This window comes from Rhodococcoides kroppenstedtii (genome assembly GCF_900111805.1).
Classification (GTDB): domain Bacteria; phylum Actinomycetota; class Actinomycetes; order Mycobacteriales; family Mycobacteriaceae; genus Rhodococcoides; species Rhodococcoides kroppenstedtii.
This window is the reverse complement of sequence record NZ_FOJN01000010.1, coordinates 1-113,607: the sequence shown is the minus strand read 5'-3', so window position 1 is coordinate 113,607 and position 113,607 is coordinate 1. Positions and strand designations below refer to the sequence as shown.

The window sequence follows — 113,607 nt, the reverse complement described above, 5'->3', positions numbered from 1 at the left end:
ATGCATCCGCGTCGTCGTACGAACACTGCGCGACGGCACTCTCCGGGATCGCCGGTGCCCGACCCACGTCACGAACCAGCAATCTAATCGCCATTCCAGAGTCCGCGAGGAGTGCCGCTACTGCACCCCCGACCGCACCGGTGGAACCCGTGACAGCAATGGTCGGCGTCATGAGCCGAGCGTACGGCGGCCGACACGACGAAGGTGAGTGCCCGTGAGGCTAGGGAACGGCGTCTTCGAGGCGGCCGGCCATCGTCCGCATCGCGTCGACCAACTCGGGGGGTTCGACGTCGGACAACGCAGCGTCGAAACGCAGCAGTGACGCCGCTACCCCGGCCCAGGACCACGCGCCGATCCGCACGCGGCAGCGGTCGTCGTCCAGGCTCTCGACGGTGCCGTCACCGGCGAACGGCGCGACGGCCGACGCGGGCAAGACGACCGTCGCCTCTCCGGTACACGCCCACTCCCCGGATGCGGTCCCGCGGAAGTGGCGACGGACGAATTCCGCCGCGGACCCACCGGGGATCTCCCGCGCCGTGAACGTCACGCCGGTACGCATCTTCGGTCTCATGCGATCGACGCGGAACAGACGCCAGTCGTCCCGGTCGAGATCGAAACCGACCACGTACCACCTCGACCCGGCCCCGACGACGCCGTGCGGTTCCACCCGGCGCGGAAGACCCACCGGCAAGTTCTGTTCGTCAACAACGTAATCGAAGCGCACCACTTCCCGCGCCCGCGTCGCCTCGCCCATCGAGCGAAGGATTTCCGCATCGACGGGGTCGACCGTTGTCGACATCGAGGCGAATTCGACGGCGTCGACGCGGCGTCGTACTCGATCGGGCATGATCCGTCGCACCGTGGCCAGGGCGCGCTCCGCCGCGTCACCGACGTCGACACCCATCGCTGGGACCATCTGCAGCGCGACCGTCAACGCGATCACCTGGTCGTCGTCGAGCAACAAGGGCGGTACCGCGTCACCGGCGTCGAGTCGGTATCCACCCTCGGAACCCCGCACCGCGGACACCGAGTACCCGAGCTCGCGGAGCCGGTCGACATCGCGCCGGATGGTGCGCGGGGTGACGCCGAGGCGGTCGGCCAGCACGGTCCCCGACCACTCCCGACGCAGCTGCAGGAGCGAGAGCAAGGCGAGCATCCGCGACGACGGTTCCGACATGCGTCCCACTATCGCGCACCACTAGGACAGGATCTGACCTATATCACTGAGAACGTGGTCTGCAGCGGCCACCGAGGCCGAAACCTCGACAGCAAGGACTCACCGTGACCATCGTCAGCGCACTGCACGTCAACCTCCGCGGCAACGCCCGCGAGGCGCTCGAGTTCTACCAGTCGGTGTTCGGCGGCGAGCTGACGGCCTTTCCGTACGGCGACACCCCGTCGGGCCAGGGGCCCGATCAGGCCGATCAGGTGGCGTGGGGCGAGGTGAGCACGCCCGACGGGTTCCGCATCATGGCGTACGACATCCAGGACTCGCTCGAGTACCACCCCGGCGAGAACGCGTTCTACAGCGCGCTGCGCAGTCCCGACTCCGACGTCATCACCGCGGCCTTCACCGGATTGTCCGACGGGGCAACGGTCTTGGTGCCGCTGGGCCCGGTCGGCTTCTCGCCGCTGTACGGGAAGCTGATCGACAAGTTCGGCGTCGTGTGGATTCTGGACGTCATCCCGCAGTGGTGACCCCGGTGCACCCGGCTTCGACCGATCAGTCGTCGACCTCCACGCCGTACCGGACGGCCAACGCGCCCAAGCCGTCGTCGTAACCCTGTCCGATCGCACGGAGGCGCCAACCGGTCCCCCGGCGGTACACCTCCGTAAGCAGCAGGGTCCGCTCCGTGGTCGCCGCATCGAGAACGGCTGTGGCAATCGATCTTTCGGGACCCGCGACCGACAGGGACACCGCACCGACGTCGCCGAACGTGTTCTCGCCGTCAACCGCGGCGGCGACCACGATGCGCTCGATGTCGTCGGGCACCAGCGCGAGGTCGAGACGCACACCCTGCTCGCGATCGCCGTCGACCGTCAGAGCGACGGCACCGTCGGACGTTGCGGGGGCGTTGTAGAACACGAAATCCTCGTCCTCGGACACCACTTCGTCTCGGGTGAGCAGGAACGCCACCACGTCGACCGGCAGCGTCGGGCCCGACGCGTTCCACGAGGCGTCGATGGTGAACGCGGTGCTCGACGCCTCGAGGTCGATGACGGCCCCGCGTGAAAGCTGTGGCGCATAAGTCGTCTCGGCCTCGCGCGGGGTCAGCGGTGCCGCGGCGGGGACGTCCAGGTTCAGGGCGCGATCGACGTCGTCGGCAGCGAGAACCGTCAGACCCCGCTCGACGACGCGTGGCATTCTCGGATCCCCGTCACCGCCGTCGAGGATCAACACCGCCGAGACGCTCGCGTGGAGGTTGACGGCAGGACGCGCGCCGAGTTGCACGAGACGCGAACGCATCACAACGGCCTCACCGTGCGTTCCGCCCATCACCAGGACGCGGCGGTTAGCCCACGGACCGACGATAGGTGTCGGCTTCGGTGCGACGACGACCGCCGGTGTCCGCTCCGCCTTCGGCGTGCCGGGCCGAATTGTGCGGACGAGATCGAGGATTCGCTGTTCGGAGACCACCTGGAGTCCGTGTTCACGGGCTCGACGCACCTTGACGCTGTCCGACGACGGATCCGAACAGACCACGACACTGGTGTAGCGACTGACCGAGTTCATCACGTCGAGGCCGGCGGCGGTGAGTTGTTCGGCGAGTCGGAGACGCGGAACACGGGTGTCGCCACTGATGACCACGCGCATGCCCTGCACCAGGCCGACCGTCGGGTCCAACGGACCGGGATTCCGCCACGGGCATGGAGTTCGCGGGATGGAGTCGGGGTAGACCGATATGCGTTCGGTGCAGGCGACCACGGGTAACGGTAGATCGAGCGAGCGCGCCAATCGCGCACTGTGCGTAAAGATCTGGGCAAGTACGCGTGCGTCGTCGTACGCGTCGTGGGCCCGAGACTGCCGAATCTTCCACCTCCGCGCCAGCGTGGACAGCGTGTGATTCTCGAGATCGGGCTGCAACCGACGGGACAGAGCGAGGGTGCACAACCGGTGTTCCGTCGGCATCGTCACCTTGGCACGGAGGTGTTCACGGTGGAGGAACCCGTGATCGAAACTGGCGTTGTGCGCCACCATGGTGCGGCCGGCGAGCAGGGTCATCAGGTGCGGCGCCACCTCGTCGAAACGCGGCGCTCCACGCAGACGCTCCCTCGTCAGACCGTGGATGTGAACAGGACCGGGATCGCACCCCGGGTCGATCAGGGTGGACAGTTCCTGGCCCACCCTGCCGTCGTCGTCCAACGTGATCGCCGCGACGCTGAGGACGCGGTCCCGGTGCGCCTTCAGGCCGGACGTCTCGACGTCGACCACCACCCAACGATCGGGGCTGGCCGCCGGCGTTCTGAACATCACGCGACCACTCTCGCACGGAAACGGACCGAACCTTCGGGTTCGGCTGAACCTACGTCAGTGGAACTGCTCGCTGGAACAGCGCAGTCAAGTCACGCGCGATCTCGGCCGCGCTGTGGACCGCTCAGCACTTCGCGTGTCGGAGATCGGGCCGAGGCGTCAATCCTTGACCAACCCGCCGTCGACGACGAGGTTCTGACCGGTCACCGCCCGCGCCCACGGTGAGGCGAAGAACAGGACGGCGTCGGCGAACTCGGCCGGCGTCGTCACCCGGCGCAGCGGGGTGCTCTCGCCTATCATGTCGAACACGGCAGAGGGGGTGGCGGCGCTGGCGTCCGTCGTTCGGAGAAGGCCGCCGGACACCATGTTCACGGTGATCCCGTCGGGACCGAGATCGGCGGAGAGCGTGCGCGTGAGTGCCAACAGGGCCGCCTTCGCAGCCGTGTAATCGTGGTATGGGACGACGGGGTTCTGCACGAGATTCGTTCCGATGGTGACGATTCGGCCGAATCCGGCCTCTCTCATACCTGCCAGCACGGCCTTGGTCGTGTTGAGCGCGCCGGCGACCGAACCCCTGAACTGCTGGTCGAACGCGTCCCACTCGATGGTCTCCACCGAGGCGCGGGCATCGCCGTCGAACACGAAGTCGACGAGAGCGTTGTTGACGACGGTCGTGACCGGCGAGTCGAAGTGCTCCCGTGCCGCCTCGACCATGTCGACGACGTCGTTGTCGACGGTGACGTCAGCCCGCGCGGCGAACGTCCGGTCAGCCCCGAATTCGCTGACCAACGCCCGTGCCGACTCCGCGCTGCGACGGTAGTTCACGACCACGCGGGCACCCTCGGCAATGAACGCCCGACTGATCGACGCACCCAGGCCGCGAGCGCCACCGGTCACGAGCACCACCTGATCAGCGATCGCTGTCGCCATCTCGACATCCCTCCGCCGGCATGACCCGGTCAGGTTCGACGGGTGTGTTCTCAGCCGGCCGCCCGGCACCCCGTGTCGAGTTCCATGCAACCACGACGGGGGCGCGGGAGAGAGCCGCGGGCCTTGCTCAGGGTTGTCGGAGACTTGTCCCCGTCGGCGTATCGCGAGCCGTCCGGCGGCAGCATCGCGACGGTGATGGACGGATGGGCGGGGCGGATCGAGGGCGCCGTCACTCGCTGGTGACGCTCGGGGTCGCCAGCCCCCGGACGACGTCGTCGAGCCTGTCGGCGACGACGTCCGGGCGCGCGAACGCCGGCGTCAGCACGCCCTCCTCGCGGGAACACCACCCGGTGCGCAGACCAACTCGACTGGCGCCGTGCAGGTCCCACCCGTGCACGGCGATCATGGCCATCGACGATGCGGGCACCCCGGCCCGCTCGACGGCCAGGCGGTAGGGCGCGGGCGACGGCTTCCAAGCGCGGACGTCGTCGATCGACAGGATCTGCTCCACCCGGTCGCGGATCCCCGCCCGGTCGAGAAAGCCCTCGGTCGACGACGCCGCACCGTTGGACAGCGCGAACACCCGCGCCCCGCTTTTCAGTGCGGCGTCGACGGCAGGCACGGCGTCGGGGTGGGGTCGAGTCTCGGAGAAGCCGCCCAGGATCCATTCGACATCGTCGTCGGACAGCGCCCCGCGGGTATGGCTGCGCAGCGCGGACGCCGCGACGTCCGGGAACGGGCGGTAGTCCCCCGCCAACGTGAGAGCCATGGCGTCGCGAAGCATGTGGCGGAACCACGGGTCGAGCGAGCCGGCGGGGAGTCCGCGGGCCTGCATGCGGTTCTCCACGGGCTGCAGATCTGCGAGGGTTCCGACCACGTCGAAGACGAAGACCTTGGGTGCGGCTGGGGTGGTCATACTCGCGGCTACCCGACTGCGAGCTGTTGGAAAAGCGACGGCACGCTGGCACCCGCTCGAACAGATGCCGACGCCGTTCTTGCTCATGTGATGATGCGTCCGTGGCCGAGATCAAGACCCAGCCGACCGATGCCAGTGTTGCCGACTTCCTTGCTGCGGCGACCCCTGCTCGCCGACGGGTGGACGGCCTGCGGCTGGCCGACCTGTTCCGCGAGGTGACCGGCACCGACCCGGTCATGTGGGGACCGTCGATGGTCGGGTACGGCAGCTACCGATATGCCTCACCGGCCAACCCGCGGACGCGTGGCATCTGGCCGCGGGTTGCGTTCTCGCCACGAAAGGCGCAGCTTTCGCTCTACGGGCTGAAGGACCTTCCCGACGGGGCTGCTCTACTCCCGTCGCTGGGTACGTACACCGAAGGAGCGGGCTGCGTGTACGTCAAGTCGCTCGACCGGATCGACCTCGACGTGTTGCGGCAGCTCGTCGTGATCGCGTGGGCACGCCCGGACGATTACTGAACTCGCGATACCCGAGCCTGCGACTCCATGCTTGCGTCAGCAAGCTTAAGCCTTGAATGACAGAGATCGACGCCGTACATTCCTTCCAACGCTTCCGAACGCAAGCACAGGGGGACCCATGGCGACACCCCGCCGATCGCGACGCCCGGACAACCCACCGCTCGCGCGCTCGTTCGTAGCCCGACGTCTCCAGCTCGGGTTGACTCAATCTGAGCTCGCCCTGCTGGCGGGGGTCGGCCGGTCGACCGTTCAGGCCGTGGAGGGTGGCAAGGACTCCGCCCAGATCGACGGCGTCCAAGCCATTGCCGACGCGTTGGGGTGCGACCTGGTCCTCATGACGCGCGCCGGCACTGTCGTCGACGGCCGGAACCCATGACCGCGCAGGTCGACCTCCGGCACGTTGCCAGCGCCGACGTCTACAAAGGTGGCGTTCTTGCCGGCACCTTGGCCCGATCGGGTGACGACGTCGTGTTCTCGTACGACGACGCCTACCGAGACGACCCGAACACGGACGCCGTCGCATGGACCATCCCGAAAACGATCACCCAGCTGAGTGCGGGTGCAGGCAGTGTGCCCCCGTTCTTCGCCGGCCTTCTCCCCGAGGGGATTCGCCTGTCCGGCATCGTCGCCGGAATGAAAACGTCCGAGGACGATCACCTCACCATCCTCCTCGCGGTCGGTTCCGACACCGTCGGCGACGTTCGGGTCGTACCGCAATCGACCGGTCTGACCACGCGGAGCGGCACCATCGACCCCAATGACCGTGTCCCCGACCTTCGCGCCCTCTTCGACAGATTGTCCGGGCCCGAGTCCGTCACCGTCGATCGAGCAAGCCTGCCGGGGGTGCAGGGCAAAGTGTCGGCTCAGATGCACACGTCCCCCGTGTCGACCACACGCGGTGCAGCGATCCTGAAACTCGCTCCTACCAACAGATTTCCGCGTTTGGTGGAGAACGAACACTTCTTCATGACGGTCGCCGAGACGTGCGGGTTGACCGTTCCGCGGACACAGATGATCACCGACGACCGCGGAGTCACCGGACTGCTCGTCCAGCGATTCGACCGGGACGGAGATTCCGCGCTGGCGCAGGAAGACGCATGCCAGATCAACGCCCTGTATCCCTCGGCGAAGTATCGAATGAAGAGCGAGACGGTGTTCGACTCGTTGTCGTCCGTCGTCGAGCGCGGCGGCGGTTCCGCTCGCGCGGCCACGCTCGACTTACTGAGGCTGACCGTCTACTCGTACGCCATCGGAAACGGTGATCTGCACGGAAAGAACTACTCCGTTCGCCGACACCCTCGCGGGCACTGGGAAGTCACTCCTGCCTACGACCTGCTGTGCACGCAGCCTTACATGGGGTGGGACGACCCGATGGCTCTCACTTTCTACGGGCGCAACAACCGTTGGAATCGCCGGCACGTCCTGGACGGTGCGGCCCGGCACCTCATCCCGACCAAAGCAGCAGGGAGAGTTCTCGACGACGTCGTACACGGGGTCCGTGCCGCTGTGGACGGCCTCCGCGCGATCGGCTTCGACGACAAGACAGCAGCACGGATGGCCCGTGTCATACGTCAGCGGTGCGACGACCTGAGTTCCTGACCGGACATCGCGGGCAAGGCACGATCAGGTCACTACCTAGGGGCCTTTCAGCAGCGTCGCGACCGCCGCACAGAGGTGACGAACCTCGACGACGGTCGGCGACAGTTCGAAGGCGTGGTGATGGCACACGCTGCTGAGTCGGTTCCAGGCCAGAGCGGCCGCGTCGGCACGATCCTGCGAGTCGAGAGCGCGCAGAATGACGAGCTTCGACCGCATCGTCGCGTCGGGAACCGCGACGCCCAGTTCCGCGCACCGGGTGGACACCAGTTCCTCCAACGCCTGGCGCGCCAACACCGCCGCCAGACGGGCGGAGTGCGGCGTCGCGACACCGCTGCTGTCGAGAAGTCGCTCGGCGTGGGCGAGCGACAGGGCCGGCTGGGTGGTCACGGGTTCAGGATTCCCTTGACCATGCTGCGCAGGTCCTTGACCGCCATGTCATCCACGACGACGTCGGTGCCGTGTGTTCCGGCGTTCGCGATGCGCAACGTGGGGTGACGCTCCGTTCGCCACGACAACCATCCACTGAGGTCACGTTCGGCGTCCCCGTGTGCGGCCAGGGCGAGACGCTTCCGGGTCGAACCGGCCTCGCTCCACCGCTTCTCGGTCTCCACGCGGCCCGCGCCGGTCCTGTACTGCTCCGCGTAGAACACTTGTTGCGCAGCCGATTCCAAAGCCAACCGGAAGAGCCCGGGACAGGCACGACGCTTGACGACGTCCGGCACGTTCTCGTCTCGAACCAGAGCGAACACGTCGTCGACGTAGCGCGTCGCGGGGTTCGACGCTTCGCTCACCGTCACCGCCGAACCCGTAGCTCTGGTCACTTCGATCAGGCGGGCGTCGACGGCGAGTTGCCGAATCGCCGTCGCCAACCGGTCGTCGTGCGAGAAGACCACGACCTGCCTCGTCGCGGCGAGCCTCGACAGCACCCGGACGAACCCGTCGACCTTCGCCGGGTCCATGGCCTGAATGGGGTCGTCGAGCACGATGAAGCGAAATGGACTGGTGGGCGTGGTCGCCCGCGGGATGAAGAGCGCGAGCGCGAGAGCATGCAGTTCACCCTGACTCATCACGGCCAACGCTTCGGACGGTGCGCCGTCGACCGATCCCGTGAGCACCGCTTTTCGACGGGTGTTGTTGCCCTGCAGACTGATCGACCCGATGTCGACGTTGCTCTCCTGGCGCAGCTCCGACCAGATCTCGCGCGCCTGTGCGGCGATGGGTTCGAGGCGACGATTGCGCAAATCGGCGGCGTGGGAGGTGATCCACTTCTTTGCGGCGTCGAGGTTGTCCACGTCAGCGTCTCGCGTCCGAGCGTCGGCTTCGAGCGTGACCCACGCCCCGATACGACCGGCGACTGGGGCCCACCGGTCCTCGCGTGCCGTCAGAACCGCGGTGGCGGCGGCGCGCACGGCGTGCCCCGCCTCCACGACAGCCGGCACGGTCGACCTGAGGTGATTCGGAAGTTCTGCGGCGTCCGTCGGCACGGCGCGCGCTGCACCGACCGCGGCGCGGTAGGCGCTCACCACGACCGGGTCGAGGCCGTCGTCGTCCACGACGTCGACGAGCTGGTCTATCAGAGCGCGAGCCGACCGACGGGCGTCGTCAAGGTCTCGTCGACAACGTTGATAGTCGGCCATGGCCTCGTTCTCGTCGGCCAACGCGGTCCGCGTGCGCGTTGCCCAGGCCGCGTCGAGTTCCCCGACACCACAGACCGGGCAGGGCCCGTCGCCGGATTCGTCGTGCAGCGCAAGCGCGGCCTCGACGACGTCGTGGCGCCGTGCGACGGCGGCAGACAAGTCGTCAGCGCCATCGACGGCGGCAGTGACGGCCGCCTGCAGCATCGTCGCGACCGACTCCGCTCGCGCCGGCTCGGGGACGGACAGCTCCGCCATCGCCCGAAGACCCGAAAGCGATTGTGCCCCGGCGTTGTCGGTACCGCTGGCCAGGGCGAGCAGCGCGTCGAGGTCCGGGGCTCGCTTCTTGAGCAGGGTGGCCGCCGACCGGGCGCGATCGTCGTCGATGTCCGCGACCAGTGCTCTGAGTTCACGCAAGCCGGCGGACGCCTCGGACCGTGGCACCTTCGCCGCCTTGAGTGCTGCGGCGAGGCGCTTCTCGGCGTCCGTTATCTCCTCGAGGCCGAGGAGGGTGGCCAGCGCGTCGTACAACGCGGAGGGACTGTCCTCGACCAGTCCCCCGATCTCGTCGTAGGACAGGATGGGCCGGTGCAGTTCGACTGCGGCGTTCCACCCGAGGTCGTCGGTGCCACTGCGGCGCTTGCCTTTTCCCTGCTGTGTCCAGGTGACCGAATCGGTGAGCTGCGCGTCGTCGGCCCAGTCCACCCCGACGACGGTGGGCTCGGCCCCCTCGACGGTGAGACCGACCCGAACCTCGCACGGGGTCGCCTGATGCAGATTGCGCCAGGAATCCCGCCAGAGCTTGGCCTTGTTCTCCCAGCGGTAGCTCTTCCCCGTGACGGCGTACTCGAGTGCCTCGGCGAAGCTGGACTTACCGGAGCCGTTGCGCCCGCTGACGACCGTGATTCCCGGTGCCGGATGCAGGTTCAAGACGGCTTTCGGCCCGATCCCGCGAAAACCCGCGACGCTGATCGAGGTCAGGAAGGCCCCCACCGGCTCCGCTGCCTCGACGTCCGACGGTGTTCTCGGTTGCGGTATGGACGTCCCGTCGAGGAGCCCGGCCAGGGCGTCGTCGCCCTCCAGTGCCGCCATCACCAGATACTTGGCGGCATCCGCCAGATCGGTGTCGGCGTCGATGGCCTCGAGCACATCGTCCGTCAACGGCCTGTCCACTACGGGTTCGGTCACCGACACTCCTTCAGACTCGGTTGGTGCTCGGAACCACCGTGGCACAGGGGTACGACGTGCATCGGCAAACCCGGGCTCCCGTTGTCAGTCCCAGAGGACGGATGCAGGCCGGACTACTGATCTTGTTTCCATCGCGCCATCTCCTCGGCATCCGTGCGCATGGATTCACGTGCTGCGGCGAGGTCGGCCGCACGAGATTCGTCGACCGCCTGTGCGTCGAACTCGCTCCTGTGGGATTCCCCGTGTCGCGCAATCCATCGGAGAGCTTCGAGATCGCGCTGAATGTGGGCAACCCCGTCGAAGTATGCCCTGAACGCACTCACTCGGCTGATCAATGCCCGCATCCGATCAGCCAGGGCCTCGGATCGCGCCACATAGAGTTCCTGAACGCGCGCGTTGTCGGCCAGGTTCGCGCCCGGCCTGTCGCCGAGTTCGTCGATTGCCCGCTGAAGCTGTCCGGCGCTCAGACCGACGGAGCGCACCTCATGCGCCAAGTCGAGTGGAACGACACGATGAGATGTTTCGCTCGCAGACCAGACATCGAACGAATCGAGAAGCGACGCCAGGACCACAACCGCGTGAAGTGCGAACCCGCATTCGCTGCGGCGCAGCTGTTCGAGTTCCGCGATGTCACCCGCTGTCACCCGCGGCTGACGGGCGAGATACCGACGAAGGCCGTGCATCCCGCCCCTCGGACGCGTCTTGGGGTGCGAACCGCTCCACCCCACGAGGGCGTCGTGCACGAACCGGGAGGACCGATGCGAATTGTCGTCGACCCACGCGGGGCGAGGCAGTCCCGACACCACAGCATCGAGTGCCCGCCGATTGTCGGTGCGCCGGTCGAATGGGTTCCACACTCTTCGGATCGTCCTTTACCTCTGGCTCGTGTTCACATGCTCATGAAGCCTGAGCGGGGAACACCACCACGGAGCCGTCGCGCTCCTGAACCATGTCGATCGAGACGTCGGCGAGCTCACCTCCGGGGTCGACACCAGATCCGATCGCTCTGATCCGGTACGACGCCTCCAGCAATTTGTCGACCTCGCTCGCGCGAAACACGATGTCGCGTACACCGTGCGATCGGTCGAGTCGGACCTCGGACAGTTCGCCCAGGAATTCACTGATACCTGTCTCCAGCTTCATCACCCTGGCTTGGTCCGCCCGCAACGCTTGGGTGAAGTTCTGGAACACGTTCCCCTCGTTCAGCTCAGCGTGCTCCACCGCCTGGAGGACGATGACCCGCTTCTTCAGAGCAATGGCCAACGCCGCGATTTCGAGGTGGGTTCGGAACTCCCCCCCCCTCCTCGTCGATGCCCTTGAACGTCTCCCTCAGCGCGGACAACTCCACTCGGGTACCACCGATCTGACCCAATTTCGAACGCCAGCTCGTCAGCCGAGCCTCCGCCTTCGACATTGCCGTACTGATCGCGTGGGCCGCCGAATCGAGCCCGAGCGATGCCCCGACCCGCCCACGGTCGAGAAGAATCGACGTCGCCTTCTCGATTGCGTCGACGCAACCGTTCAACGCATCCCGCTCACCGGCCAGGGCGTCGTCGTGCAGTTTGTCGAGCAAACGGGCCATGTTGTCCAGTGCGTCCGTTCGCTTCTTCTCCGCATGCATGGTGAGTCCAGCCGCGACAGCGGCCAGTACCAACGGGGCGGCCACCGTCATTGCTCCGGCAGCGCCGGCAGCAGCACCGGCTTTCGCGACTGTTCCACCCGTCACGGGAACGAACGCCGCCTGCCCGACAATGCCCGCCTTCCCGATCAACGGTGACCGGATGCCGGCGCTCACGGATTTGGCGATCATGGGTTTGACCAGTCCACTTCCGAATTGGCCGGCCACCTTCGCCGGCACCACCATTCGGTACAGGGTCTCGCTGTCGACCTCGGCCGTGACCTTCGGAGTGTTCTTGACCAGCATTGCCAGCTGCGAGGCAAGCGGGCTTGCCTTGTCCAACCGAATTCCGGCCCGGCGGTCGAGATCACGGGGAACGTCGTGGGCCTCGAGCGTGACCACAGGGGTGTCGGCCATCGTCGCCAGCACCGTACGCAATTCCGCAAGCCGCTCAGCCGTGAGGCTGTCCTTGTCGGCCAACACCGGGTCGGCCTCGGGCTCCGTTGACAGAGCCCACACCGGTACCACTACTTCGCCTGTTGCCATGATCCATTCCTCCCCTGAATGGCCGTCAGGCTAACCGAAGCGTCCGACACACCGTCTCCCGACTGCGGCCAACGGACCCCCCAACGCGTCGTTGGCGACCGAATCGGCCGCCGACACACGCGACCCGCGACGTTCGCGCCCGCTGCCCCTACCTCCTCGCCGGCGCCGTCACCCCACGCTGGTCGAGAATCGGCCGCACCCCCTCCGCGAAGTGGTACGCCTCCTCGAGGTGGGGATAACCGGACAGGATGAACTCGTCGAACCCGGCGTCGTGGTACTCGCCGACGAGGTTCGCGACCTCCTCGTGCGAGCCCACCAGCGCGGTCCCCGCCCCGCCGCGAATGAGGCCGACCCCCGCCCACAGGTTCGGGTAGATCTCGAGCGAGTCCTTGCTGCCGCCGTGCAGGGCGGCCATGCGACGTTGCCCCTCGGACTGCGACGCCGTGTGCAGCTGGTGAGCCTTGTCGACGGCGTCGTCGGGCAGCTCGTCGAGCAGACGCTGCGCGACGGCCCACGCCTCCTCCGACGTGTCACGGCTGATGGTGTGCAACCGGATGCCGTAGGTCAGCTTCCGGCCTTCCGCGTCGGCGAGGGCACGCACCCGCTCGATCTTCGCCTTCGCGGCGGCGGGCGGCTCGCCCCACGTCAGGTAGGTCTGCACCCGCTTGGCGGCGACGGCCAGGGCGGGGTCCGACGACCCACCGAACCAGAACTCCGGCAACGGATCCGGCGCCTCCGACACCCGCGCGTCCTCGACGCGGTAGAACTCGCCGTCGTGGTCGACGGAGTCCTCCGTCCAGATGCGGCGCACGAGGTCGAGGTATTCGTCGGTGCGCGCGTAGCGACGGTCGTGATCCACCCAGTCACCGAACCGCCGCTGCTCGGCATCGTCACCGCCGGTCACCACGTTGAACAGCACCCGCCCCTCCGAAAAGCGTTGCAGCGTGGCAGCTTGCTGCGCAGCGAGCGTCGGTGGGGTCAAGCCGGGACGGAACGCGACGAGGAACTTCAGCCGCCGCGTCGCCTGCAGAAGCGCCGCCGTCGTAAGCCACGCGTCCTCGCACCAGGTGCCCGTCGGTGTCAGCACCCCCTCGTAGTCGAGGCGGTCAGCGGCCTGCGCCACCTCGGTGAGGTAGCGGAGCGACGGCCGTCGGAACCCGGCCGGCTCGACGCGATGCGACGACGCGTGCGACGCCCCCACGATCGAGCGGCCGTCACCGGCGGTGGGAAGGAACCAGAAGATGCGTGCGGTCACGAGTGAGAACTCCTGCGATCAGTTAGAGGTGGTCGCCTGAGCGACCGCGTCGTTGTAGCGGGTGTCGACGAAGTCCGCGAACCGGTTGCCACCCGGGATGGCGCCACCGTCGACGAAGGCGTCGTACAAGGTCTGCTCGGACTCGACGACGCTGTCGTCCAGTGCGATGGCAGGACGCTGGCTGCGGCCCTGCGCCAGTTCGCCGGCCTTCGGGTCGATGCCGACGGCCGCGGAGTAGGCCGCAGCCCACTCGGCCGGGTTGGCGTCGGCCCACGCCGATGCCTTGGCGAGGCGAACGACGAAGTCCTGCAACGCCGTATTGGTCGCGGCGTCGTCCAGCGCCTGCTGGGAGGCGATGCCGAAGCCGTAGCCGTTGGCGACGCCCTCGGCGGTGGTCAGAGTCTTGGATCCGTTCTGCACCTGCGCGATCGCGGTGTAGGGGTCCCAGATGGCCCATGCGTCGACGTCCCCGGACGAGAACGCCGTCGATGCGTCGGCCGGCTGCAGGAAGACTAGCTGCACGTCGTCGAGAGTCAGGCCGGCCTTCTGCAGCTGCAGCAGGACGTGGCCGTGGGCCGACGAGCCCTTGCCGACGGCGATCTTCTTTCCCTTCAGATCCGCGAAGGTCGTCGCGGTCGAGGTGGGCGGGACCAGGATCTGATCGCCGCTCGCGTCGTTGGTGTACGCCGAGACGATCTTGATGCGAGCGTTCGCCGCCACGCCGAAGACCGGCGGCGTGTTGCCCGTGACGGCGAAGTCGATCTGCCCGGCGGTGGCCGCCTCCACCTGCGGCGGGCCGGACGTGAAGGTGGAGAACGCCACGGCGTACGGCGTCCCCTCCAGCTCACCGGATGCACGCAGCAGCGCCTCGGTGCCGCCCTTCTGATCGCCGACATCGAGTGTGACGGTCGAGAGTTGGTCGTTCGAGACCAGGGCGGGCGCGTCCGACGACGCGGTGGCGCTTTCCCGCGACACGCACCCGGCGAGACCGGCCACGCTCAGGGCCAGAACGGCGACGGCAGCGACTGTCCGCGTGGAACGCGCACGGAGGGACGACGACATGGAGAGGGCTACTTTCGGAATCGGTGAACAGGAACGATCAGTGCACGCCGAGCGCGCCGAGGAGGCGGCTGCGGATGCGGGAGAACTCGGCGGTCCCGCGGTCGCGGGGACGATCGAGCGAGACGGGGACGGAGTCGATGACAGCACCGTCCTCGAGGACGAGTACACGGTCGGCGAGCGCGACGGCTTCGTCGACGTCGTGCGTCACCAACAGGATGCCGAAGCGGTGTCGGGACCACAGGTCGAGCAGCAGGGACTGCATCGACAGCCGCGTCAGCGCGTCGAGCGCGCCGAACGGCTCGTCGAGCAGCAGCAGTTCGGGCTCGCCGACGAGGGCGCGGGCCAACGCGGCGCGCTGCGCCTGCCCACCGGAGAGGGTGAGCGGCCAAGCGTTCAGCTTGTCGCCCAGGCCCACCTCGGCGAGCGTGGCGTCGGCGGCAGTCAGGGCCGGCTCCCCGGTCACCCCGGCCGTGTTCAGCCCGTAGGAGACGTTCTGGCGCAGGCTCTTCCACGGGAACAGGCGTGGTTCCTGGAAGGCGACGGCGGGGTGGCCGGCGACGTCGCGTCGTCCGGTGTGGTCGGTGGAGAGTCCGGCGAGCACCCGCAGGATCGTCGACTTGCCGGAGCCCGACCGGCCGACCAGCGCGACGATCTCGCCGCGGCCGACCTCGAGGTCCACCAAGCGCAACACGTGAGAGTCGCCGTACCACTTGTCGATTCCGGACAGCGTCGCTACGGACGTGGTGGTCGTCATGCTCATGCCTCCGACCGGTAGCGCAGCGAGCGCTTCTCGAGAATGCGGACGATGCCGTCCGTCGCGATGCCCATCAGCGCGTAGACCACGAGACCGAAGATGATGACGTCGATACGCAGGAAGTCACGGGCGTTGTTGATGATGTACCCGAGCCCGGACTCGGCGTTGATCTGCTCGGCGACGATCAGCGAGAGCCACGCAATCGCGAGGGACTGACGCAGGCCGACCAGCAGCTGCGGGGCGATGCTCGGCGCGATGATGACGGTGAACCGCTGCCACCACGAGAAGCCCAGCACCACAGCGGTGTCGAGGAACTTGCGGTCGATCTGCCGAATGGCCGAGAACGTGTTGAGGTACAGCGGGAACGCCACGCCGAGGGCGACGAGCAGGATCTTGGGCGTCTCGCCGATGCCGAACCACAGGATGAACAGCGGGATGAGCCCGAGGTGGGGCAGCGCGCGCAGCATCTGCAGCGGCGGGTCGACGGTGGCCTCGGCGAACCGGGAGAGCCCGACGATCGTGCCGAGCAGGACACCAATGACACCACCCAGCAGAAGTCCCTGCACTACACGGGTTCCCGAGACGGCCAGTGCGTGGGCCAGCTCGCCGCTGGTCGTCAGCTGCCATCCGGCGTCGAGAATCAGCGACGGGGCCGGCAGCACCCGCTCGGACAGCACACCCGCGGCGCTCGCCACCTGCCAGAGCAGCAGGATCGCCACCGGCGACAGCGCACGCAGCACGGTCCACCGGCGGCGCTGCCACCAGGACGGCGCGCGGGTGGGTTCCGACGCCGCGGTCCCGCGCACGGTTCCGGTGGGAACCGCGTAGGACGTGACAACCATGGGGCGTGCCTTCCGATCGACCGAACACCGACCCGACGACGATCGGCGCAATCGGGAGGAAACGCCACAGTTGAAATCGCGGTGAATCGATCTCGCTCTAACTGCGCAGGCGCACACAATTCACACGAATCGGCGGTATGCCGTCGATTCGGGCGACCTGTGTGCAGCCAGGCAGGTCGGGAGGCCGCGGCCTCAGCGCATCGCCCGCCCGGCGGACCCCAGCATCTGCGTCGCCTCCACCACCCGCGCGGCCATGGCGTGCTCGGCGGGCTTGCCCCAGGAGCGGGGATCGTAGGCCTTCTTGTTGCCGTAGGCGCCGTCGACCTTGAGCACCTGGTCGTACTTGCTCAGCATGTGGCCGGCGATGGACCGCGTGAACGCGTACTGGGTGTCGGTGTCGATGTTCATCTTCACGACGCCGGCCCGCACGGCCGCCGCGATGTCCTCCGCGGAAGACCCCGACCCGCCGTGGAACACCAGGTCGAACGGCTTGTCCCGGCCGGTCTCGCCGCCGACGACGGTCTGAATCTCGTCGAGCAGCTCGGGTCGCAGGTGCACCGACTCCGGGTTGTAGACCCCGTGCACGTTGCCGAACGTCAGCGCGGTCAGGTATCTCCCCCGCTCTCCCACTCCCAGTGCGGCGACGGTGGCGCGGGCGTCGTCGACGGTGGAGTACAGCTTCTCGTCGATCTCGTGGCTCACCCCGTCCTCCTCGCCACCGATGACACCGACCTCGATCTCGAGCAGCGTGTTCGCCTCGACCGAACGGTCCAGCAGTTCCCGTGCGACGGAGAGGTTCTCGTCGAGCGGCACGGCGGACCCGTCCCACATATGCGACTGGTACAGCGGGTCGAGACCGCGGCTTCGTCGCTCGACGGAGTCAGCGAGGAGCGGGCGCACCCAGTCGTCGAGGTTATCGGCCGGGCAGTGGTCGGTGTGCAGTGCCACCGTCACCGGATAGTGCGCCGCCACCTCGTGGGCGTAGAGTGCCAACGCCTTCGACCCGGCGAACCGGTTCTGCACGCGGTTGCCCGACAGGTAGAGCGCCGTCCCCACCGACACCTGGATGATGCCGTCGCTCTCCGCGTCGGCGAAGCCCTGGAGCGCAGCGTTCAGTGTCTGCGAGCTGGTGACGTTGATGGACGGGTACGCGAACCCGTCCTCCTTGGCCCGGTCGAGCATGGCGACGTACTGGTCCGGAGTCGCGATCGGCATGGGAATCCTGTTCTGGTCGAGAGTGGTTCAGCACCCGCAGGAATTGCGGTGATGAAAGCTGGTGGGCACCTGCACACGGCGCGCCGGCCCGTCGTACCCATCGATCCGTTCGAGCAGCATGTCCACGGCGGCACGGCCCATGGTGCCGACGTCCTGCCCCGCGGCGGTGAGGCGCGGCTCGAACAGGTCCGACCATTCGAAGTCGTCGTAACTCACCAGCGCGACGTCGGACGGGATATCAAGACCCAGTGCCCGAGCGGCTTTCACGGTGCCGATGGTCATGGAATTGTTGAGGCTGACGATGGCGGTGGGCCGATCGGAAGCGGACAACACCTCGCGCACAGCATGTTCTGCGTCGTCGACACGGGAATGGCCGTCGAGCACGTAGCGGGGATCGATCGCGACTCCACGGTCGGCCATCGCGCGGAAGAACCCGTCGATCCGCTCGGTGGACGACGTGATGCCGACCAGACCGCGCACCACCGCGATACGGCGGTGGCCGAGATCGAGCAGGTGCTCGGTCAGCCGCGCGGCCGACTCGACGTTCTCCGGAGCGACCTGGTCGCAGGGGATCTCGACGCCACGGTCGATGAGGACGAACGGCGTTCCGTTGGCCTGGATCGTCGGGATGGTCTTCCGTTCCGCGTCCGCCGACGGCGCGACGATGATGCCGTCGACCTGTCGGTCGAGCAACGAATCGACGACGCGTCGTTCCGCCGCCGGATCGTCGTGCGAATCCCCGAGGAACATCACCAGACCGGCGGCCGAGAGACGCTCCTCGATGGCGTGCACCAGGCTGCCGAAATACGGGTTGGTGAGCGCGGAGATCGACAGGCCGATGGTGTGCGTGCGCCCCGCCGCCAGCGACCGCGCGACGACGTTGCGACGGTAGCCCGTCTCGGCGATGGCGGACTCGACGCGTTCGCGCGTGGTCGCGTTGACCTTGCGAGTCTCGTTGAGCACGTGCGACACCGTGGACACCGATACCCCGGCGAGGCGCGCGACATCGCCCATGGTGGCCATGTCAGGCCACCCAAAGCGACGTCGACGACACGACCGTCATCGCAATCGCAGAACGCGATCGGCGTGCACCGCGGTGGAGGTGATGAGTTCGGCGTTGCGTTCGTCGGACCCCAGCGTCCAGAACGACGCTTCCTGTGGCGTCTTGCCGTAGGACAGATGGCGACGGAGAAGGCGCTCGTGCCGAATGTCGGTGTCCGGGGCCAGGAACCAGACCTCGTCGACGTGACGACGGGCGCGCGGCCAGGCGTCGACGTCGAGCAGGAGGTAGTTGCCCTCGGTGACCACCAGGGGCACATCGCCACGCACGGGCACGGCCGAGCCGATGGACTCCTCGAGGTCCCGGTCGAAGCGCGGCGCGTAGACCAGCGGTGCGTCCGTCGGCTGCGCGCGGAGGGTCTCGATCAGTCGGGCGTACCCGTCGTCGTCGAACGTGTCGTGGGCGCCCTTGCGGTCCCGACGACCCAGGTCGATCAGCACCTCGTTGGCGAGATGAAAGCCGTCCATGGGGACGAGGACCGCGAGGTCGGACCCGAGGGCCGCGACAAGCTCCGCCGCCACCGTCGACTTGCCCGCACCGGGAGCACCCGTCAGGCCGAGGATGCGCCGCTGACCCGGCACCGCCAGCGCACTCGCCCACGCGACGAGCTCGTCGAACGAGGCGTCCTGCACGTCCTGGCCGCTCATGACGGTCACCGCTTTCGAAAGTCGAGGGAGGGAACGTGTTCGATCCAGGACCGCGGTCCCACCACCGAGCACCGTAGAGCAGCCACGCGCGCCGAGCGCGCGAGACGGTCGGTGAGGTTGCTCTCACCGTCCGTCGAGAACCAGGCGTACGCGCCGTGGAAGACGTCGCCCGCACCGAGCGTGTCGACGGCCGTGACAGCGGGCACGTCGACGGAGCCCGATTCCATGCCCACGCGCCACCGGATGGGGTCGCCGCCGTGAGTGGTGACGACCGTCGGGACGCCGTCGTCGATCAGCGACGACGCGGTCGTTTCGGCGTCGTCCGAACCGGGGGTACGAAAGTCGGCCGAGCACACCATGTCCGACGCCCACGGGACGAGATCGGCCATGACCGGCTTCCACCGGCCGGCGTCGACGACGACCCTTCTGCCCGTCCGCGACGCCGACTCGGCTGCGGCACGAGCGATGCGGGGGTGATGGCCGTCGACGAGGACGACGTCGGCACCGCCGAGGACGTCGTCGAGATCGGGCGGTGGCGTGGCCTCGGACGCCACCGCGTCGAGCGAGACGACGGATCGATCGCCCGTCGTCTCCACCACCGACACCGCCGAGACGGGCACGGGTCGCACCGTGCCCGCCGCGGCGTCGTGCACCTCCACACCGTGGCGCGCCAGGTCGGCCCGCACCAGGTCGGCGACCGGCTCGTCACCGAGCGCCGTGACGAGAACGGCCTGTCCGCCCAACGCGGCGAACGTGACCGCCGCATTGGCGGCCGGTCCACCGGCCGCGACGAACTGCGCGCTCGACGTGATCTTCTGGTTCACCGCGGGCGGAGCCGCGATGCGGTGGATCACGTCGAGCGTCGCGAGTCCGACGAAGACGCCGCGGGGAGGTGTCACTACAGACCAGCGCGTTCCGAGTCGGTGGGTTCGGTGGCGCCGGTCATGAGCGCCACCACCTCGGACATGCTGCGCTGCTTCGGATCCACCACACCGGCGCGCTTGCCGAGGCGGTGGATGTGGATGCGATCGGCCACCTCGAACACGTGCGGCATGTCGTGGCTGATGAGCACCACGGGGATGCCGCGATCACGGATCGACCGGATCAGGTCGATGACCATCCCCGACTCCCGCACACCGAGGGCCGCCGTCGGCTCGTCCATGATGATGACGCCGCGACCGAACGCCGCCGCACGCGCCACTGCCACACCCTGACGCTGGCCACCCGAGAGGGTCTCCACCGCTTGGTTCACCGACTTGATGCCAATCTTCAGATCGGCGAGGTGCTGCGACGCCTCCTGCCGCATCCGCGGCATGTCGAGACGACGGAACACACTGCCCATCACACCCTTTCGCTTGATCTCGCGTCCGAGGTACAGGTTGGACGCGATGTCGAGCGCCGGGATGACGGCGAGGTCCTGGTACACGGTTTCGATACCGGCGGCCCGCGCGTCACGAGTGTTCTTGAAGGACTGCACCGTCCCGTTCATGAGGATCTCGCCCGAGTCCGGGATCACCGCACCCGCGAGAGCCTTGATGAGACTGGACTTTCCGGCGCCGTTGTCGCCGATGACGGCCAGGACCTCGCCGGCACGGAGCTCGAAGTCCGCACCGTTGATGGCCGTGACGTTGCCGTACCGCTTGACCAGTCCGCGCGCTTCGAGCACGGGGACGCCCGTGGCTGCACTCCCGGACGTACCGCCGGGATTCTCCACCGTCGTCACTGAGACCTCCTGCGGGCGAACTGATCCACGGCCACCGCAACGATGACGAGGATGCCGGTGGCGATGTTCTGGTAGAGGCTGTCGACGCCGGCCTGGGTGAGACCGTTGCGCAGCACGCCGACGATCAGGGTGCCGACCAGCGTGCCGATGACGCCGCCGCGACCACCGAAGAGGCTGGTCCCACCGATGACCACCGCGGTGATCGTCTCGAGGTTGGCGTTCTGGTACGCGTTCGGATCGGCATTCGGGATGCGGCCCAACGCGGCCCACGCGGCGATGGCCGCGATGACCCCGGTGACGATGTAGACGGAGAACAGCACGCGCCCCGACTTGATACCGGAGAGGTTGGACGCCTGCGGATTACCGCCCACCGCGTAGATGTGCTTGCCCCACGACGTCTGGGACAGCGCGTACCACATCACCAGGTAGACCAGCAGCATCGCGACCACGCCGTACGTCGTCGAGAAGGAGCCGATCTTGAACGAGGTGCCGAGGAACGTCAGCGGGCCCTGCTCCACCCGGTAGGTCTCCGACCCCGCGAGCAGGCGGGTCGCCGCCTGGATCGCGGTGAAGGTGCCGAGGGTGACGATGAACGGGGGTAGCCGGAGCACCGTCACCAGACCGCCGTTGATCGCCCCGAACGCGAGGCACACCAGCAGGGTCGACCCGAGCGCGACCATCGGGCCGTTGGCGCCCGCGGTCTGCGCCATCACGATGGTGCCGAACACGGCGACCGCACCGATGGAGAGGTCGATGCCGGACGTCAGGATGATGAGAGTCTGTCCGACAGCGAGGATTCCGACGACGACCGACTGCTGCAGGATCAGCGAGACGTTCTGCGGGTTGAGGAACGAGTCCGAGATCGCGCTGAAGACGATGACGGCGAGAACCAGGGCCACCATGGGGCCGAGGAGCGGTTCACGGAGGATGTTGCCCACCGTGAACCGGCTCGACACCGGGGGCTTCTCCGTCGCCGGGGCGACGGCGGTGTTGCTGCTGGTCATGGGACGACTCAGCCCCAGCAGTTCTCGGCGCCCCAGGTGGTGTCCTGGGACTCGAGGCCGGCGACGGGCTTGTCGGTGATGAGGACCGAGCCGGTGTCGTTGAAACCGCTCGGCTTGGTGCCGTCCTGCGCGAACTTCACGACGGCCTGCACGCCCTGCTCGGCCATCTTGGCCGGGAACTGCATGACGGTGGCGCCGATCTTGCCGGCCTTGACGTCGGCGACGCCGGTGCAGCTGCCGTCGATGGAGCCGATGGTGACCTGGTCGGCCTTCCCGGCGGCCTGAATGGCCTGGTAGGCACCGGCCGCGGCGGGCTCGTTGATCGTGTAGAGCGCGTTGGTCTGCGGTGCGCGCTGAATGAGGTTCTCCATGGCGGTCTGCGCCTTGGTCTGATCACCGTTGGTGTTCTCCTGGCCGACGATCTGCGGCGCACCCTCGGCGAGGCCCATGCCCTCGAGGAAGCCCTCGTGGCGGAAGGAGTCCACGGTGCCGCCGGCGGTGCCGTCGAGCATGACCAGCTGCGGAGCGGTGCTGCCCAGGGCCGCCTTGACCCACTGACCCTGGCTGACGCCGGCCGCGCGGTTGTCGGTGGCGAACGTGGCGTCGACCGCGTCCTCGGGGTCGGTCGCGGTGTCGAGCGCGATGACGACGACACCGGCATCGCGGGCGTTCTGGATGGCGTCGAGCACGCCGGTGGACGAGTTCGGCGTGATGAGAATGCCCTTCACACCCTGGCCGACCATGTTCTCGATCGCGGAAACCTGGCCCTCGTTGTCGCCGTCGAACGCGCCGGCGAGGGCGATGAGCTCGGCGCCGTCCTTGTCGGCCTGCGCCTGGGCGGCCTCGCGCAGCTTCACGAAGTACGGGTTGGAATCGGTTTTGGTGATCAGACCGACCTTGACGCTGTCCGAGTCGGAGCTGCTGCAGGCCGTGAGGCCGAGCGCCAACGAACCGGCCATGAGAACCGCGCCGACGGTGAGCGTGGTCCTGCTGCGAGTTTCGAACATGTGGACTCCCTTGTCCGACGGGCGCGACGCCGACCGCATCGCGTGACCGGGGGAGCGTAAGACGGGCGCAAGCGTTTGCGTAAGCGTTTGCGCGAAGTTGTCCGATTCGAGTTTCCGTGGGCGTGGCGGCCTGGTTGCGCACAGGACACGTCGATGGGTGGGTTCCCGGCGGTTCGGGCGAGTTGTGTGCGGTGAGGCATGGGGTGGTGGGCCCCACGCCCCCGCCGGGATCCGGTGCAGCAGGCGGTGCTGTACGCCGTCTACTGCACCGGATTCACCGGCCGCTCACTCGAGGCCAGTTCCGTCAGACGCTCCTCGCCCAGCGGGGTGAGGTCCGCGCGCATGACCTCGGTGGTCATGAGGTGCTCCCAGCTCGGCGCGGACGCGTATCCGTGTTTACCGTTGTGGCCGTACCGGATCCGCTCCATGGCCACACCCGGGGGCACGTCCCACACCTCTCGTCCCACGTCGTTCCACGCCAGCTGACCCAGGGTGATGAGTCCCCTCCGGAGCAGGGTCTCGATCACACGGGCGGTGTCCTCCGGGGACACCGGCTCGGGGGTCAGGGAGGAGACGATGGTGTGGAACCCCCAGAAGGACATCCAGTCGTCCTCCATGTCGGCGAGCAGCTCGGTCTCGAGTTCCACGTTCATCGTGCGGTCGCCACTCGGATCATACGGCCGCCGTCACCGGGCGCGATGTCGATGACGGGCCCGCCGCGCTTGCTGGCGGTCCGAAGCTGGATGGTGGTGCCGTCGGGAAGCACGTTCCGCTCCTGGATGTGCGGCTCCACGTACTCGCTGCGATCGCTGGTCGTGCCGTCGGACATCGGCGTTTCCTCCTCGTGCGGTGGTGCGGTTGCTCGGGGATTGGACGCGGGCGCGGGTCGGATCGGTTCCACGACTCCACGGGGTGGTGCTGCGTGGCTGCACACACGACGACGGAACTGGTGGGATCCCGTCGATCCGGGCGAGTTGTGTGCGGTGAGGCATGGAGGTGGGCCGCCTCGCTGCCCCGCCCTCATGAGGACTCCACAAGGTGATGCTGCGTGGCCGCACACAGGACGACGGAACGGGCGGGATCCCGCCGATCCGGCCGACCTGTGTGCGGTGAGGCATGGGGTGCGGCGGTAGCCGTCCCCCTCGCGGGGTACACCGAGCGATGAGCGAGGAAGCGCGCCGCAACGACGGCGACAACGACGGACCCGTCGAGGAAGAATTGGAGTCGAGCTTCGACGCCGTCGTGACCGAGGGGGCAGAGCGCCTGCACCGCACCGTGCGGGCGGTAATAGTGACCGGCCTGTTCGGTGGCCTCGAAGTGGCCCTGGGCGTGATGGCCTATCTCGCCGTCCTGGACGAGACGGGGAGTCACCTGCTCGCCGGACTGGCGTTCGGCATCGGACTCGTCGCGATCTACCTCGCGCACAGCGAGCTGTTCACCGAGGACTTCCTCATGCCGGTCGCCGCCGTGGTCTCCCGCGACGGCACGCCCGCCCAACTCGCCAAGCTGTGGATCGGCACACTGCTGGCCAACCTCGTCGGCGGCTGGGGCGTCATGTGGCTTGTCGCGCAGGCGTTTCCGCAGTGGCAGACCGTCCTGTCCGAGTCCGCGCACCACTTCGTCGACGCGCCGCTGAACACGCAGTCGATCTGCCTGGCGATCCTCGGCGGCAGCACCATGACGCTGCTGACCAGGATGCAACAGGGAACCTCGTCGGACGTCGCCCGCATCATCGCGGCCATGGCTGCCGGATTCCTGCTCGCCGGGCTGCAGCTGTTCCACTCGATCCTGGACTCGCTGCTGATCTTCGGCGCCATCCATGCCGGTGCGGAGGTCGACTACGTGCAGTGGATCGAGTGGTTCGGGTACACGGTCGGCTTCAACATCGTCGGTGGCGTGATGCTGGTGACCGTTCTCCGCCTCGTGCGCACGAAGGAACTGGTGAAGGAGGAGCGGCACTCGTGAGCCGAGCTGCGCTCGTCGTGCGCCTTTTGCACATCCAGGGATGTGCAAAAGGCGCACGGCGCGAGAGCGATCAGGCCACGGGCACCCGCACGTCCGGCGCACCGAGCCGCGCGGCGTCCGCGGTCTCGTCGTCCGGCTGCATCTGCGATTCCCGTTCTGCCGCAACGCGCTTGCGGTAATGCTCGATCTCGTCGGCCACGTGCTGCTCGTCCCAGCCGAGGATGGGGGCGACCAGCGCGGCGACCTCGGACGCCGCGGCCTCACCACGATCGTCGAGCTCGATGGACACGCGAATACGACGGGTGAGGATGTCGTCGAGATGCTGCGCGCCCTCGTGGCTGGCGGCGTAGACCGCCTCGGCCTTGAGGTACGCCGGCGCCGTCTCCAGGGGCTGCCCGAGCTCGGGCCGCTCGTCGATCAACGCCAGCACCTCGTGGACCAGGGATCCGTAGCGCCCGAGCAGGTGCTCCATCCGCCCCACCCGCATCCCGGCGCGCTGCGCGGCGAGCTCGCGGGAGTTCCACAGGCCGTAGTACCCCTCCGCACCGAGCAGCGGGATCTTCTCGGTGACGCACTCGGGAACCCGGCGCTCGAGACCGTGCACAGCGGAATCCACGGCGTCCTTGGCCATCACGCGGTAGGTGGTGTACTTGCCGCCCGCGATGACCGTGAGGCCGCGGACCGGGCTGGAAACCGCGTGCTCGCGCGAGAGGGTGCTGGTGGAATCCGACTCGCCGTAGAGCAACGGGCGCAGTCCGGCGTAGACGCCGACGACGTCCTCGTGGTCCAGCGGATCCTGCAGGAGCCGGTTGACCTCGGTGAGGATGTAGTCGATGTCGCTCTTGCTCGCCGCGGGATGCGCGAGATCGAGCTTCCAGTCGGTGTCGGTGGTGCCGATGATCCAGTGGCTCCCCCACGGAATCACGAACAGCAGCGACTTCGACGTCCGGGTGATGATGCCCGCCGCCGCGTTGATCCGGTTGCGCGGCACGACCAGGTGGACACCCTTGGAGGCGCGCACCTGGAATTGCCCACGGCCACCGAGCATCTCCTGGATCTCGTCGGTCCACACCCCGGCCGCGTTGATGACATGCTTGGCCGCGATCTCGAACGACTCCCCCGTCTCGAGGTCCGTCGCGACGACGCCGATCACCCGGTCACCGTCGCGCAGGAATCCGGTGACGCGAGTGCTGTTGACGCACAACGCCCCGTACGCCGCGGCGGTTCGCGCGATCATCATGGTGTGCCGGGCGTCGTCGACCTGGCCCTCGTAGAACTTGATGGCGCCGCGAAGCGCAGAGCGCTTCCCGGAGGGGAAGGCCTCGAGCGTCTTCTTCTTGCCCAGGTGGCGATGGTGCGACGGCACGCCGCGACCGGCCCCCATGACGTCGTACACCCCTATGCCGAGCCCCGCGTACGGCCGGTCGATCAGCTTGAGCAGCGGGTAGAGGAACGGCACCGGGCGCGCGAGGTGCGGACACAGATCGTTGAGGACGAGCGACCGCTCCTTGAGCGCCTCGAACACCAACGAGAAGTTGAACTGCTCGAGGTAGCGCAGGCCGCCGTGGAAGAGCTTGGACGATCGGCTCGACGTGCCCGCGGCGTAGTCCCGCGCCTCGACGAGACCGACCTTCAGGCCGCGGGTGACGGCGTCGAGCGCCGCCCCGGTACCGACGACACCGCCGCCGATGACCAGGACGTCCATCTCCTCGGAGGCGAGGCGGCGCAACGCCTCACGGCGCGCGTCGGGACTCAGTGCTGTGCTGGTGGTTGTCATTCGTCATCGACCCAATCGAGTGTTCTCGTCACGGCTTTCTTCCACCCGGCGAAGAGCTTCTCTCGCTCCGCGTCGTCCATGGACGGTGTCCATGTCTTGTCCTCGGCCCAGTTCTCGCGGATCTCGTCCTCGCTCGCCCAGAAGTCCACGGCGAGTCCGGCGGCGTAGGCGGCGCCCAGTGCGGTGGTCTCGGCGACCACGGGCCGCACCACGTCGACACCCAGAATGTCCGACTGGAACTGCATCAGAAGCTCGTTCACCACCATACCGCCGTCGACCTTGAGCACTTCGAGGTCGACGCCGGAGTCGGCGTTCATGGCCTCGATGACCTCGCGCGACTGATACGCAGTGGCTTCCAACACAGCTCGCGCCAGATGGCCCTTGTTGACGAACCGCGTCAGACCGACGATGGCGCCGCGCGCGTCGGACCGCCAGTGCGGCGCGAAGAGACCGGAGAACGCGGGCACGAAGTAGGCGCCGCCGTTGTCGTCGACCGACTTCGCGTCGTTCTCGATGTCGGCGGCGGTGGCGATCATGCCGAGGTTGTCGCGCAACCACTGCACCAGCGAACCGGTGACCGCGATCGATCCTTCGAGCGCGTAGACCGTGGGCTGGTCGCCGATCTTGTAGCAGACGGTGGTGAGCAGACCGTTCTTGCTCATCACCTTGTCGGTGCCGGTGTTCAGCAGCACGAAATTGCCTGTGCCGTAGGTGTTCTTGGCCTCACCGGGCGACAGGCACGCCTGCCCGAAGGTGGCGGCCTGCTGATCGCCGAGGATGCCGGCGATGGGTACGCCGCGCAGGGAACCGCGCTCGCGCACCTTGCCGTACACCTCGGAGGAGCTCTTGATCTCGGGCAGCATCGACATGGGGATACCCATGTCGGCGCAGATTCCCTCGTCCCAGGTGAGGGAATCGAGATCCATGAGCAACGTGCGCGAGGCGTTGGTGGGATCGGTGTAGTGCAGGCCGCCGTCGGTGCCGCCCGTCATGTTCCACAGCACCCAGGTGTCCATGGTGCCGAAACAGAGGTCGCCCGCCTCGGCGCGCTCCCGCGCACCGTCGACGTTCTCGAGGATCCACATGACCTTGGGCCCCGAGAAGTAGGTGGCCAGGGGCAAGCCGGTGGTGGCGGTGTATTTGGTGGCGTCGCCGCCGCCGAGCTTGGTGACGATGCGGTCGGTGCGCGTGTCCTGCCAGACGATGGCGTTGTACACGGGCTCGCCGGTCTTTCGGTCCCACACGAGCGCGGTCTCGCGCTGGTTGGTGATGCCCACGGACACGATGTCCGACGGCGTCAGGTCGGCCTTCGCGAGCGCGCCGGCGGTGACGGTGCGGACGTTTTCCCAGATCTCGACGGCGTCGTGCTCCACCCATCCGGCCTGCGGGAAGATCTGCCGGTGCTCCTTCTGGTCGACGGACACGACGGTGCCCGCGTGGTCGAAGATCATGCACCGGGTCGACGTGGTGCCCTGGTCGATCGCGGCGACGTAGCGCTGCTCGGTCATCGGTTCTCCATTTCGGCGAGGGTGGCGGGGTGAACGGTGGTCATGCGGTCTTCTCGTTCTCGGGGAGCCGTCCGGGCTCGAGGGCGCCCTCGTCGTCGGCGGGCGGAAGGTGCTTGCCGACCAGACGGTCGTAGAGGAACACCCCGATGGGCCCGCCGATCAGCGGTCCCACGATGGGGACCCAGAAGTAGAGGCTGCCGTACTGATCGCGCCATGCCCCACCGTATCCCGTGATGTACGACGCGAGGCGGGGTCCGAGATCGCGGGCCGGATTGATCGCGTACCCGGCGTTGGTGCCCCAGGCGAAGCCGATGGCGACGACGATCAGGCCGATCACGAACGGGGCGATGTTGGCCATCGGTGGGCTGTTGCGCTTGTCGGTGACGGCGACGATGAGGAACAACAGGATCGCGGTGCCGATGATCTGGTCGATCAGCGCGGACTGCAGGCTCACCGGAAGCGTTCCGTTGCCGGGCAACGTGGAGAAGATGGTCTGCGTCGCCGTGGTGTGCTCGGGGTCGATCGCGGTGATCATGTCGTTGTAGTTCCAGCGCACGATCAGCGCTGCGACGAAGGCGCCGAGCATCTGCGCGGCGACGTACGGTCCGACCTTCGCCCACGAGAAGTCGCGGAACAGGGCGAACGACACCGTCACGGCGGGGTTGAGGTGCGCGCCCGTCGCGCGACCGGCGACGTAGACGCCGAACATGACGCCGAGACCCCAGGCCCACGCGATCGAGTCGTGGTCGCCGAGGCTGCCCTCCTCACCGCCCGAGACGACCTGGGCGACGACGCCCACACCGAACAGAATGAGAATCATCGTTCCGGCGAACTCGGCCGCCATCTCCGCACCCAGACCCCATCGGGCCCGCTTTTCCGTCATCGCCTCGTCCTCCACATTTGTGATGCGCGCCATAGAAACGCTCGGTGTCGTCAGACTAGATCCAGATGCACGTCGGCACACAACGTCTGCACATATGTGCAAAACGGACTACTCTCGACGCCCGTGGCCTCCGATTTCGTGCCGTCTCCGGCGACCGACCCGCGCGCGTCCGACGCCGTCCGGGCCGCCCGGCTCTACTACTTCCAGGATTTGACGATGGCTGCGATCGGCCGTGAACTGGGCGTTTCCCGGTCGACGGTCTCGCGTCTGATCACCTTTGCGCGCGACTCGGGCCTGGTGGAGATCAGGATCAGCACGGCTCTCGGCCAAGGGCCGAGTCTCGAGCGTGCCTTCGCCGACCGGTACGGAGTGCGGGCCCATGTGGTTCCGGTGCCGGAAGCGGTGAGCGACGTCGACCGACTCGATCGCGTCGCGATGTTCGCCGGCCGCCTGCTCACCACCTTCGTCACCTCGGACATGGTGGTCGGCATCGCGTGGGGCACGACGGTCAGCGCCGTGAGCCGGCACGTCGCCCCGAAACGCACGCACAATACGCACGTGGTCCAGCTGAACGGCGCGGCGAACACCCGCACCACCGGAGTCTCCTACGCGACGGACATCGTCCGCACCATCGGGGACGCGTACGGCGCTGTGGCCCAGGGATTTCCGGTCCCCGCGCTGTTCGACTATCCCGAGACGCGGCGGCTGCTGTGGCGGGAGCGATCGATCCGCCGCGTCCTGGATCTGCGGGATCGGATGGACCTGGCGCTGTTCGGCATCGGCGTGCACGGAGGTGCAGTGCCGAGCCACGTCTACAGCGCCGGGTACCTCGAGAAGTCGGACCTGGCCGAACTGGACCGGGACGGCGTGGTGGGCGATATCGCCACCGTGTTCTTCCGGTCGGACGGAAGCTACGACCGCATCACGCTCAACGACCGGGCGAGCGGGCCGACGCTCGACGCCCTGAAGAGCGTGCCGCGGCGCCTGTGCGTCGTGGCCGGCGAGGACAAACTCCGCGCCCTGCACGCCGCTCTCACCGGCGGGCTGATCACCGACCTCGTGATCGACGACCTCAGCGCCGCAACCCTTCTCGCACGGTCGACATGACTTGATCCGATCCGGTCAGGACTTCTTCTTCGTCCCCGGCAGGAACCCCGCCGCGATGACGGCCTTGACGTAGGGGCGGGCCGACGTCAGCAGGTCCTCGGCGTCCGGCACGTCGCGCCAGATCGACGCGGCGAGGCGATCGGTGCGCTCCTCGATACGGCGATCCAGCTCGACGCCGCCCTCGGACAACGCCTCCGCGTCGGGCTCGAGGAGCCCGCGCGTCCGCAGTCGCTCGATCGCGGCGCCCCACTGTTCGTCGGACCACCCGCGCGTGATCTGCGTGATGCGGCGCCCGAGCGTCCGACGCCCCGCCGGATCCGGATGCTGCGCCTCGTGGAACACCACGGCTTCGGTGGGATCCAATTCCGCGTCGACCAGCGCGGCCAGGTGGCCGTCGCCACGCCATTCCCGCAGGACCGCGATGGCGTGCCACAGCGCGAGGTGCGGGGCATTAGGGTGACTCGCGGCGTGCCAGGCGGCGGAGAGTGGCCGGCCGGCGAAGTCCGCTCGGTCACCGATCTCGTGGAGTCGTCGGGCCAGCTCGGCGAGGTGCGGATCCCCGGCCCGCTCCCCCAACGCGTCCGCCAGCACGGTGTCCAACGCGGCCCAGCGGCGATCCGACACTCGCTCCAGCCCGGCCTCGACCGCCGCCGGCCACGCCGCGGCGATCAGCGCGGGCGAGAAGTTGTAGAACGTCGACGACACCACGGCCGGCACGCACGGTCCCAGCGGAGCACCGCGGGCACCCACGTAGAACGCGTGCCCGTCCAGCCCGGTGTCGGAGTACGCGTTCGGCAGATCCGGATTGAAGTACGCCGCCACGTGATACGGCTCGAGCGTCGAGTAGGCCAGGCGGGCGAGGGCGGACGTCATGGGTCCGACGGTAGCGGTCACGGCGTGACGACGTCTCGATGATCGAGAACACGGATCGCCACCGCCACGACGGCGGCGCCCAGCACCACCGTCGCCGTGAGCACCTCGACGACAGAGCCGGGGGTGAGTGCGCCGGAATCGCCGAACGCGCCCGAGGCGAGGTGGCTGGCCCGCGTGACCAGCGCGTAGGGCAGGACGGCGATGGCCGCGTGCACCTTCGCCGTCAACAACACCACGGCTACTCCCGCGCCGACCAGCGCGACCCCGATGGGCGCCGCGAACGAGCGCATGACCATCGACAGCAGTGACTGCAGCGCGGCCAGGGGAATCACCGCCGCGGCCGTCACCGCGGCCACCGCGAGGTACCGCGGAGGGAGGGCGCCGTCCAGACCGAAGAACGCCGTACCGAGCACCCACACGGCGACGAGTTGTACGGCCGGCATGGCGATTCCGAGTCCGGCGACCACGACCGTCTTGGCCACCACTATTCGCGCCGAGGACACCGGTCCGGACATCAACGCGGTCCAGTTGCCGCCACGATGCTCCGGCCGCCAGACGAGCGACGCCAGGACGGCGACACCGAGGGACAGCGGGAACAGACCGAAGAACACGGCGGTACGCAGCCACAGCGTGTCCCATCCCTCGGCCAGTCCGGTGCCGGATGCTGCAGTGTTGATCACCCCCAGTGCCGACACGACGAGGGGAAGGACCACCACGACGGCCCACACCTGAGAACGCTTCAGCTTGAGTACTTCTGCGGACAGCATGCTCAGACCTCCTGTCGATCGAGTCGCCGGGTCGCCACGACGACGCCGGCGATGGCCAGCAGTGCCAGCGCGACGACGCTGACGTAGGACGGCTGCAGGATCACCACCGATTCGCCCGCGTAGTCGGCCGCGGCGATCAGCGACCAATACCCCCACGGCGTCAGATGTGCTGCCCAGGAGGGAAACGCGGACGCCGCGATCGCGACCACCGTGCCGACGATGCCCACCCCCAGCGGGATCAGCTGATTGTCGACGCGGGCCGAGATCAGCACCTGCACGGCCAGGACCACCAGCGAGACCACGATCGCGGCCACGGTGTGGCCGAGCCAGAGGGACACCGGGACGTGGCCCGTCGCCCCCACCACTCGGGTCAGGACCGCCACGAGGACGGACGCCCCGCCGGTGCCGACGGCGACCGCCGCAGCGAGCACCCCCAGCTTGGCTCGGCAGAGCCGGCCCGGTGCGACTCCCGTGGTGCGGTTCAGCAGCCACCCTCCACCCTGGTGCTCGATGTCGACGGCACGGCTGGCGAGGATCGCCAGAACCACCGGTGACGCGACGGGAACGGCGAGCGACAATCCCGCCAGCGGCAGGGCGGCCGTGAGGCCGCCGTCGGGGGACGCTCCCGCGAGCGTGCCGACGAGGGTGAGCCCCACGATGCCGACGGCGAGCAGGGCGGTCACGAGTCCGAGCCGGAGATGACGGCACTTCGCGATCTCGTTGCGCAACACAGTCGCACGGCCCGGTGAGAGGCGTACGGAAGGCATGGCGCGGGTCACGGTCGACCTCCGCTCGTGAGGGACATGAACACGTCCTCGAGGGACTGCTCGTCGCGCCGGACGCCGACCACGCCGGCACCGGCGCCGGCGAGGTCTTCCACCACCCGCGCCGTCGTGCGATCGTCGATCCCCGACAGCCGCACGGTGTGGCCGTCCAGGCGAGCCGAGAGGTCGCTCCGCAGAACGGGTTCGACCCGCGACGGGTCCAACGTGTCGATCAGGACGTCGGGGCTCGCGGAGCGGGTGAGGTCCGCGCGTGAGCCCTGGAAGATCATCCGACCACCGTTGAGGATCCCGAGCACGTCGGCGATCCTGTCGATCTCGCCCAGCAGATGACTCGAGACCATCACGGTCACGCCGGTCGACGCCAGGTGTCGGAGCAGTCCGCGGATCTCCTCGATCCCGGCGGGGTCGAGACCGTTGGTGGGCTCGTCGAGGATGAGCAGTCGGGGTTCGCGGGCCAGCGCCATGGCGATGCCGAGACGCTGCTTCATCCCCAGGGAGTAGTGCCGCACCGTCTTGTCCATCTGGTCCTGCAGGCGCACGGTGCGCACGGCGCGCTCGACCTGATCGTTCCGCAGACCCAGACTGCGCTGCACGATCCGAAGGTTCTCCGCCCCCGTGAGATGGCCGTAGCCGGGCGGCGCCTCGATGAGCGACCCCACGCCGGCGAGCAGGTCGCGACAGGTTTCCCGCGTCATCGGGCGCCCGAACAGCTCGATGCGACCGCTGGTCGGGGCGATCAGGGACAGCAGCATCTTCATGGTCGTCGACTTGCCCGACCCGTTGGGCCCGAGGAACCCGTAAACGCAGCCCTCGGGAATCCGCAGGTGCAGGTCGTCGACCACGGTCGTGGAGCCGTACCGTTTGCCGAGTGCTTGTGTGCTGACGATGTCCATGCCGCCACTCTGCTCGGAAGCGGCGCCGAGATCGTCGGCCCGAGGACGGAACTTCGGGGGTATACCTGAGGAGGAGGCAGGGCGTCAGGACCGGTCCATCAGACCGTTCTCGTACGCCACGATGACCGCCTGCGTGCGGTCCCGGAGGCCGAGTTTCGCCAGAATGCGGCCGACGTGCGCCTTGACCGTCACCTCCGAAACACCCAGGGCCGTGGCGATCTCCGCGTTGGACAAGCCCGACGCGATCGCCCGCAACACCTCGAGTTCGCGGGGCGTCAGGTCGGCCGGACTCCCGGTGGTCACGAGCGAGGGGACGCCCCGGGTGAAGTGGTCCACCAACCGCCGAGTCGTCGACGGAGCAACCACCGCGTCACCGTCTCGCACGTGTGCCAGGGCGGCCACCAACTCGTCGACCGGGCCGTCCTTGAGGAGAAAGCCGCTGGCTCCGCTCCGCAAGGCGTCGAACGCGTACTCGTCGAGGTCGAAAGTGGTCAGGATCAACACCTTCGGTGCGCCCGGTTGCCGACACAGTTCACGGGTGGCCGCCACCCCGTCCATCACCGGCATCCGCACGTCCATCACGACGACGTCGGGACTCGTCTCCCGCACCACGTCGAGGGCCGCGCGCCCGTCCGCGGCCTCGCCGACCACCTCGACGCCGCGGGCCTCGAGCACCATGCGCAGGCCCGTGCGCACCAGGTCCTGATCGTCGACCAGCACCACCCGAATGCTCATGCGGGCGCCGGGATCCACGCGTGGACGACGAATCCGTGGTTGGCCGGTTCGGCGGTCAGACTGCCGCCCACCGCCTCGACGCGCTCACGCATTCCGATCACCCCCAGTCCGCCGGTGGCGCTGTCACCGCCCCACCCGTCGTCGGTCACGGACACGGCGACTCCGCCGTCGGTCCACCGCATGCACACCTCGACCGTCTCGACGGGCCCGGCGTGCTTCCGGACGTTGGTCAGCGCTTCCTGGACCACACGGTAGATCACGAGTTCCGTTCCGACCGTGAGGGTGCGAGGTGCCCCCTCGACGCGCAGCGTGACGGGAACCCCGACCGTTCGCGACAGTTCCAGCAGATTCTCGAGGCCGGCGAGGGTCGGCTGCGGATCCGTCGCGTCGTCCTCCGACCGGAGAACCGACAGCATCGACCGCATCTCCGTCATCGCGTGGCGGCCGGTGTCGCGCACCGACAGCATCGCGTTGCGAGCGCGGTCCGGGTCCGTCTCGGCCATCGACGCCGCCCCCTCGGACAACAGAACGATGGCGCTCAGACCGTGGGAGACGACGTCGTGCAGCTCGCGGGCGATCCGCGCCCGCTCGTCCAGAACGGCGATGCGCGTGCCCGTGTCGCGCTCACGCTCGGCCTGCAGCGCGCGCTCCTCCAGGCTCTCGACGTACAGCCGCCGGGTCCGGGTCAGGGTGCCGACCAGCCACGCGACCAGCACGATGGCCACGAACAATCCGATGTCCCCCGGAGTCAGACCATCCGTGTGACGCGTGGGGACCGTGATCGCCAGAGTCCATGCTGCAGCCACCGTCGCCGCGGGGATCGAGACAGTCCACGGACGCGTGGCCGCCACCCGGACGAGCGTGAGAACCACCATCACGTCGGCCACGAGCAGGCCGAGCCCGACGAGCGGCTGCACGAACGCCACCGCCATGACGAGGACGAAGGCGAGAACCGGCCGGGGGCGACTCAGCAGGTACGCCAGACACAACCCGACCGGAACGAGCAGGGCCGCAGGGGAAGCCGTGCCCTGGATCGGCAGGTTGTAGGCGAAAACGATCAGCGAGACGGCGACGTCGAGTGCGCGCGCTCGAGCGGAGCCTGCGGAGCGAGCGACAGGATGCACTACCGGGGACATCCGGGAGGAGGTCGGGGAGGCCATCGCGGTCACCGTAGCTCAGGTCGAGGGCCGCGGCGTCTCGTCACCGCGGACCGCATGGGGCAGGTCCACCCGTCGCGGACCGTCGACCCCGTCGACCAGGATCGACGCCGCGGAATCGCGGTCGGGCGGCAGGAGCCGGACGGTCACGGCCTCCACCGCCGGGTTCTCGAGGGCGGCCACCACCGCGTCGACGATCGCGTCGTCGACCGTCTCGGTGTCCTGCTGACCACGATCGTCGAGCAGCAGGACGTCCACTCCGCGGCTGCGTGCGGCGCGCACGGCGCTGCTGACGTCGGACAGTCCCCGTGCTCGGAACGAGTCGCGCAGTTGACTTTCCAGCAGTCGGCAGGCGAGTCGCTCGTCGTCGGCCAGCGGCTCCCCCGAGGCGATACGGGTGAGCAGCGGACGCGCGAGCTCGTCGAGACGGGTGAGCTGGACGTCCCGCTCGTGCAGCGACGCCGCCGCGGCCGCTTCCTCGGCGGCACGCAGGGTGGTCTCGGCCCGGAGCCGGAAGATGTCGGCGACCGGTTTCCGGATGGCCAGCGCGAAGAACGAGCCCATGAGAATCAAGGCGACGGCGGGCGTGACGAGCGGAACGGCGGTGGCCAACCCCTGGCCGGTCTGCCACACCCACACCACCGTGACGCCGACGACTGCGGCGTACTCCGCCCATCCCCACCACGCGCGACCCCGCACACACAGGAACGTGACCACGCCGGCACAGACTCCGATGGGCCAGGTCTGCAGCGGATTGTCTCTCGGCACCGGGAGGGACCACAGCACCAGAGCACACAGCAGCGGTCCCGTCAGCACGATCGCCACGGTCCAGCGCAACGGCATCGGGTCGCCGTGCACGCGCACGAGCGCCACGACACACGCGGAGTGCGCGATCAGGGCAAGGACGGGTGCGATCGGCGGATCGATACCGGGTAGCGCGCCCAGTGCGGCCGCCGCGACGCCGATCAGGTGGACCGCCACCACGACCGCCGCGGCTCGCGTACGCATCCCGAGCAGCGTGGTCACGTCGGCGTCCCGGCCGTCGACCTCCCCCGGTCCCAGCACGGACGTCACCGCCGCCACCCGAGCGTCACCTGCGTGCCGCGACCCTGCGCCGACCGCACCTCGACCGACCCGCCGGGCAGTCGGGACATGCGGTCGACGATGCTCACCCGTACTCCGAGTCGATGAGCCGGGACCCCCTCGGGGTCGAATCCCGGGCCGTCGTCCCGCACGACGACGGTCAGACCGTCGTCCGCCAGAGCGACCTCCACCGATCTGTCGGCGGATCCGGCGTGGCGGACGCTGTTGCGCAGCGCTTCGGCGAGCGCCGCGCCGACCGTGCGGACCGTCTCGGCGGGGAACGAACCCGTCGTGGTCCCGTCGCCGCGCACGATCACGGGAGTGGAACCGTCCACCCCACCGGCCGCGAGGCGCAGATGAGCCAGGACGTCGTCGGGCGTGAAGTCCTCCCCCGACCTCTCGTCGTCACGCAACGTGTCCAGTTCGGCGAGTGTCGATCTCGCCTGGCGGACGACGGCGTCTCCGGCGCCGGGCCGGGACGCGGCGAGGAGGGTCGACATCACGCCGTCGTGAATCAGTCCGTCGAATCGACGCCGCTCGACGGTGCGGGCGTCGAGGGCCGCCGACCGCGCCGCCTGGGCGTACGACGACGCTCGGGTGCGATCCAGTAGTCGGCCCGTCCGCGCCGCCATGACGGCGGCGCCGACGAAGATGATGCCGAAACCGTAGCCGTACACCAGATCCGGTAGCAGTGGACTCCGGTCCGCGGGTTCTCGGACGAGATAGTTGATCGACTGCGCACCCACGATCACCACCGCGAGGTAGAGGAAGACCCGCACCGGCGTCGTCGTCATCGCCGCACCGAGCGCCGCGAGGGCGGGAAAGAACGAAAACCACACCGGCTCCGCATTCAGGAACGACTCACCCGTCCAGCCGAGCGGCCACGTCGCCAACCCGACGAGGTACCCCACCACGGACGCGCGGGCCAGCGCGGTGATCGACCGCGGCGAGCCGACCAATGCGGCGCCGAGCAAGACGAGACCCGGCCCGAAGAACACCGCCACCGCGACGGGCGTCCACCAGGGCCGGGTGATGGACGTCGTCTGCACGATCAGCGGCATCGACACCAGGAGGTAGAAGACGTAGCCCGCGCCGATGAAGCGACCGAACATGCGCAGGATGCGATCGGCCGCACGAGAATCCGCGCCCGCGGTCACTTCTTGCGTCGACGTGGGAAGGGCAGCCACCCGTCCTCCAGCGCGCGCTTGTACAGCTCGGACTTGGTGGGGGCCGGACGGCCGGCGTCGGCGTACTTGGTGCGGATGCGGCGGAGGTAGTCGTTGACGGTCTCGCGCGAGATCTTCAGGTCCGACGCGACGCGCGTGGCGGTCTCGCCCGCGGCGTACAGCTCGAGCACCTTGCGGTGTTGCGGGCTCAGATCGACCAGATCGATCTCGGGATCGCCGTCGATGGCCGCCGCCCAGTCCGTCGTCGGCACGACCTCACCGCGCACCGCCACCCGGATCGCGTCGACGATCTCTTCCGGACTACGCGACTTGCGGACTACGCCGAGCACGCCCGCCCGCGCGGCCTCCCGAACGAGATACGGATCCTCGCCGGAAGTGAGCACGAGGACCGGCACACCACGCTCGCGGATGGCCTCGACGTTTCCCGTGGGCGAGGAGCCGTCGCGCAGCCGCAGGTCGAGGACCACCAGGTCCAGTGCCGCGGGGTCGGCGAACAGGTCCGCGACCGTGGACGCGTGCGCCACCAGGTCGATGTCGGTGCAGTCCGCCAGACGAACCTGCAGGCCGTCGATGGTGAACTGATGGTCGTCCACCATGCCGATACGTGCTGCCACCCCACCCCCCGGTCACTCGGAGCGTCAGACTAACCCGACAGCGTCCATTTCGGAGTGGTCGGTTCAGTTTTCTTCCGCGCACCGAGGACGGCGCACCTCGTCCCGTATCGCATCCATTCCCGTCACCAATTCGCGAAACGACGTACTGAGCGGGCTCGGTCCGAGTCGGAGGCCGTGCGGTGCCCGGAAGTCGGGCACCACACCGCGGGACCACAGTCGCGGCGTGAGGTCGCGGAAGCCGGGGTGATCGAGGGTGACGTGGCCTCCGCGTCGAGCCGGGTCCTCCGGTGAGGCGATCTCGACGCCGAGCGGTGTCAACTCGGTGTGGGCGTGATCGAGCGCCAGGGTCGTGAGGGCCACGGACTTGTCGCGGACTGCGTCCATGCCCACCTCGTCGATCATCTGCAGCGTGTCCTGCATCGCGATCATGGCCGTGATCGGCGGCGTACCGCTGAGCAGCCGGCGAATCCCGTCCGCGGGGACCCAGCCCTGCTCCATGGCGAACGAATCCGCGCGGCCGGCCCACCCGTGGATCGGGTGGTCGAGCCCGTCGAGGTGCTCACGGCGCACGTAGGCGAAGGCCGGGGAGCCGGGCCCGCCGTTCAGGTACTTGTAGGTGCAGCCGGTGGCGAGGTCGACGGCCCAGTCGTCGAGGTGGAGCGGCACCGATCCCACCGAATGCGAGAGGTCGAGCAACAGGAGCGCACCCTTCTCGTGGGCCGTCCGGGCCGCTGCGGCGGCGTCGAGCAGGAAGCCCGAGCGGTAGGCGACATGGCTGAGGACCACCACGGCCGTCCGGTCGGTCACGACGGCGGCGAGCTGGTCGGTGTCGACGCCCCCGCGGGGGTCGGAGTCGATCCACCGCACGGCGAGACCGCGATCCTGCGCGATGGACTCGACGACGTACCGGTCCGTCGGGAAGTTGTCGCGGTCGACGACGATCTCGGTGCGCCCCGGGCGGAGGGACAGGGCGCCTCGGATCAGCTTGTACAGCAGGACCGTGGTGGAATCCGCGACCACGGTCTGCCCCGCGGCCGCGCCGAGCACGACCCGACCGATGGTGTCGCCCTGCGTGATCGGCAGGTCCCACCACTGCTCGTCCCACCCGCGGATCAGCCGCCCACCCCATGCGTCGGTCAGGAAGCGGGTGACGTTCGCGATGCTCGCGGTGGTGGGCCGGCCCAGCGAGTTCCCGTCGAGATAGGAGACGACGGCGTCCGGCGAGTCGGTGTAAAAGCGGTCGCGGTAGTGCCGCAGCGGGTCGGTCGCGTCGAGCTCGGCCGCTCGGGTCAGGTGGTCCACGCGGGCTCCCTCGATGCTGTGGTTGTGGGTTCCGGTGATGTCGCCGGGTCGATGCGAGCGTAGGACGTAGCGTGAGGTCCATGACCGTGACCCGGATCGACGTCCTCCTGCATCCCGACTCCGTTCTCGACGTGCGCACGGCGACGGACCTGGCGCGGCGCGCTCTCGACGCACGCGAGGTGGCCGGGGACGTCCTGGTGACCGACGACGTCTCGACGGCGACCGGTGACGCGGTGGTGGTCCCGGCACCGGGCGGTGCGGTCGACCTCGGAGGCGACGGTCGGTGCGTCGTGCGGGTCGACTTCGGACTCGCCGAACCCGACCGAGCACCGAACCTGTTCGCCCACATCCGCGGTCGCGGACTCGACGGGCTGCGTTACGCCGTCGACCGGGTGTTCCATCACCGACTCCACCCGGCCGAGGTGGTGCGCTACGGCGAGCACTGGGAGCAGCGGGTGGAGGTGCGCCGGTGCGGCCGCGCAGGAGCCCCCGCCGCGGCGCTGGTGCACGGCGGGTACTGGCGAGAAGCGTTCGAACTGGACTCGCTCGACGCGATCGCGATCGACCTGCTGGCGCACGGCTTCGACACCTGGAACATCGAGTACCGCCGCCCCGCCGCGCACGGGTGGTCCACGACGACCGCCGACGTCGAGGCGGCGATGGGCGTGGTCGACGCCGACACGGTGGTGGCCCTGGGTCATTCGGCCGGCGGTCAGCTGGCCCTGCGGTGGGCAGCCGACCACCGGCCCGCCGCGGTGGTGAGCCTGGCGGGCGTCCTCGATCTCGCCGTCGCCCGCACTCGGCTGCTCGGGAACAGCGCGGCCGACGTCATCGACGAAGCCGACAGTGCGGCGTCGCCACGCGCGCGTCTGCCGCTCGGCGTACCCACCGTCGTTGCGTGCGCGACGGAGGACGATCCGAACCTGAACGACATCGGACGGGAGTACGTCGACGCCGCCCGCGACGCCGGGGACGAGGTCGACCACGTGGAGGGGCCCGGTGGGCACTTCGCGGTGGTCGACCCCGGCTCCGAGGTGTGGGCGGACGTCGTCCGATCGGTGCAGGATCGGCTGCGGTAGAACTACTTCCGGCTGGGCGGCTGCAGAAGCTTCATGGCGCCGCGCAGGACGGGCTCGGGGACCTTGTCCTTCGCCTCCATCGCCTTGTTCATCATCTTGGTTCGCGTCTCGGTGCCCCGGCCGAAGGCTTTGTTCAGCGGGCCGCCGTCGGGATCCATCTCCGCGTGCAGCGGGGCGTCGCCGTCCTTCTGCGCGATGGCGTTGCTGATGACGACGCGCTGGATCTCGCTGGTGCCTTCGAAGATGGTGTACAGCTTGGCGTCTCGGTACCACTTCTCCACGGGATGGTCGGTGATGTAGCCCCATCCGCCCATCGTCTGGATCGCGCGTTCGGTGGCCGCCACGGCGACCTCCGTCGCGGCCAACTTGGACATCGAGCCTTCGCCGCGTTCGAAGTGAATCTTGTTGGCGGCCATCCAGCTTGCTCGCCAGGTCAGGAGGCGGGCGGCGTCGATACGCATCGCCAGATCGGCGAGCGGGAACGCGATGCCCTGGTTGTCGATGATGGGTGAGCCGAACGCCTCACGCTCGTTGGCGTACTGCGTGGCGTATTCGAGCGATGCGCGCGCGATACCCAGGGCCTGCGCCGCGACCATCGGCCGGGTCTGCTCCAGGGCGCCCAGCGTGGCCGACCGGCCGCGGATGCCCGTCTTCTCCGCTTCCCGTGCCTTGGCGAGCTTGTGCTCGAGCTTGTCCCAGCCGCCCAGCAGGTTGGCCTTGGGAACCCGGACGCCGTCGAACTTCAGTTCCGCGGTGTGCGACGCCCGGCATCCGAGCTTGTCCAGCTTCCGGACCAGTTCGAGGCCCTTGGTGCCGCCGGGGACGATGAACAGCGCCTGACCCTTGTGGCCGAGCTCGGGGTCGACGTTGGCGTTGACGACGTGCACGTCGGCGATGCCGCCGTTGCCGATCCACATCTTGTGGCCGTCGATGACCCAGTCGTCGCCGTCCTGGCGGGCCGTCGTGCGCAGGTTCCGCACGTCGCTGCCGCCCTCCGGCTCCGAGATGGCGAGGGCAGCGAGCTTGATGTCGTCGGGCGTGCCGAAGCACTGCGGCGCCCACTCGAGCATCTGCTCCGGGGTGGCCGCCTGGCCGATGGCCGACAGAGCGAGGGCCGGCATGACCACCGCGAGGCCGATTCCGGCGCAACCCCAGAAGAGTTCCTCCATGAACACCGGCAGCGACAGCCCCGTCGGATCACCGATCAGATCGCGGTAGAACAGCGGCGAATAAAACCCGGCCCGTGCCGCCTCTTGCAGGACCGGCCACGGAAACTCCTGCTGCTGGTCGTAGTGCTGCGCGACCGGGCGGACCACGTTCTCCGCGAAGTCGTGCGTCCGCGCCACCAGATCGTGCTGGGCCTGCGTGAGCGTCAGATCGAAAGCCATGGTGTCCCCCCATGAGACGTCGGTTTGCTCGGGTGGTACCCCCTGCGACCGTCTGTTACACACATCACATGGGGTGTGGGGGAACCGCCCGAGGGTCGGGGGCGTCCAACGGGTCGTGAGGACCGTCGGGGTGGGGTTGGCGTGCGCGCTCGTCGCGGGGTGCGGTGGGGGTGTCGTGGGAACGCCGGTGGCTGAGTTGTGGGATCCGTGCAGCATCTCGACCGAGGCGTTGGTCGACGCCGGTATCGATCCGGCGCCTCTTGGTTCCGAAACAAACCCCGCTGATGGGGTTGCCGACGCGTCCTTCTGCTCTTACGCAACTGACAGCTTCGAATTGACCGTGTATAGCTTTCGTTCACCGCTGGAATCGCGATCGTCCCCCGCGGAAGTACGCGACGAGATTGGCGTCGGTGACCGCAGGGCGATCCGGTTCACCAGGTCCATCACGCCGACGTGGGTGTCGTGCATTATCGGCTTCGACGCCCGTAGCTCGTCGGTCGAACTAGAAGCCCGACCCGACGTCATTGCACCGTCGGGCGAGAACTCCTGTTCGGTCGCCACGGAGCTCGCAAAATCGCTACTTCCCCAACTGCCGCGTTAGGTGCGCATGACAAACCATGTGAAAGTGTCGCGTGAGGACGCCCTGCAATGCGCTATGGCGTGCGAGCGTCTTGGCGCAGAGATAAAAGGACTTCTCAATGACGTTGCTGCACAGGGGCGAATTTCCGGTTTCGGCACTCTTCCCTCCGGCATCGCATTGAACGAGAAGTACACGGAGCTGACGTCGGGAGGGGCCGGGTCACTCACCTCGACGCTGCAGGGCCACATCGATGTCGTCACAAAACTTGCCGACACCTTCCGCCGCATGGGTGAGCACTACGTCGCGACGGACGACGCCGTGGCCGCGTCGCTGCGGCCGTCGGACACGGTCGGTTGATAGTGCCGGACATGCGGTCACGAATGGTCGGAGTTGCCGGCGTCGCCGCGGTCCTCATTGGCGGATGCGGCGGAAGCGTCGCGGGGACACCGGTCGCGGAGCTATGGGATCCGTGCAGCATTCCTTTTGAGGCACTCACCGAGGCCGGTCTCGACCCGAACGCAGCGATTCCCGGCGAACGGGTTGAAGGCAGCCGCCGGGTGGCCGCATTCTGTACTTACGTCCACCAGAACTTCGATTTCACGGCGTACAGCTTCGCTCAGCCCGTCGAAGCGAGGGTACCCAGTTCGAGTCTGGGCGATCGCGTGCTCGTTGTTGATCGCGCCGCGGTTCGCTACCGCGCCTCTTCGCCAGCCGGTCTGCCGACGTGCGCAATCGCGTTGGACGCCTGGGACGGCTCGGCAGAATTCGAGGTTCGCGCCGGTCCGGGGCGGGAGCCAACCGACGATATGTGCGTCTCCCTCGATCGGATCGTTCTCCTTCTCCTCCCGACTGTGCCGTTCTGAAAGAGAAGCACCTCATGAATGAAATAAGACTGTCGCCGGGAGCCGCAGAGCAATGCGCCCAGGCGTGCGCGCGATTCGCACTAGGCGTTCAACAGGCCCACGCCGAAGTCGAATCGCGAGGAGAGATTTCCGGCTTCGGCACCCTCCCCTCCGGCATGGCGCTGAATGCGAAGTACACGGATCTCACGTCGGGTGCATCGGGCTCGCTCACGGCGATGATGCAAGGCCACATCGAGGTCGCCACGAAGTTGGCCGACACGTTCCGCCGGATGGGCGAGCAGTACGTCGAGACCGACGAGGCCGTCGCCGCATCGCTGCGTCCGACCGAACCCCGGTGATCAGCGCAGGGCGTCGAGATTCGTGCGGAGCAGCATGACGTTGTAGTCCGACCAACGGGACGCGGTGAAGTACAGGTCGCGGCCCGACGAACTCGGGTGGATGTACGGCGCGTACACCCCGCCGATCGTCTCGGCCCGGCCGAGCAACGTGCGCGGCGCACTCCACGGCCCCTGCGGTTCGGTGGCCGTTCGAGCCACGATGGAGCCCTGCGTCTCGTCCCCGTAGAGCATCACGTACTTCTGCAGGTACTCGTTCCACGCGACGCTCATCTCCGACACGGGCTCCTGGACCACCTTGATCGAGTCCTCGACCCGTGGCGACCAGGGCGCCTCCGGCTTCCCCGTCGAGTACTCGTACTTGGTGAGGTCCAGAATGTCGGCCGGACGGACGCGCGCCAGGAATGCCGCACCGAATCGGCCGTTCGGCGTGCCGAACTGGTAGAGCCAGCCGTCGTTCCCCTTCGCGTACGCATTCATCTGGAATCGGCCGTTGGCCTCGTTGACCTGTGCAACGCCGGGGATGGTGACCCCCTTGTTGACCCTGATGGTCAGCGGATCGGTGGTCCAGGTCTGACCGTTGTCCCGCGAGGTGGCGATGGCCGAGAAATTGGTGACCCACCGGCCGGGTGCGCCCCACGACTGCACCGACATGTAGTTCAGGTACTGGACCCCGTCGATGGCGATGGCCGCCGTCGGAATGGTGGTCGCCTCGATCTCGGGTAGACCGAGCGTCGGGACGATCTGGCGTGCGAACCGAGGCGCGTCGGCGGTCACCACCGACCCCGACGCGGTGTTGCCCGGCGCGGCGTCCGGAATGGAGATGCCGTCGCCGAGCGCGGTGTCACCGGATCGCAGCAGCACGTTGTTGCGCCATTGCCCGCCGCTGACGGAGCAGTTGCCGAACGTGTCACCGAAGGCGTAGAGCACCTGGCCGGCGCCGTTGTCCCAGGCAATGCCGAGATCGGTACCGGAGATGCCGAAGCGGTCATAGGTGCTGTTCGCGCTGGCGGGGCCCGTCACCCAACCGACGGATTGGGTGTTCGACGAGCGGATGGGCGCCAACGGGCCCTGGGGACCGCGGGGATTGGTTCCTCCGCCGCCCGAACTGCCGAACATCGACGACCCCGGACCCATGCGGCCACCGCAGGGCTCGGCGGAAGCAACGGACGACGTCGCCACGCCGAGCCCGCTGATGGTCAGAGCCAGGATCGCCCTGTGAACGGCAGATCGACCGATTGCGCGCATAACCCCACCCGTCGCGGTGTTACTCAAGTGAATGATGTGACGAGTGTTACCGAGGGGGCGGGGGCGCGCAACCGAATGCCGTCGCGAAACGTGAACTACATCAGTGTGATTCGAGCTGCCGCGCGTGGGCGGCGTCGAGAACGAGCAGGGCTGCACCCTGCACCACGACTGCTGCACCGTGACCCCACGACTGGTCGCGGGTCAGTCGTCCACCGAAGGACGGTCGGTGATACATCATGTGGGCACCGCCCGCGACATAGCCGACGTCGAGAACGGTGTTGATCCAGAGCGTGCGGCGCAGAGACGGGCTGGTCACGGGCTTGGACCGGGCCGCACCGATGCCGGCGATGGCCAGGTCGATCGCCCCCCAGCCCGCGCTCTGCAGGCCGAATGCCCGCACGCGTTCGGACGACGACGCGGCCAGCGCCAGCCCGCCGACGACGCTGCCCCCTCCCCACCAGGCGAGGCGACGTCCGAGTGTGTCAGCGATGCTCTGGGCGGAGGTCATGTGACCAGTGTGCCGGGTGGATGGTCCACGGCGGTCCGACGCCAACGGTGCGGGGGGTCACCGGGGCCGGGGCGGGGTTCAGACCGCCCCGACCTCCCGGAGCCGGGCGATCTCCTCGGCGGAGTAACCGGATTCGGCGAGGATCTCGTCCGTGTCCGCCCCGTGCGCGCGTCCGGTGTGCCGGATGCTGCCGGGGCTCTCCCCCATGCGCCACATGACGTTCTGCATGCGCACGGGTCCCAGATCCTCGTCGTCGACGTTGGTGACCATCTCGATGGCGGTGACCTGGGGGTCGTCGAGCAGTTCCGACGGCTTGCAGACCGGGGCGACCGCGGCGCCCGCGTCCTCGAACGCCGCGATCACCTCGTCCCGAGTGCGCTCCCCGATCCACCCACCGACGTAGTCGTCGAGCAGGTCGGCGTGCGCGGCCCGTTGGCGGCCGGTGGCGAACCACGGCTCGTCGAGGACTTCCGGGTGCCCGACGAGGCGCAGCACCCGCTCCGCGATGGAGTTGGCACTGGTCGAGATGGCCAGCCAGTGACCGTCCTTGGTGCGGTAGAGATTGCGGGGCGCGTTGTTGGTCGACCGGTTCCCGGTGCGCTCCTGATCGATACCGAGCTGATCGGCGTAGATCACGCCCGGCCCCACGGCGGTCATGATGGGGCTCAGCAGATCCAGGTCGATCTCCTGACCGCGGCCGGTCTTGTGCCGGTGCAGCAACGCCATCGACACCGCCGACGACCCGGCGATCCCCGCGAGCGAATCGGCCAGACCGAACGCGGGCAGGGTCGGCGGACCGTCGGCTTCACCGGTGAGGTGGGCGAACCCGCTCATCGACTCAACGAGGGTGCCGAACGCCGGCCGCGTCGAATACGGCCCCGTCTGACCGAACCCGGTGACCCGCAACAGGATCAGACCCGGATTGATCGCCGACAGCACGTCGTAACCCAATCCCCACCGCTCGAACGTGCCCGGGCGGAAGTTCTCGACCACCACATCGACGTCGGCGACGAGCCGTTTGAACACCTCGGCGCCGTCCGGGTTGCCGAGGTTCAGGGTCAGCCCCCGCTTGTTGCGGCTGACCATGGTCCACCACAGCGGATGCCCGTCCTTGTCCAACCCGTGACCGCGCATCCCGTCCGGTTTGGTGGGGTGCTCGATCTTGACGACGTCCGCCCCGAAGTCCCCGAGAATCTGTGCGACCAGCGGGCCGGCCAGGATGGTCGAGACGTCGAGAACGCGGATCCCGTCGAGCGGACCCGTCACTTGTAGGGCCGGTGCAGGTAGCGGCCGGCCGGTGCGCCGGAAACGGCGCCGTCGGCCAGAACGCGCTGTCCGCGGACGAACGTGTCGGTCACCTTGGCGCCGAGTTCGAAGCCCTCGAACGGCGTGTACTCCTGGGTGGACTCGGAATCCTCCGGACGCACGGTCCAGGTGTGGTCCGGATCGACGAGCGCGAGGTCGGCGTCCATGCCCACGGCGATCGAGCCCTTACCCGGAAGTCCGTAGCGCTCGGCCGGATTCAGCGATGTCAGCTCGGCGATGCGACGCCAGCTGAGCCCACGCTTGCGGCCCTCGCTGACCAGGCCGGGCAGCAAGTACTCGGCGCCGCCGAAGCCGGACTTGGCCGCGAAGATGTCGCCGCGATCCTCGGCGAACTTCTTCTCGTCCTTGCAGCACGCGTGGTCGCTGACGACCCAGTCCACGTCGCCGGCGATGAGGTGCTCCCACAGGGCCTCGACGTCCTCGCGCGGGCGCAGCGGCGGATTGACCTTGCCGCCGAGTCCGTAGGCCGTGTCGATGTCGGCGAGCAGGTGCCCGATGGTGACCTCACGTCGAAAGTTGACGTGCGGGAATGCCTTCGCCATGCGCATGGCCGCCGTGAGCGCCTTGCGCGAGGACAGGTGCAGGAGGTTGATGTTCGGCAGCTGCGTCTCGTCGGCGAGGAACGACGCGATGGTGACCGCGAGGCCCTCGGAGTGCGGCGGACGCGACGCGCTGTAGGCGGCGAGGCCGGTCAGCGTGCCCTCCTCCTCGACCATCTTGGTGTAGGCGCTCATGATCTCGGCGGTCTCGCAGTGCAGCGACAGCGAGATGTGATCGGCCATCTCCGGAAGCTGCTCGCGCGCAGCCTGAATGCCGCGCATGACGAACTCGAAGTGCGCCAGGTCGTACCGCTCGCCCTCGGGGGTCATGAGGAACTCGCTCTGGTCGGTGGACCGACCGTGCAGACCGTGGCTGCCGTAGAACATGAAGATCTTGAACGACGTCACACCGTGATCGGTGATGAGCGAGGGGATCTCGCCGATGTGTTCCTTCGACATCGGCGCGAGGTGGTACGCGTAGTCGACGTACGGGCGTCCCTCGGTGGCCTCGAGGACCGTGGGGAAGACGTCCGCGTAGGACCCGCCGGTGTTCATGTAGTACTGGCCGGTGCGCATGTACGACAGCGAGGTGGTGACGCCGCCCTGCACGCAGGCCCGCGACTCGGCCTCGGCGTCCTCACACAGCGGGTTGTAGATGCCCCAGTGCTGGTGCGCGTCCACCACTCCGGGGAAGGCGACCTTGCCCGCAGCATCGATGACGGTGTCGGCCCCCGACGGATCGATACCGGCCGCGATCTGCGTGAACTTGCCGTCCTCGATCAGGAGATCGAGGAACTCCCCCTCCTCGGGGTGGTCCGCACCGGGACGTACGACGCGGGCGTTGGTGATGAGCAGTGTCGTCATGACGAGGTCCTTTGCATATCGAGAGAAGCGGCCGCAGCGTCCGCGGCCAGGAAGGACAATCCGAGGGCGGGCAACAGGCCGTTGCCCGCGAGGTAACCCGAGGCGCCGTGACCGGAGATGCCCATGGCGGCGCCGCCGGCGGCGAACAGTCCGTCGATGGGCGAGCCGTCCGTGCGCAGGACGCGCGCGTGCCCATCGACCACGAGACCGCCCTGGGTGTGGAACAGCGCCGGGACGATGGCGACGGCCACGTACGGACCGACCATCTCGTGCTCGAACGAGTTGCGTCCGAACGGATCCGAGGCCTCACCGCGAGCGTAGCGGCCAACAGCGGCGATCTCGTCGACGACCGCGTCCACCGGCAATCCGGTGGCGGCAGCCAGACCCGCGGCGCCGTCCGCCCACACCGCGGCGCCGGACTCGACGGTCTGCCGAAAATCCGTGAACGCCAGGCACCGATCGTGGATCTCGCGATCGATGACCAGCCAGCCCTCCGACCCCGGGCGCGCCGCGAGCTGCGCCGCGTACTCCGAGTAGCCGGTGGTCTCGTCGCCGAAGCGTCGGCCCGTGGCATCGAGGACGACGCCTCCGTGCATCACCGTCGCCCAGCCGACCAGCGTCGCCGCCTTCTTCGACAGGGCCGCGTGTCCCTGATAGGCGTCGAGGAACCTGGCCTCGGCACCGAGGCGCGTGCCGATGGCGAGCGCGTCGCCCGTCGAGTACTCGCTGCCGTGATAGACCGCCGACGCGATCTCGGGGGCATGCTGGGCGACGGCCGCGTGGTCCGCTCCGTATCCGTTGGTGGCCAACAGAACTGCCGGCGTCGGGATCTCGTCGGTGGTGCCGTCGGGCAGCGTCACGACGACGGCACTCACGCGTCCGTCCTCGGTCCGCACGTCCGTCACCCGGGCGGGCGCGTAGACGTCGATGTTCGGGTGCTCGGCGACGGCGCGCGTCAGGTGATCGAGCAGCACGCTGCCGTGGCGACCCTCGACGGTGTGGGGGTTCGTTGTTTCGCTCAGCGGAACGTACCCGCGACGCCGTCCACACCCTGGTGATCGACGCCCTGGCCGCCGCCGTGACCCGCGGGCCATCGCGGGTCGAAACCGTGCTGATCGACCTGTGGGGTGTCGGCCTCGCCGGCGCACGCACGCCCGAGGTCGCTGCCCTGGTGGCCTCCCGCCGTCGCGAACCGGGGCGCTGGATCACCCTCGGCGGTGGGGCCACTGGCTCCGCCGAGGCCGTCGCCCTCCTCGACGCGGTGGCGTCGTGCTGCCTCGAACTCGACGAGGGCAACAAGTACGCCGCGGGCCACCCCGCAGCGCACGTCGTTCCCGCCGCCGTCGCCGCCGCACGCCTCGCGGACGAACCGGTCTCCGGGACCACGTTTCTCACCGCCGTCGTCGCCGGTTACGAGGTGGCCACCCGGTTCGGCCACGCCCTCGACCGCGACCCGCGCTGGCACACCCACGGCCACTGGGGCGCGACCGGTGCGGCCATGGCCGCCGCCGCCGTGTGGGGCCTGAGTGTCGACCGCGCGGCCGCCGCGGTGGACGCCTCGACGTCCCTCGTCTCGATCGCTCCGTGGGAGGTGGTGCTGCAGGGGCAGTTCGGACGAAACCTGTGGATGGGCAACGCCGTTCGCGCCGGGCTCGACGCCGCACGGCTGGCCGAGGCCGGACTGGTGGACAACGTCGGGATCGCGTCGGCCACGCTCGGTGGGGTGGTCGGGACCTTGCACGCGGACCGGCTCGCAGTGGAGCCGGGTGTGTTGTCGATCGACCGGGGCTACGCCAAACGCCACGCCAGCTGCTCGTACACCCACGCCGCCGTGGACGTGATTCAGCACCTGCGCCGCACCGGCGGCCTGTCCGCCGACGACGTCACCGACGTGCGGGTGCGCATTCACGGGCTCGCCGAGCCACTGTTCGGGCGCACCCCGACGAATCGTCTGCAGGCGATGTTCTCGCTTCCCGTCGTCGTCGCCGCGGCGCTGGTCGCCGACGAGATCGGCGTCGACACCTTCGACCCCGACGGCGCCACCTTCGTCCGCGCGACGTCGGTGGTGGACCGGGTTCACGTCGAGGTGGCCGACCACCTGACCGCGCTGCTCCCCGACCGCCGGGCCGTCGAGGTGGAGTTGGCGCTGCGGTCCGGGGAGGTGGTCGCCGCGGGCGCACCCAACCCCGTCGGCGACAGCGACCACTTCCCGCTCGACCGGGATGCTGTGGTCGCCAAGATCGTCGGGCTGGTCGGGGCCTCCGATGCAGAGCGAATCGTCGGGGTAGTGGACGGGCTGGCCGGGGCGTCGGACGTCGTGGAGGTGCTGCAGGGTTTGCCGTGAGGCGCTCGGGGTCGAGTGCCGCAGCGAGCCGCGGTGCGCAGCGGGCCGCCGCGGGCCGCGGTGCGCAGCACCGGGCAGGAGTCAGCGCACCGGGCAGGGGGTCAGCGGACGGACTGCAGCACCGCGACGGCGGGCTTGGCGGACCCGTCGTTGCGGTAGACCCCGAAGTAGTTCTCCTTGTCGGGGTTCACGGTGGTGAGGGGGGCGCGGTCGGTGGTCTCGTAGAAGAAGATCGGGCCGGCCCAGGTGTAGGAGAGGCGGAGGTCGACCGCTTGGCGGTAGGCGGTGGCCTGCGCCTGCTCGGTGAGGCTGGGGTCGCCCGCGGTGGCGGCGCCGGCCTCGGTCATCACGATCAGCTTCCCGGCGTCACCGTTCTCGGTCATGATCGTCCGCGCGCTCTTCTGGTAGATCGAGCCGTCGGGGTTCCGGAAGTCGATGCTCATCTGCGACCACGCGTTCCAGTCGGCGACGTCGTTCGGCAGAGCGGGTGCGGTGTAGGGATGCCAGCCCAGGGCGTCGAAGGATCCACCCGCCCCGAGGTCGTACATCTGATCGAGATAGGTGAGCGGCGCGATCGCGTGCCCCTCGGGTGACTGACCGGTGGTGCCCCACGGCGACAGGCCCGCGGCGACGACGGTGATGGCGTACGGCGTGGCCGCCTTCATGGCCGGATAGGCCGCGCGGAGCAGGTCGACATACCCCTGGACGTTGGGTTTGCCGGTGACGGGATCGGCCCAGAACATCCAGAGGTTCGGCTCGTTCCAGACCTCGAACGCCCGGATTCCCTGCGGCGCGTAGCGCGCGACGGTGGTGGCGGCGAAGCGCGCGTAGGCGGCGGGATCCGTCGGGGGTGTGCTGCCGTCGGCGGTGGTGCGCGCCCAGGGCGGTGTCTTCTGGATCAACAGCAGAATCTTCAGGCCGCGGGCGCGCGCCGCGGCGACGGCGCCGTCGGGCCCCGCCCAGTTGTACGACGACGGGCCGCCGTCCTGCACCCACCACCAGTCGATCTCGATGCGCACCCAGGCAGCGCCGGTGCCGGCGATGCGGGCTGCTTGGGCACGTTGCACCGTCGACGAGGCTCGGAAATCGATGCCGTTGAGGCCGATTCCCTGCCGCCCGACGTAGGAACTGGCGGCGGACGCCGGCGTGACCGTCAGCGTCATGAGCATCACCGCCAGCAGAAGAAGGATTCGTGTGACGACCGTACGGACCATGGTGACTCCCACCCGACACGGGTGCGACGACGGCACCCGACCCGCATTGGAGTCACATCAGTAACACAAGTCACTTCAGCAACAAGAGTACCAACCGAACGGTACTGGCTACCACGGCAATCCCGGCATTCTCGGCGTCCTCGGAGCGAGCGCTGCCCACTCCTGCCGGGTCAGGAACGACAGGCGCGGATTCACCGTGATCAGCCAGGCGCCCAGGTTCGCGCGCGATACCGCCGCCATCGGCGCGCCCTCCGTTCCATGATGTGAGATCGACGTAACATTTCACTGGATCTTGGGTATACGTCAGCGTCCGACCCCCGCACGGAAGACTCGACATGCCTGCTCACCGCCGCCCGACCAGCACCCGTCGACGCGTTCTGTGGGCCGCTGCGGGCATCACCGCGGTCGCGTTGCCCGCTGCCGTCCTCCCCACGGTGGTCGACACCCAGTCTGCCGTGGCGGCGAGCGACGTCGCGCCCGCCGACCGGCCCGCCCCGGTCGAGACCCCCACCGCACCCTCGGCGATCACGGCGTCGGCGATCGACATCGCCGCACCAGCGTCGGCTGCGTCGGTGTCGGATCCGGACACGACCCTGACGCAGGTCCTGACCTCGGTCGGCTACCCCGCCGACCCCGCGACTCTCGGGTTCATCGATCGCACGGCCGCCGACATCTGCCGTGACCTCGCCGTCGGGCGCGCCGGCATCGACGTGCTCGAGGACGTGTCGGGACGCACCGCACCCCTCGGATGGAGCGACGCGCAGTCCGACGGCCTGGTCTACATCGGTGTGGCGGCCGAATGCTCGGCCTACTCGCACCTGCTTCCCTGACGGCTCACCCGAGGGCTTGCGCCGCACCGTCCCATCCCGGCGGGGCCGGGGACGACGACTGCCAGCGCGCGCCCTCCGCGAGCCACCGCCGTCGCCACTCGCTCTCGGGGATGCCGAGATCGTCGTCGGTCACACCGAACTCGAAACCACACGACGGGCACACCTCGTACGACGGACCCGCGTCCGTTCGGGGCGGCTCCGCGAGCTCGGGGTAGCGGCAGACCGGGCAGAGATGCGCGCTCATCGAGGAACTCCTGGTTGACGGTCCCAGTAGGCGGCACCGGACCCCGGTCGGAAGAAGGTCTTGGTGATGCCGTCGGGAGTGTAGGCGGCGAAGGTGTTCGTCGCCGGTTCGTACATCCGCACCGTGCCGTCGGGTCCGATCTTCACCAGATGCGACGGGTCGTCGCGGAATCGGGCCGCGAGCTCGGCGTACTCCCGAGCCGTCCGGGCGCCGACGTCGGCGCCGTGCCGGGCGAAGTGGTCGTCGAGCGCCCTCGACGACGACCATCCCGGCGCCACGGGCGGCGTCTCCCGAGAAACGACGTCGTCCCAGCGCACCGGGATGCGGGTGGTCACCTCCTCGACGTCGTCGACGACGCGATCGAGGGTGGCCATCGCGGTCTCGTTCCGGCGCATCCGCGCGAAGGCCCCGAGTGCGGCCACGACGGCGCGGACCCGGGACGCGGTGCGGGCGAATCGTCCGGCCGCCACCGCCGCACCCGCGGCTGCGGACAGTCCGGCCGAGACGAACGCCAACCCGATTCCGACGGCGACGGCCGCCGCTTCCTCGAGCGCGAACTGCTCGATCAGATCGCGGATCTGCGACCGCGTGTCGGCGAGCTGATCGGCGAAGTCCCGGCACAGGGCCGCGAGACCCGAACAGGCCCCGGCCGCCGCTTCGACCGCATTCAGCACACGGCGCACGTCGTCCTGCATGGCGTCGATCTCGGGGCTCGTGGACTCACGCAGGCCGTCGGCCACCCCGAGCAGTCGGGTGCGGACGTCGAGCAACTCGCGGCCGACGGTGATCCAGGCCTCCGACGCCGCGCGCAACCGATCGGTGTCGCCGTTGGGGCACGGCACGCCCACGGCGTCGGCGATCTCGACCGCTCCCTGCAGGCCGGGCCCGGCGTCCCCGACCGCGCTGGAAAAGGCCAGGTCCTCCAGGGTGGCGGGCGGACCGGATATCGGATCCGGCGGCGTCGCGGACGCCGCGATCGAGTCCGCCGTCGCATGGTTGACGGCCGACTGTTCGATCAGCAGGCCGAGCGACGACAGCGCCGACACCACCGTGCGCACGGCGCGGGAGAAGGCGTCGACGTCCTCGTCGTACGCCGTGCCCCAGCGCTCGCCGGCCTCGTCGCTGCCCGCCATCCCGGCCCAGTCCGACGAGCGGACCCACTGACGACGCACGGCGGTCGAGACGGTGTGCGCCTCGTCGTACAGGGCGCGGGCAGCAGCAGTGAGCGCCTCCGGCGCGAGGTCGACGACGATCGGAGCCATCAGCGAGCCCCGAACATGCGCAGATTCGCGGTGACCGCGGCCGAGTACGCCGCATGAGCGGACCGCGCCGCCTCCGCCATGACGGCGAGCCCCTCGGCCATCTCGCGGGCGCCGGCTACGGCGGCGTCGTGGGCTCGTCGATGCGCCGCCGCGGCCTCACCCGTCCACGCGGAGCCGAGGTGGGCCACCCGAGCGTCGACCTCGGCGAGGCGGCGGTCGGCACTCTCGGCCACGGCCTGCAGCCGGGACACGACCTCCATCAGCGGGTCCAACTCGACCCGGAACGCGCTCACGTCAGGTCCAGACGCGTCGCGGCCGTGTTGTCCTCGTGCTCGTAGCCGCTGGCGGCGGTCTCGAGCAGTCGGGCCTGCTCACCGAGAGCGACCACGACCCGCCGGGCGCCGGTGTCCACCTGCTCCCACCCGGCGGCGAAGGCCGCGGCCGCGGCGCCCTGCCACCCCACGGTCCCCGACCGCACGGTGGCCGCTGCGTCGGCCAGTTCCGACCCCCATGCGCCCGCGGTCTCCGCGATCGCTCTGCTCGCGGCGCGGAGTTCCTCCACCCCGACGTCGACGTGGTCCATGTCGCTCCCCCGATCGTTGCGGCTCGTCGGGGGATTGGACGACGCCGGGGAGCGATCGGTTCCGTGCAGCCTCGAGGGGAACGACCACGACGAAGCGGGGCGGGCACATCGGTTAGATGTGCCCGCCCCGCTCGTCGTACTGTCCTCCCTCCGCGACCCGACGCAGCCCCCTCGCCCTCTCGGTTCCCGCGTCGGCGGTCGCGTCGACAGGTGACGGGATCAGCGCGTGCGCGCCTGCTTCACCGTCTCGGCCAGATCGTGGCCGAAGCTCCGCGCGTTCTTGCGCGCCTTCTTCAGGCGACGCTCGGCGACGCGTCGGGGATCGTTGCGACGGCGACGGACCACGACGAGCGCAACGACCGCACCCACGACGGCGGCGATCACCGGGGCGCTGACCGCGCCGGCCTTGGCGACGTCCTTGGCGTCGGCGTCGTAGTTCTTCACCGCGCCGGCGAGTTCGTCGGCAGCATGCTTGGCCTTGCCCGCCACCTGCGACGCAGCGTCCTGGGCGGTGTCCGCGGCCTTCTTGACGGCGTCGGGAGCGTCGGACTGCTTGACCTTGTCCGCGGCATTCGACACGGCGTCCTCGGCCTTGTCGGCCGCGTCGGAGGCAGCGCCCTCGGCCTTGTCGGCGACGTCGGACGCCTTGTCCTGCGCCGCGCCGGCGGCCTGATCGGCCTTCTTCTCGGCCTTGTTCGCGACGTCACCGGCCTTCTCGGCAACGTCCTCGGCCTTGTCCTGCGCGGCACCGGCCGCGTCCTTCGCCGCGTCGCCGGCCTTCTGGGCAGCCTGCTTGCCGTCGGCCTTGCTCTGCTGAGCCGCGCCGTCGGTGCGCAGGCTGTCGTCGCCGGTCGCCTCGCCGACCTTCTTCTTCGCAGCGCCTGCGGCCTCTTCGGCCTTGCTCTGTGCCTTGTCGACGAAATCGGCCATGATCCGCTCCTTTCGGCGCCGCCCGGTCCGGGCGCGCTCGGTGTCTGAGGTCAGTCGTACGAAGAACGCGGAAGCGCACGCCGTCGTCACATGATCTACGTCACACCCGCGCCAGCGCGCAGGGGGTCTCCACCGGTCCGTCGGCGTCGCCGGCTGCCCGTAAGGTCGTCACCCATGGGTGCACAGCGACCGTTGTCCCGCGGGCAGAAGCGCGCCGCCAAGTCCGCCGCCCGCCGTCGCAAACGCGGCGGCGCGCCGACACCGTCGACCATCGACAAGGCGCTCGGGCGGTTCTCCGACTGGCTCGACCAGGCCGAGGAGCCGGACTCGGATCCGCGGGCCACCGTGCGGGTGATCGAGTCCCTGCTCCGCGAGCTGGACCGGGTGCGGCCGCAGTTCTCGGCGACGGGGTGGGTTCCGGACGACGCCCACCTGGTGCTCGACGCCGCGGAATCGGTGCTGGCGCAGGACACGGACGAGGCCGACGACGCCGCACTGCACCTGGTGTTCTCGGCGCTCACCTATCTTGCGTTCCTCGACGAGTCCGACCTCTGGAGCGGCACCGACGCCGACTTCGAGCACTGTATGGACGACCTGACGTCCTTCGTCGACTCCATGCCCGACACCCTCACCGCCGACGACGTGGAACTACCGGACGTGCCGGCCGAGGAGGAAGCGGCGGCCCTGGCGGACCTGCCGATGATCCCGCGGTGGGATGCGCTGATCGAGTGGTGGCGCAGCGGCGACGCCGTCAACGCGGCGACGGTGGGAGCGGCCCTGCGGGTGACCGTGCCGACCTCGACGTTCCAAGGACCCGCGGACGTTCCCGAGATCGCCGACCTCTGGTCCGGGGCTCTGCTCGGCGGCCTGGTCACGGCCGTGAACGGCGTGGCCGCCCCGGGACCGCAGGCCGACGCGTTCACCGCGCGCGACGTGCCGGCGTTGCGGGCCGCCGTGGCGGGGTACGTGAGCTCGACTCTCTCCGCCGGCTCGGAGGTGGACGTCTCGGCGTCCGTCGCCGCGTCGTTCGTGGCCCAGACCGTGCTGGCGGCCATGACACCGGATCCGCCGGAGGGCAACCTCGACGAGGACTACGGCAGTCTCGAGGGCGAGGACCGCCGGACCGCCGAACTGGTGACCGCGCACCTGAAGTCCCTCGTCGACGACGGCCTGCTGGTCGACGGCGAGGTGGTGCTGGTGCCGCCGCAGCTGCAACACGCCGTGCGTGACGGGGTGGCGGAGGCCGACGTGTTCGGCAATCGCGACCTCGACTAGTTTCGCTCGACCCCGCCTGATCCACCCCGGGCCGCCGAGTGCGGCGGCCCGGCGTCGAGACACCGGGCCGCCGCCGCCTCAGCCCGCCACCACCTCAGCCCGCCGGAGGGGTGTCCGGGATCCCGCTCTCCGGCGGTGTCGCTCGCTCGCCGGTGTACTCTTCGACGGGGGCGTCACCGATGTCGGTCACGAGCACCGGCGTCAGGTTCTCCGGCACGCCTCCCCGGATGCGGTAGACGTTGGCTCCGGAGATGCCGAGATGACTCTCGGGCGAATAGCGGAAGGGTGCCAACTGAGGGCCCTGGAAGGACTTGCCCTCCGACTGAAGGGCGCTGACGATCGATTCGCGGGTCGGGTTCTCCCCGGCAGCCTGCAGCGCCTGCACGAACGCGTAGGCGTGGCTCATGCCGTAGATGCGGTAGTTCGTCAACGGCTCCCCGGTACCGTTCTGCTCCCACACGCGCTGCCAGAGTTGGGTCCAGGGGCTCTCCTCGTCATCGGTGCCGTCGATGTACTGCAGCGAGAGGATGTTCTCCAGCGACGACGCGCCGTCGGTCACCGCTCCCTGCGAGAAGCGGCCCAGCAGGGAGCCGACGAGATCGACGTCGGACCCGATCGAGGAGTAGAACCACTCCGGCGTGTAGTTCAGACGACGCGAGACCAGCTGGCTCAGCGCCGTATACGACGGCACGTTGAACCCGAGCACCAGGTCCGCACCGGATGCCTGCAACTGGGCGATCTGCGGTGCGACGTCGGTGTTGCCGGACGTGTAGCGCGCGACGCCGACAATCTGATCTCCGAGGTACTGGCGGACGGCCTCCTCGCTGTCGCGTCCCAGATCGTCGTCCTGGAGGAAGAGACCGACCTTCGCGTCGGGGCGGTTCTCGAGGACCCAGTCCCCGATGATCTTGCCCTCGACCTGGTAGTCCGGCTGCCATCCGAAGGTGTTGGGGTACTTCTCCGGATCGTTGCCCCACATGATCGCGCCCGACGAGACGAAGAGGTCCGGCACGCCCTCCTCGTTGAGGAAGTCGATCACCGCGCTGTGCGTCGCCGTGCCGAGTCCACCCACCATCGCGAACACCTCGTCCTGGAGGACGAGTTCGTTGACCACCTGCGTCGTCGTGGTGGGGTCGTAGGAATCGTCACGCACCACGTACTCGATCTGCCGACCGTTCACCCCGCCGCCGGCGTTGACGAAGTCGAAGTACGCCTTGGCGCCGGTGGGGATCTCGCTGTAGCCCGGTGCCGCCACGCCGGTCAGCGGGTAGTGGGCGCCGATCTTGACCGTGGTGTCGGTGATACCGACGGTGGATCCCTCCGACGAGGTCTCGCCCTCCTCGCGGCCGCCGGCCCCGCAGGACACCGCCAGCAGCGCGGCCGCCGCGAGTGCCGTGGACCGCAGAGCCCAGCGCCGCGGACCCGTTCTCCTCGAGTGCGTCTGGTATGTCATCGCGTCCCTTCCTTCTCCGGATCGTTCGAGTCGTTCAGGTCCCGAGCAGCGGTGGTCGACCGGTACCGCAGGTAGCGCATCCGCACGGTGCCGACCAGCCCGAGCGGAGCGAAGAGGATCACCAGGACGGTGAAGACGCCCGTCACCAGCGGCGCCAGTTCGGCCGCCTGCAGGCTGGTCAGTCCGCCGTCGAGGCCGAGGTTGGTGACCACGGGCGGGATGTACGTCAGCAACGCCGCGCCGAGCAACGCACCGCTGAGGGTGCCCAACCCACCGATGACCACCGCCGAGAGCAACGTCAGCGACAGCACCAGCGTGAACCCACTGGGCGCGGCGATCCTCGACGCCATCGCCATCACCGCCCCGGCCGCACCGGCGCACGCGGCGCTGACGACGAACGCCAGAATCCTGCTGCGCGCGAGGTCGATTCCCGCGATCTCCGCCGCGACGTCGTCGTCACGCACCGCGCGCCACTGCCGACCGACGCGGCCGACCGAGAGGTTGGCGAGGAAGAAGAACACCAGGACGAGGAGGAACCAGGCCACGTAGGCGACGAACTTGGTGGAGGTGAGTTCGTTCCCGGTGACGAAGTACGCGATGTCGTCCAGCGCACGCGGCACGTCCGGGGACGGCACGATCAGTCCCTGTTCGCCGCCCAGGTACTCCGAGAAGTACAGCGCCAGACCGGGTACGGCCACCGCCAGGGCGAGAGTCGCGCCGGCGAGATACGGCCCGTGCAGTCGCGCCGCGGCCAGACCGACGACGATTCCGACGACGCCGGCCGTGACGGTCGCCGCCAGCAACACCAGCGGTACGGACCATCCGGATGCGTTCGCGCGCAACAGCAGTGCGGCGGTGTAGGCCCCGATGGCCATGAACGCCCCGTGCCCGAGCGACAACTGTCCGTTGAGGCCGGTGAGCACGGTCAAGCCCCCGGCCGCGACCGCCAGATACGCGACCGAGGTGAGTTGACTCTGGCGGAAGGTGCTCACGCTCTCGAGGACGAGGACGATCACCACGACGGCCACCAGAGCACCGAGCAGATGCCGCCGCACCGGGGTGGCGACGAGGCGGCCGAACCGCGAGGTCTGCGTCGGCGACGACGACGGGCGGGATCGGGTGGGTGCGCTCATGTCAGACCCTCCTGGCCGAGGCGGCGGCGAACAATCCGTTGGGGCGCAACAGCAGAACGACGATCAGGATCACCAGGGCGGCGAACGACACCAGGTCCTGGCCGACGTATCCGCTCACCGCGGACAGTCCGACCCCCATGAGCAGTCCCCCCACGACCGCTCCGACGGGACTGTCGAGACCGCCGAGCACCGCGGCGACGAAGCCGAACACCACCACCGAATCCATGTAGCCGGGGTGGACCAGCGACCCGCCCGCGATGAGCAGGCCCGCCACCGACCCGACGGCCGCGGCCAGAGCCCATCCGAGGGTCAGCATGCGACCGACCCGCACCCCCAACAGGCGCGAGACCTCCTGGGAGAACGCGCTGGCGCGCATCGTGAGGCCGAGGTCGGTGAAGCGGAACAGGGCCACCAGCGCGGCGAGCACGACCAGCACCGCGACGACGGTGTAGACGTCGTTCCCCGTGAGCGCGACGTCGACGGACCCGATGCGTTGCCCGTCGAGTCCGAACGGTGCCGGGAACGAGCGGAACTGGTTGCCGAACACCAGCGCCGCGACGGCGTGGATCACGATGAACAACCCGAGGGTGAGAATCACCGGATTGATGTGCGACGCACTGTCGACGTACCGGATGATCAGCCGCTCGACCAGGGCGCCCAGGAGAAGGCCCGACAGGAGCGCCACGCCAAACCCGATCCAGTACGAGTAGCCGGCGTCGATGACGGTCAGGGCGACGTACGTGGTGATCATCGCCATCGGCGCCTGCGCGAAGTTGACGATGCGGGTGGACCGCCAGATGAGCACCAACGCCAGGGCGAACGCGGCGTAGATCATCCCGTTGGTGATGCCGTTGATGACGATGGTGAGAAGTTGCTGCACCGCATGACCTTTCGAGATCGGGAGGGCCGTCGTGGCCGGGAGGTCCGGAATGCGTTCCCGCGGATCAGAAGCCGAGATAGGCGTGGCGCAGCTCCGTGTCGCCCTGCAGGTCCGCGGCCGGGCCCTCGCGCACGACGCGGCCGAGCGAGAGCACCACCGCGTGCTCGGCGATGGACAGCGCACTGCGGGCGTTCTGTTCCACCAGCACGACCGTCAGTCCGTCGGTGTCCACTGCATCTCGGAGTTGCCGGAAGATCTGCGCGACCACGCGGGGAGCCAAGCCCAGGGACGGCTCGTCCAGCAGTAGGACCGAGGGGGTGGCCAGGAGCGCTCGCGCGATCACGAGCATCTGCCGCTCACCGCCGGAGAGCGTGTGCGCCGTTGCCTGCCGCCGTTGGGCGAGCGGCGGGAACATGTCCCAGACGCGGCTGATGTCCATGCGAGGGCGAGAGGTGTTGCGGCCCAACAGTCCCAGGCGAAGGTTCTCCTCGACCGTGAGTTCGACGATCACCCCGCGCCCCTCCGGGACGTGGGACAGTCCACGGCGGGACATGCTCTCGGCCCCGGCACCGATCAGGTCGTGATCGCCCATCGTGATGCTCCCGGACACCGGGCTCTGCACGGCGGACACGGTGCGCAGCGACGTGGTCTTGCCGGCTCCGTTGGCCCCGAGCACCGCCGTCACGGCGCCGGCGGGAACCGTCATCGACACCGCGTCCAACGCCGTCACCGCGCCGTACCGCACGGTGAGATCGCGGATTTTCAGCGCCGCCGTGTCCGTTGCCGCGGTGTCCTTTGCCGCCCTGTCCGTTGCAGCGCTTCCCCTGTCACTCTTCACGGTCCACCTCGTCTCCCAGGTACGCGGCGAGCACCGCGGGGTCCCGACGCACCCGGTCGGGTGTCCCGCGGGCGATGACCTTGCCGAAATCGAGCACCACCAGGTGGTCGCAGACGCTCATGACCAGATCCATGTGGTGCTCGACCAGCAGGATGGACATGCGCGTGGTCAGCGACCGCATCGTCTCGGCGAGGTCGTCCATCTCCGCGTCGGACAGTCCCGACGCGGGTTCGTCGAGCAGCAGCAGAGTCGGCTCCGACACGAGAGCGCGAGCCAGCGCGACCTTCTTGCGGACCGCGTACGGCAGGCTGGGCGGATACCGCGACGCATGACCGTCGATGCCGAGTTCGACCAGCACGGCCAGTGCGCGGTCCCGGAGCGCCGCGGTGTCCCGGCCCGCCGATCGCAGCCCCAGGAGGGCGCTCACGACGCCGGTGGTGGAGAGGTGGTCCGCGCCGACCATGACGTTGTCCAGGACGGTCATGCGGTCGAACAGCCCGAGGCCCTGCAGAGTGCGGCTCATACCCAGTCGAGGCAGGTCCTTCGGCCGGAGGCGCGCGATCGGCTCGCCGCTGCGGACCACCGAGCCCGCCTGCGGCCGCACCAGCCCACAGGCCACGTTGAACAGCGTGGTCTTGCCGGCCCCGTTGGGCCCGATCACGCCGAGAATCTCGCCCGAGCCGACCGACAGACCGACGTCGGACAGAGCGGTGATGCCGCCGAACTCGACCGTGACGTCGGTCAGGGCGAAGACGGATTCGGTCGTGATGGGTGACGGTTCGGTCAGCGGCACAGTGGTCCACCTCACAGTTCGGGTGGCACTCACTATGGACGCTGCGCACAGTCCTGGATATGGGCGGAGCGCACAAATCTGATGGGTCCCGGGGCACTGTTTTCGGTCATTTCACCCCGTTCTCCGGGCGCGGTGCGCAAAGCTCTGCTCATGGGCTCGCCGCCGCACGGACGAGGTGACGTCGGTCGCGCCCGTGCCCGCGCCACGGGTGTGCTCGCGCGACTGTCACCGGACGAACGCGACGCGGTGCGACGTGCCTGGGCGACCCTGCTTCCCGAGTCCGACGCGCTCGCGGACTCGATCACGCTGGCGCTCTTCGAGCAGGACCCGGAGTACATGGCGGCCGGCTCGGACATCCCGTCCATCGTTCGCTCCAGCACGCGGGAACACATCCGCCTCGGGCTCCGTCGACTGAGCGGCATGCCGGACTCACCCGAGGCGACGACGGACGTGTGGCGGCGCACGGGGCGCGAGCGCGCACGCCAGGGCATCCCGATGGAACTGGTGCTCAAGGCCTACACCCTCGGGTCCCGAACACTGTGGGAGGAACTGGCCGCGGCCGTCGCCGAGAAACCGTCGTTGCTCGAGGCTCGGCTGCTTCTGGTTGCGGGACAACGCCTCTGGCAGGCGCTCGACACCCAGAACACCATCCTGGTGGACGCTTACCGGCGCGAGACCGCGCGCATGCAGCAGCGCGACCTGTCGAAGATCCTCTCGGTACTCGACGGTCTGCGCGACGGCCGCGGTGCGGACCCGCAGTTCGCCGCCGACGCCCGAGCCACGTTGGGGCTCGGCACATCTCAGGCGATCGCCTGCGCCGTCGGCGCGGTGTCCGACCTGGGCGAGCCGCCGCTCTCCGCACCCGAGGACACGGTCGACCACGTGACCACCTCGTCGTACTGGCACGTGCGCGACGGCGTGCAGTTCGGTCTTCTCGGGCTCGGGCCCGGTGGCACGTCCGCCGTGGCCGACGCCGTCGCACCGCGGGCGACAGGACCGGTGGGCATCGCGTCGTCCGCCGACGGGTTGGCGTCGTTCGCCTCCGCGTATCGCACCGCGGCCCGCGCCGCCGCGACCGTCGCGACCGGCGACCGCCTCGCCGTCGTCGCCACCGACAGACTGCCCGCCATCGTCGTCTCCGCCGACGACGAGATCGGCGATCTGATCGAAAAGCACGCCTTCGGCGACCTGGTGCACCAACCCGCGGCCACCCGGGACACGCTGCTGCGCACGCTCGCGCACGTGCTCGTGGCCGACGGTTCCCCCACCAACGCGGCCAAACTGCTCTACTGCCATCGCAACACCGTCATCTACCGGATGCGGCAGGTGGAGGACCTGACCGGCCGCAGTACGGCCGACCCCGACGACCGCCTGATCCTCACCCTCGCCCTGGTGCGGTCGGGCCACTGGTCGGATGCGGTGGGTGCCGCCGACTCGCGGGCCTGACCCGCGGGGAACCGTTCGGGTCCTCGCTGCGTCGAACCTCCGCAGGGGATCGGTGACTCGTCACCGAGGACGGCCGGAGGGATCGACATGAGCGGCATGGACACGCTCGGGGCGTGGGTGGAGTCGGCCCGCGACGTCGGAGCGCACGTGATCGACCGGGCGGGGGTCGCGTTGAGCGATCTGCTGACCGGCGACGACAGCGAACGACTCGCCGCCGGGGAGCGGGCGCTCGCGCGGTACCGGGACCTCGACGGCACCGTCGCCGGGCCGACGGGTGCCCCCGGCGGCGTGGTGCCCGAGGCGTTCGAGGCCATGTCGCACCCCGCGATCTGGGGCCATGCGGTGGAGCTGACCCCGGCGATGCTCGACGCCGGGGCGGAGACCTGGCGTATGGCGCACGAGCGCCTCGCCGCGGCCGTGACCACGCTCTGGCACGACCTCGAGGCCGTACTCGGAACCGACTGGCAGGGTATGGCGGCCGACGCCGCCCTGGCCGCGGTGGCGACCTACCGCGACCGGTCGACGGCGTCGGTGGATCTCATGGGCGCCGTGTCGGCGGAGCTGGACGTGGCTCGTCACGGACTGGCCGCCACCCGCGAGAACGTGCCCCCTCCGCAATCCTTCACCCCGTCGGACTTCGCGCGGGTCGCCCTGGCGTCCGCGGCCCTGAACCCCTTCGCCTCCGTCCAGAGCGTGACCTCCCTGTTCGCTGAGGAGGAGGAACGTCGCGCCGCCGCCGTCGCGGTCATGAACACCGTGTACGTGCCGACGGTGCTGCGGGCCGACGGGGCCGCGCCCGTTCTGCCGCCCCCGGTCGACCCTGCCCCCGGCGGGTCCGGGGCCGGCGGCGGCCTCGGCGGTGTCGGCCTCGGGAGTGTCGGCCTCGGCAGTGTCGAACACGGAACGTCGACCCTCTCGGGAGCGGGCGGTGTCGTCGGATCGACGACGTCGGGGCCCGCCGACACCGTCGCCGCCGGCGCGGGACAGTCCGCGGGCCCGGCGGCCGTCGACGGGACCGGTGCGGGGACTCCCGGGGTGGCCGATCGCGCGGGCGCGTCGACGGGACCCACCTCGACAGCCGGCGGCGGTCCCGGCGGCGTCCTTCCGGGGCGGCTCGGAGCGAGCGAGTCCGCCCCGGTCCGCGCGGCATCGTCCTCCTCGGCCGGTGCACCTCGTGACCGTCCCGGCATCGGCGGACCCGGAGTCGGCCGGGGTGGAGTCGGCGGGGGCGGAGTCGGTTCGGGCGGCGGAGCGGCCCACCCCGACGGGCCCGGCTCGCGCATCCTCGGCGAGCGCGTGGTGGGACCGGCCGGGACCGGTGCCGCAGCATCCCCGGCACCGGGGTCCTCCGGCGCCGCCGCGGTCGGCCGGGGCGGGATGTACGGGCCGGCGGCGATGATGCCCGGTCGAGGCGGCGCCGACGACAGCGAGCATCGTCCAGCGAGTTACCTCGTGACGGCGGACAACGGCGACGCGCTGGTGGGCGACCTCCCGCTGGTGGCACCGCCGGTCATCGGATGACGGCACGAGTGTTCTCGCCGCTCGCGTTCGAGGTCCTGAGCGCCGTGGTGGGTCGGACGCGGCCACCGTTCCCGATCGTGACCGCCGCGGACGACACCGTCACCGACACGGCGGCGCTGGCCGGCCGTCGTCGCGACGCACTCCGCGCGCTGGTCGCCGGGGACGTCGTGACCGGCGCGGCCACGATGGATTCCACTGCCCGCCACCTCACCGTGTGCGGCGTCCACGTCGACGGAACGCGGCTCCGCCTCCGCGCCGCGGTGCGCGACACCGGCGCCGGCGCCGTACTCGTCGTGCAGCAGCCGGACGGCGTCGTCACCGTCGACGAGCTGTCCGCGACCGCGCTGCCGAGTGCCGTCGTCGGCGCGATCGGTGGACGTGCGGGCGACCTGCCCGCGGCGACGGCCGACCGTGTCGCGATCGAGGCGTCCAGCTCCGCCGTCCGCGATCGGGACGACGCTGCGACCCGGGTGCGGTCGGTGCTCGCCCTCCCGCGCACCGGCATCGGGGACGTCGTCGTCGGCCGCCTCGGTGACGATCCGGACGGTCCCCTCGCGGCCGACCGCAGCGTCCGATGGATCGACACCGCACGCGGCCGCTACCTCCTGACCTCGACGGCGACGACCCTGACGGTGCAGCCCGCCTCCCCCGCTGCCACGGTCGCCCTGGTTCGACACCTGCTCACCGGCCCCGACCGCGAGGACGACGCCGTGTCGCCCGCGCCCGGCGGGGTACGCGGCTAGGGTTGGGCCGGCACACGACCGAGGAGAGGACGGAGCTGATGAGCGATCGTTACCGCGACGAGTACCAGGGCGGCTACCAGGGCGGGTACGACGATCGGACACGCGCCTACGGCCGTCAGGAGCCCTACTCGGCGCCGCCGCAGAAGCCGAATTCCGGCCTGAAGTTCGACGTCGGCCCCTTCGTGGGCGGGGTGGTCGCCACCGCGATCACGACGTTCCTCGCGGGCTGGGTCGCCACCGCGATCGTGCAGGCCGTCTACAACCGCACCGACACCCGCGTCTTCTGGATGTACGGGCTGTCGGACCCGTGGATCGCGGGCATCTACGGCGCGCTCGCCGCGGTCCTCGCGGGCGCGTTCATGCTCCTGCTGTTCCAGGCCGTGCCGTCCCCGAACACGTTCTTCTCCTGGATCGCGGGACTGATCGTGGTGGCGGTGATCGTGCTCCCGTTCCTCGCGGCCGGGGCGATCACGGCAGCGATCGGTGCGGCCATCGTCAACGGTCTGATGGGCTTCGTGATCGTCGCCCTCCTGTCGACCACCGCGGCCAAGACGTACCACGGTCGGCCCTAGCCCCGGCCACGGCGCCGCGCGTCAGGCGATCCAGTACCCCTGGGCCTTGAGCGCCCCGCGCGCGACCCCGTACCGGGACTTGAAGATCGACCCGAGAGCGCGCGTGGTCACGGTGTCGCACGCGATCCAGGCGGCGTGATCGGGGGCGTCGAACACCCCGGCCTGGACGGCCTCCACCAGGGCCGCACCACCGTCGCGTCGCGGAATGCGGTGGACGGTGGTCGCGGGGGTGGCCGCGATCGGCAGGTCGTGGTCCGACTCGTGGACCGTCTCGAGCCACAGGGTGACCGGAAGCGTGTCCGGCAGCGCGCCGAGCAGAGACCTGATCGCGGGCACCGACGCCGAGTCCCCGGCGATCAGGTATCCGGCGGGCAGCGGGTCGGGTACGGCGTACTTCGATCCCTGGAAGGTCGCGTCCAGAGTGTCGCCGGGACGGGCGCGTCGCGCCCAGTCCGATGCCGCGCCGGCGTGGAGGGCGAATTCGACCGTGAACTCGTCGGCCTCGGGATCGGGGTCGACGACCGTGTAGGCGCGGTGGTGCAGCGTCGACGAGCCGTCGTCGGTGGGGAACCAGCACCGCAGCCACATCGTCGGGTGGTAGGCCTTGCGGACGAACAGCCCACCCGCGTTCATCCGCACGCGCCGATAGTGCGGCGTGACGTCGTCCGTGTGCAGAACGGTCAACCGGACGTCGGCGCCGCCCATCAACTTGAGAACGGTGCCCTGCCAGCCCTTGGTCTGAGTGCTCACGAGAGGTGAGGGTAACCTAAGTCGGCTCGGCGCGGGTGAGCTCCTCCAGGTACACGGCTACCCCGTCGTCGTCGTTGGCGGGCACGAGCCGATCCGCCACGGCCCGCACCTCGGCGATGGCGTTCTTCGGAACCACCGCGGTCCCGGCCCACGCGAGCATCTCCAGATCGTTGCGCGCATCGCCCGCGGCCGCCACGTCGACCGCGTCGATCCCCCGCTCCCGACAGAGCGCGGCGAGAGCGGCGGCCTTGGAGACCCCGCGCGCCGCCATCTCGACGTAGGGCGCACCCGAATGCGTCACGGCCAGATCGAGCCCGGCGTCCGCCGCCGCCCGGTAGAGATCGACGCTCGCCATCTCCGGATGCCGGGCGACGATCTTGACGACGTCCTCCGTCAGCGTCGGGAAACGCTCGTCGGCCAGGACCATCGACTCGGGCTCGCGATGATGGTCGGAGAACACGCACAGGGCGGCGTAACCGGACTCCGCGACGAACGTCGTCGGGCCCACGGCGGCGAAGACCGTGCCCGGCACGGCCCGTCGTACCGCGTCGACGGCAGCGGCACCCGCCGCCGGGTCCAGTCCGACGGTGCTGCGAATCATCGGCGTTCCGTCCGCGAGGTCGATCACCACGGCGCCGTTGGCGCACAACGCGATTCCGCGAAAACCGCAGGCCGCGGCGAACTCGTGCACGGAGTGCCGCGCCCGCGCCGTCGCCCACACCACCTCGATCCCCGCGTGGCCGGCGGCCCGGAGTGCGGCCGCGGTGCGCGGGGAGACGGTGCGATCCGAGCGCAGGAGGGTGCCGTCGAGGTCCGTCGCGAACAGCTTCACACCGACCACTCTTCCAGGTGGCTACCGTGGGGGTATGACCACTCCGACGATCACCTTGAATTCCGGAACGTCGATCCCCGCACTGGGACTGGGCGTCTGGCAGGCCACGAACGACGAGACCGAGAAAGCCGTGCGCTACGCGATCGACGAGGCCGGTTACCGGCACGTCGACACCGCCGCGGCGTACGGCAACGAGGAAGGGGTGGGGCGGGCACTGGCGGCGTCGTCGGTGCCGCGCGAGGACCTCTTCGTGACGACGAAGCTGTGGAACTCGGACCAGGGATACGACTCCGCGCTGGCCGCGTTCGACGAGAGCCTGCGCAAGCTCGGTACCGACTACGTGGACCTGTACCTGATCCACTGGCCGCTGCAGAACGACGAGCGGCTGCTGCGGACGTGGGATGCGTTCGAGAAGATCTCCGAGTCCGGCCGGGCGAAGGCCGTGGGTGTCTGCAACTTCGAGCCGCGCCACCTGGGGTTGCTGGTCGACCGCGGCGGACTGTTGCCCGCCGTGGACCAGGTGGAGCTGCACCCGCGGTTGGCACAGAAGGAGATTCGGCACGTTGCCGGCGACCACGGCATCACCGTCGAGTCGTGGAGCCCGCTCGGCGGCACCAGCAACTCGGGGTGGGGGCGCGACTCGAAGCCGAACACCTTGCTCACGGACGAGACGCTGACCGACATCGGCGCCGCCTACGGCAAGTCGGCCGCGCAGGTGATGATCCGGTGGCACCTGCAGAACGGCTTGGTGGTCATCCCCAAGTCCGTGCACGAGGAACGGATCGCGCAGAACATCGACGTGTTCGACTTCGAACTGTCCGACGATGACCTGCAGCGCATCGACGCCCTCGACACCGGCGAGCGGGTGGGGGCGCATCCGAACGATCTGAACATCGGCGCCCCCGACTGACGGCCCCCGTGCGCCGCAGGGTCAGGCCTGCGGCGCACGCCCGGCGTCAGGCCAGGGCGTCGGCGATCGGGGTGTCGCCCTGGTCGAACTCGATCATGCGACGTGACGTCGAGGGGGTGTCGAGCGCTGCGGCGAGGACGGCGGCCACATCGTCCCGGCTGACGCTCTCCCCGGTCGCGCCCTGCTCCTTCGTCCGGATGGAGCCGGTGCCCGCGTCGTCGGTGAGGGACGACGGGGCGACGATGGTCCAGTCGAGGTCGCTGTTCTTCAGGTGCTGGTCGGCCTCCGCCTTGGCCTCGGCGTACGCGTAGAACGAGTTGTCCGGCGCGACACCGTGATCGGGACCCGCACCGAAGTACGACACCAGCAGAAAGCGGGACACCCCGGCCGACTGGGCGGCGTCGACGGTGCGGATGGCAGCGTCGCGGTCGACGGCGTACGTGCGGTCGGGGTTGCCGCCACCCGCGCCGGCCGCGAAGACGACGGCGTCGTGCTCGGCGATGGTGCCGGCGATCTGCTCCGTGGTCTGGTTCTCGACGTCCGCGACGACGGCGGTGGCACCGGCCTGTTCGATGTCCGGCGTTTGGTCGGGGTTGCGGATGAGGGAGGACACCTCGTGACCGCTCTCGGTGAGGAGCTTCGCGAGCTTCAGTGCGATCTTTCCGTGGCCACCGACGATGGCGATGCGAGACATGGTGTTCCCTTCGAGTGCGTGTCGAGCGGGGCGCGGGGCCCTACTCCTACCAGCGCTCGGGATGCCCGGAGCGGGAGCGACCACAAACATCGAGCGGGAGCGACCACAAACATCTGCACTCGTCAGCGGTACGGCTTGCCGGCGGCGGCGGGGCCGCGCACCTTCCCCACGAGTCCGGCGACGGCCAGGATGGTGACCACGTACGGCAGCATCAGCATGAATTCGCTGGGCACGGGCGAGCCGATGATGCCGAGCACGTTCTGCAGGTTGGAGGCGAAGCCGAAAAGCAGGGCCGCGAGGGTGGCGCGCACCGGGTCCCACCGCCCGAAGATGACGGCGGCGAGCGCAATGTAGCCGGCTCCGGCGGTCATCTCCTTACCGAACGCGCCGACCGAGCCGAGCGTGAAGTACGCCCCGCCCAGTCCCGCGATGGCCCCGGCGAGGCACACGTTCCAGAACCGGGTGCGGCGCACGTCGATACCCACCGAGTCCGCGGCCCGCGGGTGTTCGCCGACGGCGCGCAGCCGCAGCCCCCAGCGGGTCTTGAAGAGACCGACGAAGACGGCGATCACGGCGACGAACATGACGTACTCGATGACGGTCTGACGGAACAGCAGCGGCCCCAGCACGGGGATCTGAGACAGCACCGGGATCTCGAGCCGGGGGAACCGCGGCGGCGAATTCAGGGTGGCGCCGCTGGGCACCAGGACCTTCGAGTACAGGAAGCTGGTGAGGCCGACGACGAGCACGTTGAGCACCACGCACACGATGATCTGGTCGACGAAGTAGCGGATGGCGAACACCGCCAGCACGCTGCCGACCAGGGCGCCCGCGATGAGAGCCGACGCCAGGCCGAGGTAGGCGGATCCGGTGACCGACGCGACGACGGCACTGACGAACGCGCCGCCGAGCAGCTGACCCTCGATCGCGATGTTGACGACACCGACGCGCTCGGAGATCACGCCGCCGAGGGCGCCGAAGATCAGCGGTGTGCTGAGAGCGACGGTGCCGAGCAGCAGGCCCGGCACAGGGATGGTCTCGCCGGCCGCGGACCACGTGAGGAAGGTGAGCACGAACGCGACGGCGAACACCACCGTCACCGCGAGTGGCGTGTGACGACCCGCTCGCGTCAGCGCCGCGGCGAGGGCCGTCAGCGCGAACAGGACCACGACGAGAACGACGCACGTGGCCCGCGCGGGCAGTCCGACGTCAGGCAGCGCCACGACATCACCGTCGGACGCGAGGCGGAAGGTGCTGGTGCCGCTCTCTCCCCGCAGGCCGAACAACACCAGGGCGAGCACGGAGACGACGCCGAAGACGATCGGCAGCTTCCAGGACACGCCCGGCCGCACCTCGGGGGCGCGCTCGGCGACCACCGTGCTCATCGGGCTGCCGCCTTCGATCGGGATTCGGGTAGTCGGAACACGGCCCTCACCAAGGGCGGGGCGGCGATGAACAGCACGATCACCGACTGCACCACCAGGACGATGTCGACGGGGATGGATTCCGCGGCCTGCATGGCGAAGCCACCTGCCTTGAACGCGCCGAACAGGATGCCCGCGGCGAACACGCCCCACGGCCGGGAGCGGCCCAGCAACGCCACGGTGATCGCGTCGAAGCCGATGCCGGCGTCGATGTCCGCGGTGAATCCGGTGGTCACGGTGCCGAGCACCTGCGCGACGCCGGCGAGTCCGACGAGAGCACCGGACAGCACCATGGCCCAGACGTAGGTGCGCTCGACCCGGATTCCGGCGACCCGCGCGGCCGCGGCGTTCTCGCCGACCACCCGGAACCGGTACCCGACGGCGGAGCGCTCCATGAGCCACCAGACGGCCGCCGTGACGAGGACGACCAGCACGAAGCCCCAGTGCAGCGAGTACCGCGACCCGAACAGCGAGGGCAGGACCGCGGTGTCGGCCATGGCGGGGGTCTTGGGGTTGTTCGACCCCGGCGCCTGCAGGGCTCCGGGAGTCCGCAGCAGGTACGAGATGAGGTAGAACGCGACGTAGTTGAGCATGATCGTGACGATCACCTCGTGCGCGCCGGTGCGGGCGCGCAGCAGACCGGCGATCCCGCCCCACAGCGCGCCGCCCACCACACCCGCGACGATCGCGGCGATCAGGTGGACCACCGGCGGCAGGTCGTAGGTGAAGCCGACGTACCCGGCGCACGCGGCGGCGATCAACATCTGACCGCGGCCGCCGATGTTGAACATGCCGACCCGGAAGGCCAGGGCCACACCGAGACCTGCCGCGATGAGCGGCGTCGCGAAGGTGAGGGTCTCGGTCAGCGGACGGATGCCGTCGACGAACCGCGGACGGCGGAAGTTGTAGACGCTGCCCTGGAACAGCGAGGAGTAGGCGCCGAACACCGCGTCCCACACGGCCGACAGTGTGTCGGTCGGACGGGAGAAGAAGTAGCCCGACGCGGTGCGGACCTCGGGATCGGTGACGGCGATGAGCACCGCCCCGACCACCAGCGCCATGACGACGGACAAGAACGAGAGCAGCACACTGCCGGTCGCGATGCGCCGGAGCACCGATTCGGTCTCGGTGGCCGCGGGCGGCGTCGATCCGGTGGGCGCGGTGTCGGTGGTGGTCACGCCGACGTCTCCCGTCGACCTGCAGCGACATCGGCGGGTCCGTCGGCGGCATCGGCGGGTCCACCGGCCATGAGAATTCCCAACTCTTCACGGGAGGCGTCGCCGGGCACGATGCCCACGATCCTCCCTCGATACATCACGGCGATGCGGTCGGCGAGCGCCGCGACCTCGTCGAGTTCCGACGACACCACGACGACGGGTGTGCCCGCGTCGCGCGTCGCGACGATGCGCTTGTGCACGAACTCGATGGAGCCGACGTCGATGCCGCGCGTCGGCTGCGAGGCGATGAGCAGACGCAACTCGCGGCCGAGTTCGCGCGCGAGCACCACCTTCTGCTGGTTTCCGCCGGACAGGCGACCGACCGGCGTGTCGACGTCGGGCGTCCGGACGTCGAACTCCTTCACCTTCTCGGTGGCGAACCGGCGCAGGAACGACCGCACGACGCCGCCCCGCCGGGTGAACGGTTCCCCGTGGGACCGGTCGAGCATGAGGTTCTCCGCCACGGAGAACTCGGCGACCAGACCGTCGTGCGAGCGGTCCTCGGGAACGAACCCGACCCCCGCGTCGAGCACCTCGCGCACCGATCGCCCGACCAGCTCGCGCCCGTCGAGTTCGACACTGCCGGCGACCGGGGGTCGCAGGCCCAGCAGCGCCTCGGTGAGCTCGGTCTGACCGTTGCCCTGCACGCCCGCGATGGCGAGGATCTCGCCGGATCGGACCTCGAAGGACACCGCGTCGACGACCGGGCCGGTGGATCCGAGCACGGTGAGGTCGCGCACCACCAGCGCCGGGTCACCGAACTGCCCGTCCTGCTTGCCGACTCGCAACTGGACGTCGCGGCCGACCATCAGTGACGCCAACTCGCCGTCGGTGGCGGTGGGCTGCGCTTCGCCGACCACCGAGCCGAGCCGGATGACCGTGATGCGGTCCGCGACCGCGCGCACCTCGCGCAGCTTGTGGGTGATGAACACGATGGCGGTGCCGGCGTCCGCGAGCTGACGCATGATGACCATCAGCTCGTCGGTCTCCTGCGGCGTGAGGACGGCCGTGGGCTCGTCGAAGACGAGGATGTCCGCGTCGCGGGAGAGCGCCTTGATGATCTCGACGCGCTGCTGCACCCCGACCGGCAGATCGCCCACGATCGCGTCCGGATCGACGTCGAAGCCGAACCGACCGGACACCTCACGCACCAGGGCGCGCGCGGCGTCGAGGTCGAGCCGCCCACCGAAGGACGTCTTCTCGTTGCCCAGCACGATGTTCTCGGCGACGCTGAACACCGGGATCAGCATGAAGTGCTGGTGCACCATGCCGATGCCGGCCGTCATCGCGGCACCCGGTCCGGCGAAGGCCTGCGGAACACCGTCGAGGAGAATCTCGCCCTCCTCCGCCCGGTACAGGCCGGAGAGGACGTTCATCAGGGTCGACTTACCGGCACCGTTCTCCCCGAGGAGGCAGTGGATCTGACCTGCCTCCACGGTGAGATCGATGGAGTCGTTGGCCACCAGCGACCCGAACCGCTTGGTGATGCCGCGCAGTTCGAGCTTGGGCGGCTGCTGAGACGTCATGGACCGTTGGGTCAGTTGGGCGACGAGGGCGAGACGACCTCGATGGACCCGTCGACGATGCCCGCGCGGATGGCGTCCAACTCACCCTGCAGAGCCGGATCGACCCGCGACTCGAAGTCGTGGAAGGGCGCGATGCCCACGCCCTCGTTCTCGAGGGTGCCCACGTACGGGGTGTTGTCGAACGAGCCGTCGGCCGCGGTGGTGACGACCTCCTCGGTACTGGTGGCCAGTCCCTTGGTGACCGACGTCAGCACCAGGTCGGCGACCGTCGGATCGGAGACGTAGACGTCGGCGTCCGCACCGATGAGGGCGACGGGCCGGTTGGTGTCGCGGATGGCCTGCGCCGCCGACTGGTAGATCGGACCGCCGACGGGGAAGATCACGTCGGCGTTCTGGTCGATGAGACCCTGCGCGGTGTTCTTCGCGACCTCGTTGGCCTCGAATCCGCCGGTGAACGAGCCGTTCTGCGCGGCGACGTCCCAGCCGATGACCCGCACGTCGCGGTTCTTCTGCTCGTTGAAGTACTGCACACCGTCGGCGAAGCCGTCCATGAAGATGGTGACCGTGGGGAACTGCGAGCCACCGAAGGTCCCGACGACACCCGTGGTGCTGAAGCTGGCCGCGGCGTAGCCGGCGAGGAACGCGGACTGCGCCATGTCGTACGTCAGGGGCTTGACGTTGTCGAGCTCGATCGAGTTGTCGTCGACGATGGCGAAGTTCACGTCCGGGTTCTGCTCCGCGGCCTGCTTGGTGGCGTCGGCGAGCGCGAATCCGACCGTGACGATCAGGCCGCAGCCCTGGTCGACGAGGTTGTTGAGGTTGGGGGTGTAGTCGGTGGGCGAGTTGGACTGCACCGTGATCGGCTCGAGGCCGGCGTCCTCGCTCGCCTTCTGCAGGCCCTCGAAGCTCAGCTGGTTGAACGAGCGATCGTCGAAGCCGCCGGAGTCCGACACCATGCAGGGCTTGAAGTCGCCCGAGGCGGCTCCGCCGTTGCCGCTCTCCTCCGGCGCCGCGCCACAGGCGGCGGCGAGCAGCGAGAGTGCGGACACACCGGCCAGTGCGGGCACCCGCGACCGGGCGGAGAGAGTGGACAGGGTCTTCGGCACGGGAGTACTCCGTTTCGGACGGGGAGCCGGCGCCGGGATGGTGCCCGCGCCGGGAGGCTGTGAAGGAACATTAACCCGAGCCACCGACGTCCGCCGCGCACCTGCCCGAAAAAGACCGACGGGGCCGGCCACCGCAGTGCGGTGGACGACCCCGTCGGGGTGATGCGAGATCAGAGAGCGCGAACGCTGCTGGCCTGCGGGCCCTTGGGTCCGGTGGTGACCTCGAACTCGACGCGCTGGTTCTCGTCGAGGCTCTTGAAGCCGCTGCCCTGGATCTCGGAGAAGTGAACGAAGACGTCCGGGCCGTCTTCCTGAGCGATGAAGCCGAAGCCCTTTTCGGCGTTGAACCACTTGACGGTTCCCTGAGTCATGATGAGCTCCCTACAGCTGACGTACATCGGATACCGCACTGTGCGATACCCGGGCCGGCTCTTCAAGCGGGGCGAGACTCCGAGAACCTCGGATGAGGCTCCAGGACGACGACCACGCTCGCAACGACAAGTTCCCAGCGAGCGTGCGGATACACGAACACACAAAAACTACGACCATTCAGCTACCGACGAGGCTACCGCACCGCGGCCGGTGGTGGCCATTCGGCCACCTCGCGTGAGCCACCCGGCGTCGGGTACACCGGGGTCATGAGTTCCGCTCCGATCACCGCCGACGCCCTGGCCGACGCTCTCGCCGCGCTGCGCGACCGCGCTCCCCTGGTGCATGCCGTCACCAACTACGTCACCGCCGGGTTCACCGCCAACGTGCTGCTGGCCGCCGGGGCGAGCGCCGCGATGGTCGACAACCGGGACGAGGCAACACTTTTCGCCGGTGTCGCCGACGCCGTCCTGATCAACCTCGGCACCCCGCACGACACCGCCGACGTCTATCACGCGACGGCGCGGGGTGCGCAGGACGCGGGCACCCCGTGGGTGCTCGATCCGATCGGTGCCGGCGGACTCCCCTGGCGCGGCGCCCTCGCTCGCGACCTGCTCGAGTACCGTCCGACAGCCGTGCGCGGCAACGCGTCGGAGATCATCGGGCTGTACGGCCTCACGGCCGGCGGGACGGAGGGCGGGGGAGGACGCGGCGTGGACTCCTCCGACGACCCCGCCGACGCCGTCCCCGCCGCCCGCGGGCTGCTGGAGTGGGCGGGTGCCGTGTCCGCCTCCGGCGCCGTGGACCACGTCGTGTCCCCGGCCGGAACCACCCGCGTCACCGGCGGTTCCGTCCTGCTGACGCGGGTCACCGGCACCGGGTGCTCGCTCGGGGCGCTGGTGGCCGCCTACTGCGCCGCGGTGCCCGACGTCGGACTCGCCGTCGCCGCGGCCCACACTCACGTGACGGTGGCGGCCGACGTCGCCGCCGATCGCGCGTCGTCACCCGGGAGTTTCGCCGTCGCGTATCTCGATGCGCTGCACGAAGTCTCGCCGGACGACGTCCGCCGCCGGGCGCGGGTGGAGCACGACGCGTGAGGAGTCCGATCACCGACTACCTCCGCGACGTCGTGAGCGAGTGCACCGAGGAAGACGACGAGTCGCCGCTGTCGGTCGCCGTCGTCACCGTCGAGGGCACGCGGTACAGCGCGGGTGACACCGAGGTGTCCTTCCCCATCCAGTCCATCTCGAAGGCGCTGACGTACGCGCTGGCGCTGAGTGACCACGGGCTGGACGCGGTGCACGAGAAGATCGACGTCGAACCGTCCGGCGATGCGTTCAACGAGATCTCGCTCGAAGCCGAGACGGGCCGACCGCGCAACGCGATGATCAATGCCGGTGCCATCGCGGCCCATTCGCTGGTGCACGGGTCCGACGCGACCGAGCGCGCCGATCGAATCCTCGCGTTGCACGCGTCCTTCGTCGGGCGGGAGCTCGCTGTCGACGAGAGCGTGGTCGACGACGAGATGGCCGGAGCGGACCGCAATCTCGCGTTGGCGCACATGCTCGCGTCCGTGGGTGTGCTGGCGTGCGATCCGCACGAGGTGGTCGAGGGCTACGCCCGCCAGTGCAGCATCGACGTCACCAGCGTCGACCTCGCGGTGCTCGCCGCCACGATGGCCAACGGCGGGGTGCACCCCGACAGCGGAGAGCGGGTGGCGTCGAGTGCGGTGATGCGCCAGGTCCTCTCGACGATGACCACGTGCGGGATGTACGACGGCACGGGCGACTGGATCGCCACCGTCGGGATCCCGGCCAAGAGCGGCGTGTCCGGAGCCGTCATCGGGGTCCTGCCCGGACAACTCGGCATCGCCGTGCACTCACCGGGTCTCGACGACCGCGGCAACAGCGTGCGGGGCGTGCGGGTCTTCGAACGACTCTCGCGCGACATGGATCTGCACATGATGGACATCGCCCCGTCCGGGCACTCCGCCGTGCGAGCCGTACGCACGGACGGCGCCGGCACCACCTACGAGTTGCAGGGTGACATCCGGTTCGCGGGCGCCGAGAACATCATGAACCGGGTGCTGGACGACACGGAACCGCACGACGCCGAATCGGCAGCGGACGGCGGCGACCCCGTCACCTTCGACCTGGAACCGGCCCGCGCGATCAACGGGGCGGCGATCCGGCTGCTGACCGAGCTGATCGAGCGACTCCGGGGCGACGGGCGCGACGTCCACGTCGACGATCCGAACGGGCTCATGGAGCATCGGTCGGCCGACGCCGGCTGACGAACTCCCGCCGGACGCCGGTGAGCGGATCGTCGAACGCCAGTCGACGGGCCACGAGCTGCAACGGCGTGGAGAAATCGTCCGCCGGCACGGAAACGAACTCGGGGTAGAAGGGGTCGCCCACGATAGGAATGCCCAACGACGACAGATGGATTCGCAGTTGGTGGGTTCGCCCTGTCCGTGGACGCAACCGGTAGAGTGCGTGACCGCCCCGCCGCTCGATCAGGTCCATTCGAGTCTCGCTGTTGGGCTCTCCCGGCACTTCGACGGCCGTCATCACCCCGTGCTCCTTGAGGATTCGTGACCGCACGGTGCGGGGAAACTCGAGCGCGGGATCGTAGCCCGCCAGCGCCTCGTACTCCTTGACGGCGCCGCCGCCGGGGACGAAGAGATCCTGGTAGGCGCGGCGGAATCGCGGTGCGGTGGTGAAGAGCAGCACCCCGGCCGTCGCCCGGTCCAGTCGATGCGCGGGCGTGAGATCGGGATCGTCCAGCAACCGCCGCAGTCGCACCGTCGCCGTCTCGGTGACGTGCCGCCCGCGCGGGATGGTCGCGAGGAAGTGCGGCTTGTCGACGACGACGATCGCCTCGTCGCGGTGGAGGATCTCGAGCTCGAACGGCACCGGCACCTCGGGCGCCGGGGTGCGGTGGAACCATACGAAGGCGCCGGGGCGATAGGCACTCTCGGGCGCCCAGGGGCGGCCGCGCTCGTCGACCACCTCGCCGGCCGCCATGCGATCCGCCCAGGGTTCGGGCGGCTCGAGGGCAGCGAGGAAGTCGAGCGTGGCGGGCGGGTGCGCCCCGTGCGGCAACCGCACCCGCAGCGGCGGCAGACCGCCGCGGAACGGAAGCGGCGTCACGCCGGCGCGCACTCGGGGCAGCGCAGCGTCAGCGAGCGACCGTCACCGTCGTCGAGGTCGACGTACCGCGACGTCGGATGTCCACAGCCCGAACAGGTTCCGATGACCGCCGGGTCCGGCGAGAACGCGACCGTCCGACGCTCGTCGAACACGAACAACGATCCCTGCCACAGCCCGTCGTCACCGAATCTCTCCCCGTAGCGCACGATGCCACCGTCGAGCTGGTAGACCTCCTCGAACCCCCGCTCGCGCATGAGGGCGGAGAGCACCTCGCACCGCACCCCACCCGTGCAGTACGTGACGACGGGTGTCGACCGGAGATGGTCGTAGACCCCGGCGTCGAGCTGGGTGACGAAGTCGCGCGTCGTCTCCACGTCCGGCACCACCGCACCGTCGAACCGGCCGACGGCCGCCTCGAAGGCGTTGCGACCGTCGAAGAACACGACGTCGTCACCGCGCTCGGCGACCAACGCGTGGACCTCGTCCGGCGAGAGCGGCGTACCGCCGCCGACCACCCCGTCCGCGGTGACCCGCACGCGATCGGGCACGCCGAACGTGACGATCTCCGGGCGGACCTTGACGCTGAGCTTGGGAAAGTCGTCGCCGCGCCCGTCCGACCACTTGACGTCGGCCCCGGCGAACGGGGCGTACTCACGGGTGCCGCGCACGTACCGCTTGACCGCCCGCACGTCTCCCCCGACGGTCGCGTTGATGCCGTGCGGGGAGACGACGATGCGTCCCGTCAGACCGTTCGACGACGCCAGCGCCAGCTGCCACAGGCGAATCGCCTCCGGGTCCGGCAACGGCGTGAACACGTAGAACAGCACGATCTTGGGGGTCGACACGGAAGGCCAGAATACCGGCCGTCGGGGGTCAGGTGAGCGGCGCCGCCGGGGTGACGGCCTGCGTTCCACTGGGCACCCGGTAGCCCGCACCGACGTACGCGGCGGTGTTCGGATCCTCCTTGTCCACCAGGTACCAGTGGTCCATCTGGACCGCCGCGGGCGTGACCTCGAGGACACCGAACCCGTGGGTGTCGAGGTCGACATACTTCACGTGGTGGTTCAGTCCCCGGAACGCGCCCTCGGCGACGCGGCCGACGGTGTGTTCCGGCACCCGCAGGAAGTCGTCGATGTTGGCCGACGTCACCGAGGTGACCACCAGCTCCGTCGCGACCGTGCCGGCCGCGGGGTAGTTCGCGGCGTCGACCGGGATGTCGCACGCCCAGGACGAGTGAATGTCGCCGGTGACGAAGACGGCGTTGTCGACGCCGTTCGTGCGCAGCGCGTCGAGCAGCCGCGCCCGGTCGGCGGTGTAGCCGTCCCACGGATCGGCGTTGTAGGACACTCCACCGGCCGGGAGGCCGAGCAGCTGCGTGACCGCGCGGGTGGTCTCCGGCTCGAGCGGCGGGATCAGCGTGGGGGTGATCATCACCGGGTTGCCGATGACGCGCCAGCGCGTCGGGGACGTCACGAGGGAGTCGGTGAGCCAGGCCATCTGCCCGGCACCGGTGATCGTGCGGTCCGGCGAGTCCACCGCGGCGCCCTGGAACGGCAGCACCTGCTGCGACCGGTAGGTGCGCAGATCCAGCATCGACAGTTCCATGAGGGTGCCGAACCGCAGACGCCGGTACAGGTGTCGGTTGTCCGGAGTCCCGGCCGCACGGACGGGCATCCATTCGTAGTACGCCCGAACGGAATTCGCCTTGCGGGTGGCCCAGTCGCCCTCCGTGGCCGGCTGGTGGTTCTGCGCGCCCGTATCGTAGGCGTCGTTGGCCGACTCGTGGTCGTCCCACGTGCAGATCCACGGAACGCCGAGATGCGCGGCCTGCAGATCGGGGTCGGTCTTGTACTGGCCGTGGCGGATTCGGTAATCGGCGAGTGTGACGATCTCGTGCACCGGGTCGTGGACCCGCACCACCCCGTTCTTGCCCTCGAAGCCGCCGGACTCGTACTCGTAGATGTAGTCGCCGAGATGCACGATCGCGTCGAGGTCGGAGCGAGCCGCGAGATGTCGGTAGGCACCGAAGTACCCCGATTCCCAGTTCGAGCACGACACCACACCGAACCGCAACCGGTCCACCTCGGCGGACGTGGCCGGCGCCGTGCGCGTCGTCCCCGTCGGCGACGACTGCCCCGCGGCCGTGAATCCGTAGTGGTACGACGTCGCGGGCGACAGACCAGAGACATCCACCTTGACGGTGTGGTCGGCGTCGGCGGAGGTCGTGACGGTTCCCGACCGCACCACGTCCGTGAGGGCAGCGTCGCGCGCGACGACCCAGGAGACGACGACGGCCGGCCCGCGACCGGAGCCCGGCACCGCGTCCGGCGTCGGCGTGACGCGGGTCCAGAGGATCACGGCGTCGGGAAGCGGATCGCCGGAGGCCACTCCGTGCCGGAAGACCGCGGCGGGATCGGCCGACGCGGCGCGCGCGGTGAGCACGGACGCGGCTCCCACTCCGGCGGCGACGGCGGTGGACTCGAGGAAGCGGCGACGGGTCACGGGCACGCAAGCAAGTTCAGGGCACGGACGCCTCGCGGTCAAGTGAACTCGTGGATTCGCTGCCAGCCGGTTCCCAGTGGTTTCCCGGGGGGCCGCGGCACGGTACGTCCAGCACCGGATCTCCCCGACCGGTCCCCGCCGATACCCCCCCAACACGAAGGACACGACCATGACCGCTCCGTCCCGTACCGCCGGCCCCACCCGTCTCGTCGAGACGCGTCCGGACACCGCACCCGCGTCGACCGTTCGGACCACCGGCGCTCTGCTGGCCGTCGGCACAGTCGCCTGGGCCGTCGGCATGGCGATCGCCGGCGACCACGAGGGTTTCGGATGGCAGTCGCTGCTCGGCGGCGCCACCGCCCTGCTCTTCCAGGCCGGCATCGCCCGGCTCCTGCTGTTGCAGTACCGGACCGCGGCCATGGGCGACGGACCCCTCGCCCGCGGCGTCTATCGCCTGCAGTTCCTGTTCCTCGCGGGGGCGGTGGTGTCGACGCTGCTGGACGCGTTCTGGCTGCTGCACGGCACACCCGTGTGGATGGCGTTCGACCTCTGCTGGCCGTTGTCCATGGCGACGATGGTCGGCATCGGTGTCCGCGTGGCCATCGCCGGCCGCTGGACCGGCAGCATCCGGTGGACGACGCTGTGGGCGCAGTCCTGGTTCGTCACCTCGATTCCGGTGGTCCTGATCGTGCGCGACGCCGGTCTGTGGGTCGCCTCCGCCCAGCTGATCTCCGGGTACGCCCTGCTCGGTCTGCTCCTCGCCCGCCACGAGACGGTGCGGACGGGCGCCTAGGCAGGAACACCAGCGGGGGTCGCGGTGGTTGGGACCGGACATGAAGGCAATCGTCTACACCGAAACCGGTGACCCGTCCGTCCTGACCGCCGTCGACCGCCCGGTCGCCGACCCCGGTACCGGCGAGGTGCGTGTGCGCCTCGCCGTCGCCGGGGTCAACCCGACGGACTGGAAATCCCGCACCGGCGCCGGCCCCGGACAGAAGCCCGCGTTCGACGAGGTGGTCCCCGGCCAGGACGGCGCCGGCGTGGTCGACGCCGTGGGGCCCGAGGTGGCCGGCCTCGGCGTCGGTGACCGCGTCTGGCTTCTCCTCGCGCAGCACCAGCGCCCCACCGGAACCGCCGCCGAGTACACCGTGGTCCCGTCCGACCGGGTGGTGCGCCTTCCCGACGACGTCTCCTTCGACCTCGGCGCCTCGCTGGGCGTCCCGGCCGTCACCGCCCACCGCGCGCTGACCGTCGCCGAGGACGGCCCCGACCGGCTGCACCCCGGTGCCCTGTCCGGGAAGACCGTGCTGGTCGCCGGCGGCGCCGGTGCCGTCGGCCACGCCGCGATCCAGCTGGCGCGCTGGGCGGGCGGCACCGTGATCACCACCGTCAGCGGACCCGAGAAGGGCACGCTGGCGACGGCTGCGGGCGCCCACCACGTGGTGAACTACCGCACCGAGGACGCCGCGAGCCGCATCCGCGAGATCGCGCCGGACGGGGTCGACCTGATCGTCGAGGTCGCACCCGCCCAGAACGCCGAACTGAACGTGGCCGTCGCCGCGCCGCGGGCATCGATCGCGATCTACGCGAACAACGGCGGCGACGCAGTCACCCTCGACATCCGTCCCAGCATGGTCGGCAACCTGCGCTACCAGTTCGTGCTGCTCTACACCGTCGGCACCGCGGCCCTCGAGGCGGCGAAGCACGACGTCGCGAATGCCGTTGCGGCGGGCGCACTCCCGGTGGGCGAGGAGCACGGTCTGCCGCTCCACCGCTACACGCTGGACCGCACCGCCGACGCCCACGCCGCGGTCGAGAACGGCGCGACCGGCAAGGTGCTCGTCGACATCGCGTCGATCTGACGGCGTCCCGTTCGACACCTGACCGGTTCACGTGACCGGTGCGGTCAGGCCCACTCCACGGACTCGGCGGACGCGACGTCGTTCAGCACCGCGGTGACGACCGGTGCGAGCGGCGTCCGCACCCGCTCGGCCAGCACCACCGCCACGGCCGACGAGACGCGCAGGGCCACGTACGGCACCAGCCGGTCGACGGGCGTGACCGTCGGCGCGTCCGCGGGGTCCTGACTGCCGGTCTCCGCCGAGTCGGCATCGTGCCGCACCGGCTCCGGGTGGATTCCCAGCGTGCCGAGCACGACTGCGACGACGTCGGTCGGGTCGAGGCTCGGATCACGCTGGGCCACCTGCCGCACCAGACCGGAGACGTCGTCGGCATCGACACCGTCCGCGAACGCGGCTTCGAGCAGCATCCGGAGCATGCCCGCGAACACGTCCTCGACGCGGACGGGCATCGCCACCAGCGCCGCGACCGCAGGGTCGGTGTCCTCCGGGTCCCGCGCGATCGCCGTGGTCAGCCGGAGCACGGCGTCGGCGAGGTCGTGGGCAGCGGGCGGCCAGGACGCGGGCCAGGTGGTCATGAGGAGGGTCCCTTCGTGGTGGGCCGGGCGGCCCACCCGGGCCGCGAGGGCCACACCCTCGCACGGCCCACCGACAGCGGCCCGCCTACCGGCGTTCCAGGACCCCGCGCACGTAGGCCGCCTGTCCGGCGTGCTGCAGATCGTCCGACAGCACGCTCACCAAGCGAACGGCGAGCGTGACCGGAGGGTCCCAGTTCTCGTCGACGACGCGGTCGAGATCCTCGGCGGACACCCCGCGGAGGTAGTCGACGGTGCGGTCGTGGACCGCGTCGACGTACTCGAGCAGCAGGTCGGCGGGGGCCACGACCGCAGCGACGTCGTCGCTCGACTGGCCGTACCCGATGTCGCCGTCGTCGAACGGGAGGCCGAACCGGGCGGCGAAGCCCGCCGAGGTATGGACCTGCTCGGACCCCGCGACGCCCGCGATGTGATCGTCCTGCACGCGGGCGAGATGCCAGACCAGCCACGCGATGGTGTTGGCCTCCGGATCCAGCCGCGCGGTGAGGGCGTCGTCGCTCACCCCGTCGAGGGTGGCGTGCACCGTCTCCTTCACCCGCTCGAATCCGTCGATCAGGACACCTCTGTGGTCCACCGCTGACTCCTCTCACCGATGCGCGCTCGCGCATGCTCCTCGTCGGGAGTGCCCGAGCGGCGGCGCGCTCACACGCCTACAGCAGCGCCCGGATGTCGGTGGGGAGCGACTCGGTGGACGCCGGTCCGGCGCTCGCCGTCCCGTTCCCGACGACGATGCGGGTGACACCGGCGTCCGAGAGCACGTAGAGATCACCCGTCGACGACCACACGACGCCGGTGCCGTAGCGGGCGCTGGTGGTGACGGGCCGGGTGAGCAGCGTCGCCCCCGACGCGTCGGTGACCGTCAACGTGCCGCCGGAGACCGAGGCCGTGGCGCCCCCGCTGGACGACGAGCCCCCCTCGGCGACGAACGCACTCGCCGGCGGCGGTGGCGGGGTGGTGCTGGTGGGCGGTGTCGAGGTGGTCGGTTGGGTCGGAGCCGCGCTCGCGGAGGACGACGGGCCGGGCGTGGCCGCGCCGGGAGACGTCGACGCGGTCGTCGGCGTAGTCGTCGTGGTGGGCGGGGCGGTGGTCGAGGGTCCGGACGTCGCGGTCGAGGTCGGACCGGACAGCGCCTGCGCTCCGAACGACCGCACCGGGGCACTCGAGACGCCCCCGGCACCGGGTGTTTTGCAGGTCAGGCCGGTCACCGCGCCGTACGTCACGGTCTGCGAGACGGCGGACCCCGACGTCCACGTCCCGAGGACGGTGACGACGTCCACGACACGATCGCCGGACAGGAACAATCCGCCGAGAAAGGACCTGTTCAAGTCGAACGTGACCGGATCCGTGGTCGACGGCACCACCTGTGCCGTACTCCCGCGGAGTCCGAGCCGGTACTCCGGGGTCGCGCCGGGGATGCTCACCCGGGGGAACGTCAGCCTGACCGTATTGGAGCTCACGGGGTCGCACCGAAGAGTGGCGGGCGGAGACAACGTCACCGCCGCCACCTGGACGGACACCTGCGCGCTGTCCGACAACGCCGCGACCGTACCGTCGGTGCGGCCGACGGACGGCACGACGATCACGGCGACCAACGCCGCCCCCGCGGTCGCCGCAACACGATGTCGCCCACGGGAACTGCTCGGCGCCGGCACGTCCGGCCGCACGATCAGCACCACCAGTCCGACGGCGAGCAGCGCGCCGACCACCCACGCGACGGGCGTCGCCAACCACGATGCGGCGTAGCCGAGTACGGGAACATGGCCGACGACGCGGTCGATGTCGGCGACCACGTACGGGTCGGCGTCGGGGGCGTCGTTCGCGTCCCCTCGCAGGATCAGCGTGGCGGTGTCGCCGTGGACGGAGTCGACTCGCTCGACGCGGTGGGTGATGCGTGAGCCGTCGGTGCGCAGCACGCTCACCACGTCTCCCTCGGCCACCTCCGACGCTGGTACGTCACGGGCGACGGCGAGGGAGCCCGTGGGAATAGCCGGTTCCATGGAGCCGGAGCGAAACACCAAGGGCGTCAGTGAGAACAGTGTCGCGCACAGCGCGAAGGTCAGCGACAGCGCGCCGAGCACCGCGATGACCGACAGGGCGCGGTCGAGGGGCCGCGGCAGCGGACGGGATGCGTCGACGTCCGTCGGTTCCGACTCAGGCACTGCCCACCCCCGTCGCGGTGAAGGTGACCGTCGCCGTGCCGGTCTGCCCCTGCGCCGTGGTGGGCGCGGTCGACGAGAGCGTCAGCTGGACGCACAACGGATCGGACGCGCCGCTCGCCGTGCGTCGCGCCGTGCCCGTGACCACGGCCGTTCCGGGGCACGTGCCGTCGGCGGCCACCGTCGCGCCGGGGCGGACGGTGACGGCGAGGTTCGCGCCGAGCGTTCCGCTCGCGGCCGCGGCGGTGGTGTAGTCGAATCCGATCGACCCCACGTTGCTCACGGTCACGATCGTCGCGCGAGACTGGCCGGGCACCAGCGTGTTCGGGGTCAGAGAGATGGTCGTCGGAGTCGGGGCGCCCTCGCTGCCGTTGACCTTGATGTCGACGTGGCCCGTGACGAAGTTGCCGGACGTCGTGGTCGTCGAGGCCGACCACGCGGCCAGCGTGCCCACCGATCCGAGGCCGAGCACCGCCCCCAACGCGAGGACCGCCCGCAGACGAACGGAGGACCGCGCCGAGATCACGCGGACCCGCCCGACGTGCGGCGGGCGCGGAACGCTCCCGCGAACTGGGCGAGGGCGTAGACGCCCAGGGCACCGGCGGCGATCGCCACGACTGTGGTGCGGGTGCTGCCGGTGAGCCACGTGTTCACATGTCCCAGATAGGGAACCGAGTACCACACCGCGCCGCGGATCTGGCCGGGTTGCACGGCGGGCTCGTCCGGCTGGGGGTTGTTGTCGCCCTGCGTGACGAAGACGCGGTCCCCGTCCCGGTCCAGCCCGGTCGAGATGATGCGGTGTGTGACGACGTCGGGCTCACCGGACCGGATCTGGTAGGTGACCGCTTGACCGACGCCGTACGTGTCGGCCGGCCGCACCACGACCAGCGTGCCGGGCGGGTAGGTCGGCTTCATCGACTGGGTGAGAATCGTGTACGGCTGCGCCCCGGCCAGTTTCGGCACCACGACGGCCGCGGACACCACCGCGAGTACCGCCAACAGGAGAACCCACGAGAGCACGGTGCGGACCCACCACCATGCGCCGGTGTCCGTGTCGAGGTTCCGACCCGCGTCCGGGTCGGTGTCGGGCCGAGCATGTTTCGGGGTCATCGCACCTGCTCCACGGCGAAGGCGAAACGGTGCTGGTAGGTCACCGACGCCGTCGTGGGCGCTGCAGTGAGAGTCGTTCGAACGCACCATGTCTGACTGTCGCCGCGACCGAGTTCCTGCCAGATACCCACCACGCCCTGGGTGGGCGCGGTCGCGGTAAACGTGGGAAACGCCGACCCCATTCCGGTCGTGGCGGTGCACGCCTCCGCGTCGGTCACCACGGCGCCGGCCAGCGACACCGTGACGCCTCCCGTGGTCCCTGCCGACGTCACTGTCGGTCCCCCGTTCGTCAGGCGGAACCGCAGCGGCGCGGTGCCGGTGTTGGTGATCGTCAGGGGCGCCTGCACCGCCTGGTTCACGAGCACCGGGTTCTTGGCCAACGCGGTGAACGTGTACGTGCTTCCGCTGCCGGCACCGGTGGACAACCCCAGCGAACCGGCGCGCAGGGTGGCGCCGGGCACCGCTTCGCTGTCGCGCCACAACGCGCCGGTGGTCTGCACCGACGCGAACGTCAACCCGGCGGCGGCCAGCACGGCCGCCGCCGTCCACACCCTGCGGGACACGGTGATTCACCTCGTCTCGGGACGGATGCGTCCCGCGTCGTCGAGCCGGACCAGGCAGACCGGACCTCTAGGTTCGGGCCGACTGCTGCAGGTTGATCCGAAATCCGGACAGGTTGACCGTGTCGTTGGTGCCCACCTGATTCGGCGTGGTCTCGACGAACGTGACCCGCGCGACCACGTCGACGACGCGGCCGTTGTCCGCCTCGGTGATCTGGTTGCCGGCCAACGGCGTTCCGTTGTAGGTCGTGGTGAGAGTGACCGGGGTGTTCGCCTCGTTCAGGTCCCCGCTCCGCGTCACGCTGTTGGGGTCCGCCGTGAGAACGGCGCGCAAGTTCTCGCCGTCGGCGCTCACCCGGTACGACGCGCGGTACTCGAGGACGTCTCCCGGCACCATGCGGAAGGTCGCCGGGTCGACCCCGCCTTCCGTGCTCGTCGCGCCGGGCGAGACATCGGTCCAGACGCCCTTCGCCACCGGCGCGATGTCCAGTTCGCCGGCGGTGATGGTGCCGCCCTGCACCGCCTCGTTGTCGCTCCACAGTGCGAAGCTGCCCGCCCCGCCGAGGAGCAGGACTCCGGCTGCGCCGGCGGCGAGTGCGCCCTTGGTGGTTCTGTTCATGTCGTCGTCTCTCCTGTCGTGTCGCCCCGACCCCGACCATCGATTCGCCATTGATGTACCCATTCGTTAACAACGAATCGCCATACGCGCCATTGTTGGACGAAGTCAGAACACCGCGGTTTTCGGTCGCGGCAATTCGGGCACTCCGAAGGTCACCGAACGACACGAAGGTCACCGAACGACACGAAGGTCACCGAACGACACGACCCCGGAGACGCCATGACCACGAAGACCACCCACGCCGGACGATCGGTCACCGCGCCGGACAGGCCCGGCGTGATGCTGGTGATCGTCAGCGCCCTGATCGCCGTGCTCGGCGGCTTCCTCGGTTCCGGCGCCGTGGTCGGGACACCCATCGCGGAGGCCGCCGGCGGCGCACTCAGCGCCACCGCGACGCTCGTGGCTCCGGCCGGTCCGGCGTTCTCGATCTGGTCCGTGATCTACGCGGGGCTGATCGCCTACGCGGTGTGGCAAGCGCTCCCGGCGCAGCAACGATCGGCACGGCAGCGAGTCCTGCGGCGCCCGGTCGCAGCCACCATGATCCTCAACGCCGCGTGGATCCTGGTGGTGCAGTGGGGCCAGGTGTTCCTCAGCGTGGTGGTCATCGTCGCTCTGCTGGCCTCGCTGGCCGTGGTGTTCGCACTGCTGATCCGGCATCCCGGCGAGCGAACCTCCACCGCGGCGACCGCCGTCGACACCGTGGTGACCGACGGGACGTTCGGCCTCTACCTCGGCTGGGTGAGCATCGCGACCGTCGCCAACACCAGTGCGTGGCTCGCGTCGATCGGCTGGACGGGAGGCGCCACCCTGTGGGCCGTCGTCGTGCTCGTCGTCGCCGCGCTCGTCGGACTGTTCCTCGCCCGTGTGTCGGGCGGTCGGATCGCCCAGGCCCTGTCGCTGTCCTGGGGGGCGTGGGTGGCGCAGGGGCGACTGGCCGGGGAGAACGTCGACACGGTGGTCGGATGGACGGCGGCCCTCGCGGCCGCGGTGGTGCTGGTGGGCACGCTCGCCCTGCGCGTCACCGCGCGACAGCGTCGCTGACCGTGGACGCCGACGCCCTGACCGCGCCCCTGGCCGGCGTGATGACCGTCGCCGGCGCGACCCGACGCGGCGCCGGCGAGACCGTCCACGGACGCAACCCCGCCACGGGCGAGACGTTGTCCCCCGCCTACCGCTACGGCAGCGCGGCCGACGTGGCCGACGCCTGCGCGGCCGCGGAGGACGCTGTCGACCTCGTTCGCGCCACCCCGACGGATCGTCGCGCACGGTTCCTGGAGGCGGTCGCCGAGCACCTCGAGGCCCTCGGCGAGACGGTGATCGACCGGGCGGCCGCCGAATCCGGCCTGCCCGTCGTGCGCCTCACCGGCGAGCTGGGCCGCACCACCGGGCAACTCCGGCTGTTCGCCGATGTGGTGCGCGAGGGCAGCTGGGCCGACGCCCATCTCGATCCGGCTCTGCCCCACCGCACTCCGCTCCCCCGACCCGACATCCGCCGCCGAGCCGTTCCGCTCGGCCCCGTGGCGGTGTTCGGGGCGAGCAACTTTCCGCTCGCGTTCTCGGTGGCCGGCGGCGACACCGCCTCCGCGCTCGCCGCCGGATGTCCGGTCGTCGTCAAGGCGCACGACGCCCACCCGGGCACGTCGGAATACGTCGCCCGCGCCGTCGTCGCCGCCGCGGACGCGACCGACATGCCTCCGGGCGTGTTCTCCCTGCTCTACGGCGACGGCCCCGGGCTCGGCACGGCGCTGGCCACGGATCCGCGCATCGCGGCCGTCGGCTTCACCGGATCGCGCTCTGCCGGAACCGCTCTGATGCGCGCGGCGGCCGGGCGCAAGGTCCCGATTCCGGTCTACGCGGAGATGAGCGCGGTCAACCCCGTGTTCCTGCTCCCGGGCGCACTGACAGCAGGAGGGGCGGAGCTCGGCCGCGCCTTCGTGGACTCCCTCACCCTCGGGGTCGGGCAGTTCTGCACCAACCCGGGGATAGTGGTGGCCGAGAACGGGCCCGGGCTCGACGCCTTCCTCGCCGCCGCGGCCGACGCGATCGCGGCCACCGAACCGGCCCCGATGCTGACGTCGGCCATCGCACGGAACTACGCCGCCGGAGTGGAGGCCCTGACGACGGTCGCCACCGAGATCGCCCGCGGCCCGGCGACCGACGCGCCGAACGCCGGACGCGCGGCGCTGTTCGCCGTCGACGCCGGCACCTTTCTCTCGGAATCAACGCTCCACGACGAGGTGTTCGGCGCGTCGGCCCTGGTGGTGCGGTGTGCTGATGCGACCGAGACGGAGCGGGTGGCCCGCGCGCTGGAGGGCCAGCTGACGGCCACCGTCCATGCCGACGACAGCGACCTGCCGACGGCCGGGCGATTGCTCGGCATTCTCGAACGCACGGCCGGTCGCATCCTGTTCGACGGGTGGCCGACGGGCGTCGAGGTCGGCCACGCGATGGTGCACGGCGGCCCGTATCCGGCGACATCGGACGGCCGCTCGACGTCCGCGGGCGCCCGAGCGATGGACCGATTCCTGCGCCCCGTCGCCTACCAGAACGTGCCCGCTGAACTGCTGCCGAGCGCGATCGCCGACGGCAATCCCGACGGCATCGTGCGTCGCGTCGACGGCCGGTTCACGCGCGACTGACGCGGCACGCCCCGAACGCACGAGCGGCCGGCGACCCCCGTGGGGATCGCCGGCCGACGTCGTGACGCAGGTGTCAGGACACCCCGAGCATCTCGTGGTCCTTGACCACCCCTGTGATGACCCGGAGGTGGTCGTCGACTCCACCGAGGGTGTGCTCAATGGCGGTCAGGCGCGAGAAGTAGTGTCCGACAGGGTATTCGTCGGTCACGCCGATGCCGCCGTGCAGCTGGATCGACTCCTGGCCGATCTGCCGGGCGGACCGCCCGATCTGCAGCTTCGCGCGGGAGGCCACCACGGGGTCCGCGGTGCCGTCGGCCAGCGACATGGTGGCGTAGAGCGCCATGCTGCGGGCCAGTTCCAGCTGGACGTACATGTCCGCCGCGCGGAACGTCAGCGCCTGGAACTTCGACAGCGGGACACCGAACTGCTTGCGCTGCTTGAGGTACTCGGTGGTCAGGCGCAGCGATTCCTCCATCGCGCCCAACGCCTCGGCCGCGAGCGCGGCCTGCGCGCGGACGTTCGAGGCGACGATCGCGGCGGTGGCGTCCCCACCGTCGCCGAGCGGCTCGGCTGCGGCTTCGGTGAACACGATCGAGGCCCCGCGCAGTCCGTCGTGCGTGCGGTACGGCGTGCGGGCGACCCCGTCGGCGTCCGCGTCGACGAGGAAGAGCCCCACACCGCCGGACGGCAAGGCGGCGCTGACGACGAGGTGGTTCGCCGAGTTCCCGTGCAGCACGGGGTTCTTGGTGCCCGAGACGGTGAACGAGCCGCCCGACTCGGATGCCGTGGTGGACACCTCGGCCGCGGGCCACCGACGGCCGGGCTCGGTGTGCGCGAACGCCAGCAGCGTCTGCCCCTCGGCGACCGAGGGCAGGATCCGCTGACGCTGCTCCGCGGAGCCGACCTCGGAGATCAGACCACCGGGGACGAGCACGCCGTCGAGCAGCGGCTCGGGAGCGAGGCGTCGACCGATCTCGGTCATCACCGCGAACGTCTCCACGGGGCCGGCGCCCATGCCGCCGTCCTCCTCCGCGAAACTGAGGCCGAGAAGACCGAGCTCGGCGAACTGCTTCCAGACCGACTCGGTCCAGCCGCGCTCGCTCTCCACGGCGGCCTTGCGCTTCTCGTTGTCGTAGCTGCGGCTCAGGACCTCACGGACGGTGTCCCGCAACAACTTCTGTTCGTCGTCCAGTTCGAATTGCATGTGACGTTCTCCTGCGTGAGGTCTAGAGGCCGAGGATGCCGGAGGCGATGATGGTGCGCTGCACCTCGTTCGAGCCGCCGTAGATGGAGGTCTTGCGGAAGTTCAGGTACGTCGGGGTGGCGCGCTGCGCCCATACCGGCGTCGGAATGTCCTCGCCCGCCTCGAACGGCAGCGAGTCCGGTCCCGCGACGTCCGTGAGGATCTCGGTGGCGAGCTGCTGCAGCTCGCTGCCGCGCAACTTGAGCACGGACGACGCCGGGTTCTCCTTGCCCTCGACGTAGCTCGACACGATGCGCAGCTGCGTCAGTTCCAGTGCGAGTACCTGGTTCTCGATCTCGGCGAACCGCGCGGCGAAGACCGGATCGTCGAGCAGGGTGCCGTCACCGACGGCGGTCTGCGCGGCAAGCTCCTTGGCACGGGCGAGCTTGGTCTTGGTGAAGCCGAGTCGGGTGATGCCGGTGCGCTCGTTGCTGAGCAGAAACTTCGCGTAGGTCCAGCCCGCGTTCTCCTCGCCGACGAGGTTCTCGGCGGGAACGCGCACGTTCTCGAACCACACCTCGTTGACCTCGTGGCCACCGTCGATGAGCTTGATGGGGCGCACGGTGATACCGGGGGTCTTCAGGTCCACCAGGATGAAGGAGATGCCGGCCTGCTTCTTCGGCGCATCGGGATTGGTCCGCGCGAGCACGAAGATCCAGTCCGCGTACTGACCGAGCGTCGTCCACGTCTTCTGCCCGTTGATGACGTACTCGTCGCCGTCCCTGATGGCGACGGTGCGCAGCGAGGCGAGGTCCGAGCCGGCCTCCGGCTCCGAGAAACCCTGGCACCACCAGATGTCCAGGTTCTGCGTCGGCGGCAGGAACTTCTGCTTCTGCTCCTCGCTGCCGAACGTCGCGATCACCGGCCCGACCATGGAGATGTTGAAGGCCAGCGGCTCCGGCACCGACGCGAGCTGCAGCTCGTCGAGCCAGATGTGGTGCTGCATCGGGGTCCAGTCCTTGCCGCCCCACTCGAGCGGCCAGTGCGGGCTGGCCATCCCGTGCTTGTTGAGGATCTGCAGCGTGGTGACCATGTCCTCGCGGGACAGTTCCTCGCCGGCGGCGTTCCGCTCGCGGATGTCGGCCGGGATCTCGGTCCGGAAGAAATTCCGCATCTCGTCGCGGAACGCGGCTTCGTCCTCGGTAAGTGCCAGGTTCATGAGTGACCTTTCACAGTCGGCATGTCGTCTGCTCTGCACCGTACTCCCCGGTAACTCCGGGGCGAAGGGGCGGTGACCAGGCACGCGGCCCGCCCGTCCGGTGACCCCGCCCGCCCCCGATACGCTGGGCCGACCATGCCCGAGACCCCGTCCCCCGACTCGACCCCGAACCACGTCACGGTCGCCCTGGTCCGCCACGGCGAAACCGACTGGAACCTCGAGGGCCGCTTGCAGGGCTCGTCGGACATTCCGCTGAACGACGAGGGCCGCCGCCAGGCCCGCGACGCGGGCATCACCCTCTCCGCCGGGTCGTGGGACGTCCTGGTGAGTTCGCCGCTGGTGCGCGCGGCGGAGACGGCGGACATCATCGGCCACGTCGTCGGGCTGACCCGCTCGGCGGACCACGACGACCTGGTCGAACGTCGGTTCGGCCACGCCGAGGGACTCACCGGGTACGAGGCGTGGGCCTACTGGCCCGACGGCCGCTATCCCGGCGGGGAGAGTCGCGCCGACCTGGCCGAACGCGGTCGCCGACGACTGGACCTGCTCGCCGAGGACCACCGCGGCCGGTCGGTGATCGCCGTCGCGCACGGCGGCGTCATCCGTGCGATCCTCGAGACGATCATCGGCCATCCGCCGCCGCGCATCTCCAACGCCGGCATCTCCGTCGTCGAGACCGACGGCGCGGGATGGACGGTGCGGACGATCGACTCGGTCCCGGTACGCCGCCGGCGGTAGCCGGCTCGTCGACACCGCCGGCGGTAGCCGGCTCGTCGACACCGCCGGCGCTTCTGACCCGAGAAGTCGGCTCCAAGCATTCTCCAAGCAGGTCCGTGCACGGTCTGCACCATGACCACACCACGCACTGGCGCTGCGTTCGCCGCGCTCGCCGTCACCACACTGGCCCTGTCCGCCTGTTCGTTCTCCGTCGGCACCGGTTCCGGATCCGCCGCGTCCGACGGGGCGGTGCCCTTCGACCGTCTGCAGGACGCCACGATCCAGCTCGAGGCACGCGGCTCGTTCGTCTCGCCCGAGGAGGGCGGGTACGAGTCGGCCGGCCGCGGATCGGGTGTCATTCTCTCCGCCGACGGCTACGCCCTGACCAACAACCACGTCGTCACCGGCGCCGGCACTCTCGACGTGTGGCGCGGCGGGGATCAGTCGACGACGCTGTCGGCCCGCATCGTCGCCTCGTCGGAATGCATGGATCTGGCGGTGGTGAAACTCGACGCGACGGACCTGCCGTACGTGGGGTTCCACGAGGGCCCCATCGCTGTCGCGGACGAGGTCTACGCGGCCGGTTATCCCCTGGGGGACCCCACGTTCACGATGACCAAGGGCATCGTCTCCAAGGCGGACACCCCCGCCGACACCCCGTGGGCCTCGCTGGACCACGTCATCGAGCACGACGCGAAGATCCGCAGCGGCAATTCCGGTGGACCTCTCGTCGACACCGACGGTCGCCTGGTCGGCGTCAACTACGCCGGGAGCGACACCAACGACACCAACCTGGCCATTCACCGCGACGACGTGCAGAAGATCGTCGAGAAGCTCCGGGCCGGGGAGAACGTGCTCAGCATCGGCATCAACGGCGAGGCGCTCGTCGACGACTCCGGCGAGGGTGCCGGCATCTGGGTGAATTCGGTGGCCTCCGGGTCCGCAGCGGACGAGACCGGCATCCGCCCCGGGGACATCCTCACCTCGATGGAGGGCGTCACCCTGGGCACCGACGGCACGCTGAAGGAGTACTGCGACGTGCTGCAGACCCACGGCACCGACTCGGCCCTGGCCGTCGAGGTGTACCGACCGGACGAGGGGACCTACCTGCGCGGCCGCGTCAACGGCACGCCGCTCGAGGCGACCACGACCATCTCGAGCAGCGTCGCCGGCGTGGCCGGGTCGACCACCGCGCAGACGAGCGTGGACACCACCGGCTTCACCACGGTGACCGACGATTCCGGCGTCGTGAGCGTCGACGTTCCGGCCGAATGGAACCAGGTGGACGGCACCCAGTTCGAGGACGACCGCGGCAACCGGTACTACGGCGTCGAGGCGTCGAGCGATCTGGCCACCTACCAGGGGGGCTGGGGCGCGGTGGGCGCGTCGGTCCTGGCGTCGGACACGGCGGTGCGCACGTCGTCCCCGGAGGACCTGCTGACCTGGGCGGGGAAGTCCCTGCCCGAGTCCGGCTGCACGTCGAAGGGCCGCCAGCCCTACTCCGACGCCCTGCACACCGGCACCTTCGAGGTGTGGGAGAACTGCGGACCCGAGAAGGCGAAGTACATGCTGGTCGGCGCCGCGGCGGACAGCGGCGAGTACCTGGTGCTGGTGGCGGTGCAGGCGAACTCGGCGGACGACGTCGCCGCGGCCGACCGGGTGGTCAATTCCTTCGCGGTGGACATGACCTGACCTCGCGGTTCCCGGACACCGACCGGGGAGCACGATTCGAGTGGCGCCGCGCCGGGAGAGATCTACTATTCCCGGCGTGGCGCCCGTTCCGTCCGGTCCTCCCCCCGTCGTGGTGCGGGTGCTCGGCGCCCTCATCGCGGAGGTCGACGGCGCCCCGGTGTCACTCGGTGGTCCCCGCCCCCGCGCGGTGCTCGCCCGTCTCGCCGTCGCCGACGGTCGCATGGTGACCGACGACGCGCTCATCGAGGACGTCTGGGGCGACGGCGCTCCGCGCACCGCCCTGCTCACCCTGCAGGGCTACATCTCGTCGCTGCGCAAGTCGCTCGACCCGGCGAACGCGCGAGGCGGGCTCGGCGCCCGCGTCCTCGTCCGGGACGGGCCCGGGTACGCGCTGCGCCTGCCGCCCGGGGGCCTGGACGCGGCCGTCTTCGCGACCCTGGCCGCCGAGGCCCGGACTGCGCTCGGCCGCGGGGAGGCCGAGACGGCGGCGCGGTTGCTCGACGACGCACTGGCCCTGTGGCGCGGCCCGGCCTACGTGGACTGTCTCGATCGGGAGTTCGCCGCACCCGATATCGCCCGGTTGACCGCGTTGCGGCACGGCGCGACCGAGGACCGCGCCGCCGCGGCCCTGGTGCTCGGCAACCACACCCGCGCCGTCGCGATGGCCGAAGCCCACACCCGTGAGCACCCGCTCCGCGAGCGCGGGTGGGTCCTGCTGGCGGCCGCGCTCTACCGATCCGGACGCCAGGGCGACGCCTCCACGGCGCTGCGCACGGCGCGGCGCACGTTGGCCGACGAACTCGGCGCCGACCCGGGACCCGACCTCGTCGCCCTCCAGGACGCGGTGCTGCGACAGGACGACGCCGGGGTGGCGGCCGTCCTGCCCACGCCGGTCACGACCTCCCCCGCACGTCGGCACCGCCGGGTTCCGGTGCCGCTGACCCCGACCGTCGGCCGGGAGGACGACGTCCGGACGGTCGCCGACGCCCTGCGCGACCACCGGTCCGTGACGCTGACCGGACCGGGTGGGATGGGCAAGACCCGCCTCGCCCTCGAGGTCGCGGGCCGTCGCGACGATCCGGACGGGCCGTGGTTCGTGGAACTCGCCGGTCTCCCCGGGCGGTCGGCCGACGAGGCGGGACCGGACGTCGGAGCGGACCCGGCCGGCGCCGTCGCCACCGCGCTCGGTGTGACGAGCGGCCGGGGCGTCGACGCGTTGGTCGCGGTCCTCGCGGATCGCCGTGCCCTGCTGGTGCTGGACAACTGCGAGCACGTCGCGGATTCCGTCGCCGTCCTGGTGTCCGAGATCCTCCGATCGTGCCCCGGCATGACCGTGCTGGCGACCAGCCGCGTCAGCCTGGGGACGCCCGGTGAATTCGTCCACGAGACACCACCTCTGGCCACCACCGGCGACGGACCGGCGGTGGAACTGTTCCTCGCACGCGCCTCCGACGCCACCGGCGGCGCGCCGGCCACCGAGGACGATCGACTCGCGGCGGCCCGCCTCTGCGAAGGTCTCGACGGCATGCCGCTGGCCATCGAACTCGCTGCGGCACAGGCACGCACGTTGTCGGTGCAGCAGCTGCTCGATCACCTCGACGATCGGCTGGCGGTGTTGCGGGGCGGCTCGCGCGCGACCCCGCGGCACGCCACGATGGCCGCGGCGGTCGAGTGGTCCTACCGTTCTCTCACCGACGGCGAGAAGCTGCTGTTCACCGAGCTCGGCATCTTCGAGGGCGGCTTCGATCTGGAGGCGATCACGGCCGTCGTCGATCGGCGCGATGCGGTCCTGGATCTCGCTCCGCTGGTGGAGAAGTCGTTGGTCAAGGCCCTCGGCGGGCACCCGCGTCGGTACCGCATGCTCGAGACCCTGCGCAGCTACGCCGCGTTTGTGCGGGACCACGACGTCACCGCGCGGGTTCGGCGTCGGCACGTGCAGTGGGTGACCGACCTCGCCGACGCCGCGTACGTGGAACTGCGCGGCCCGCGTGCGGCGCAGTGGATGGACCGCCTGGACCGGGAGATGCCGAACGTTCGTGCCGCACTGGAGTACTGCGCGGACGACCTCGAGACCCACCTGCACATCGCCGGTGGTCTGTACTGGTTCTGGTATCGGCGCGGGCACGTCGCGGAGGGCCTCCGCTACCTGGAACCGGCGATGAAGGCCCGCGATCTACCCGCCGCGGTGACCGTGCGCGCGGTCGCGGGGCTGACTATCACGCGCTATCTCGCCGGCGACATCGCGGGGCTGATGGAATCCTTCGGCCGACTCGCGGAACTCGAGCCGACCACCGTGGGCGATCCCGTGCCACGGTCCGACGCCCTGGTGGCGCTGGCCTATTTCGAGGCGGGGGCCGGACTGGTCGAGCCCGCGCTGACCCATGCCGCCGACGCCGTCGTGCTCGCCCGCGAGCTCGGGGCGCCGTACTCGGAGGCGGAGGCGTTGATGAGCACCGGCACGGCGTGGCTGCGTGCCGGTGACGCGGACCGGGCCCACGACTTCCTGGCACGGGCGATCGGCGTCGCCACGACGTCGGGCTACCGCTGGTGCGAGGCATCGGCGCTGTGGCTGGACGCCAAGGTCTCGCTCGCCGAGCACGACGACGACCGCGCCGTGGCGTCCCTCGTCCGCATGATCGACGCGTGCGAGGAGGCCGCGGACACGACGTCGACGATGGTCGGGCTCATGACGCTCGCCTACGCCCTGTTCCGCCGCGGCCACGTCGAGGACGCGGCGGCGTTGCGCGCCGTCGTCGACCTCCGGAGCGAGTCCATCGGGTACTGGCCCGCGGCGATGGATCCGGTCGACCTCGGGCCCTACGTGGCCGAGCTGACGGAGTCGATCCCCGCCGACACGGCCGCCGCCGCGGTGGCGACCGCCCGTGCCGCGGCGGAGGGCAGGGACGGGACGTCGGACCTCGTCGAGGACATTCTGCAGCGCTGCAGGTGAGAGCGTCGACCGTCGTTCGCATGGGTCACGATGGCGTAACGAAGGCGATCGCCGTCCCGCTCGATGCCACGATTCCGACCCCGGTTGGGTAGGCACGGTGGGTGACTTCCCCGGATACGACCCCAGACCGAAGTCCCGACCGACCGGGCGGCACCGCCGACCCGAGCACTCCTCACGACCCACCGGACGGTGTCCTGCGCCGCGCGATCGGCGCCTCGGCGATGGGCAACGCCACCGAGTGGTTCGACTACGGCGTCTACGCCTACACCGCCACGTACATTTCGCGGGCGTTCTTCCCGGACGACCTCGAGTCCGCCACCCTCTTCACCCTCGGCATCTTCGCGATCTCGTTCCTCGTGCGTCCGCTCGGCGGCCTCGTGTGGGGCCCGCTGGGCGACCGCCTCGGCCGCAAGCACGTCCTGGCCCTGACGATCGTGCTCATGGGCACCGCCACGTTCCTCATCGGCGTGATCCCGAGCTACGACTCGATCGGATTCTGGGCGCCCGTGCTGCTGGTGCTCCTGCGCATGATCCAGGGCTTCTCCACCGGCGGCGAGTACGGCGGCGCGGCGACGTTCATGGCCGAGTACTCCCCCGACCGCAAGCGCGGATTCTTCGGCAGCTTTCTCGAATTCGGCACGCTCGGCGGCTTCTCGCTGGGTGCCCTCGTGGTGCTGGCCGTCGATCTCACGTCGACCGACGCGTTCATGGACACGTGGGGCTGGCGGCTCCCGTTCTTCGTCGCCGGCCCGCTGGCCCTGATCGGCCTCTACATGCGCTCCAAGCTCGAGGACACCCCGGTGTTCCGCGAGCTCGAGCAGTCGAACGAGGTCGCGCACGAGACCCGCACGCAGTTCCGCGAGCTGATCGCGCAGTACTGGCGACCGATCCTCACCCTGATGGGTCTGGTGGTCGCGCTCAACGTCTGCAACTACACCCTGCTCAGCTACATGCCGACCTATCTCGAACAGCGCATCGGGCTGACCAGCACATCGTCGCTGTTCCTGGTGGTGATCGGTCAGCTCGCCATGATGGCCGTGATTCCGTTCGCCGGGTCGCTCTCCGACAAGGTCGGCCGCAAGCCCCTCTGGCTGGTCTCGATGGTCGGCCTGTTCGTCTTCGCCATTCCGATGTACCTGCTGATGGCGGTGAACTTCGCCTGGGCGATCGTCGCGTTCACCGTGCTGGGGCTGCTGTACGTGCTGCAGCTGTCGACCATCTCCGCGACGTTCCCGGCGATGTTCCCCACCCACGTGCGGTTCGCCGGCTTCGCCATCGCCTACAACGTGTCGACGTCGCTCTTCGGTGGCACCGCACCCGCCGCCAACGAATGGTTGGTCGAACGCACGGGCAACGACCTGGTGCCCGCGTTCTACATGATGGGCGCGTGCGTCGTCGGCCTGATCGCCCTGCTGTTCGTCGCCGAGACGGCGGGCGCGTCGCTGCGCGGCCGCGCCGTCCCGGGGGTGGACACGGAGGCCCACCCGACCGCGCGCTGAGTCAGCGGCGGCCGTCGCCTCGACTCAGCGGCGGCCGCGGGGCGGTCCCGAATCCCGCTGCAGCTGAATCAACTGCCCACTGATCCTGGTGCGGCGCAACGCTTCCAGCGTTTCGTCCGCCAGGTCGGCGGGCAGTTCGACCAGGCTGTGGTCGGGGCGGATGCTGATGTGCCCGAAGTCGCTGCGGCGCAGACCGCCCTCGTTGGCGATGGCGCCGACGATCGCGCCCGGCACCACCTTGTGCCGCTTTCCGACGCTGATGCGGTAGACCGCCATGTCCTGATCGGTTCGACGCGACTTGCGCACGGGCGGCGCGTTCCGGTCGTCGAACGTCCGCTCGGGCCGTTCGCGCTTCTCCCGCGGCGCCGGGGGAGGCTCGGGCGCCATGAGGAACGCCTCGCCGTCCCGCGACTGGGTGGCCAGCGCCGCGGCGATGTCGGCCAGCGGCACGTCGTGCTCACGTTCGTAGTCCTCGATGAGGCGACGGAACAGGTGCAGCGACGGCGACTGGAGCGACGTGGTGATCGAATCGGCGAACTTGGCGACGCGCTGAGCGTTGACGTCGTCGACGCTCGGCAGCTGCATCTCGGTGATCGGCTGGCGCGTGGCCTTCTCGATCGCCCGGAGCAGATGGCGCTCGCGCGGCGCGACGAAGAGCAGCGCCTGGCCGGTGCGGCCGGCGCGACCGGTGCGGCCGATGCGGTGGACGTAGGACTCGGTGTCGTGCGGAATGTCGTAGTTGACGACGTGCGAGATGCGGTCGACGTCGAGTCCGCGCGCGGCGACGTCGGTGGCGACGAGGACGTCGAGGGCGCCGCTCTTGAGCTGGCCGATGGTCCGCTCGCGTTGCGCCTGCACGATGTCGCCGTTGATGGCGGCCGCCGAGTAGCCCCGGGCCCGCAGCTTCTCGGCGAGGTCCTCGGTGGCCTGCTTGGTGCGGACGAAGATGATCATCGCCTCGAAGTCCTCGACCTCGAAGATGCGGGTGAGGGCGTCGAGCTTGCGCTGGTGCGCGACCTGTACGTACCGCTGCGTGATGTTCGGCGCGGTGGACGTCGCCGTCTTCACCGTGATCTCGACCGGGTCGTGCATGTACTGCTTGCTCATCTTGCGGATCGAGCCCGGCATGGTGGCCGAGAACAGCGCGACCTGCTTGTACTCCGGAGTGTCGGCGAGGATGCGCTCGACGTCCTCCTGGAAGCCCATCTTGAGCATCTCGTCGGCCTCGTCGAGCACCAGGTACTCGAGGTGCGAGAGGTCCAGTGCGCCCTTCTCCAGGTGGTCGATGACCCGGCCGGGGGTGCCGACGATGATCTGCGCACCGCGCCGCAGACCGGACAACTGCACGCCGTACGCCTGGCCGCCGTAGATCGGCAGGATGTGCAGGCCCGGGATTTTGGCGGCGTACTTGCCGAACGCCTCGGCCACCTGCAGCGCGAGCTCACGCGTGGGGGCGAGGACCAACGCCTGCGGAACGCGGTTGGCGACGTCGAGACGCGAGAGGATGGGAACGGCGAACGCCGCCGTCTTGCCCGTGCCCGTCTGCGCGAGTCCGACGACGTCCTTGCCCGCCATCAACGGCGGAATGGTGGCCGCCTGAATGGGCGACGGGGACTCGTACCCCACATCGCGGAGCGCCGCGAGGACGCGATCGTCGATGCCGAGATCGGCGAAGGTCTGCTCGGGGGCCGCGTCGCGGGGTGCCTCGTGGTCGGGCTCGGGGGTGGGCTCGGACGCGGTCGACGCCGGGCGATCGCCGGTGGATTCACCGTCGGAAGTGCTCATGTGCACCAGAGTCTAGTCCCGATCGGGCCCCACGGTTCCCACCCGACGCGCCCCCGGCCCGGGGCACGCCTCGCGCGGTGGTTCGATTCGGACAAACGGGATACCGGGGAGACCGCCCGCTTCGGCCCGAACTGTGATCCAATACACAGCACATCTGGTGCTACTGGAAGGTAATCACGACCGTGCGCGAATACTCCGTCCCCGCGTCCTACCAAGTTCCCGACGACGTCTCCATGGCGGACAGCGTCTTCACGTACGCGCAGGACACCCCGAGCTGGGTTCCCTTCCAGCGTCGGAGCGGGTCCGCGTTCGTCGACGTCACCGCGAAGCAGTTCGCGGAGGAGGTCGCCGCCGCCGCGAAGGGCCTCATGGCCTCCGGCATCGAGTTCGGCGACCGCGTCGCCATCCTCTCCGCGACCCGGTACGAGTGGGTCGTCCTCGACTACGCGATCTGGACCGCCGGTGCCTGCACCGTGTCCATCTACGAGACCTCGGCCGCCGACCAGGCGTCGTGGATTCTCGAGGACTCGGCGACGAAGCTGCTCATCGTCGAGACCAACGACCACCGCGAGCGGGTGAAGGAGGTCACCGAGAAGGCGGAGGCGCTCCGCGAGACGTTGGTGATCGACGGCGGCGCGGTCGACGAGCTGGTCACCCGCGGCCGGTCGGTCTCCGACGAGGATCTGCACGCTCGACGCAGGCAGGTCACCGCCTCCTCTGCGGCGACGCTCATCTACACCTCGGGGACCACGGGTCGCCCGAAGGGTGTGCAGCTGACCCACGGCAACTTCTACGCCGAGACCTCGGCGACGCAGGTGGCTCTGCACGACCAGATGACCGAGGGCAAGCGCACGCTGCTCTTCCTGCCGATGGCGCACGTGTTCGCCCGCGCAGTGTCCTTCGGCGCCTTCGAGGCCAAGGTGACCGTCGCCCACACCTCGGACACGACGACGCTGGTCGAGCAGTTCGCGGAGTTCCAGCCGGACTTCATCCTCTCGGTGCCCCGCGTGTTCGAGAAGGTCTACAACTCGGCCAAGCAGAAGGCACACGACGGCGGCAAGGGCAAGATCTTCGACCAGGCGGCCGAGGTCGCCATCGAGTGGAGCAAGGCGCAGGACGCCGGCGGCGCCGGGTTGGGGCTCAAGCTCAAGCACGCACTGTTCGACAAGCTGGTCTACTCCAAGCTGCGCGCGGCCCTCGGCGGCCGGTGCCAGAGCGCGCTGTCCGGCGGCGGTCCGCTCGGTGCCCGGCTCGGACACTTCTTCCGCGGCATCGGCGTCCCGGTCCGCGAGGGCTACGGGCTCACCGAGACCAGTGCGGCCGTCACGGTCAACACCACCGACAAGCAGCGCATCGGTTCGGTGGGTCGCCCCCTCGAGGGCCATGCCGTCAAGATCGCGGAGGACGGCGAGGTGCTGGTCAAGGGGCCGGTGGTCTTCTCCGGGTACTGGCACAACGACAAGGCCACCGAGGAGTCCATCCGCGACGGCTGGTTCCACACCGGCGACATCGGCTCGCTGGACGACGAGGGCTTCCTGTCGATCACCGGTCGCAAGAAGGAGATCATCGTGACCGCCGGCGGCAAGAACGTCGCCCCCGCCGGTCTCGAGGACGCCATCCGCTCGCACCCGCTGGTGAGCCAGTGCCTCGTGGTCGGCGACGCCAAGCCGTTCATCGGTGCGCTGATCACGCTGGACCCGGAAGCACTGCCGGGCTGGCTCGAGCGTCACGGGCTGGACAAGGACACCCAGGCCTCCGAGCTGACCACCAACAGCGATCTGGTCGCGGAGATCGACGCGGCGGTCGCGTCGGCCAATTCGAAGGTGTCCAACGCCGAGCAGATCAAGAAGTACACGATTCTGCCCGGCGACTTCACCATCGAATCCGGTGAACTCACCCCGACGATGAAGCTCAAGCGCAACGTCATTCTCGAGTCGCACGCCAAGGAGGTCTCCGAAATCTACGGCTGAGCGGACCGGACATTCGGGGCCGTTCCGGCAAGCCGTTCGAGGAACGGCCTCGAATACCGCACATGACCACCTCGCCCACCGTCGACACCCCGCCGGACGACGCCCGCACCCGCATCCACCCGTTCTCCCGGATGCTCGCGGGCGTGATCTCCGCCGGATTGGTACTGGCGGTGGGCGAAGTGCTGTCGCTGTTCTTCTCCCCGTCGTCGTCGCCGTTCCTCGCCGTCGGGTCGACCACCGTGGACCGCACGCCCGCGTGGGCGCGCGAGTTCGCCATCGACACCTTCGGCACCAACGACAAGGTCGCGCTCTTCGTCGGCATGAGCGTGCTGATCGTGCTGATCTCGGCCGTCGCCGGTCTTCTCGAGCGGCCGTCCCGGCCGATCGGGTCCGTGATTCTCGCCGTGCTCGGCGCGGTGGGTGTGTTCGCGGTGACCCAGCGACCCACGGCCGACACGGTCGACGTGATCCCCACCGTCGTCGGCGTGATCGTCGGCATCGTTCTGCTCCGCCTGTTGACCCGCGCTCTCGTCCCGCCGCCCGGTGAGCGGGACGGTGCGATGCCGCGCCGAAAGTTCCTCGTCCTCGCGGGCGCCGCCGCCGCGGTGGCCGTGGCCGCCGGCGCCGTCGGACGCTACGTCGGCGAGCGGGCCGCCGGACTCGCGGACGACATGCGCAATTTCCGCATTCCGACGGTGCCCGCCGGCAATGCCGCCCCCGCCATTCCGGCGGGAACCGACATCGGTGTCGACGGAGCTACCTCGTTCGTCACCGCGAACGACACGTTCTACCGCATCGACACGGCTCTGCAGGTACCGCAGCTGACCACCGAGGAATGGCAGCTCCGCATCCACGGAATGGTCGACCGCGAGATCACCCTGTCGTGGGACGACCTCATGGCACGGACGCCGATCGAGCGCGTCATCACCTTGACCTGCGTCTCCAACGAGGTCGGAGGGCCGCTGGCCGGCAACGCGACCTGGGTCGGGTTCCCGATCGCGGACATCCTCGACGAGGCCGGCGTGCAGGCCGATGCGGACATGCTGCTCTCGACCTCCATCGACGGCATGACCATCGGCACCCCCGTCGAGGCCCTTCGGGACGGCCGCGACGCCATGCTGGCGGTGTCGATGAACGGGCAACCGCTCCCCCTCGAGCACGGCTACCCGGTGCGTCAGGTGGTGCCCGGCCTCTACGGCTACGTCTCCGCCACGAAGTGGGTCGTCGACTGGGAGCTGACTCGGTTCGACCAGGCGCAGGCGTACTGGACCGAGCGCGGCTGGGGTGAACGCGGACCGATCAAGACCGCGTCGCGCATCGACGTGCCGGCCGCATTCGCGCCGGTGTCGCCCGGCCGGGTCCGTATCGCCGGAACGGCGTGGCACCAGCACGTCGGCATCGACCGCGTCGAGGTCAGGGTGGACGACGGGCCGTGGCAGGAGGCAACCCTCGCCGAGGAGTACTCGGTGGACACCTGGCGTCAGTGGTACTGGGACTGGGACGCGACGGCCGGCAACCACAACGTCCAGGTCCGCGCGACGGACCGGACCGGCGAGACGCAGACCGAGGAGCGCACGCCGCCGATTCCGGGCGGGTCCACCGGCTGGCACACCCGCACGATCATCGTCAGCTGACGAACGCTGCCGCGTCGACTGTCTCAGGCGACGAACGCTGCCGCGTCGTCGGTCACGACGCGGTGGATCTTCTCGTGCAACAGGTCGTGCCCGGCGTCGTCGTACTCCCGCAGGGTCACCGCCGTGCCGCGCACGAGGTCGCGGACGCCGTCGATGGGCACCATCCGGTCGTCGACACCGTGCAGCGCGAGCGTCGGGACGGCGGCCGCCCGGACGAGCGTGGCCCGATCCACCAGTCGGGTCGGCAGGGCGACGAGAACCAACGCCGTGACGGCCCTCGGGGGCCCGTCGGCCAGCATTCGCACCGCCGTCGCGGAGCCCAGGGAATGCCCCATGACGGCGATCCGACCGGCCGTGTCGTCGTCCTGCTCGCCGATCACCTGCTCGACGAGCAGGCGCGCGTTCTCCGCGAGCGCGTCCAGGTAGGCGACGTCGTCCCCGATGTCGCCTTCCGACAGCCCGTGGCCGATGTGATCGAGCGCCGTCGTCTCGATGCCGTGCGCAGCCAGGGCCGTGGCGAAGCGGTGATAGTGCCCCGAGTGCTGACCGCGCCCGTGCAGGAACACCACGTGCGCGCGGGGCGACTCGACCGGCCACCGGCGGTAGTGGACGCGTCCGCGTGATCCCTCGAAGAACGGCATGAGGACCATTCTGGTCCGCAGAGCGCCGGGAGTCGTGACGGAGCTGTGACGGCATCGACGCGCGACCGACTCCGGCCGCGCGGCGCCGTCTGACAAGATCGGACCATGAAGTCCGTTTTCCGTGGTCGCGCCGTCTCCCGTCTCGCCTCGGTGGTGACCGCCGCGGTCGCCGCTCTCACGGTGTCCGTGGTGGTGGTCCCGACCGCGGCGGCGCAGGACGGTCCGCGCGTGGTCGGCGTCCGCGACCTGTCGCCGACGCACTCGGTGGTCGACGTCTACTCCCCCGCCATGGACAAGGTGGTCTCGAACGACGTGCTGCGGCCCCGGGGCGGAGGGGCTGCCCCGACGCTGTATCTGCTGAACGGCGCCCTCGGCAACGAGGACGGCGTGGGGTGGATCAACAATTCCGGCGCGGTCGGGTTCTTCGCCGACAAGGCCGTCAACGTGGTGCTCCCCATCGGCGGTCGGCTGTCGTTCTACACCGACTGGCTGGCCGACGACGCGCTGATCGGTCGGAACAAGTGGCAGACGTACCTCACCGCGGAGCTGCCCGCGGTGATGGACCGCCACCTCGGCAGCACCCGTCGTAACGCCGTCGCCGGGGTCTCGATGAGCGGCGGACCCGCCCTCGATCTCGCGGTCCAGGCGCCCGGTCTCTATCGCGCGGCCGCGTCCCTCAGCGGCTGCCCGGCGTCGTCGCACCCGCTGGCGCAGGCCGCGATCTCGGTGATGATCGGCGGCGCGCTCACCAACCCGTTCGCCATGTGGGGCGTCCCCGGCGCGCCGGGATGGACGCAGCACGACCCGGCACAGAACGCACACCGACTGCGCGGCACCGCGGTCTACGCGGCGTCGGCCTCGGGCATGCCCGGACCGGTCGACGACATCCCCGCGGGCAGCCTCTTCCCGGTGGGCGGCGCCGCCGTGGAGGCGATGGTGAACGTGTGCACCGGCCTCTTCGCCGACGCCGTCCGCGCGGCCGGCGTGCCCGCGACGATCTCGATGCGCGATCACGGCTCGCACAGCTGGGCGCTGTTCGAGGACGAGCTGCGGGACGCGTGGTACTCCACGATCGCCCCGGCGCTCGGCACCCGCTGACGGACCCTCTCACTACGCTGGCACTCGTGTTCGTTCTCGACGACGACTTGATCCACAGTGCGGGGGACCTCGCTCTCGCCGCGCAGTGCGAGTTCGCGGTGCTGCGGACCCTGGACGCGCATCTCGGACGCCTCGACGCCGGCGCGACCGCAGGGACGGACGACGCGATGCTCGCCCGGCTGTCCCGGCTGGGTTCCCAGCACGAGGCACGGCAGTGGGCCGCGTACCGTCGGCAGTTCGGCGACGACGCGATCGCGGTGGAGCGGCCGGGACGTCTGCGCTCGGAGCTCACCGCCGCCGCTGCGACCACCCTGGACGCGGCGGCGCGGCGGGCACCGGTGATCTATCAGGGCACGTTCTTCGGCGACGGTTTCCTCGGGTTCGGCGACTTCCTGGTGTACGACGAGGAGGCCGACGCCTACGAGGTACACGACACCAAACTGTCACGGACCGAACGGGTTCCGTCCATCCTGCAGCTCGCGGCGTACGCGGAGGCGCTGACCGCGGCGGGCATTCCGGTGTCGGACACCGCCCGCCTCGTGCTCGGCGACGGCACGCGCACCGCCGTCCACCTTCCGGACGTCCTGCCGGTCCACCGGCGCGCGCGAGCGGAGCTCGTGGCTCTGCTCGACGAGCATCGCACTCAACTGCTCCCGGCCGACTGGGCCGATGCGACCGTGCGGGCCTGCTTCCGGTGCGAGCACTGCGCGCCGGAGGTCGAGGCAAGTCGTGATCTGCTGCTGGTCGCCGGGATGCGGGTGTCGCAGCGGGCCGCTCTGCTCGCGGCGGACGTCGCGACGATCGACGCGCTGGCCGCGTCGTCGGGCCCGGTGCCCGATCTGTCGGCCCGCAGCCTCGCGGGGCTGCGTGACCAGGCGCGCGTGCAGGTTCAGCAGGAGTCCACGGAATCACCCGTCGTCGAGTTCCACACGCCGTCGGCCCTCGGCGCGCTGCCGGCGCCCGACGACGGCGACATCTTCTTCGATTTCGAGGGCGACCCACTGCACACCGAGAACGGGTCCACCGACTGGGGGCTCGAGTACCTGTTCGGCGTGCTCGAGACCGATCGCGCGTTCCGCCCGTTCTGGGCCCACGACCGCGACGAGGAGCGCGCGGCGTTCGTGGCCTTCGTCGACTACGTGCGGGAGCGGCGACGACAGTACCCCGCCATGCACGTGTATCACTATGCAGCGTACGAGAAGTCGGCCCTGCTCCGGCTGGCGGCGCGGCACGGCGTGTACGAGGAGGAGGTGGACGACCTGCTGCGCGAGCAGGTGCTGGTGGACCTCTACCCCGTGGTGCGCAGCACCCTGAGGATCGGGGCCCGCAGCTACAGCATCAAGAAGCTCGAGCCGGCGTACATGTCCGACGTGCGCGGCGATGTGGCCGACGCGGTCGCCTCGATCACCGAGTACGCCCGGTGGCGGGACCTGCGCGATCGGGGCGAGCTCGACGAGGCTGCGACGGTGCTCGCCGAGATCGCGGACTACAACCGATACGACTGCGAGTCGACGCTCGAGCTGCGGAACTGGTTGCTGGCGCACGCCGCCGAAGCGGGCGTCACGCCCCGCGGGCCGATCGAGCCGACACCGCCGACCGACGACGACTCGCCGAACCCGGCGCGAGATGCCCTGCGCGAGTTCGCCGGGCCGACCGACGGGCGCACGCCCGAACGCCAGGGCGCGGCGCTGCTCGCCGCGGCGGTGGACTACCACCGACGGGAGGAGAAGCCGTTCTGGTGGGCGCACTTCGACCGTCTCTCGTCACCGGTGGACGAGTGGGCGGACACCCGCGACGTCTTCGTGGTCGAGAGCGTCGAGTCGATGTCGGACTGGGCGAAGCCCACGCCCCGACACAACGTTCGCCGAACCTCGGTGCTGCGCGGTGAGTTCGGTCCCGGCAGCGCCGTCCGGGGCGCGGAGGTCGCCGTGCTGTACGCGCCCCCGGCACCGGAGTGGATCAAGCCCGAGCTTCGCGCCAATCCGCAGTACCGGTGGACCGCCGCCGGGACCATCGTGGACGTCTCCGCGGACGGGTCCTCCGTGACGCTCGAGGAGTCGATTCCGAAGGGCGCCGACCCGCACGACCTCGAGCCCGTGGCCACCGCGCCCACGCGCGGACCCGCCACGACCACCCTGCGCGCCGCCGTGGCCACCACGGCGGTAGAGGTCGCCGACGCACTCCCCCATGTGCCCGAGTCGGCCGTCCTCGACCTGCTCCTGCGCCGCCGACCGCGCACCCGGTCCGGTCACCCGTTACGCACCGACGACCCGTCCGTCGCCGGAATCACCACCGCGCTGCTCGACCTCGATCGGTCCTACGTCGCCGTCCAGGGCCCGCCCGGAACGGGCAAGACCTACACGGGGTCTCGCGTCGTCGCCGCGCTGGTCCGCGAGCACGGATGGCGCGTCGGCGTCGTGGGCCAGTCGCACGCCGTCGTCGAGAACTTCCTCGACGCCGTCGTCGACGCCGGACTCGACGGGACACGCGTCCACAAGAAGCCCGGATCGGATCGGCCTCGCCGCTGGACCGCGTCGGCCAAGGATGTCGACGTCGCCGCCCTCGACGGCGGCTGCGTGGTCGGCGGTACGGCGTGGACGATGACCAACCGGAAGAACATCGCCGAGAACGCGTTCGACCTACTGGTGATCGACGAGGCCGGCCAGTTCTGCCTGGCCAACACCGTCGCCGTCGGCCGCGCCGCACGGAACCTTCTTCTGCTCGGCGACCCGCAGCAACTCCCCCAGGTGAGCCAGGGCAGTCACCCGGAGCCGGTGGACGCCTCGGCCCTCGGGTGGCTGGCCGACGGCGCGGACACGCTGCCCGCCGACCTCGGATACTTCCTCGCCACCACGCGCCGCATGCATCCCGACGTGTGCCGCGTCGTGTCCGACCTGTCGTACGACGGCCGTCTGCACGCACACGAGAGCGTCGGGGCCAGGTCTCTCGACGGCGTCTCGCCGGGCGTCCACACGGCGTTCGTCGACCATGTCGGGAATGCGACGTCGTCTCGCGAGGAGGCCGACGAGGTGGTGCGGCTCGCGCGGTCGGTGATCGGACGGACGTGGCGGACCGGCGCGGAGTCGCGGCCGCTGGAGTCGTCCGACGTCTTGGTGGTCGCGGCGTACAACGCGCAGGTGGCCGTGATCCGGGCGGCACTCGACGACGCCGGACTCACGGACACCGCCTGCGGGACAGTGGACCGGTTCCAGGGCCGTGAGGCGCCGGTGGTGATCGTCTCGATGGCGGCCTCCGCGCCGGAGGACGTGCCGCGCGGCATGCCGTTCCTGCTGTCGCGCAACAGGATCAACGTCGCCCTCTCGCGGGGACAGTGGGTGTCGTACGTGGTGCGCTCACCGGCGCTGACGCACTACCTGCCCGGCACGCCCGTCGAGCTGTCACTGCTGGGGGCGTTCATGCGGGTCAGCCCGGACCTCGTTCAGCCGAAGGTACGTCCCTCGCCGCGGTAGGTGGGCACCGCGGTGCGGTTGTCGTTCTCCACCAGGTGCACGGTGTCGAACCGCTCGCACACCTCCCCCGCCTTGGCGTGCCGGAACCACACCCGATCGCCGAGTGTCGCACCGGATCCCACGATCGGGGTCTGGACCTCGCCGACACCCTCGGCGCGCAGCAGGCGGCCGGGACCGACGATGCTCGGCACGCGCGACCGCCCGGTCGGTCCGGACGCGATGTACCCGCCGGCGAATGCCGTCGCGATGCGGGAGGTGGGGGTCCGCACGACGGGGAGGGCGAAGAACAGTGCGGGGGCGGGCGTGAACGCGTCGTACCCGTCGAAGAGGGTGGGCGCGAAGATGCCCGACCCGGCCGTGACTTCCGTGACCGACGGGTCGGCCGCGGACACCTCGAGAGACCCCGTGCCACCGCTGTTGACGATGCGCAGCGGGCCCACCGCGTCCCGCAGGGCGTCCACCACCGCGGCGCGGCGATAGGCCAACTCACCGGCGGACTTTCGCTTCATCCACCGTACGGCTCGCCCGGAATCGGGGAGGCCGGCGATCTGCGCCTCGTAGAACATCACACCCTGAACGGCCATCCCCCGGCGTGACGCGTCGCGTCCGAGCCGGACGACGTCGTCCGGCGTCCGCAACGGGGAGCGTCGCACACCGATGTGCGCCGGGCCGAGCCGTAGTGAGGCGTCGACGTCCAGACAGACCCGCGGCGGCGATGCCCACGGACCCACGGCCTCGAGCAGGTCGAGGTGGGCGGCGGAATCGACCATCAGCATGATGCGCTGTATCGCAACATCATTCGATGCGAGCTGCGTGAGAGCGCCGCGGTCGACGGTGGGATAGCCCATGAGCACGTCGTCGCACTCCAGCCACAGCGCCTCGCGAAGGGACCAGGCCATGATCCCGGCGAATCCGGGGGTGGCCAGCGCGCGATCCAGCACCGCCCGCACCCGGACGGATTTCGACGCGACCCGAATGGGCGTCCCACCTGCACGGCGCACGAGGGCGGCCAGGTTGGTGTCGATCGCGGCGACGTCGGCGGCGAGCAGGGGCGCATCGAGATCGGCCGTCGCGGAGTTCAGACGGTCGATCCGCGGATCGGTGGCCGTCATCGTGCCACCGCCCACGCGGCGACCCGATCGGCCAACGCATCGAGTTCCCCTGCAGCGGAATCGGAGTCGCGGTCGACCAGCCAGCGGAGCACGACGCCGTCGAGGGTGGCCAGGATCGAGCGGACCATCACGGGCACGGGCACCGTCCAGGTGGTGGCGGTGGCCTCGGCCACGTCGATCAGGAAGGGGGCGGTGGCGTCGTCCATCGCGCGATACTGCCGCTCCGCGATGGTGCGATGCGGGCCGTCGGCGCGGACCGCGTACGCCGTGATCTCGTAGGTGAGGATCTGACGCTCGGGGGTCGCCTCGATCGCGGCCCAGAGCGCGGCCAGCCCGCGTCGCACCGTCCGGCCGACGGCCCGAGGGCCGACACCGGTACGCGGCACCGCGTCGAGGGCGGCGCGGACGGCCTCACCGAGTTCCGCGACGAGGACGTCCGCCATCGCACCGACCACGGCGTCCTTGTTCTCGAAGCAGTAGTGCACGACGCCGAGGGACACGGCCGCGCGCTCCGCGATTCCGCGGACCGTCACGGCGGCGATGCCCTGGTCCACGGCGAGAGCGAGTCCGGCGTCGGCGAGTTGTCGACGTCTGTCGTCGACGGAGAGTCGAGTAGGCACGTCGACGACCCTAGGGCTTGACTTGGACGATTGTCCAGTATTTGATCCGAGGCATGACATGGTCGAACTGGGCCGGTAATCAGCAGGCGAGTCCCGTCGAGGTGGCACGACCCCGCGACGACGCGGACGTGTGCGACGTCGTCCGTCGGGCTCCGGGGCGTGTCAAGGCCGTCGGCGCCGGCCATTCTTTCACCGGCGCCGCGGTGACCGACGGAACCCTCGTCTCACTCGACCTGCTCACGGGCATCGAATCGACGACACCGGGCCCGGACGGCACCACTGATGTGACCGTGCGCGCCGGCACTCGGCTCGGAGCGCTGTGCGCGATGCTCGACGACCGCGGCCTGGCCTTGACCAACATGGGTGACATCGACGTGCAATCGGTGGCCGGGGCGATCTCGACCGGGACACACGGCACCGGAGCACGATTCACCGGGCTGGCCGGTCAGGTGGTAAGAGTCCGCGTGGTCCTCGCGGACGGAACGGAACGGACGGTGACGGAAGGTCCGGTGTTCGAGTGTGCCCGACTCGGGCTCGGAGCCTTCGGCATCCTCACCGCCGTGACGCTCCGCTGTGTGCCGGCGTTCCTGCTGCGCGCCGAGGAGACGCCGGGTCGACTGGGCGACACCCTCGAGCGGTTCCCGCACGACGCCGCCACGATCGACCATCCGGAGTTCTACTGGTTTCCCCACACCGATCGTGTTCTGGTCAAACGCAATACGCGCCTCCCCGCGGACGCTACGGCGGCGCCGCTGAGCCGGATCCGACGCTGGTTCGACGACGACGTGATGGCCAACGGGGCCTTCGAGGTTCTCAACCGAGCGAGCACCCGGGTGCCCGCGGTGATCCCGCGCGTCAACCGCGTCTCGGCGGCGGCATGGTCGGGACGAACGATGACCGATCGCAGCCACCGCGTGTTCACGTCGAGCCGGCGGGTGCGGTTCCGCGAGAGCGAGTACGCGATCCCCCCGGACGCCGTGCCCACGGTGGTCAGCGAACTTGACGCCTGGATTCGACGCACGGACTACCGAGTGACCTTTCCGGTCGAGATCCGCTGCGCGGCAGCAGACGACGTGTGGCTGTCCACTGCGCACGGTCGACCCAGCGCGTACGTGGCCGCGCACCAGTACCACCGCCGACCGGACGGCGACTACTTCGCCGCGTTCGAGGCGATCGCGCGCAGTGTCGGAGGTCGGCCGCACTGGGGCAAACTGCACAGCCTGGGTGCCGACGAGCTCCGCGCGCTCTACCCGCGCTACGACGACGCGCTCGCTGTCCGCGCCGAGGTCGACCCGACCGGGGTGTTCGACAACGACTACCTCCGGCGGGTCCTTCCCCTCGGCTGACCGGGGCACACCTTTCCGCTCGTCAGAACGGGGGTGGTGCGTCGTCGGGTTCGGGTGGTCGGATCCCGCTCAGGTTGTTGCGCAGGCGGTTTCGGTCGCGTTCCTGGCGGCGGCGGGCGTGTTTCTGCTCGGTGCGGGGGGGCGGGTCGGGTGGGTTCGGAGCCGGGTGACGGCGGCCGGGTGGCGGGTGGGTCGCCGAAGACGATCATGTCGAGGCCGGGGTGGGTGTCGAA

At 69.8% G+C, this 113,607-nt stretch carries 112 protein-coding genes and 1 riboswitch (1 of these 113 only partly in view); of the genes, 35 read left to right on the top strand and 77 right to left on the bottom strand.

Features of this window, described 5'->3' with window-relative positions; all coding sequences use genetic code 11:
• Positions 1-172, bottom strand: partial view of an SDR family oxidoreductase gene (locus BMZ18_RS12815; RefSeq protein ID WP_068365380.1) — the beginning only. It extends 668 nt beyond the left edge of the window; the window shows 172 of its 840 coding nt (coding positions 1-172); it begins with the start codon at positions 170-172; its stop codon lies off the left edge, out of view.
• 48 nt (positions 173-220) lie between these two features.
• Positions 221-1,177, bottom strand: coding sequence for a helix-turn-helix transcriptional regulator (locus BMZ18_RS12810; protein WP_068365377.1), 957 nt, complete (start codon positions 1,175-1,177; stop codon positions 221-223).
• A 104-nt stretch (positions 1,178-1,281) separates the two neighbouring features.
• On the opposite strand from BMZ18_RS12810, the gene BMZ18_RS12805 reads away from it, so the two are divergent.
• Entirely contained in the window at positions 1,282-1,698 is a 417-nt protein-coding gene (locus BMZ18_RS12805; protein WP_068365374.1) for a glyoxalase/bleomycin resistance/extradiol dioxygenase family protein, read from the top strand.
• A 25-nt stretch (positions 1,699-1,723) separates the two neighbouring features.
• On the opposite strand, the gene BMZ18_RS12800 is transcribed toward BMZ18_RS12805, so the two are convergent.
• From BMZ18_RS12800 to BMZ18_RS12790, 3 genes are all read right to left on the bottom strand, one after another.
• On the bottom strand, positions 1,724-3,472 hold the full coding sequence (locus BMZ18_RS12800; RefSeq protein WP_068365371.1) for a TerD family protein: 1,749 nt from the start codon (positions 3,470-3,472) through the stop codon (positions 1,724-1,726).
• Positions 3,473-3,631: 159 nt separating this feature from the next.
• A complete protein-coding gene (locus BMZ18_RS12795; RefSeq protein ID WP_068365423.1) occupies positions 3,632-4,402 on the bottom strand; it encodes a 3-oxoacyl-ACP reductase in 771 nt (256 codons plus the stop codon).
• Positions 4,393-4,485: riboswitch (TPP riboswitch) on the bottom strand. It overlaps the preceding gene by 10 nt.
• Before the next feature lie 146 nt (positions 4,486-4,631).
• Entirely contained in the window at positions 4,632-5,318 is a 687-nt protein-coding gene (locus BMZ18_RS12790) for a haloacid dehalogenase type II (protein ID WP_068365368.1), read from the bottom strand.
• Positions 5,319-5,419: 101 nt separating this feature from the next.
• Here BMZ18_RS12790 and BMZ18_RS12785 point away from each other — a divergent pair, with 101 nt between their 5' ends.
• The 3 genes from BMZ18_RS12785 (at position 5,420) to BMZ18_RS12775 (ending at position 7,435) form a co-directional block, all read left to right on the top strand.
• On the top strand, positions 5,420-5,836 hold the full coding sequence (locus BMZ18_RS12785; protein WP_068365365.1) for a DUF1801 domain-containing protein: 417 nt from the start codon (positions 5,420-5,422) through the stop codon (positions 5,834-5,836).
• A 118-nt stretch (positions 5,837-5,954) separates the two neighbouring features.
• On the top strand, positions 5,955-6,212 hold the full coding sequence (locus tag BMZ18_RS12780) for a helix-turn-helix domain-containing protein (RefSeq protein ID WP_068365362.1): 258 nt from the start codon (positions 5,955-5,957) through the stop codon (positions 6,210-6,212).
• Positions 6,209-7,435 (top strand): type II toxin-antitoxin system HipA family toxin, encoded by a 1,227-nt coding sequence (locus BMZ18_RS12775; protein ID WP_068365360.1) that lies wholly within the window; start codon positions 6,209-6,211, stop codon positions 7,433-7,435. Before BMZ18_RS12780 ends, BMZ18_RS12775 begins: the two co-directional genes overlap by 4 nt.
• A 36-nt stretch (positions 7,436-7,471) precedes the next feature.
• Here the strand turns inward: BMZ18_RS12775 and BMZ18_RS12770 are convergent, their stop codons facing one another.
• The 18 genes from BMZ18_RS12770 to BMZ18_RS12690 form a co-directional block, all read right to left on the bottom strand.
• Positions 7,472-7,822, bottom strand: a complete 351-nt coding sequence (locus BMZ18_RS12770; RefSeq protein WP_068365357.1) for a hypothetical protein — start codon at positions 7,820-7,822, stop codon at positions 7,472-7,474.
• Positions 7,819-10,257, bottom strand: coding sequence for an AAA family ATPase (locus BMZ18_RS12765; RefSeq protein WP_068365422.1), 2,439 nt, complete (start codon positions 10,255-10,257; stop codon positions 7,819-7,821). The genes BMZ18_RS12770 and BMZ18_RS12765 overlap by 4 nt, the downstream gene beginning before the upstream one ends.
• A 113-nt stretch (positions 10,258-10,370) precedes the next feature.
• On the bottom strand, positions 10,371-11,000 hold the full coding sequence (locus BMZ18_RS12760) for a hypothetical protein (protein WP_139203961.1): 630 nt from the start codon (positions 10,998-11,000) through the stop codon (positions 10,371-10,373).
• Positions 11,001-11,154: 154 nt separating this feature from the next.
• The gene (locus BMZ18_RS20260) at positions 11,155-11,448 is read right to left on the bottom strand and encodes a hypothetical protein (protein ID WP_211267505.1); all 294 of its coding nucleotides are present in this window, start codon (positions 11,446-11,448) and stop codon (positions 11,155-11,157) included.
• 16 nt (positions 11,449-11,464) lie between these two features.
• The gene (locus BMZ18_RS12755) at positions 11,465-12,421 is read right to left on the bottom strand and encodes a hypothetical protein (RefSeq protein WP_342028302.1); all 957 of its coding nucleotides are present in this window, start codon (positions 12,419-12,421) and stop codon (positions 11,465-11,467) included.
• A 148-nt stretch (positions 12,422-12,569) separates the two neighbouring features.
• The gene (locus tag BMZ18_RS12750; RefSeq protein WP_074922225.1) at positions 12,570-13,676 is read right to left on the bottom strand and encodes an LLM class flavin-dependent oxidoreductase; all 1,107 of its coding nucleotides are present in this window, start codon (positions 13,674-13,676) and stop codon (positions 12,570-12,572) included.
• Positions 13,677-13,694: 18 nt separating this feature from the next.
• The gene (locus BMZ18_RS12745) at positions 13,695-14,738 is read right to left on the bottom strand and encodes an ABC transporter substrate-binding protein (RefSeq protein WP_068365600.1); all 1,044 of its coding nucleotides are present in this window, start codon (positions 14,736-14,738) and stop codon (positions 13,695-13,697) included.
• Between the two features lie 37 nt (positions 14,739-14,775).
• Positions 14,776-15,498, bottom strand: coding sequence for an ABC transporter ATP-binding protein (locus tag BMZ18_RS12740; protein WP_068365599.1), 723 nt, complete (start codon positions 15,496-15,498; stop codon positions 14,776-14,778).
• On the bottom strand, positions 15,495-16,334 hold the full coding sequence (locus BMZ18_RS12735) for an ABC transporter permease (RefSeq protein WP_068365598.1): 840 nt from the start codon (positions 16,332-16,334) through the stop codon (positions 15,495-15,497). Before BMZ18_RS12735 ends, BMZ18_RS12740 begins: the two co-directional genes overlap by 4 nt.
• Before the next feature lie 192 nt (positions 16,335-16,526).
• Entirely contained in the window at positions 16,527-17,549 is a 1,023-nt protein-coding gene (fbaA, locus tag BMZ18_RS12730) for a class II fructose-bisphosphate aldolase (RefSeq protein ID WP_068365597.1), read from the bottom strand.
• 27 nt (positions 17,550-17,576) lie between these two features.
• Positions 17,577-18,572: a LacI family DNA-binding transcriptional regulator gene (locus tag BMZ18_RS12725; protein ID WP_068365596.1), complete on the bottom strand. Its 996-nt coding sequence runs from the start codon at positions 18,570-18,572 to the stop codon at positions 17,577-17,579.
• A 36-nt stretch (positions 18,573-18,608) separates the two neighbouring features.
• Positions 18,609-19,256, bottom strand: coding sequence for a nucleoside/nucleotide kinase family protein (locus BMZ18_RS12720; protein ID WP_068365610.1), 648 nt, complete (start codon positions 19,254-19,256; stop codon positions 18,609-18,611).
• A 5-nt stretch (positions 19,257-19,261) separates the two neighbouring features.
• A complete protein-coding gene (locus BMZ18_RS12715; protein ID WP_068365595.1) occupies positions 19,262-20,155 on the bottom strand; it encodes a PfkB family carbohydrate kinase in 894 nt (297 codons plus the stop codon).
• Positions 20,155-20,979, bottom strand: coding sequence for an ATP-binding cassette domain-containing protein (locus BMZ18_RS12710; RefSeq protein WP_244516523.1), 825 nt, complete (start codon positions 20,977-20,979; stop codon positions 20,155-20,157). The genes BMZ18_RS12715 and BMZ18_RS12710 overlap by 1 nt, the downstream gene beginning before the upstream one ends.
• Positions 20,976-21,983: an ABC transporter permease gene (locus tag BMZ18_RS12705; protein WP_068365594.1), complete on the bottom strand. Its 1,008-nt coding sequence runs from the start codon at positions 21,981-21,983 to the stop codon at positions 20,976-20,978. Before BMZ18_RS12705 ends, BMZ18_RS12710 begins: the two co-directional genes overlap by 4 nt.
• An 8-nt stretch (positions 21,984-21,991) precedes the next feature.
• Positions 21,992-22,990, bottom strand: coding sequence for a substrate-binding domain-containing protein (locus BMZ18_RS12700; protein ID WP_068365609.1), 999 nt, complete (start codon positions 22,988-22,990; stop codon positions 21,992-21,994).
• A 260-nt stretch (positions 22,991-23,250) separates the two neighbouring features.
• Complete coding sequence (locus BMZ18_RS12695; RefSeq protein ID WP_068365593.1) at positions 23,251-23,643, bottom strand: hypothetical protein; 393 nt, start codon at positions 23,641-23,643, stop codon at positions 23,251-23,253.
• A complete protein-coding gene (locus BMZ18_RS12690) occupies positions 23,640-23,819 on the bottom strand; it encodes a hypothetical protein (protein ID WP_068099725.1) in 180 nt (59 codons plus the stop codon). Before BMZ18_RS12690 ends, BMZ18_RS12695 begins: the two co-directional genes overlap by 4 nt.
• A 332-nt stretch (positions 23,820-24,151) precedes the next feature.
• Here BMZ18_RS12690 and BMZ18_RS12685 point away from each other — a divergent pair, with 332 nt between their 5' ends.
• Complete coding sequence (locus BMZ18_RS12685) at positions 24,152-24,955, top strand: formate/nitrite transporter family protein (protein ID WP_068365592.1); 804 nt, start codon at positions 24,152-24,154, stop codon at positions 24,953-24,955.
• Between the two features lie 70 nt (positions 24,956-25,025).
• Here BMZ18_RS12685 and BMZ18_RS12680 read toward each other — a convergent pair whose 3' ends face one another.
• From BMZ18_RS12680 to BMZ18_RS12670, 3 genes are read right to left on the bottom strand one after another with little or no spacing between them, the layout of a single operon-like run.
• Positions 25,026-26,732: a glycerol-3-phosphate dehydrogenase/oxidase gene (locus BMZ18_RS12680; protein WP_068365591.1), complete on the bottom strand. Its 1,707-nt coding sequence runs from the start codon at positions 26,730-26,732 to the stop codon at positions 25,026-25,028.
• The gene (gene glpK, locus BMZ18_RS12675) at positions 26,729-28,240 is read right to left on the bottom strand and encodes a glycerol kinase GlpK (protein WP_068365590.1); all 1,512 of its coding nucleotides are present in this window, start codon (positions 28,238-28,240) and stop codon (positions 26,729-26,731) included. Before glpK ends, BMZ18_RS12680 begins: the two co-directional genes overlap by 4 nt.
• Positions 28,241-28,280: 40 nt before the next feature.
• Positions 28,281-29,123 carry an MIP/aquaporin family protein gene (locus tag BMZ18_RS12670; RefSeq protein WP_068365608.1) on the bottom strand — a complete coding sequence of 281 codons (843 nt, stop codon included), beginning with the start codon at positions 29,121-29,123 and terminating at the stop codon, positions 28,281-28,283.
• Between the two features lie 123 nt (positions 29,124-29,246).
• Between BMZ18_RS12670 and BMZ18_RS12665 the strand changes: the two genes are divergently transcribed.
• Entirely contained in the window at positions 29,247-30,230 is a 984-nt protein-coding gene (locus BMZ18_RS12665) for a sugar-binding transcriptional regulator (RefSeq protein WP_068365589.1), read from the top strand.
• A 15-nt stretch (positions 30,231-30,245) separates the two neighbouring features.
• On the opposite strand, the gene BMZ18_RS12660 is transcribed toward BMZ18_RS12665, so the two are convergent.
• The 10 genes from BMZ18_RS12660 to BMZ18_RS12615 form a co-directional block, all read right to left on the bottom strand.
• Positions 30,246-31,103, bottom strand: a complete 858-nt coding sequence (locus BMZ18_RS12660; protein ID WP_068365607.1) for an SCO6745 family protein — start codon at positions 31,101-31,103, stop codon at positions 30,246-30,248.
• Between the two features lie 17 nt (positions 31,104-31,120).
• Positions 31,121-31,870 (bottom strand): ABC transporter permease, encoded by a 750-nt coding sequence (locus BMZ18_RS12655; RefSeq protein WP_244516522.1) that lies wholly within the window; start codon positions 31,868-31,870, stop codon positions 31,121-31,123.
• 2 nt (positions 31,871-31,872) lie between these two features.
• Positions 31,873-32,637 (bottom strand): ABC transporter permease, encoded by a 765-nt coding sequence (locus BMZ18_RS12650; protein ID WP_068365606.1) that lies wholly within the window; start codon positions 32,635-32,637, stop codon positions 31,873-31,875.
• 8 nt (positions 32,638-32,645) lie between these two features.
• Positions 32,646-33,548 (bottom strand): ATP-binding cassette domain-containing protein, encoded by a 903-nt coding sequence (locus BMZ18_RS12645; protein WP_068365588.1) that lies wholly within the window; start codon positions 33,546-33,548, stop codon positions 32,646-32,648.
• Positions 33,549-33,632: 84 nt separating this feature from the next.
• The gene (locus BMZ18_RS12640) at positions 33,633-34,283 is read right to left on the bottom strand and encodes a response regulator transcription factor (protein WP_068365604.1); all 651 of its coding nucleotides are present in this window, start codon (positions 34,281-34,283) and stop codon (positions 33,633-33,635) included.
• The gene (locus BMZ18_RS12635) at positions 34,280-35,443 is read right to left on the bottom strand and encodes a sensor histidine kinase (protein ID WP_082895188.1); all 1,164 of its coding nucleotides are present in this window, start codon (positions 35,441-35,443) and stop codon (positions 34,280-34,282) included. The genes BMZ18_RS12640 and BMZ18_RS12635 overlap by 4 nt, the downstream gene beginning before the upstream one ends.
• Before the next feature lie 15 nt (positions 35,444-35,458).
• Positions 35,459-36,514, bottom strand: a complete 1,056-nt coding sequence (locus BMZ18_RS12630) for a DUF8320 family protein (protein WP_139203960.1) — start codon at positions 36,512-36,514, stop codon at positions 35,459-35,461.
• Positions 36,511-37,710, bottom strand: a complete 1,200-nt coding sequence (locus BMZ18_RS12625; RefSeq protein ID WP_068365586.1) for a sensor histidine kinase — start codon at positions 37,708-37,710, stop codon at positions 36,511-36,513. Before BMZ18_RS12625 ends, BMZ18_RS12630 begins: the two co-directional genes overlap by 4 nt.
• The gene (locus BMZ18_RS12620; RefSeq protein ID WP_068365585.1) at positions 37,677-38,306 is read right to left on the bottom strand and encodes a response regulator transcription factor; all 630 of its coding nucleotides are present in this window, start codon (positions 38,304-38,306) and stop codon (positions 37,677-37,679) included. Before BMZ18_RS12620 ends, BMZ18_RS12625 begins: the two co-directional genes overlap by 34 nt.
• 81 nt (positions 38,307-38,387) lie before the next feature.
• A complete protein-coding gene (locus tag BMZ18_RS12615; protein WP_082895190.1) occupies positions 38,388-39,617 on the bottom strand; it encodes a kynureninase in 1,230 nt (409 codons plus the stop codon).
• A gap of 89 nt (positions 39,618-39,706) precedes the next feature.
• Here BMZ18_RS12615 and BMZ18_RS12610 point away from each other — a divergent pair, with 89 nt between their 5' ends.
• Positions 39,707-40,705 carry an alpha/beta hydrolase gene (locus BMZ18_RS12610; RefSeq protein WP_068365584.1) on the top strand — a complete coding sequence of 333 codons (999 nt, stop codon included), beginning with the start codon at positions 39,707-39,709 and terminating at the stop codon, positions 40,703-40,705.
• 2 nt (positions 40,706-40,707) lie between these two features.
• Here BMZ18_RS12610 and BMZ18_RS12605 read toward each other — a convergent pair whose 3' ends face one another.
• Positions 40,708-42,093 (bottom strand): acyl-CoA dehydrogenase family protein, encoded by a 1,386-nt coding sequence (locus tag BMZ18_RS12605; RefSeq protein ID WP_068365583.1) that lies wholly within the window; start codon positions 42,091-42,093, stop codon positions 40,708-40,710.
• Between the two features lie 187 nt (positions 42,094-42,280).
• Here BMZ18_RS12605 and BMZ18_RS19425 point away from each other — a divergent pair, with 187 nt between their 5' ends.
• The 4 genes from BMZ18_RS19425 (at position 42,281) to BMZ18_RS12590 (ending at position 43,874) form a co-directional block, all read left to right on the top strand.
• Positions 42,281-42,694, top strand: a complete 414-nt coding sequence (locus tag BMZ18_RS19425; RefSeq protein WP_139203959.1) for a DUF3558 domain-containing protein — start codon at positions 42,281-42,283, stop codon at positions 42,692-42,694.
• 24 nt (positions 42,695-42,718) lie between these two features.
• On the top strand, positions 42,719-43,030 hold the full coding sequence (locus BMZ18_RS19420) for a hypothetical protein (protein ID WP_139203958.1): 312 nt from the start codon (positions 42,719-42,721) through the stop codon (positions 43,028-43,030).
• A gap of 23 nt (positions 43,031-43,053) precedes the next feature.
• Positions 43,054-43,536 (top strand): hypothetical protein, encoded by a 483-nt coding sequence (locus BMZ18_RS19415; protein ID WP_139203957.1) that lies wholly within the window; start codon positions 43,054-43,056, stop codon positions 43,534-43,536.
• 155 nt (positions 43,537-43,691) lie between these two features.
• Positions 43,692-43,874 (top strand): hypothetical protein, encoded by a 183-nt coding sequence (locus BMZ18_RS12590; RefSeq protein ID WP_068366290.1) that lies wholly within the window; start codon positions 43,692-43,694, stop codon positions 43,872-43,874.
• Here BMZ18_RS12590 and BMZ18_RS12585 read toward each other — a convergent pair whose 3' ends face one another.
• Positions 43,875-44,894 (bottom strand): glycoside hydrolase family 183 protein, encoded by a 1,020-nt coding sequence (locus BMZ18_RS12585; protein ID WP_244516520.1) that lies wholly within the window; start codon positions 44,892-44,894, stop codon positions 43,875-43,877.
• Here BMZ18_RS12585 and BMZ18_RS20070 point away from each other — a divergent pair.
• On the top strand, positions 44,866-45,093 hold the full coding sequence (locus BMZ18_RS20070; protein ID WP_244516519.1) for a hypothetical protein: 228 nt from the start codon (positions 44,866-44,868) through the stop codon (positions 45,091-45,093). The two genes, BMZ18_RS12585 and BMZ18_RS20070, sit on opposite strands and share 29 nt — an antisense overlap.
• A gap of 126 nt (positions 45,094-45,219) precedes the next feature.
• Here BMZ18_RS20070 and BMZ18_RS12580 read toward each other — a convergent pair whose 3' ends face one another.
• The 4 genes from BMZ18_RS12580 to BMZ18_RS12565 form a co-directional block, all read right to left on the bottom strand.
• Positions 45,220-45,627, bottom strand: coding sequence for a DUF6992 family protein (locus BMZ18_RS12580; protein ID WP_074922221.1), 408 nt, complete (start codon positions 45,625-45,627; stop codon positions 45,220-45,222).
• Between the two features lie 78 nt (positions 45,628-45,705).
• The gene (locus BMZ18_RS12575) at positions 45,706-46,893 is read right to left on the bottom strand and encodes a CaiB/BaiF CoA transferase family protein (protein WP_074922220.1); all 1,188 of its coding nucleotides are present in this window, start codon (positions 46,891-46,893) and stop codon (positions 45,706-45,708) included.
• Positions 46,890-48,356 (bottom strand): dihydroorotase, encoded by a 1,467-nt coding sequence (locus BMZ18_RS12570; RefSeq protein WP_068365903.1) that lies wholly within the window; start codon positions 48,354-48,356, stop codon positions 46,890-46,892. The genes BMZ18_RS12575 and BMZ18_RS12570 overlap by 4 nt, the downstream gene beginning before the upstream one ends.
• Positions 48,353-49,330: an FAD-binding protein gene (locus BMZ18_RS12565; RefSeq protein ID WP_244516518.1), complete on the bottom strand. Its 978-nt coding sequence runs from the start codon at positions 49,328-49,330 to the stop codon at positions 48,353-48,355. The genes BMZ18_RS12570 and BMZ18_RS12565 overlap by 4 nt, the downstream gene beginning before the upstream one ends.
• A gap of 35 nt (positions 49,331-49,365) precedes the next feature.
• On the opposite strand from BMZ18_RS12565, the gene BMZ18_RS12560 reads away from it, so the two are divergent.
• Entirely contained in the window at positions 49,366-50,700 is a 1,335-nt protein-coding gene (locus BMZ18_RS12560) for an MmgE/PrpD family protein (RefSeq protein ID WP_082895234.1), read from the top strand.
• A 101-nt stretch (positions 50,701-50,801) separates the two neighbouring features.
• Here BMZ18_RS12560 and BMZ18_RS12555 read toward each other — a convergent pair whose 3' ends face one another.
• Positions 50,802-51,914 carry a hypothetical protein gene (locus BMZ18_RS12555; RefSeq protein ID WP_139203955.1) on the bottom strand — a complete coding sequence of 371 codons (1,113 nt, stop codon included), beginning with the start codon at positions 51,912-51,914 and terminating at the stop codon, positions 50,802-50,804.
• 335 nt (positions 51,915-52,249) lie between these two features.
• On the opposite strand from BMZ18_RS12555, the gene BMZ18_RS12550 reads away from it, so the two are divergent.
• Positions 52,250-52,744 carry a hypothetical protein gene (locus BMZ18_RS12550; protein WP_068365902.1) on the top strand — a complete coding sequence of 165 codons (495 nt, stop codon included), beginning with the start codon at positions 52,250-52,252 and terminating at the stop codon, positions 52,742-52,744.
• A gap of 4 nt (positions 52,745-52,748) precedes the next feature.
• Here the strand turns inward: BMZ18_RS12550 and BMZ18_RS12545 are convergent, their stop codons facing one another.
• The 5 genes from BMZ18_RS12545 to BMZ18_RS12525 form a co-directional block, all read right to left on the bottom strand.
• On the bottom strand, positions 52,749-52,988 hold the full coding sequence (locus BMZ18_RS12545) for a hypothetical protein (RefSeq protein ID WP_068099690.1): 240 nt from the start codon (positions 52,986-52,988) through the stop codon (positions 52,749-52,751).
• Positions 52,985-54,250, bottom strand: coding sequence for a WXG100-like domain-containing protein (locus tag BMZ18_RS12540; RefSeq protein ID WP_068365901.1), 1,266 nt, complete (start codon positions 54,248-54,250; stop codon positions 52,985-52,987). The genes BMZ18_RS12545 and BMZ18_RS12540 overlap by 4 nt, the downstream gene beginning before the upstream one ends.
• On the bottom strand, positions 54,250-54,543 hold the full coding sequence (locus tag BMZ18_RS12535) for a WXG100 family type VII secretion target (RefSeq protein ID WP_068099688.1): 294 nt from the start codon (positions 54,541-54,543) through the stop codon (positions 54,250-54,252). The genes BMZ18_RS12540 and BMZ18_RS12535 overlap by 1 nt, the downstream gene beginning before the upstream one ends.
• On the bottom strand, positions 54,540-54,833 hold the full coding sequence (locus BMZ18_RS12530; RefSeq protein ID WP_068365900.1) for a WXG100 family type VII secretion target: 294 nt from the start codon (positions 54,831-54,833) through the stop codon (positions 54,540-54,542). The genes BMZ18_RS12535 and BMZ18_RS12530 overlap by 4 nt, the downstream gene beginning before the upstream one ends.
• Positions 54,834-55,052: 219 nt before the next feature.
• Positions 55,053-55,763, bottom strand: coding sequence for a CsbD family protein (locus BMZ18_RS12525; RefSeq protein WP_068365899.1), 711 nt, complete (start codon positions 55,761-55,763; stop codon positions 55,053-55,055).
• Between the two features lie 174 nt (positions 55,764-55,937).
• Between BMZ18_RS12525 and BMZ18_RS12520 the strand changes: the two genes are divergently transcribed.
• Complete coding sequence (locus tag BMZ18_RS12520; protein ID WP_068365898.1) at positions 55,938-57,038, top strand: hypothetical protein; 1,101 nt, start codon at positions 55,938-55,940, stop codon at positions 57,036-57,038.
• A gap of 94 nt (positions 57,039-57,132) precedes the next feature.
• Here BMZ18_RS12520 and BMZ18_RS12515 read toward each other — a convergent pair whose 3' ends face one another.
• The 5 genes from BMZ18_RS12515 to BMZ18_RS12495 form a co-directional block, all read right to left on the bottom strand.
• Positions 57,133-58,491: an ABC transporter substrate-binding protein gene (locus BMZ18_RS12515; protein ID WP_068365897.1), complete on the bottom strand. Its 1,359-nt coding sequence runs from the start codon at positions 58,489-58,491 to the stop codon at positions 57,133-57,135.
• Positions 58,488-59,624 carry a branched-chain amino acid ABC transporter permease gene (locus BMZ18_RS12510; RefSeq protein WP_068365896.1) on the bottom strand — a complete coding sequence of 379 codons (1,137 nt, stop codon included), beginning with the start codon at positions 59,622-59,624 and terminating at the stop codon, positions 58,488-58,490. The genes BMZ18_RS12515 and BMZ18_RS12510 overlap by 4 nt, the downstream gene beginning before the upstream one ends.
• Before the next feature lies 1 nt (position 59,625).
• Positions 59,626-60,504: a branched-chain amino acid ABC transporter permease gene (locus tag BMZ18_RS12505; RefSeq protein WP_068099682.1), complete on the bottom strand. Its 879-nt coding sequence runs from the start codon at positions 60,502-60,504 to the stop codon at positions 59,626-59,628.
• Positions 60,505-60,568: 64 nt separating this feature from the next.
• Positions 60,569-61,342, bottom strand: a complete 774-nt coding sequence (locus tag BMZ18_RS12500; RefSeq protein ID WP_068365895.1) for an ABC transporter ATP-binding protein — start codon at positions 61,340-61,342, stop codon at positions 60,569-60,571.
• Positions 61,332-62,135: an ABC transporter ATP-binding protein gene (locus BMZ18_RS12495; protein WP_068365894.1), complete on the bottom strand. Its 804-nt coding sequence runs from the start codon at positions 62,133-62,135 to the stop codon at positions 61,332-61,334. Before BMZ18_RS12495 ends, BMZ18_RS12500 begins: the two co-directional genes overlap by 11 nt.
• Positions 62,136-62,267: 132 nt before the next feature.
• Here BMZ18_RS12495 and BMZ18_RS12490 point away from each other — a divergent pair, with 132 nt between their 5' ends.
• The 4 genes from BMZ18_RS12490 (at position 62,268) to BMZ18_RS12475 (ending at position 66,417) form a co-directional block, all read left to right on the top strand.
• On the top strand, positions 62,268-63,581 hold the full coding sequence (locus BMZ18_RS12490; RefSeq protein ID WP_244516517.1) for a helix-turn-helix domain-containing protein: 1,314 nt from the start codon (positions 62,268-62,270) through the stop codon (positions 63,579-63,581).
• An 87-nt stretch (positions 63,582-63,668) separates the two neighbouring features.
• Positions 63,669-65,102, top strand: a complete 1,434-nt coding sequence (locus tag BMZ18_RS12485) for a hypothetical protein (RefSeq protein WP_074922218.1) — start codon at positions 63,669-63,671, stop codon at positions 65,100-65,102.
• Positions 65,099-65,845, top strand: a complete 747-nt coding sequence (locus BMZ18_RS12480; RefSeq protein ID WP_082895065.1) for an ESX secretion-associated protein EspG — start codon at positions 65,099-65,101, stop codon at positions 65,843-65,845. Before BMZ18_RS12485 ends, BMZ18_RS12480 begins: the two co-directional genes overlap by 4 nt.
• Before the next feature lie 38 nt (positions 65,846-65,883).
• Positions 65,884-66,417, top strand: a complete 534-nt coding sequence (locus BMZ18_RS12475) for a hypothetical protein (RefSeq protein WP_068099678.1) — start codon at positions 65,884-65,886, stop codon at positions 66,415-66,417.
• Positions 66,418-66,438: 21 nt separating this feature from the next.
• Here the strand turns inward: BMZ18_RS12475 and BMZ18_RS12470 are convergent, their stop codons facing one another.
• Together BMZ18_RS12470 and BMZ18_RS12465 are read right to left on the bottom strand one after the other, a co-directional pair.
• Positions 66,439-67,167: a siderophore-interacting protein gene (locus tag BMZ18_RS12470; RefSeq protein WP_068363894.1), complete on the bottom strand. Its 729-nt coding sequence runs from the start codon at positions 67,165-67,167 to the stop codon at positions 66,439-66,441.
• Positions 67,168-67,183: 16 nt separating this feature from the next.
• Positions 67,184-68,008, bottom strand: a complete 825-nt coding sequence (locus BMZ18_RS12465; RefSeq protein WP_068363891.1) for an HAD family hydrolase — start codon at positions 68,006-68,008, stop codon at positions 67,184-67,186.
• 25 nt (positions 68,009-68,033) lie between these two features.
• Here BMZ18_RS12465 and BMZ18_RS12460 point away from each other — a divergent pair, with 25 nt between their 5' ends.
• A complete protein-coding gene (locus BMZ18_RS12460; RefSeq protein ID WP_068363888.1) occupies positions 68,034-68,909 on the top strand; it encodes an aldo/keto reductase in 876 nt (291 codons plus the stop codon).
• 46 nt (positions 68,910-68,955) lie between these two features.
• On the opposite strand, the gene BMZ18_RS12455 is transcribed toward BMZ18_RS12460, so the two are convergent.
• From BMZ18_RS12455 to BMZ18_RS12430, 6 genes are all read right to left on the bottom strand, one after another.
• Complete coding sequence (locus BMZ18_RS12455) at positions 68,956-69,603, bottom strand: SDR family oxidoreductase (RefSeq protein WP_068099675.1); 648 nt, start codon at positions 69,601-69,603, stop codon at positions 68,956-68,958.
• 122 nt (positions 69,604-69,725) lie between these two features.
• Positions 69,726-70,988, bottom strand: a complete 1,263-nt coding sequence (locus BMZ18_RS12450; RefSeq protein WP_068363885.1) for an ABC transporter permease — start codon at positions 70,986-70,988, stop codon at positions 69,726-69,728.
• The gene (locus BMZ18_RS12445; protein WP_244516516.1) at positions 70,985-72,205 is read right to left on the bottom strand and encodes an ABC transporter permease; all 1,221 of its coding nucleotides are present in this window, start codon (positions 72,203-72,205) and stop codon (positions 70,985-70,987) included. Before BMZ18_RS12445 ends, BMZ18_RS12450 begins: the two co-directional genes overlap by 4 nt.
• Entirely contained in the window at positions 72,202-73,770 is a 1,569-nt protein-coding gene (locus BMZ18_RS12440) for an ABC transporter ATP-binding protein (RefSeq protein WP_068363882.1), read from the bottom strand. Before BMZ18_RS12440 ends, BMZ18_RS12445 begins: the two co-directional genes overlap by 4 nt.
• Positions 73,771-73,781: 11 nt before the next feature.
• Positions 73,782-74,876, bottom strand: coding sequence for a BMP family lipoprotein (locus BMZ18_RS12435; RefSeq protein WP_211267490.1), 1,095 nt, complete (start codon positions 74,874-74,876; stop codon positions 73,782-73,784).
• Positions 74,877-75,046: 170 nt separating this feature from the next.
• Positions 75,047-75,247 (bottom strand): cold-shock protein, encoded by a 201-nt coding sequence (locus BMZ18_RS12430; protein ID WP_068150067.1) that lies wholly within the window; start codon positions 75,245-75,247, stop codon positions 75,047-75,049.
• A gap of 267 nt (positions 75,248-75,514) precedes the next feature.
• Between BMZ18_RS12430 and thiM the strand changes: the two genes are divergently transcribed.
• A complete protein-coding gene (gene thiM / locus BMZ18_RS12425) occupies positions 75,515-76,342 on the top strand; it encodes a hydroxyethylthiazole kinase (RefSeq protein ID WP_068363879.1) in 828 nt (275 codons plus the stop codon).
• A complete protein-coding gene (gene glsA, locus BMZ18_RS12420; RefSeq protein ID WP_068363877.1) occupies positions 76,339-77,538 on the top strand; it encodes a glutaminase A in 1,200 nt (399 codons plus the stop codon). Before thiM ends, glsA begins: the two co-directional genes overlap by 4 nt.
• On the opposite strand, the gene BMZ18_RS12415 is transcribed toward glsA, so the two are convergent.
• The 3 genes from BMZ18_RS12415 to BMZ18_RS12405 are packed head-to-tail and all read right to left on the bottom strand — an operon-like array spanning position 77,507 to position 80,905.
• Positions 77,507-78,397: a pseudouridine synthase gene (locus tag BMZ18_RS12415; RefSeq protein ID WP_244516515.1), complete on the bottom strand. Its 891-nt coding sequence runs from the start codon at positions 78,395-78,397 to the stop codon at positions 77,507-77,509. The genes glsA and BMZ18_RS12415 overlap by 32 nt on opposite strands.
• Entirely contained in the window at positions 78,394-79,242 is an 849-nt protein-coding gene (gene trhO, locus BMZ18_RS12410) for an oxygen-dependent tRNA uridine(34) hydroxylase TrhO (RefSeq protein WP_068363872.1), read from the bottom strand. The genes BMZ18_RS12415 and trhO overlap by 4 nt, the downstream gene beginning before the upstream one ends.
• Before the next feature lie 28 nt (positions 79,243-79,270).
• A complete protein-coding gene (locus tag BMZ18_RS12405; RefSeq protein WP_068363869.1) occupies positions 79,271-80,905 on the bottom strand; it encodes an alkaline phosphatase D family protein in 1,635 nt (544 codons plus the stop codon).
• Positions 80,906-81,068: 163 nt separating this feature from the next.
• Here BMZ18_RS12405 and BMZ18_RS12400 point away from each other — a divergent pair, with 163 nt between their 5' ends.
• Both BMZ18_RS12400 and BMZ18_RS12395 read left to right on the top strand, forming a co-directional pair.
• Positions 81,069-81,692, top strand: coding sequence for a hypothetical protein (locus BMZ18_RS12400; protein WP_068363866.1), 624 nt, complete (start codon positions 81,069-81,071; stop codon positions 81,690-81,692).
• 40 nt (positions 81,693-81,732) lie between these two features.
• Complete coding sequence (locus BMZ18_RS12395; protein WP_068363863.1) at positions 81,733-82,761, top strand: NADPH:quinone reductase; 1,029 nt, start codon at positions 81,733-81,735, stop codon at positions 82,759-82,761.
• Positions 82,762-82,805: 44 nt separating this feature from the next.
• Here the strand turns inward: BMZ18_RS12395 and BMZ18_RS12390 are convergent, their stop codons facing one another.
• The 7 genes from BMZ18_RS12390 to BMZ18_RS12360 form a co-directional block, all read right to left on the bottom strand.
• Positions 82,806-83,336, bottom strand: coding sequence for a hypothetical protein (locus BMZ18_RS12390; RefSeq protein ID WP_139203954.1), 531 nt, complete (start codon positions 83,334-83,336; stop codon positions 82,806-82,808).
• Positions 83,337-83,421: 85 nt separating this feature from the next.
• Positions 83,422-83,928: a mycothiol transferase gene (locus BMZ18_RS12385; RefSeq protein WP_068363857.1), complete on the bottom strand. Its 507-nt coding sequence runs from the start codon at positions 83,926-83,928 to the stop codon at positions 83,422-83,424.
• A gap of 76 nt (positions 83,929-84,004) precedes the next feature.
• Positions 84,005-85,513, bottom strand: a complete 1,509-nt coding sequence (locus BMZ18_RS12380) for a signal peptidase I (RefSeq protein WP_068363854.1) — start codon at positions 85,511-85,513, stop codon at positions 84,005-84,007.
• Complete coding sequence (locus BMZ18_RS12375; protein WP_068363851.1) at positions 85,506-86,036, bottom strand: SipW-dependent-type signal peptide-containing protein; 531 nt, start codon at positions 86,034-86,036, stop codon at positions 85,506-85,508. Before BMZ18_RS12375 ends, BMZ18_RS12380 begins: the two co-directional genes overlap by 8 nt.
• Positions 86,033-86,620: a signal peptidase I gene (locus BMZ18_RS12370; RefSeq protein WP_068363848.1), complete on the bottom strand. Its 588-nt coding sequence runs from the start codon at positions 86,618-86,620 to the stop codon at positions 86,033-86,035. The genes BMZ18_RS12375 and BMZ18_RS12370 overlap by 4 nt, the downstream gene beginning before the upstream one ends.
• Positions 86,617-87,183, bottom strand: coding sequence for a hypothetical protein (locus BMZ18_RS12365; protein ID WP_139203952.1), 567 nt, complete (start codon positions 87,181-87,183; stop codon positions 86,617-86,619). The genes BMZ18_RS12370 and BMZ18_RS12365 overlap by 4 nt, the downstream gene beginning before the upstream one ends.
• A 67-nt stretch (positions 87,184-87,250) precedes the next feature.
• Positions 87,251-87,799, bottom strand: coding sequence for an alternate-type signal peptide domain-containing protein (locus tag BMZ18_RS12360; RefSeq protein ID WP_068363843.1), 549 nt, complete (start codon positions 87,797-87,799; stop codon positions 87,251-87,253).
• Positions 87,800-88,018: 219 nt separating this feature from the next.
• On the opposite strand from BMZ18_RS12360, the gene BMZ18_RS12355 reads away from it, so the two are divergent.
• On the top strand, positions 88,019-88,840 hold the full coding sequence (locus BMZ18_RS12355; RefSeq protein ID WP_068363841.1) for a TspO/MBR family protein: 822 nt from the start codon (positions 88,019-88,021) through the stop codon (positions 88,838-88,840).
• 41 nt (positions 88,841-88,881) lie between these two features.
• Positions 88,882-90,438: an aldehyde dehydrogenase (NADP(+)) gene (locus tag BMZ18_RS12350; RefSeq protein ID WP_074922232.1), complete on the top strand. Its 1,557-nt coding sequence runs from the start codon at positions 88,882-88,884 to the stop codon at positions 90,436-90,438.
• Between the two features lie 73 nt (positions 90,439-90,511).
• Here BMZ18_RS12350 and BMZ18_RS12345 read toward each other — a convergent pair whose 3' ends face one another.
• Together BMZ18_RS12345 and BMZ18_RS12340 are read right to left on the bottom strand one after the other, a co-directional pair.
• A complete protein-coding gene (locus BMZ18_RS12345) occupies positions 90,512-91,642 on the bottom strand; it encodes an acyl-CoA dehydrogenase family protein (RefSeq protein WP_068365951.1) in 1,131 nt (376 codons plus the stop codon).
• A gap of 22 nt (positions 91,643-91,664) precedes the next feature.
• Positions 91,665-92,840 (bottom strand): acyl-CoA dehydrogenase family protein, encoded by a 1,176-nt coding sequence (locus tag BMZ18_RS12340; RefSeq protein WP_068150095.1) that lies wholly within the window; start codon positions 92,838-92,840, stop codon positions 91,665-91,667.
• A 135-nt stretch (positions 92,841-92,975) separates the two neighbouring features.
• Here BMZ18_RS12340 and BMZ18_RS12335 point away from each other — a divergent pair, with 135 nt between their 5' ends.
• The 4 genes from BMZ18_RS12335 (at position 92,976) to BMZ18_RS12320 (ending at position 99,698) form a co-directional block, all read left to right on the top strand.
• On the top strand, positions 92,976-93,578 hold the full coding sequence (locus tag BMZ18_RS12335; protein WP_074922215.1) for a histidine phosphatase family protein: 603 nt from the start codon (positions 92,976-92,978) through the stop codon (positions 93,576-93,578).
• Positions 93,579-93,689: 111 nt separating this feature from the next.
• Positions 93,690-95,249 (top strand): S1C family serine protease, encoded by a 1,560-nt coding sequence (locus tag BMZ18_RS12330; protein ID WP_068364400.1) that lies wholly within the window; start codon positions 93,690-93,692, stop codon positions 95,247-95,249.
• 76 nt (positions 95,250-95,325) lie between these two features.
• On the top strand, positions 95,326-98,199 hold the full coding sequence (locus BMZ18_RS12325; RefSeq protein WP_139203951.1) for an AfsR/SARP family transcriptional regulator: 2,874 nt from the start codon (positions 95,326-95,328) through the stop codon (positions 98,197-98,199).
• A 221-nt stretch (positions 98,200-98,420) separates the two neighbouring features.
• A complete protein-coding gene (locus BMZ18_RS12320; protein WP_082895104.1) occupies positions 98,421-99,698 on the top strand; it encodes an MFS transporter in 1,278 nt (425 codons plus the stop codon).
• Positions 99,699-99,722: 24 nt separating this feature from the next.
• Here BMZ18_RS12320 and BMZ18_RS12315 read toward each other — a convergent pair whose 3' ends face one another.
• Positions 99,723-101,483: a DEAD/DEAH box helicase gene (locus tag BMZ18_RS12315; RefSeq protein ID WP_068364406.1), complete on the bottom strand. Its 1,761-nt coding sequence runs from the start codon at positions 101,481-101,483 to the stop codon at positions 99,723-99,725.
• A 182-nt stretch (positions 101,484-101,665) separates the two neighbouring features.
• Between BMZ18_RS12315 and BMZ18_RS12310 the strand changes: the two genes are divergently transcribed.
• Together BMZ18_RS12310 and BMZ18_RS12305 are read left to right on the top strand one after the other, a co-directional pair.
• The gene (locus tag BMZ18_RS12310; RefSeq protein ID WP_068364410.1) at positions 101,666-103,453 is read left to right on the top strand and encodes an AMP-dependent synthetase/ligase; all 1,788 of its coding nucleotides are present in this window, start codon (positions 101,666-101,668) and stop codon (positions 103,451-103,453) included.
• Positions 103,454-103,515: 62 nt separating this feature from the next.
• Entirely contained in the window at positions 103,516-105,087 is a 1,572-nt protein-coding gene (locus tag BMZ18_RS12305; RefSeq protein ID WP_068364413.1) for a molybdopterin-dependent oxidoreductase, read from the top strand.
• Positions 105,088-105,110: 23 nt separating this feature from the next.
• Here BMZ18_RS12305 and BMZ18_RS12300 read toward each other — a convergent pair whose 3' ends face one another.
• Positions 105,111-105,728, bottom strand: a complete 618-nt coding sequence (locus BMZ18_RS12300) for an alpha/beta hydrolase (protein WP_068364422.1) — start codon at positions 105,726-105,728, stop codon at positions 105,111-105,113.
• A 105-nt stretch (positions 105,729-105,833) separates the two neighbouring features.
• Here BMZ18_RS12300 and BMZ18_RS12295 point away from each other — a divergent pair, with 105 nt between their 5' ends.
• Both BMZ18_RS12295 and BMZ18_RS12290 read left to right on the top strand, forming a co-directional pair.
• Positions 105,834-106,826, top strand: a complete 993-nt coding sequence (locus tag BMZ18_RS12295; protein WP_068364416.1) for an alpha/beta hydrolase — start codon at positions 105,834-105,836, stop codon at positions 106,824-106,826.
• A gap of 26 nt (positions 106,827-106,852) precedes the next feature.
• Entirely contained in the window at positions 106,853-110,296 is a 3,444-nt protein-coding gene (locus BMZ18_RS12290) for a TM0106 family RecB-like putative nuclease (RefSeq protein ID WP_068364425.1), read from the top strand.
• Here the strand turns inward: BMZ18_RS12290 and BMZ18_RS12285 are convergent.
• Both BMZ18_RS12285 and BMZ18_RS12280 read right to left on the bottom strand, forming a co-directional pair.
• Complete coding sequence (locus BMZ18_RS12285; RefSeq protein WP_074922231.1) at positions 110,266-111,408, bottom strand: type III PLP-dependent enzyme domain-containing protein; 1,143 nt, start codon at positions 111,406-111,408, stop codon at positions 110,266-110,268. The two genes, BMZ18_RS12290 and BMZ18_RS12285, sit on opposite strands and share 31 nt — an antisense overlap.
• Positions 111,405-112,028, bottom strand: a complete 624-nt coding sequence (locus BMZ18_RS12280) for a TetR/AcrR family transcriptional regulator (RefSeq protein ID WP_074922214.1) — start codon at positions 112,026-112,028, stop codon at positions 111,405-111,407. The genes BMZ18_RS12285 and BMZ18_RS12280 overlap by 4 nt, the downstream gene beginning before the upstream one ends.
• Positions 112,029-112,081: 53 nt before the next feature.
• Between BMZ18_RS12280 and BMZ18_RS12275 the strand changes: the two genes are divergently transcribed.
• Positions 112,082-113,374 carry a D-arabinono-1,4-lactone oxidase gene (locus BMZ18_RS12275; protein WP_074922212.1) on the top strand — a complete coding sequence of 431 codons (1,293 nt, stop codon included), beginning with the start codon at positions 112,082-112,084 and terminating at the stop codon, positions 113,372-113,374.
• The last annotated feature ends 233 nt before the right edge of the window (positions 113,375-113,607 follow it).

What these genes read in the sequence shown, in the direction of transcription:
- BMZ18_RS12810 (WP_068365377.1), bottom strand. Translation starts at nt 1,177, where the DNA reads ATGTCGGAACCGTCGTCGCGGATGCTCGCCTTGCTCTCGCTCCTGCAG.
- BMZ18_RS12800 (WP_068365371.1), bottom strand. Translation starts at nt 3,472, where the DNA reads ATGTTCAGAACGCCGGCGGCCAGCCCCGATCGTTGGGTGGTGGTCGAC.
- BMZ18_RS12795 (WP_068365423.1), bottom strand. Translation starts at nt 4,402, where the DNA reads ATGGCGACAGCGATCGCTGATCAGGTGGTGCTCGTGACCGGTGGCGCT.
- BMZ18_RS12790 (WP_068365368.1), bottom strand. Translation starts at nt 5,318, where the DNA reads ATGACCACCCCAGCCGCACCCAAGGTCTTCGTCTTCGACGTGGTCGGA.
- BMZ18_RS12780 (WP_068365362.1), top strand. Translation starts at nt 5,955, where the DNA reads ATGGCGACACCCCGCCGATCGCGACGCCCGGACAACCCACCGCTCGCG.
- BMZ18_RS12775 (WP_068365360.1), top strand. Translation starts at nt 6,209, where the DNA reads ATGACCGCGCAGGTCGACCTCCGGCACGTTGCCAGCGCCGACGTCTAC.
- BMZ18_RS12755 (WP_342028302.1), bottom strand. Translation starts at nt 12,421, where the DNA reads ATGGCAACAGGCGAAGTAGTGGTACCGGTGTGGGCTCTGTCAACGGAG.
- BMZ18_RS12745 (WP_068365600.1), bottom strand. Translation starts at nt 14,738, where the DNA reads ATGTCGTCGTCCCTCCGTGCGCGTTCCACGCGGACAGTCGCTGCCGTC.
- BMZ18_RS12740 (WP_068365599.1), bottom strand. Translation starts at nt 15,498, where the DNA reads ATGAGCATGACGACCACCACGTCCGTAGCGACGCTGTCCGGAATCGAC.
- BMZ18_RS12735 (WP_068365598.1), bottom strand. Translation starts at nt 16,334, where the DNA reads ATGGTTGTCACGTCCTACGCGGTTCCCACCGGAACCGTGCGCGGGACC.
- fbaA (WP_068365597.1), bottom strand. Translation starts at nt 17,549, where the DNA reads ATGCCGATCGCGACTCCGGACCAGTACGTCGCCATGCTCGACCGGGCC.
- BMZ18_RS12725 (WP_068365596.1), bottom strand. Translation starts at nt 18,572, where the DNA reads ATGGCCACCATGGGCGATGTCGCGCGCCTCGCCGGGGTATCGGTGTCC.
- BMZ18_RS12720 (WP_068365610.1), bottom strand. Translation starts at nt 19,256, where the DNA reads ATGAGCGGCCAGGACGTGCAGGACGCCTCGTTCGACGAGCTCGTCGCG.
- BMZ18_RS12705 (WP_068365594.1), bottom strand. Translation starts at nt 21,983, where the DNA reads ATGACCAGCAGCAACACCGCCGTCGCCCCGGCGACGGAGAAGCCCCCG.
- BMZ18_RS12700 (WP_068365609.1), bottom strand. Translation starts at nt 22,990, where the DNA reads ATGTTCGAAACTCGCAGCAGGACCACGCTCACCGTCGGCGCGGTTCTC.
- BMZ18_RS12695 (WP_068365593.1), bottom strand. Translation starts at nt 23,643, where the DNA reads ATGAACGTGGAACTCGAGACCGAGCTGCTCGCCGACATGGAGGACGAC.
- BMZ18_RS12690 (WP_068099725.1), bottom strand. Translation starts at nt 23,819, where the DNA reads ATGTCCGACGGCACGACCAGCGATCGCAGCGAGTACGTGGAGCCGCAC.
- BMZ18_RS12685 (WP_068365592.1), top strand. Translation starts at nt 24,152, where the DNA reads ATGAGCGAGGAAGCGCGCCGCAACGACGGCGACAACGACGGACCCGTC.
- BMZ18_RS12680 (WP_068365591.1), bottom strand. Translation starts at nt 26,732, where the DNA reads ATGACAACCACCAGCACAGCACTGAGTCCCGACGCGCGCCGTGAGGCG.
- glpK (WP_068365590.1), bottom strand. Translation starts at nt 28,240, where the DNA reads ATGACCGAGCAGCGCTACGTCGCCGCGATCGACCAGGGCACCACGTCG.
- BMZ18_RS12670 (WP_068365608.1), bottom strand. Translation starts at nt 29,123, where the DNA reads ATGACGGAAAAGCGGGCCCGATGGGGTCTGGGTGCGGAGATGGCGGCC.
- BMZ18_RS12660 (WP_068365607.1), bottom strand. Translation starts at nt 31,103, where the DNA reads ATGACGTCCGCCCTCGCCCGCCTGGCCTACTCGACGCTCGAGCCGTAT.
- BMZ18_RS12655 (WP_244516522.1), bottom strand. Translation starts at nt 31,870, where the DNA reads ATGCTGTCCGCAGAAGTACTCAAGCTGAAGCGTTCTCAGGTGTGGGCC.
- BMZ18_RS12650 (WP_068365606.1), bottom strand. Translation starts at nt 32,637, where the DNA reads ATGCCTTCCGTACGCCTCTCACCGGGCCGTGCGACTGTGTTGCGCAAC.
- BMZ18_RS12645 (WP_068365588.1), bottom strand. Translation starts at nt 33,548, where the DNA reads ATGGACATCGTCAGCACACAAGCACTCGGCAAACGGTACGGCTCCACG.
- BMZ18_RS12640 (WP_068365604.1), bottom strand. Translation starts at nt 34,283, where the DNA reads ATGAGCATTCGGGTGGTGCTGGTCGACGATCAGGACCTGGTGCGCACG.
- BMZ18_RS12635 (WP_082895188.1), bottom strand. Translation starts at nt 35,443, where the DNA reads ATGGCCTCCCCGACCTCCTCCCGGATGTCCCCGGTAGTGCATCCTGTC.
- BMZ18_RS12620 (WP_068365585.1), bottom strand. Translation starts at nt 38,306, where the DNA reads ATGGTGGACGACCATCAGTTCACCATCGACGGCCTGCAGGTTCGTCTG.
- BMZ18_RS12610 (WP_068365584.1), top strand. Translation starts at nt 39,707, where the DNA reads ATGACCGTGACCCGGATCGACGTCCTCCTGCATCCCGACTCCGTTCTC.
- BMZ18_RS12605 (WP_068365583.1), bottom strand. Translation starts at nt 42,093, where the DNA reads ATGGCTTTCGATCTGACGCTCACGCAGGCCCAGCACGATCTGGTGGCG.
- BMZ18_RS19415 (WP_139203957.1), top strand. Translation starts at nt 43,054, where the DNA reads ATGGTCGGAGTTGCCGGCGTCGCCGCGGTCCTCATTGGCGGATGCGGC.
- BMZ18_RS12590 (WP_068366290.1), top strand. Translation starts at nt 43,692, where the DNA reads ATGGCGCTGAATGCGAAGTACACGGATCTCACGTCGGGTGCATCGGGC.
- BMZ18_RS12580 (WP_074922221.1), bottom strand. Translation starts at nt 45,627, where the DNA reads ATGACCTCCGCCCAGAGCATCGCTGACACACTCGGACGTCGCCTCGCC.
- BMZ18_RS12570 (WP_068365903.1), bottom strand. Translation starts at nt 48,356, where the DNA reads ATGACGACACTGCTCATCACCAACGCCCGCGTCGTACGTCCCGGTGCG.
- BMZ18_RS12555 (WP_139203955.1), bottom strand. Translation starts at nt 51,914, where the DNA reads ATGGTCCGTACGGTCGTCACACGAATCCTTCTTCTGCTGGCGGTGATG.
- BMZ18_RS12550 (WP_068365902.1), top strand. Translation starts at nt 52,250, where the DNA reads ATGCCTGCTCACCGCCGCCCGACCAGCACCCGTCGACGCGTTCTGTGG.
- BMZ18_RS12545 (WP_068099690.1), bottom strand. Translation starts at nt 52,988, where the DNA reads ATGAGCGCGCATCTCTGCCCGGTCTGCCGCTACCCCGAGCTCGCGGAG.
- BMZ18_RS12540 (WP_068365901.1), bottom strand. Translation starts at nt 54,250, where the DNA reads ATGGCTCCGATCGTCGTCGACCTCGCGCCGGAGGCGCTCACTGCTGCT.
- BMZ18_RS12530 (WP_068365900.1), bottom strand. Translation starts at nt 54,833, where the DNA reads ATGGACCACGTCGACGTCGGGGTGGAGGAACTCCGCGCCGCGAGCAGA.
- BMZ18_RS12525 (WP_068365899.1), bottom strand. Translation starts at nt 55,763, where the DNA reads ATGGCCGATTTCGTCGACAAGGCACAGAGCAAGGCCGAAGAGGCCGCA.
- BMZ18_RS12520 (WP_068365898.1), top strand. Translation starts at nt 55,938, where the DNA reads ATGGGTGCACAGCGACCGTTGTCCCGCGGGCAGAAGCGCGCCGCCAAG.
- BMZ18_RS12515 (WP_068365897.1), bottom strand. Translation starts at nt 58,491, where the DNA reads ATGACATACCAGACGCACTCGAGGAGAACGGGTCCGCGGCGCTGGGCT.
- BMZ18_RS12510 (WP_068365896.1), bottom strand. Translation starts at nt 59,624, where the DNA reads ATGAGCGCACCCACCCGATCCCGCCCGTCGTCGTCGCCGACGCAGACC.
- BMZ18_RS12485 (WP_074922218.1), top strand. Translation starts at nt 63,669, where the DNA reads ATGAGCGGCATGGACACGCTCGGGGCGTGGGTGGAGTCGGCCCGCGAC.
- BMZ18_RS12480 (WP_082895065.1), top strand. Translation starts at nt 65,099, where the DNA reads ATGACGGCACGAGTGTTCTCGCCGCTCGCGTTCGAGGTCCTGAGCGCC.
- BMZ18_RS12475 (WP_068099678.1), top strand. Translation starts at nt 65,884, where the DNA reads ATGAGCGATCGTTACCGCGACGAGTACCAGGGCGGCTACCAGGGCGGG.
- BMZ18_RS12460 (WP_068363888.1), top strand. Translation starts at nt 68,034, where the DNA reads ATGACCACTCCGACGATCACCTTGAATTCCGGAACGTCGATCCCCGCA.
- BMZ18_RS12455 (WP_068099675.1), bottom strand. Translation starts at nt 69,603, where the DNA reads ATGTCTCGCATCGCCATCGTCGGTGGCCACGGAAAGATCGCACTGAAG.
- BMZ18_RS12450 (WP_068363885.1), bottom strand. Translation starts at nt 70,988, where the DNA reads ATGAGCACGGTGGTCGCCGAGCGCGCCCCCGAGGTGCGGCCGGGCGTG.
- BMZ18_RS12440 (WP_068363882.1), bottom strand. Translation starts at nt 73,770, where the DNA reads ATGACGTCTCAGCAGCCGCCCAAGCTCGAACTGCGCGGCATCACCAAG.
- BMZ18_RS12430 (WP_068150067.1), bottom strand. Translation starts at nt 75,247, where the DNA reads ATGACTCAGGGAACCGTCAAGTGGTTCAACGCCGAAAAGGGCTTCGGC.
- thiM (WP_068363879.1), top strand. Translation starts at nt 75,515, where the DNA reads ATGAGTTCCGCTCCGATCACCGCCGACGCCCTGGCCGACGCTCTCGCC.
- BMZ18_RS12400 (WP_068363866.1), top strand. Translation starts at nt 81,069, where the DNA reads ATGACCGCTCCGTCCCGTACCGCCGGCCCCACCCGTCTCGTCGAGACG.
- BMZ18_RS12395 (WP_068363863.1), top strand. Translation starts at nt 81,733, where the DNA reads ATGAAGGCAATCGTCTACACCGAAACCGGTGACCCGTCCGTCCTGACC.
- BMZ18_RS12390 (WP_139203954.1), bottom strand. Translation starts at nt 83,336, where the DNA reads ATGACCACCTGGCCCGCGTCCTGGCCGCCCGCTGCCCACGACCTCGCC.
- BMZ18_RS12370 (WP_068363848.1), bottom strand. Translation starts at nt 86,620, where the DNA reads ATGACCCCGAAACATGCTCGGCCCGACACCGACCCGGACGCGGGTCGG.
- BMZ18_RS12360 (WP_068363843.1), bottom strand. Translation starts at nt 87,799, where the DNA reads ATGAACAGAACCACCAAGGGCGCACTCGCCGCCGGCGCAGCCGGAGTC.
- BMZ18_RS12355 (WP_068363841.1), top strand. Translation starts at nt 88,019, where the DNA reads ATGACCACGAAGACCACCCACGCCGGACGATCGGTCACCGCGCCGGAC.
- BMZ18_RS12350 (WP_074922232.1), top strand. Translation starts at nt 88,882, where the DNA reads ATGACCGTCGCCGGCGCGACCCGACGCGGCGCCGGCGAGACCGTCCAC.
- BMZ18_RS12345 (WP_068365951.1), bottom strand. Translation starts at nt 91,642, where the DNA reads ATGCAATTCGAACTGGACGACGAACAGAAGTTGTTGCGGGACACCGTC.
- BMZ18_RS12340 (WP_068150095.1), bottom strand. Translation starts at nt 92,840, where the DNA reads ATGAACCTGGCACTTACCGAGGACGAAGCCGCGTTCCGCGACGAGATG.
- BMZ18_RS12335 (WP_074922215.1), top strand. Translation starts at nt 92,976, where the DNA reads ATGCCCGAGACCCCGTCCCCCGACTCGACCCCGAACCACGTCACGGTC.
- BMZ18_RS12330 (WP_068364400.1), top strand. Translation starts at nt 93,690, where the DNA reads ATGACCACACCACGCACTGGCGCTGCGTTCGCCGCGCTCGCCGTCACC.
- BMZ18_RS12320 (WP_082895104.1), top strand. Translation starts at nt 98,421, where the DNA reads ATGGGCAACGCCACCGAGTGGTTCGACTACGGCGTCTACGCCTACACC.
- BMZ18_RS12315 (WP_068364406.1), bottom strand. Translation starts at nt 101,483, where the DNA reads ATGAGCACTTCCGACGGTGAATCCACCGGCGATCGCCCGGCGTCGACC.
- BMZ18_RS12305 (WP_068364413.1), top strand. Translation starts at nt 103,516, where the DNA reads ATGACCACCTCGCCCACCGTCGACACCCCGCCGGACGACGCCCGCACC.
- BMZ18_RS12300 (WP_068364422.1), bottom strand. Translation starts at nt 105,728, where the DNA reads ATGCCGTTCTTCGAGGGATCACGCGGACGCGTCCACTACCGCCGGTGG.
- BMZ18_RS12295 (WP_068364416.1), top strand. Translation starts at nt 105,834, where the DNA reads ATGAAGTCCGTTTTCCGTGGTCGCGCCGTCTCCCGTCTCGCCTCGGTG.
- BMZ18_RS12285 (WP_074922231.1), bottom strand. Translation starts at nt 111,408, where the DNA reads ATGACGGCCACCGATCCGCGGATCGACCGTCTGAACTCCGCGACGGCC.
- BMZ18_RS12275 (WP_074922212.1), top strand. Translation starts at nt 112,082, where the DNA reads ATGACATGGTCGAACTGGGCCGGTAATCAGCAGGCGAGTCCCGTCGAG.